Annotated in this window: 106 protein-coding genes and 1 pseudogene (2 of these 107 cut by a window edge); 61 read left to right on the top strand and 46 right to left on the bottom strand. The window is 45.5% G+C overall.

Annotated elements, in window-relative coordinates:
• From KI743_RS09950 to KI743_RS09900, 11 genes and pseudogenes are all read left to right on the top strand, one after another.
• Positions 1–441 carry the 3' portion of a Tad domain-containing protein gene (locus KI743_RS09950; RefSeq protein WP_285466220.1) on the top strand. It extends 825 nt beyond the left edge of the window, so only the last 441 of its 1,266 coding nucleotides appear in the window; the start codon falls outside the window, past its left edge; the stop codon is at positions 439–441.
• 2 nt (positions 442–443) lie between these two features.
• On the top strand, positions 444–872 hold the full coding sequence (locus tag KI743_RS09945; protein WP_032551589.1) for a TadE/TadG family type IV pilus assembly protein: 429 nt from the start codon (positions 444–446) through the stop codon (positions 870–872).
• A complete protein-coding gene (locus KI743_RS09940) occupies positions 872–1,372 on the top strand; it encodes a TadE/TadG family type IV pilus assembly protein (protein WP_285466219.1) in 501 nt (166 codons plus the stop codon). The genes KI743_RS09945 and KI743_RS09940 overlap by 1 nt, the downstream gene beginning before the upstream one ends.
• 16 nt (positions 1,373–1,388) lie before the next feature.
• Complete coding sequence (locus KI743_RS09935; RefSeq protein ID WP_285466218.1) at positions 1,389–2,603, top strand: AAA family ATPase; 1,215 nt, start codon at positions 1,389–1,391, stop codon at positions 2,601–2,603.
• Between the two features lie 156 nt (positions 2,604–2,759).
• Positions 2,760–4,076: pseudogene (locus tag KI743_RS09930) on the top strand (CpaF family protein); the annotation flags it as partial.
• A 9-nt stretch (positions 4,077–4,085) separates the two neighbouring features.
• Positions 4,086–5,051, top strand: coding sequence for a type II secretion system F family protein (locus KI743_RS09925; RefSeq protein ID WP_032551594.1), 966 nt, complete (start codon positions 4,086–4,088; stop codon positions 5,049–5,051).
• Positions 5,052–5,054: 3 nt separating this feature from the next.
• Positions 5,055–6,029 (top strand): type II secretion system F family protein, encoded by a 975-nt coding sequence (locus KI743_RS09920; RefSeq protein ID WP_285466212.1) that lies wholly within the window; start codon positions 5,055–5,057, stop codon positions 6,027–6,029.
• The gene (locus KI743_RS09915) at positions 6,026–7,027 is read left to right on the top strand and encodes a lipopolysaccharide assembly protein LapB (RefSeq protein WP_285466210.1); all 1,002 of its coding nucleotides are present in this window, start codon (positions 6,026–6,028) and stop codon (positions 7,025–7,027) included. The genes KI743_RS09920 and KI743_RS09915 overlap by 4 nt, the downstream gene beginning before the upstream one ends.
• A gap of 36 nt (positions 7,028–7,063) precedes the next feature.
• The gene (locus KI743_RS09910) at positions 7,064–8,827 is read left to right on the top strand and encodes a hypothetical protein (protein ID WP_285466208.1); all 1,764 of its coding nucleotides are present in this window, start codon (positions 7,064–7,066) and stop codon (positions 8,825–8,827) included.
• On the top strand, positions 8,824–9,732 hold the full coding sequence (locus KI743_RS09905; RefSeq protein ID WP_285466206.1) for a glycosyltransferase family 2 protein: 909 nt from the start codon (positions 8,824–8,826) through the stop codon (positions 9,730–9,732). Before KI743_RS09910 ends, KI743_RS09905 begins: the two co-directional genes overlap by 4 nt.
• Positions 9,733–9,749: 17 nt before the next feature.
• Positions 9,750–10,451 carry a class I SAM-dependent methyltransferase gene (locus tag KI743_RS09900; RefSeq protein WP_285466204.1) on the top strand — a complete coding sequence of 234 codons (702 nt, stop codon included), beginning with the start codon at positions 9,750–9,752 and terminating at the stop codon, positions 10,449–10,451.
• 67 nt (positions 10,452–10,518) lie between these two features.
• Here KI743_RS09900 and chrA read toward each other — a convergent pair whose 3' ends face one another.
• Positions 10,519–11,664: a chromate efflux transporter gene (gene chrA, locus KI743_RS09895; protein WP_285466202.1), complete on the bottom strand. Its 1,146-nt coding sequence runs from the start codon at positions 11,662–11,664 to the stop codon at positions 10,519–10,521.
• Positions 11,665–11,765: 101 nt separating this feature from the next.
• Here chrA and KI743_RS09890 point away from each other — a divergent pair, with 101 nt between their 5' ends.
• On the top strand, positions 11,766–12,704 hold the full coding sequence (locus tag KI743_RS09890) for a LysR family transcriptional regulator (protein WP_285466228.1): 939 nt from the start codon (positions 11,766–11,768) through the stop codon (positions 12,702–12,704).
• Here the strand turns inward: KI743_RS09890 and KI743_RS09885 are convergent.
• The 4 genes from KI743_RS09885 to KI743_RS09870 all read right to left on the bottom strand — a co-directional run bounded on the left by KI743_RS09885 (position 12,651) and on the right by KI743_RS09870 (position 17,301).
• Entirely contained in the window at positions 12,651–13,703 is a 1,053-nt protein-coding gene (locus tag KI743_RS09885; RefSeq protein ID WP_285466227.1) for a phosphatase PAP2 family protein, read from the bottom strand. The genes KI743_RS09890 and KI743_RS09885 overlap by 54 nt on opposite strands.
• A 463-nt stretch (positions 13,704–14,166) precedes the next feature.
• Entirely contained in the window at positions 14,167–14,469 is a 303-nt protein-coding gene (locus KI743_RS09880; protein WP_285466201.1) for a DUF1330 domain-containing protein, read from the bottom strand.
• A gap of 169 nt (positions 14,470–14,638) precedes the next feature.
• Positions 14,639–15,979, bottom strand: a complete 1,341-nt coding sequence (locus KI743_RS09875) for an MATE family efflux transporter (RefSeq protein ID WP_285466199.1) — start codon at positions 15,977–15,979, stop codon at positions 14,639–14,641.
• Positions 15,980–16,218: 239 nt separating this feature from the next.
• Entirely contained in the window at positions 16,219–17,301 is a 1,083-nt protein-coding gene (locus KI743_RS09870) for an ABC transporter ATP-binding protein (RefSeq protein ID WP_285466198.1), read from the bottom strand.
• 297 nt (positions 17,302–17,598) lie between these two features.
• Here KI743_RS09870 and KI743_RS09865 point away from each other — a divergent pair, with 297 nt between their 5' ends.
• The 4 genes from KI743_RS09865 to KI743_RS09850 all read left to right on the top strand — a co-directional run bounded on the left by KI743_RS09865 (position 17,599) and on the right by KI743_RS09850 (position 24,026).
• A complete protein-coding gene (locus KI743_RS09865) occupies positions 17,599–18,519 on the top strand; it encodes a carbohydrate ABC transporter permease (RefSeq protein ID WP_285466197.1) in 921 nt (306 codons plus the stop codon).
• Entirely contained in the window at positions 18,519–19,370 is an 852-nt protein-coding gene (locus KI743_RS09860; RefSeq protein ID WP_032551606.1) for a carbohydrate ABC transporter permease, read from the top strand. The genes KI743_RS09865 and KI743_RS09860 overlap by 1 nt, the downstream gene beginning before the upstream one ends.
• Positions 19,371–19,523: 153 nt before the next feature.
• Entirely contained in the window at positions 19,524–20,750 is a 1,227-nt protein-coding gene (locus KI743_RS09855) for an ABC transporter substrate-binding protein (RefSeq protein ID WP_150869181.1), read from the top strand.
• Between the two features lie 168 nt (positions 20,751–20,918).
• On the top strand, positions 20,919–24,026 hold the full coding sequence (locus KI743_RS09850) for a beta-galactosidase (protein ID WP_285466195.1): 3,108 nt from the start codon (positions 20,919–20,921) through the stop codon (positions 24,024–24,026).
• Positions 24,027–24,184: 158 nt separating this feature from the next.
• Here KI743_RS09850 and ygjK read toward each other — a convergent pair whose 3' ends face one another.
• The 7 genes from ygjK to ebgR all read right to left on the bottom strand — a co-directional run bounded on the left by ygjK (position 24,185) and on the right by ebgR (position 36,387).
• Positions 24,185–26,560 (bottom strand): alpha-glucosidase, encoded by a 2,376-nt coding sequence (gene ygjK, locus KI743_RS09845; RefSeq protein WP_285466194.1) that lies wholly within the window; start codon positions 26,558–26,560, stop codon positions 24,185–24,187.
• Positions 26,561–26,575: 15 nt separating this feature from the next.
• Positions 26,576–27,634, bottom strand: a complete 1,059-nt coding sequence (ygjJ, locus tag KI743_RS09840) for a protein YgjJ (protein WP_285466193.1) — start codon at positions 27,632–27,634, stop codon at positions 26,576–26,578.
• A 344-nt stretch (positions 27,635–27,978) separates the two neighbouring features.
• Positions 27,979–29,412 (bottom strand): amino acid permease, encoded by a 1,434-nt coding sequence (locus KI743_RS09835; protein ID WP_150893609.1) that lies wholly within the window; start codon positions 29,410–29,412, stop codon positions 27,979–27,981.
• A gap of 543 nt (positions 29,413–29,955) precedes the next feature.
• Complete coding sequence (locus tag KI743_RS09830; protein WP_285466190.1) at positions 29,956–31,380, bottom strand: amino acid permease; 1,425 nt, start codon at positions 31,378–31,380, stop codon at positions 29,956–29,958.
• Between the two features lie 130 nt (positions 31,381–31,510).
• Positions 31,511–31,963 carry a beta-galactosidase subunit beta gene (locus KI743_RS09825; RefSeq protein ID WP_285466188.1) on the bottom strand — a complete coding sequence of 151 codons (453 nt, stop codon included), beginning with the start codon at positions 31,961–31,963 and terminating at the stop codon, positions 31,511–31,513.
• A 3-nt stretch (positions 31,964–31,966) separates the two neighbouring features.
• On the bottom strand, positions 31,967–35,083 hold the full coding sequence (ebgA, locus tag KI743_RS09820) for a beta-galactosidase subunit alpha (protein ID WP_285466185.1): 3,117 nt from the start codon (positions 35,081–35,083) through the stop codon (positions 31,967–31,969).
• A 320-nt stretch (positions 35,084–35,403) separates the two neighbouring features.
• A complete protein-coding gene (gene ebgR / locus KI743_RS09815) occupies positions 35,404–36,387 on the bottom strand; it encodes a transcriptional regulator EbgR (protein WP_285466184.1) in 984 nt (327 codons plus the stop codon).
• 391 nt (positions 36,388–36,778) lie between these two features.
• On the opposite strand from ebgR, the gene galE reads away from it, so the two are divergent.
• The 4 genes from galE (at position 36,779) to galM (ending at position 41,705) form a co-directional block, all read left to right on the top strand.
• Positions 36,779–37,798: a UDP-glucose 4-epimerase GalE gene (gene galE, locus KI743_RS09810; RefSeq protein ID WP_285466183.1), complete on the top strand. Its 1,020-nt coding sequence runs from the start codon at positions 36,779–36,781 to the stop codon at positions 37,796–37,798.
• A gap of 326 nt (positions 37,799–38,124) precedes the next feature.
• Positions 38,125–39,177 (top strand): UDP-glucose--hexose-1-phosphate uridylyltransferase, encoded by a 1,053-nt coding sequence (locus KI743_RS09805; RefSeq protein WP_150893622.1) that lies wholly within the window; start codon positions 38,125–38,127, stop codon positions 39,175–39,177.
• Positions 39,178–39,367: 190 nt separating this feature from the next.
• Entirely contained in the window at positions 39,368–40,528 is a 1,161-nt protein-coding gene (gene galK, locus KI743_RS09800) for a galactokinase (RefSeq protein WP_285466182.1), read from the top strand.
• A 106-nt stretch (positions 40,529–40,634) separates the two neighbouring features.
• Positions 40,635–41,705 carry a galactose-1-epimerase gene (gene galM, locus KI743_RS09795; protein WP_285466181.1) on the top strand — a complete coding sequence of 357 codons (1,071 nt, stop codon included), beginning with the start codon at positions 40,635–40,637 and terminating at the stop codon, positions 41,703–41,705.
• A gap of 144 nt (positions 41,706–41,849) precedes the next feature.
• On the opposite strand, the gene KI743_RS09790 is transcribed toward galM, so the two are convergent.
• Positions 41,850–42,851: a substrate-binding domain-containing protein gene (locus tag KI743_RS09790; protein ID WP_150869170.1), complete on the bottom strand. Its 1,002-nt coding sequence runs from the start codon at positions 42,849–42,851 to the stop codon at positions 41,850–41,852.
• Between the two features lie 186 nt (positions 42,852–43,037).
• Between KI743_RS09790 and KI743_RS09785 the strand changes: the two genes are divergently transcribed.
• Positions 43,038–43,370: a tRNA-binding protein gene (locus KI743_RS09785; RefSeq protein ID WP_285466179.1), complete on the top strand. Its 333-nt coding sequence runs from the start codon at positions 43,038–43,040 to the stop codon at positions 43,368–43,370.
• Between the two features lie 4 nt (positions 43,371–43,374).
• Here KI743_RS09785 and KI743_RS09780 read toward each other — a convergent pair whose 3' ends face one another.
• On the bottom strand, positions 43,375–43,932 hold the full coding sequence (locus KI743_RS09780) for a gamma-glutamylcyclotransferase family protein (protein WP_285466177.1): 558 nt from the start codon (positions 43,930–43,932) through the stop codon (positions 43,375–43,377).
• A 276-nt stretch (positions 43,933–44,208) separates the two neighbouring features.
• Between KI743_RS09780 and KI743_RS09775 the strand changes: the two genes are divergently transcribed.
• Complete coding sequence (locus KI743_RS09775; protein ID WP_285466176.1) at positions 44,209–45,393, top strand: NnrS family protein; 1,185 nt, start codon at positions 44,209–44,211, stop codon at positions 45,391–45,393.
• 73 nt (positions 45,394–45,466) lie between these two features.
• Here the strand turns inward: KI743_RS09775 and KI743_RS09770 are convergent, their stop codons facing one another.
• Positions 45,467–46,471: an adenosine deaminase gene (locus KI743_RS09770; RefSeq protein ID WP_285466175.1), complete on the bottom strand. Its 1,005-nt coding sequence runs from the start codon at positions 46,469–46,471 to the stop codon at positions 45,467–45,469.
• Between the two features lie 355 nt (positions 46,472–46,826).
• Between KI743_RS09770 and KI743_RS09765 the strand changes: the two genes are divergently transcribed.
• A complete protein-coding gene (locus tag KI743_RS09765) occupies positions 46,827–47,147 on the top strand; it encodes a DUF3622 domain-containing protein (protein WP_150893636.1) in 321 nt (106 codons plus the stop codon).
• A gap of 102 nt (positions 47,148–47,249) precedes the next feature.
• On the opposite strand, the gene KI743_RS09760 is transcribed toward KI743_RS09765, so the two are convergent.
• Positions 47,250–48,296: a succinylglutamate desuccinylase/aspartoacylase family protein gene (locus KI743_RS09760; RefSeq protein WP_150893639.1), complete on the bottom strand. Its 1,047-nt coding sequence runs from the start codon at positions 48,294–48,296 to the stop codon at positions 47,250–47,252.
• 259 nt (positions 48,297–48,555) lie between these two features.
• On the opposite strand from KI743_RS09760, the gene KI743_RS09755 reads away from it, so the two are divergent.
• A complete protein-coding gene (locus KI743_RS09755) occupies positions 48,556–49,095 on the top strand; it encodes a DUF3332 domain-containing protein (protein ID WP_285466174.1) in 540 nt (179 codons plus the stop codon).
• Between the two features lie 91 nt (positions 49,096–49,186).
• On the opposite strand, the gene KI743_RS09750 is transcribed toward KI743_RS09755, so the two are convergent.
• Complete coding sequence (locus KI743_RS09750; protein ID WP_285466173.1) at positions 49,187–50,659, bottom strand: aminoacyl-histidine dipeptidase; 1,473 nt, start codon at positions 50,657–50,659, stop codon at positions 49,187–49,189.
• Between the two features lie 1,133 nt (positions 50,660–51,792).
• Between KI743_RS09750 and KI743_RS09745 the strand changes: the two genes are divergently transcribed.
• The 15 genes from KI743_RS09745 (at position 51,793) to KI743_RS09675 (ending at position 64,967) form a co-directional block, all read left to right on the top strand.
• The gene (locus KI743_RS09745) at positions 51,793–53,082 is read left to right on the top strand and encodes an NCS2 family permease (protein WP_285466172.1); all 1,290 of its coding nucleotides are present in this window, start codon (positions 51,793–51,795) and stop codon (positions 53,080–53,082) included.
• Between the two features lie 64 nt (positions 53,083–53,146).
• Complete coding sequence (gene tet(34) / locus KI743_RS09740) at positions 53,147–53,611, top strand: oxytetracycline resistance phosphoribosyltransferase domain-containing protein Tet(34) (RefSeq protein WP_032551628.1); 465 nt, start codon at positions 53,147–53,149, stop codon at positions 53,609–53,611.
• 88 nt (positions 53,612–53,699) lie between these two features.
• Entirely contained in the window at positions 53,700–54,953 is a 1,254-nt protein-coding gene (gene frsA / locus KI743_RS09735) for an esterase FrsA (protein ID WP_150869163.1), read from the top strand.
• Between the two features lie 144 nt (positions 54,954–55,097).
• Entirely contained in the window at positions 55,098–55,487 is a 390-nt protein-coding gene (gene crl, locus KI743_RS09730) for a sigma factor-binding protein Crl (RefSeq protein WP_032551630.1), read from the top strand.
• 122 nt (positions 55,488–55,609) lie between these two features.
• Positions 55,610–56,749, top strand: coding sequence for a glutamate 5-kinase (gene proB, locus KI743_RS09725; RefSeq protein ID WP_032551631.1), 1,140 nt, complete (start codon positions 55,610–55,612; stop codon positions 56,747–56,749).
• Positions 56,750–56,883: 134 nt separating this feature from the next.
• Positions 56,884–58,134, top strand: coding sequence for a glutamate-5-semialdehyde dehydrogenase (locus KI743_RS09720; protein WP_285466169.1), 1,251 nt, complete (start codon positions 56,884–56,886; stop codon positions 58,132–58,134).
• Between the two features lie 125 nt (positions 58,135–58,259).
• Positions 58,260–58,709, top strand: a complete 450-nt coding sequence (nrdR, locus tag KI743_RS09715; RefSeq protein ID WP_032551633.1) for a transcriptional regulator NrdR — start codon at positions 58,260–58,262, stop codon at positions 58,707–58,709.
• A 9-nt stretch (positions 58,710–58,718) separates the two neighbouring features.
• Positions 58,719–59,834, top strand: coding sequence for a bifunctional diaminohydroxyphosphoribosylaminopyrimidine deaminase/5-amino-6-(5-phosphoribosylamino)uracil reductase RibD (gene ribD, locus KI743_RS09710; RefSeq protein ID WP_285466168.1), 1,116 nt, complete (start codon positions 58,719–58,721; stop codon positions 59,832–59,834).
• Positions 59,835–59,902: 68 nt separating this feature from the next.
• The gene (locus KI743_RS09705; protein WP_032551635.1) at positions 59,903–60,559 is read left to right on the top strand and encodes a riboflavin synthase; all 657 of its coding nucleotides are present in this window, start codon (positions 59,903–59,905) and stop codon (positions 60,557–60,559) included.
• A 110-nt stretch (positions 60,560–60,669) separates the two neighbouring features.
• Complete coding sequence (gene ribBA / locus KI743_RS09700) at positions 60,670–61,779, top strand: bifunctional 3,4-dihydroxy-2-butanone-4-phosphate synthase/GTP cyclohydrolase II (protein ID WP_285466167.1); 1,110 nt, start codon at positions 60,670–60,672, stop codon at positions 61,777–61,779.
• Positions 61,780–62,034: 255 nt separating this feature from the next.
• Positions 62,035–62,505 carry a 6,7-dimethyl-8-ribityllumazine synthase gene (gene ribE / locus KI743_RS09695; protein ID WP_004741508.1) on the top strand — a complete coding sequence of 157 codons (471 nt, stop codon included), beginning with the start codon at positions 62,035–62,037 and terminating at the stop codon, positions 62,503–62,505.
• A complete protein-coding gene (nusB, locus tag KI743_RS09690; RefSeq protein WP_004734399.1) occupies positions 62,505–62,972 on the top strand; it encodes a transcription antitermination factor NusB in 468 nt (155 codons plus the stop codon). Before ribE ends, nusB begins: the two co-directional genes overlap by 1 nt.
• An 80-nt stretch (positions 62,973–63,052) precedes the next feature.
• A complete protein-coding gene (gene thiL / locus KI743_RS09685; protein WP_285466166.1) occupies positions 63,053–64,030 on the top strand; it encodes a thiamine-phosphate kinase in 978 nt (325 codons plus the stop codon).
• Positions 64,027–64,533 carry a phosphatidylglycerophosphatase A gene (gene pgpA, locus KI743_RS09680; RefSeq protein ID WP_150869159.1) on the top strand — a complete coding sequence of 169 codons (507 nt, stop codon included), beginning with the start codon at positions 64,027–64,029 and terminating at the stop codon, positions 64,531–64,533. The genes thiL and pgpA overlap by 4 nt, the downstream gene beginning before the upstream one ends.
• Positions 64,534–64,616: 83 nt before the next feature.
• Positions 64,617–64,967: a putative quinol monooxygenase gene (locus tag KI743_RS09675; protein ID WP_150869158.1), complete on the top strand. Its 351-nt coding sequence runs from the start codon at positions 64,617–64,619 to the stop codon at positions 64,965–64,967.
• 79 nt (positions 64,968–65,046) lie between these two features.
• Here the strand turns inward: KI743_RS09675 and dxs are convergent, their stop codons facing one another.
• From dxs to xseB, 3 genes are read right to left on the bottom strand one after another with little or no spacing between them, the layout of a single operon-like run.
• Positions 65,047–66,930 (bottom strand): 1-deoxy-D-xylulose-5-phosphate synthase, encoded by a 1,884-nt coding sequence (dxs, locus tag KI743_RS09670; protein WP_285466164.1) that lies wholly within the window; start codon positions 66,928–66,930, stop codon positions 65,047–65,049.
• A gap of 21 nt (positions 66,931–66,951) precedes the next feature.
• Entirely contained in the window at positions 66,952–67,836 is an 885-nt protein-coding gene (ispA, locus tag KI743_RS09665; RefSeq protein ID WP_032551644.1) for a (2E,6E)-farnesyl diphosphate synthase, read from the bottom strand.
• 20 nt (positions 67,837–67,856) lie between these two features.
• Positions 67,857–68,099, bottom strand: coding sequence for an exodeoxyribonuclease VII small subunit (gene xseB, locus KI743_RS09660; RefSeq protein WP_032551645.1), 243 nt, complete (start codon positions 68,097–68,099; stop codon positions 67,857–67,859).
• Positions 68,100–68,416: 317 nt separating this feature from the next.
• Here xseB and pomA point away from each other — a divergent pair, with 317 nt between their 5' ends.
• From pomA to thiI, 3 genes are all read left to right on the top strand, one after another.
• Complete coding sequence (gene pomA, locus KI743_RS09655) at positions 68,417–69,181, top strand: flagellar motor protein PomA (RefSeq protein WP_032551647.1); 765 nt, start codon at positions 68,417–68,419, stop codon at positions 69,179–69,181.
• Between the two features lie 11 nt (positions 69,182–69,192).
• Positions 69,193–70,143 carry a flagellar motor protein MotB gene (locus KI743_RS09650; RefSeq protein ID WP_032551648.1) on the top strand — a complete coding sequence of 317 codons (951 nt, stop codon included), beginning with the start codon at positions 69,193–69,195 and terminating at the stop codon, positions 70,141–70,143.
• Between the two features lie 295 nt (positions 70,144–70,438).
• Positions 70,439–71,887 carry a tRNA uracil 4-sulfurtransferase ThiI gene (gene thiI, locus KI743_RS09645; protein WP_032551649.1) on the top strand — a complete coding sequence of 483 codons (1,449 nt, stop codon included), beginning with the start codon at positions 70,439–70,441 and terminating at the stop codon, positions 71,885–71,887.
• An 88-nt stretch (positions 71,888–71,975) separates the two neighbouring features.
• Here thiI and KI743_RS09640 read toward each other — a convergent pair whose 3' ends face one another.
• On the bottom strand, positions 71,976–72,656 hold the full coding sequence (locus KI743_RS09640; RefSeq protein ID WP_285466163.1) for a glutathione S-transferase family protein: 681 nt from the start codon (positions 72,654–72,656) through the stop codon (positions 71,976–71,978).
• 478 nt (positions 72,657–73,134) lie between these two features.
• Between KI743_RS09640 and KI743_RS09635 the strand changes: the two genes are divergently transcribed.
• From KI743_RS09635 to rlmM, 4 genes are read left to right on the top strand one after another with little or no spacing between them, the layout of a single operon-like run.
• Positions 73,135–74,043: a transcriptional regulator GcvA gene (locus KI743_RS09635; RefSeq protein ID WP_032551652.1), complete on the top strand. Its 909-nt coding sequence runs from the start codon at positions 73,135–73,137 to the stop codon at positions 74,041–74,043.
• Complete coding sequence (locus KI743_RS09630; protein ID WP_285466160.1) at positions 74,036–74,662, top strand: alpha/beta fold hydrolase; 627 nt, start codon at positions 74,036–74,038, stop codon at positions 74,660–74,662. The genes KI743_RS09635 and KI743_RS09630 overlap by 8 nt, the downstream gene beginning before the upstream one ends.
• The gene (locus KI743_RS09625) at positions 74,652–75,050 is read left to right on the top strand and encodes a DUF423 domain-containing protein (protein WP_285466159.1); all 399 of its coding nucleotides are present in this window, start codon (positions 74,652–74,654) and stop codon (positions 75,048–75,050) included. The genes KI743_RS09630 and KI743_RS09625 overlap by 11 nt, the downstream gene beginning before the upstream one ends.
• Positions 75,047–76,138, top strand: a complete 1,092-nt coding sequence (gene rlmM / locus KI743_RS09620) for a 23S rRNA (cytidine(2498)-2'-O)-methyltransferase RlmM (RefSeq protein WP_150869153.1) — start codon at positions 75,047–75,049, stop codon at positions 76,136–76,138. Before KI743_RS09625 ends, rlmM begins: the two co-directional genes overlap by 4 nt.
• 101 nt (positions 76,139–76,239) lie before the next feature.
• Here the strand turns inward: rlmM and KI743_RS09615 are convergent, their stop codons facing one another.
• From KI743_RS09615 to queF, 6 genes are all read right to left on the bottom strand, one after another.
• A complete protein-coding gene (locus tag KI743_RS09615; RefSeq protein ID WP_285466158.1) occupies positions 76,240–77,001 on the bottom strand; it encodes a DNA/RNA non-specific endonuclease in 762 nt (253 codons plus the stop codon).
• A gap of 161 nt (positions 77,002–77,162) precedes the next feature.
• Positions 77,163–77,939: a flap endonuclease Xni gene (xni, locus tag KI743_RS09610; RefSeq protein WP_150869152.1), complete on the bottom strand. Its 777-nt coding sequence runs from the start codon at positions 77,937–77,939 to the stop codon at positions 77,163–77,165.
• 97 nt (positions 77,940–78,036) lie between these two features.
• Positions 78,037–79,404: a nucleotide 5'-monophosphate nucleosidase PpnN gene (ppnN, locus tag KI743_RS09605; RefSeq protein ID WP_285466157.1), complete on the bottom strand. Its 1,368-nt coding sequence runs from the start codon at positions 79,402–79,404 to the stop codon at positions 78,037–78,039.
• A 262-nt stretch (positions 79,405–79,666) separates the two neighbouring features.
• Positions 79,667–81,232, bottom strand: a complete 1,566-nt coding sequence (locus KI743_RS09600; protein ID WP_285466155.1) for a GGDEF domain-containing protein — start codon at positions 81,230–81,232, stop codon at positions 79,667–79,669.
• Positions 81,233–81,350: 118 nt separating this feature from the next.
• On the bottom strand, positions 81,351–83,609 hold the full coding sequence (locus KI743_RS09595) for a lipopolysaccharide assembly protein LapB (RefSeq protein WP_152469178.1): 2,259 nt from the start codon (positions 83,607–83,609) through the stop codon (positions 81,351–81,353).
• A gap of 72 nt (positions 83,610–83,681) precedes the next feature.
• Entirely contained in the window at positions 83,682–84,527 is an 846-nt protein-coding gene (queF, locus tag KI743_RS09590) for an NADPH-dependent 7-cyano-7-deazaguanine reductase QueF (RefSeq protein WP_150869150.1), read from the bottom strand.
• Between the two features lie 131 nt (positions 84,528–84,658).
• On the opposite strand from queF, the gene syd reads away from it, so the two are divergent.
• The 3 genes from syd to lamB all read left to right on the top strand — a co-directional run bounded on the left by syd (position 84,659) and on the right by lamB (position 87,543).
• Positions 84,659–85,204, top strand: coding sequence for a SecY-interacting protein (gene syd / locus KI743_RS09585; RefSeq protein WP_032551662.1), 546 nt, complete (start codon positions 84,659–84,661; stop codon positions 85,202–85,204).
• A 1-nt stretch (position 85,205) separates the two neighbouring features.
• Positions 85,206–85,982, top strand: coding sequence for a Zn-ribbon-containing protein (locus tag KI743_RS09580; RefSeq protein WP_150869149.1), 777 nt, complete (start codon positions 85,206–85,208; stop codon positions 85,980–85,982).
• 358 nt (positions 85,983–86,340) lie between these two features.
• Complete coding sequence (gene lamB, locus KI743_RS09575) at positions 86,341–87,543, top strand: maltoporin LamB (RefSeq protein WP_285466150.1); 1,203 nt, start codon at positions 86,341–86,343, stop codon at positions 87,541–87,543.
• Between the two features lie 93 nt (positions 87,544–87,636).
• On the opposite strand, the gene metQ is transcribed toward lamB, so the two are convergent.
• Genes metQ through metN form a run of 3 tightly spaced genes read right to left on the bottom strand, consistent with a single transcriptional unit; the run spans position 87,637 to position 90,173 of the window.
• A complete protein-coding gene (gene metQ / locus KI743_RS09570) occupies positions 87,637–88,446 on the bottom strand; it encodes a methionine ABC transporter substrate-binding lipoprotein MetQ (RefSeq protein WP_150893676.1) in 810 nt (269 codons plus the stop codon).
• Between the two features lie 25 nt (positions 88,447–88,471).
• Positions 88,472–89,149 carry a methionine ABC transporter permease gene (locus tag KI743_RS09565; RefSeq protein ID WP_032551667.1) on the bottom strand — a complete coding sequence of 226 codons (678 nt, stop codon included), beginning with the start codon at positions 89,147–89,149 and terminating at the stop codon, positions 88,472–88,474.
• Positions 89,139–90,173 (bottom strand): methionine ABC transporter ATP-binding protein MetN, encoded by a 1,035-nt coding sequence (gene metN, locus KI743_RS09560; protein WP_150869146.1) that lies wholly within the window; start codon positions 90,171–90,173, stop codon positions 89,139–89,141. Before metN ends, KI743_RS09565 begins: the two co-directional genes overlap by 11 nt.
• A gap of 216 nt (positions 90,174–90,389) precedes the next feature.
• On the opposite strand from metN, the gene gmhB reads away from it, so the two are divergent.
• The 5 genes from gmhB to treC all read left to right on the top strand — a co-directional run bounded on the left by gmhB (position 90,390) and on the right by treC (position 95,722).
• Positions 90,390–90,941 (top strand): D-glycero-beta-D-manno-heptose 1,7-bisphosphate 7-phosphatase, encoded by a 552-nt coding sequence (gmhB, locus tag KI743_RS09555; RefSeq protein WP_032551763.1) that lies wholly within the window; start codon positions 90,390–90,392, stop codon positions 90,939–90,941.
• Between the two features lie 44 nt (positions 90,942–90,985).
• Positions 90,986–91,324: an MliC family protein gene (locus tag KI743_RS09550; protein WP_285466146.1), complete on the top strand. Its 339-nt coding sequence runs from the start codon at positions 90,986–90,988 to the stop codon at positions 91,322–91,324.
• A 77-nt stretch (positions 91,325–91,401) separates the two neighbouring features.
• Entirely contained in the window at positions 91,402–92,346 is a 945-nt protein-coding gene (gene treR, locus KI743_RS09545; RefSeq protein ID WP_285466144.1) for a trehalose operon repressor TreR, read from the top strand.
• A 193-nt stretch (positions 92,347–92,539) separates the two neighbouring features.
• Positions 92,540–93,964 carry a PTS trehalose transporter subunit IIBC gene (gene treB, locus KI743_RS09540; protein ID WP_285466142.1) on the top strand — a complete coding sequence of 475 codons (1,425 nt, stop codon included), beginning with the start codon at positions 92,540–92,542 and terminating at the stop codon, positions 93,962–93,964.
• Positions 93,965–94,030: 66 nt separating this feature from the next.
• Complete coding sequence (gene treC, locus KI743_RS09535) at positions 94,031–95,722, top strand: alpha,alpha-phosphotrehalase (protein ID WP_285466141.1); 1,692 nt, start codon at positions 94,031–94,033, stop codon at positions 95,720–95,722.
• 120 nt (positions 95,723–95,842) lie between these two features.
• Here the strand turns inward: treC and KI743_RS09530 are convergent, their stop codons facing one another.
• The 3 genes from KI743_RS09530 to KI743_RS09520 form a co-directional block, all read right to left on the bottom strand.
• A complete protein-coding gene (locus KI743_RS09530; RefSeq protein ID WP_285466139.1) occupies positions 95,843–96,760 on the bottom strand; it encodes a hypothetical protein in 918 nt (305 codons plus the stop codon).
• A gap of 143 nt (positions 96,761–96,903) precedes the next feature.
• Positions 96,904–98,406, bottom strand: coding sequence for a winged helix-turn-helix domain-containing protein (locus KI743_RS09525; protein ID WP_285466137.1), 1,503 nt, complete (start codon positions 98,404–98,406; stop codon positions 96,904–96,906).
• A 129-nt stretch (positions 98,407–98,535) separates the two neighbouring features.
• The gene (locus tag KI743_RS09520; protein WP_285466135.1) at positions 98,536–99,138 is read right to left on the bottom strand and encodes a YitT family protein; all 603 of its coding nucleotides are present in this window, start codon (positions 99,136–99,138) and stop codon (positions 98,536–98,538) included.
• A 346-nt stretch (positions 99,139–99,484) separates the two neighbouring features.
• Here KI743_RS09520 and glyA point away from each other — a divergent pair, with 346 nt between their 5' ends.
• Positions 99,485–100,735 (top strand): serine hydroxymethyltransferase, encoded by a 1,251-nt coding sequence (glyA, locus tag KI743_RS09515; RefSeq protein WP_285466133.1) that lies wholly within the window; start codon positions 99,485–99,487, stop codon positions 100,733–100,735.
• Positions 100,736–101,027: 292 nt separating this feature from the next.
• Here the strand turns inward: glyA and KI743_RS09510 are convergent, their stop codons facing one another.
• The 6 genes from KI743_RS09510 to tsaA all read right to left on the bottom strand — a co-directional run bounded on the left by KI743_RS09510 (position 101,028) and on the right by tsaA (position 105,475).
• Entirely contained in the window at positions 101,028–101,357 is a 330-nt protein-coding gene (locus KI743_RS09510; protein ID WP_032551679.1) for a hypothetical protein, read from the bottom strand.
• A gap of 221 nt (positions 101,358–101,578) precedes the next feature.
• Positions 101,579–101,770 (bottom strand): DUF4250 domain-containing protein, encoded by a 192-nt coding sequence (locus tag KI743_RS09505; RefSeq protein WP_285466132.1) that lies wholly within the window; start codon positions 101,768–101,770, stop codon positions 101,579–101,581.
• Between the two features lie 2 nt (positions 101,771–101,772).
• Positions 101,773–101,976 (bottom strand): YaeP family protein, encoded by a 204-nt coding sequence (locus tag KI743_RS09500; protein ID WP_032551682.1) that lies wholly within the window; start codon positions 101,974–101,976, stop codon positions 101,773–101,775.
• A 119-nt stretch (positions 101,977–102,095) separates the two neighbouring features.
• Positions 102,096–102,764: a tellurite resistance TerB family protein gene (locus KI743_RS09495; protein ID WP_285466131.1), complete on the bottom strand. Its 669-nt coding sequence runs from the start codon at positions 102,762–102,764 to the stop codon at positions 102,096–102,098.
• Between the two features lie 196 nt (positions 102,765–102,960).
• Positions 102,961–104,679 (bottom strand): proline--tRNA ligase, encoded by a 1,719-nt coding sequence (locus tag KI743_RS09490; protein WP_285466130.1) that lies wholly within the window; start codon positions 104,677–104,679, stop codon positions 102,961–102,963.
• Between the two features lie 100 nt (positions 104,680–104,779).
• Entirely contained in the window at positions 104,780–105,475 is a 696-nt protein-coding gene (tsaA, locus tag KI743_RS09485) for a tRNA (N6-threonylcarbamoyladenosine(37)-N6)-methyltransferase TrmO (RefSeq protein ID WP_285466128.1), read from the bottom strand.
• Between the two features lie 120 nt (positions 105,476–105,595).
• Between tsaA and KI743_RS09480 the strand changes: the two genes are divergently transcribed.
• The 3 genes from KI743_RS09480 (at position 105,596) to KI743_RS09470 (ending at position 107,956) form a co-directional block, all read left to right on the top strand.
• Positions 105,596–105,856, top strand: a complete 261-nt coding sequence (locus tag KI743_RS09480) for a type B 50S ribosomal protein L31 (RefSeq protein WP_150869137.1) — start codon at positions 105,596–105,598, stop codon at positions 105,854–105,856.
• Positions 105,857–105,982, top strand: a complete 126-nt coding sequence (ykgO, locus tag KI743_RS09475) for a type B 50S ribosomal protein L36 (RefSeq protein ID WP_005380299.1) — start codon at positions 105,857–105,859, stop codon at positions 105,980–105,982.
• Positions 105,983–106,369: 387 nt separating this feature from the next.
• On the top strand, positions 106,370–107,956 hold the full coding sequence (locus KI743_RS09470; RefSeq protein ID WP_032551689.1) for an AbgT family transporter: 1,587 nt from the start codon (positions 106,370–106,372) through the stop codon (positions 107,954–107,956).
• 117 nt (positions 107,957–108,073) lie between these two features.
• Here the strand turns inward: KI743_RS09470 and KI743_RS09465 are convergent, their stop codons facing one another.
• The 3 genes from KI743_RS09465 to KI743_RS09455 form a co-directional block, all read right to left on the bottom strand.
• Positions 108,074–108,799, bottom strand: a complete 726-nt coding sequence (locus KI743_RS09465; RefSeq protein WP_285466127.1) for a MipA/OmpV family protein — start codon at positions 108,797–108,799, stop codon at positions 108,074–108,076.
• Positions 108,800–108,877: 78 nt separating this feature from the next.
• The gene (locus KI743_RS09460) at positions 108,878–109,321 is read right to left on the bottom strand and encodes a YaiI/YqxD family protein (protein WP_150869436.1); all 444 of its coding nucleotides are present in this window, start codon (positions 109,319–109,321) and stop codon (positions 108,878–108,880) included.
• A gap of 3 nt (positions 109,322–109,324) precedes the next feature.
• On the bottom strand, positions 109,325–109,615 hold the full coding sequence (locus KI743_RS09455; RefSeq protein WP_032551692.1) for a hypothetical protein: 291 nt from the start codon (positions 109,613–109,615) through the stop codon (positions 109,325–109,327).
• Positions 109,616–110,317: 702 nt separating this feature from the next.
• Between KI743_RS09455 and KI743_RS09450 the strand changes: the two genes are divergently transcribed.
• The gene (locus KI743_RS09450) at positions 110,318–110,863 is read left to right on the top strand and encodes a GNAT family N-acetyltransferase (RefSeq protein WP_032551693.1); all 546 of its coding nucleotides are present in this window, start codon (positions 110,318–110,320) and stop codon (positions 110,861–110,863) included.
• Here KI743_RS09450 and KI743_RS09445 read toward each other — a convergent pair.
• Together KI743_RS09445 and KI743_RS09440 are read right to left on the bottom strand one after the other, a co-directional pair.
• On the bottom strand, positions 110,808–111,116 hold the full coding sequence (locus KI743_RS09445) for a DUF3301 domain-containing protein (protein WP_150869133.1): 309 nt from the start codon (positions 111,114–111,116) through the stop codon (positions 110,808–110,810). The two genes, KI743_RS09450 and KI743_RS09445, sit on opposite strands and share 56 nt — an antisense overlap.
• Before the next feature lie 70 nt (positions 111,117–111,186).
• On the bottom strand, positions 111,187–112,224 hold the full coding sequence (locus KI743_RS09440; RefSeq protein ID WP_150869132.1) for a DUF3549 family protein: 1,038 nt from the start codon (positions 112,222–112,224) through the stop codon (positions 111,187–111,189).
• Between the two features lie 87 nt (positions 112,225–112,311).
• Between KI743_RS09440 and KI743_RS09435 the strand changes: the two genes are divergently transcribed.
• Together KI743_RS09435 and truC are read left to right on the top strand one after the other, a co-directional pair.
• A complete protein-coding gene (locus tag KI743_RS09435) occupies positions 112,312–112,626 on the top strand; it encodes a YqcC family protein (RefSeq protein ID WP_285466126.1) in 315 nt (104 codons plus the stop codon).
• Positions 112,626–113,360 carry a tRNA pseudouridine(65) synthase TruC gene (truC, locus tag KI743_RS09430; RefSeq protein WP_150895919.1) on the top strand — a complete coding sequence of 245 codons (735 nt, stop codon included), beginning with the start codon at positions 112,626–112,628 and terminating at the stop codon, positions 113,358–113,360. The genes KI743_RS09435 and truC overlap by 1 nt, the downstream gene beginning before the upstream one ends.
• Before the next feature lie 75 nt (positions 113,361–113,435).
• On the opposite strand, the gene KI743_RS09425 is transcribed toward truC, so the two are convergent.
• Positions 113,436–113,819 carry a DUF3461 family protein gene (locus KI743_RS09425; protein WP_032551697.1) on the bottom strand — a complete coding sequence of 128 codons (384 nt, stop codon included), beginning with the start codon at positions 113,817–113,819 and terminating at the stop codon, positions 113,436–113,438.
• Positions 113,820–113,993: 174 nt separating this feature from the next.
• Positions 113,994–115,343 carry the 3' portion of a bifunctional uridylyltransferase/uridylyl-removing protein GlnD gene (gene glnD / locus KI743_RS09420; RefSeq protein WP_285466125.1) on the bottom strand. It continues 1,272 nt past the right edge of the window, so only the last 1,350 of its 2,622 coding nucleotides appear in the window; the start codon falls outside the window, past its right edge; its stop codon occupies positions 113,994–113,996.

Below are 115,343 nucleotides of genomic sequence, written 5' to 3'. Positions count from 1 at the left end.
GGTGGTCTTACAGAAGATGATTACCCGTCAGATTACATCACTACAGAGCCGACCAATGAGATTACGATTGATAGTAACACGGGCGAAATAGATTTTGATGGTAGCTTTACCTATGCTGATTATAAAAGCGCGACAAATGCTTGTATTGAAGGCACGGGGAGTGGATGTGTTACCAATGGTGTCGCGTGGCGCAGGATTTTACCAATTCCTATGTTGGATTGCTCAGGAAAAAGTGGAGGCGCGACAGATTTTACAGTGAATAAGATAGGGTGTTTCTTCTTACTGCAAAGAGCGCCTGTGAATAACAGTGGTACCCAAGCTGTTTTTGGTGAGTTCATTCACTCATGTTCTGTGGTTGGTGGTTCCGGTGGCGTCAATTCGACGACAGAAGGGGCATATCGCATTGTGCTCTATGATGATCCTGATAATGAGGAGTCGTAGTCATGAAAGCGAATCTTAAAAGACAACGAGGGTGGGCTGCTGTCGAGGTCATTATTGCTACACCAGTACTGTTATTTTTCTTAGTGTTGACGCTCGAGTTAGGAAACATGTTGATCCATTACAACGTGATTTCTAAATCAGTACAAAACGGTGCCCGTTATGCGGTGAGTGAAGTTTATGGAACACAAACGGGAACCTTAGCACCGACCTCTGAAATACAAAATGTGGTTGTGTATGGAAAAAGTTCGACTGGCACTGCTTTGTTATCGAACTTATCAACGGCGAATGTCACAGTGACCCCTCCCTCTACAGACGATTATGTGAGGGTGAGTGTCAACTACAGCTACGTACCTCATTTTATTGGTATACCGTTTTCTAGCCAAAGCTTGTCAATACCTCTTCAAGTAACTTCGGTAATGAGGGTGTTGTGATGAACACGTTAACTAAACGCCGAATGAAAGGGTTGGCAATTGTTGAGTTCACGTTGGTCTCTTGGTTGGTATTTCTATTGATATTTCTGATCCTTGGTGTAGGGGTCTATGTTTTTTCACTACAGATGGTGAGTGAAGCTACAAGAAAAGCAGCGCGTCTTGCGACTGTGTGTTGGGTTGAAGACAGAGACAATATTGCGGGCATGATTGTTCAAGATATTCCTTTGGTTGGCTTCTCTGCATCAAATATTGAAGTAGCTTATTTAGACAGCACTGGAACAGAGATTACCACTGGGTATACAACAGACCCAGGATTTGGGGATATAAAGTTTGTGAGAGCCAGAGCAACGGGCTATGGAATACAGCTAGTCAGTAATTTGAGTTTTTTAGGAACATCTGGGTACCTAGCAGCGCCCGCATTTGAAACGATATTACCAGCAGAGAACTTAGGGGTAATTCGAGCGGATTCGAATTTAAGGACAAGGTGTCCAACAAACTAAGCACAGGAGCAGTGTTATGGGGGAAGCTATACCATTACCTTCGAGCGATAACGAGATCCCGAGGTTGAAGACCAACCTTAAGGTTTGGCTTGTTTATCACAGTGAGGGTTTTCATGCCTATATGAGTCAAGAGCTGAAGAAATGTAGAAATCTATACACGCATTCTTTTTCTTTACTCGGCATGAGTGAAGAGTACTTACAAAACATTGATGCTCCTGACTTAATTTTCGTTGAGGCTGGTGGAAATTGGTCTCAAAAAATGGCAGAGCTTCAAGGCTACGATTTAGCTTGGGAGGGCCACGACCTCTCATTGGTGGTTTTTGGCGATGAGAGCGATAACGCTTCTCTTAAAGTTGCGTTACGCTTGGGTGCTTCTGACTTTCTTTCTCACAATGTCAACATATCGGGTTTGATGCCTCTACTGCAGAAAACATCATCCGACAAACTGGCAAGTTCGCGTTTGGGCGAGATGTTTCTGTTTCTTAATACCAAGGGTGGTATGGGGGCGACAACGCTTGCTCTGAACACTGCGATAGAGATAGCGGAACATCATCCAGACGAAGTGTTATTGCTTGATATCGATTTGCAGTTTGGCGTTATTCCTGAATATATGAATGTGCAACCGTCTTACAGTATCTCCGACGTGATCAATAACTCAAAAGATCTCGATGAAATCTCTTTGAGCACATACGTCTGTAAGCATGATTCAGGGTTACATGTTCTAAGCTTTAAGCATGAAAATAACGCGGATGATTACGAACATGCACTCAAAATAGGTAAGTTACTTCCGGTGCTTCGCCGTTATTACCCGTTCATCATTATTGATTTTTCTCGCGGGCTGGATCATGTGTTTGCATCGACGATATCCCCGGCCAATAAAGCACTTCTCGTTATGCAGCAAAATCTTGTGTCGATTAAGAATACATCTCGTCTGATTAAGTCCTTGAAGTTTGAGTATGGGTTACAAACAGATGCGATCGAAATCGTACTCAATCGTTATGAAAAGCGACAACCGATTAAGCTTAAAGATATAGAACAAACATTGGGGTCTCATGATATTCATATCATGCCTAATGATTTCAAAGTGGCATTGGAGAGTGCCAATTTAGGGATGCCATTTGTTCAAAATAAGAAAAACAGCTCTATTACTCGATCGATTATTGAGCTGTCTAATTTTCTATCACCTCATGAAGAAGAGAACAAAAGTTGGCTTAAGCGACTATTCTCATAAGACGGCAGTGATGCGCAAAGACGAGGGAGCGTTATGTTCTTCAAACGAAAAAATATTAACCCAGAGTTCGAAAAGAAAGCCTCAGATGTTGCTGTCGATGAAGTTAAAGCAACTAATCTAGCTGAGGCTCCGGCTAATCCTCTGACCCGTCCTGATGCCAGTGCTGAAAAAGAAAAGTCGATTAATGAAGCCAAAAAGGCACTTGAACAAGAACTCTCAATCAAACATTACTTTCACAAGCAACTACTTGAGACTCTCGATCTAGGTTTGCTTTCTAGTTTAGAAAAGGAACGCGCTAAGGTTGACCTTCATGAAGCTATTGTTCAATTAATGGCGAATGATTCAAGCCAAGCCCTAAGCGCTGAAGGTCGCAAGCGAGTTATTAAGCAGATTGAAGATGAGGTTTTTGGGCTCGGACCGCTAGAACCTCTGCTCGCAGATACAACGGTGTCAGATATTTTGGTAAATGGCCCCAAAAGTGTTTATGTAGAGCGTCGAGGAAAGTTGGAAAAGACACCTTATACCTTTCTTGATGACCGTCACTTAAGAAACATCATCGATAGAATTGTGAGTCAAGTGGGGCGACGTATCGATGAAGCATCACCTATGGTGGATGCGCGGCTTGCTGATGGCTCTCGTGTTAATGCCATTATCCCTCCGCTTGCACTGGACGGCCCGTCAGTATCGATCCGACGTTTCGCTGTTGACCGTCTGACAATGGATAACATGTTGAGTTTCGGTTCTCTATCTCCTGAAATGGCTAAGTTTGTGGAAGCGGCGGTGAAAGGAGAGCTCAATATTCTGATTTCAGGAGGTACTGGCTCGGGAAAAACGACCACACTTAATATTTTTTCAGGCTTTATTCCGAGAGATCAGCGAATTATCACGATTGAAGATTCAGCTGAGCTTCAATTACAACAACCTCATGTGATTCGATTAGAGACTCGCCCTGCTAACCTTGAAGGCAAAGGTGAAATTAGCCAACGTGAACTAGTAAAAAATACTTTGCGTATGCGCCCTGACAGAATTGTGGTTGGGGAGGTAAGGGGGAGTGAAGCCGTCGATATGCTTGCTGCAATGAACACGGGCCACGATGGCTCTTTGGCAACGATTCACGCCAACACCCCTCGCGATGCTTTAAGCCGAGTAGAAAATATGTTCTCTATGGCGGGCTGGAACATCTCAACCAAAAACCTTCGTGCTCAGATTGCATCAGCCATTCATTTGGTCGTTCAAATGGAACGTCAAGAAGACGGAAAGCGCCGTATGGTTAGTGTTCAAGAGATCAATGGCATGGAGGGGGAGATGATCACTATGTCTGAAATCTTCCGTTTCCAAAGAAAAGGAGTTGATGCTGAAGGTAATATTCAAGGCCATTACACGGCTACCGGTATTGTTCCTCAGACCCATGATCAATTGGTGAAGCGTGGCTTAGATTTACCATTCGAGATATTTACCGAGAAACAGGAATAGGGGGGCTGTATGGATAATGTAACGGTTTCATTGATTCTGTTGTTCGTTGCGGTTCTGTTTATTTCGCAAGCTTTGCTCTTACCGGCAGCCGGTAAAAAGGCTAAGCATCGTGAGCTGTCTCGACGCCTCAAGGAGACGCAGAAAAATATCGACGAAGAGAGCCTCTCTCTTTTGAAGGAGCACTACCGTAAAGAGCTATCACCTTTAGATCGTAGGTTGGTGTCAATAGGCGCACTGGCTGACCTGAAAAAAATGCTGGAGCTAGCGGGTATCAAAATAGCTCTGACTCGTTTTCTATTTACGACTTTTTTAGCTGGGCTATCACTTACATTACTTGCGCTGTTATTGAATCAACAATGGTTTGTGTGTGTAGCGGTATTTTTCTTTTCTTGGGTTGTCGCCTATTTGTACGTACAAAACCGAGTAACTTATCGCCTCGCTCGCTTTGAGGAGCAATTACCAGAGGCTCTCGATATCATTCGCCGTGCATTGCAAGCTGGGCAGCCTTTGGTTCAGTCTCTTAATGAAGTTGGCGAAGAGATGCCAGATCCTATTGGATCGGAGTTCAAAAATACCTATAACTTACTCAACTATGGTTATGACTTGCGCTTAGCTATTTTGCAAATGGCTGAACGTGTCCCTACGGTATCTATGTTGGCATTTTCGAGTGCAGTAATGTTACAGAAAGAGACGGGTGGTAACCTTTCAGAGAACTTACAGAAAGTATCAGAGGTGCTAAGAGCTCGTTTCAAGCTGGAGCGAAAAATCAAAACACTTTCAGCGGAAAGCCGATTGTCTGCTTGGATACTGACTCTGTCCCCTTTTGCGCTTTTCTTTGGGCTGAAAGTTGTTAGCCCCGATTATATAGAACCTTTGTATAGCGATCCTCGCGGTATCACCATGGTGAGTATTGGCATTATCTTACTGGCTTTAGGCGCTTTGTGGATCAAGAAAATAATTAACATAGAGATATGATTTATGGAACTACTCGACATTAATGCTTGGATGCAAGCCTTAGAAGAGTTTGGGTTAAGTTCACAAATGGTGATCTATGGAATGATTCTACTGACCACCATTTTATTGACTCTCACATTAGGCTTTTTATTGGTTGGTGCTAGCTCACCATTAGACAAACGCTTGAAGAAAATTTCTGGTAATAAAGCTAATTCGTCTCATAGAAAGGGGTTCGATTTTTCGAATACGCTGGAATCTTTAAGTCCGTTTGTCGGAAAAGGAAACAAGCGTGATAACGCAACCTATTCAGAGAAGCTGATGCATGCAGGTTATCACGATAAAAGTGCGCTCTCGATTTTCTATTCATTGAAATTGATCTCAACCTTGATCGGTTTAGTCTGTGCTTTTTTGGTGTATTACACCGCGGTAGGCGGCAGCTACAACAACCTACTGACTTTAACTTGTGTCTTCATCGGTATGTTCACCCCTAACTTTGTGCTGAATAAACTGCAGAAAGATCGCCAACGAAAAATTCGAAACGGGGTCCCTGATGCGTTGGATTTGTTAGTGGTTTGTACCGAATCTGGACTTGGCTTTAATGCCGCGCTAGGGCGAGTTGCGACAGAACTTTATGTATCTCAACCTGAGCTAGCCGATGAATTGGATACGGTTTTTGCCAAGATCCAAGCTGGTGTTCCAATGCCAGATGCTTTGAGTCAACTCATCGATCGGACTGGTCTTACTGAACTTGAAGGCTTGGTATCTATGTTGTCTCATGCTTCGAAAATGGGTGGAAGCCTTGCGCAAACCTTAAGAGACTATACTGCGGATTTTAGAGATAGACGACAACAGGCTGCTGAAGAAGTCGCAGCTAAAATCCCAACAAAAATGTTATTTCCAATGCTGCTATTCATCTGGCCTTGCTTCTTTATCGTGGCATTAGGTCCAGGGATGATGATTGTAATGGACGCACTAACGGCCCCAGGAGCTGAATTATGAGAACCATAAATAGAGTCATATTATTCATGTTACCTCTTTTTCTTATTGGGTGTGCTTCATCTGATGAAACGGGCAACGATTTCAATTCGGAACTATATGCAGGTAAACCGATAGACACATTGAGTAATGATACGCCTCCTTTAAATGAGAAAGAGGCGATTGTTCGAGGTGATAAAGCACTGCGAGAGAACAACGTCGATCTTGCTTTATATGAATATATTCGTTCCCTTTCGTATCCTGAGAAAGAGTTCCATGACAGAACATTGTTCACGATTGGTCGTATTCATCAATCAAGAGCGAATTACCCTCTGGCAGAGAAATCTTACCTTGCTGTGTTGAATGTCGATCCCGCCCATACCGGAGCGCTTGAACAGCTTGGGAGTTTATACACTAAACAGAACCGACTTGAAGAGGGCCTAAGTTACTTTTACAAAGCCATTAATTCAGACCAAGTACGATTGAGCAGCGGTCAAAGTATCTCTAATAATCATTCATTGACCAAGAGTCAGGCTCAAGCCTTTAAAGTGGATGATCAATCTCCGTTATTAGCTTATATGGGAGTTGGGGTGTTGCGAGATGTGGCTGGTGATCATGATGTTGCACAGATTCTGTTTGGTAAGGTACTGACTATCTCTCCCCGCTCTGTCAAAGGGTTAATCAACATGGGTTATTCTCACTACATGGACGGTGAATATGATGAAGCTGTACGCTTAACGACTAACGCGTTGAACCTTGAGCCAAATAATGAGAAAGCGCAAAATAACCTTGCGTTGATTTACCTTGCTAAAGGAGAAGTGCAGAAGTCGGTTAATACCTTTATGCGCCATATGGATGCACCAGAAGCATTGAATAACGTCGGTTACTTCTTGATTCTTCAAGGTAAACCAGAGGAAGCTATTCCTTACCTACAACAAGCGATTGATAAAAAAGCTTCCTATTATGAACTTGCCAATAAAAACTTGGAGACAGCGATCTCGCAAGTCCGAGAAATGAATTAGAAAATTAACTCAGGGTGAAATGAAAAGGACTTCATTTTGGCTCAGGAAAATTCGATTCGACAAGATGTTTTCGTTCTTATTGGCTTTTGGCTAGTGGGAGCAGTGCTGATTATCATTTTTAATTGGGAAACGGTTAGTGCGTTAGAGCTCCGAGATAATGATGACTACATGCGTTTTGCCCAATTTCAACACTGGATGGAGGAGGGTGATTGGTACCTAGTACCTATGCACAACTTTAACCCTCAAGATGGAGTACTGATACATTGGTCTAGGTTGCCTGATATCATGCTGTCTTCAGTCGCTATACCGTTGCTAATCTTTCTTCCTGAACACCTAGCCTACACTTTCACGATATCTGTTGTCCCTCTCTTTTATTTACTTGTCTACTTACTGTCTGTTTTTTACTTAGGACACCGATTGTTTGGCGTTAAGTATCGGTTCGTGAGTATGCTATTTGCGATCGCTTCTCCAGCTGTTGTTCACTTTCTACCTGGCGCAATTGATCACCACAATATACAGCTGATGCTTGGCGCTTTGTTCCTAGTCCTTAGCCCAATCAAACAAATGCAATTGGGACAGCGTTGGCGGATCAACATACATGCTTTGGTTGTGGGGCTATCGTTTTGGGTTGGACTAGATAACATCTTTTTATTTGGGTCTTACTTTTTAGTTTATACGACATATTCATGTTTGGTTGATGCTCAGTGGAGAGAGTATGTCCGTGTTTTACTTGTAAAGTGTACAGTAACTGTATTGGTTGCCATTTTGCTAAATAGGCCAGTATCTGAGTTTTTCACTATTAAGTCTGATGAAGTTTCTTTTCTTTTGGTTTTCCTATTATTGAGTGGGTACGCTTTTATACTCTTTTTTGAAAAGAGTGTCGGTTTTGGACAATCAAAATTATCAAAAGTGATGATTTTTATATTTGTGGGACTGCTTTCTCTGACTCCGACGGTATTGCTGTTTCCAAGTTTTATCGATGGGTTGTTGATAGAGTACCCATCAATATTGAAAATGTTTTGGCTAGACTATGTCTCCGAAGCTAAGCCAATTTATTACTACGTTAACCAGGATGGTTTCTTATCACGACAGAACTATGTGTTGCTTTTCATTCCTGCCTTATTGTTTCCTTTTTTTAAACAAAATAACCCATACGCCACCTTACTTTATCTAATGTTAGTGGTGAATCTGCTGTTGGCATACTTTTGGCAGTTAAGGGTTACAAGGAGTTGTTTTTTATTAGCAGCTCCTCTTCAAGCGTATGTGGTTTTAAGGTGTGCTGAGTATTTGCGATATCTTTTTGTAAAGGTTGTATTTATCACGCTCGGTGGGCCGTTAGGGATAGCGTTCATTCTGCTATTCGTCAATGGAGACCTGTCAGGGCCTTCGTTTAAAGAGCGAAATCAAGCGGATGAAGATAACTTAATTGACGTTCTTAACTCTATACGTGTTAAAGAAGAGCTTGTATTAACCGGTATTGAAAGTGGTTCTCAATTGTTAGCAAGAACAAAAAATAGAATCATTGCAGCCCCTTATCATAGGAATATTAGAGGGAATACTTTCTTAATTGAAACTATGCTTGAAGAAGACCTAAGTATTGTTCGAGATAAATTGTTAAGCAAAGGCGTAGGTATCGTTGTAGTGGGAAATGATAGTCACTTAGTTCTGATTAAGCACCTCAGCAACGAGAGAGCCTTCATTCGAAGGCTATATAGTCAAGAATTGCCCAGTTGGTTAGAGAGAGTTTATTCAAACAAGCAAAGCAGTTATCAAGTTTTTAGGGTGAGGGAGTATCCATGACAAACGAAAAAATAGCGGTATTACTTCCTTGTTTCAATGAGGCTGGTGCTATTGGGCAAACTGTAAGCTCATTTAGAACGTCTTTACCTAACGCTGATATCTATGTTTATGACAATAATTCGACTGATAACACCATCGCAGAGGCTAGTGAGGCTGGGGCAATTATTCGTACAGAGCCTCGCCAAGGAAAGGGAGAGGTTGTTAGAAGAATGTTCTCTGATATTGAAGCAGATATATACGTGATGGCTGACGGTGATAACACATATGATGCATCAATTTGCCCCAAACTGATCGAGCATTTACTGAGTGAGCGTTTAGACATGGTTATTGGCAGTCGAGAACGAGCGATAGGGGCATACCCCACTGGGCATATATACGGAAACAAATTTTTCTCGGCTCTGGTAAACGGAGCTTTTAGTGCTCATTTTGAAGACGTTTTTTCTGGTTATAGGGTGATGAGTCGTCGTTTTGTTAAGAGCGTACCAATATTCAGCGATGGTTTTCAGATAGAAACAGAGCTTACCGTCCACGCGTTGCATCATAATATGCCCACTAAAGAGGTTGCGACACAGTACTCTCCTCGTCCAGATGGAACAGAAAGTAAACTTCATACACTTAGTGATGGCGTTAAAATTTTTAATTTTATTCTTTTCATTCTGAGGGACGTAAAACCGTTACTATTTTTCGGTGTGCTTGCCTTATTTCTTGCAGGCTTGTCTCTGACGCTAGGTATCCCTGTGATTGTCGACTTTATCGAGACAGGGCTCGTTGAGCGAGTACCTACAGCAATCCTCGCAAGTTCAATTGCTTTGATCGCTGTAATGTCTTTTTTCTGTGGATTGATTCTAGATAACGTTTCACGAGGTCGACGAGAAATTAAGATTCTGTCGATGTTAAACCTCTAGGTTGGTGGGGAGAGTGCATGAGAGCGAGCAAGAACGAAGATGTTGAATGGCTCAACTATTTAAATCGTTTCAGTAATGAATATGATCACCGAGTCTACAATGATAACTCTACTGGTGGGGTTATGAGAGCCGGACATATAGCTCTAGAGAGGCCTTTGAAGAAGGAACACTTTTCAAGGGTTTTAGAGGTAGGGTGTGGGACTGGTGAGCATTTAAAGCATGTATCGCATACCTTTGATGAATATGTAATGACTGATGGTGACCAAGCCGCTCTTGATATTGCTCAGCAATCAATTACAAGTTTAAAGCAGCAAGGAAGTATTATATTTGAGAGTATGGATGCGAGTTGTTTAGAGTACCCAGATGAACACTTTGATCGTGTAGTAGCGACTCATATATTGGAACATATTTATGAACCTCACCTTGTTATTAAAGAGTGGTTACGAGTTCTCAAGCCTGGGGGGACCTTATCAGTACTAATTCCGACGGATCCGGGGGTTGCGTGGAAAGTTGGTCGGTACTTTACGACTCGAAAACTTGGAATGAGTAAAGGCTGGAATTACGATTATATTATGGCGAGGGAACACGTAAACCCGTGCAATAATCTTATTGTTTTTTTGAAGTATTATTCTCCTAGTTATCGCTGCAGTTTTTGGCCATTTTCGATATTACCGTCGATCGATTGTAATTTGTTTTTCTCTTTCCATGGTGTGAAATAGACTCGTAAAACAGACTTAGCAGAAGCGAAACCATCTCGCTCCTGCTTGTTGCCGTATTCGACTTGGCTTACAACCAATTCATTATTGCGCCCGCAGCAATGAACACTCCGACCAAGCCAACGATTGGTAGCTTGACTGATTTGAGCAACCAAACACCGACCACGATAAGTGCGAAGTCTAGCCCGCTATTTACTGCACTAGTGAAAATTGGTTGATATAGAGCAGCGAGGAGTAGACCAACAACCGCAGCATTAACGCCAGTTAATGCGCCAGAAATTAATGGTTTGCTCGCTATCGCTTGCCAGTTTTTAAGAACCCCCAACAGCAGTAAAAAACCAGGTAGAAAGACAGCGACGGTTGCAATCAGAGCGCCTAACACAGGCGTAGCAGGCATAAGGACGTAACCTAGATAGGTTGCAAGTGTAAACATCGGCCCAGGAACGGCTTGCGCCGCTGCGTAACCTGTTAAGAAAGCATCTTGGGATAACTGATCACCAATACCATTTTGGAGTAATGGTAGAACCACGTGGCCACCACCAAACACCAAACTACCTGCTTGATAGAACAAACTGAACACTTCGATCCCCTGTGAGTAATTTGCCAGCAAAGGCAAACCTAGTAACAGAGCAGCAAAGAGGACGAGCGGTGCAAACGAAATTTTCTCGCTACTGGTAACCGAAGATTGGGCTTGCGAAGACAAGAATCGACTTCCGACGAATGCCGCCAAAATAAGTACCAAGATTTGTGGCCAAATACCGGGAAATAGAAGCAAAACCACAGCCGTCATAACGCATAGTGAGGTCGCGATAGCTGACTTACAAAAGTTTTTATACATTCCATAGGTTGCGTCGGCGACGACAACCACGGCAAGCAGCTTAAGCCCATGGATAACTGAGTTGAAAAGAGAGTTATCTAACAATTGTGAACTGGCAAGCGCTAGAACTAGCATCAAGATTACGGATGGCGTTGTGAAACCAATGAACGCAGCAATTGCACCAGGCAGTCCCCCTTTTTTATAGCCTACCGCGAAGCCGACTTGGCTTGATCCCGGCCCAGGCAAGAACTGACTCAGCGCGACGATCTGTCCGTATTCTTCGTCCGTCAGCCACTTCATTTTCTCGACAAATGTGTTTCTGAAATAACCAATGTGAGCCGCTGGACCACCAAAACTGATCCAACCTAGCCAAAAAAAGGTCTTAAAAATTGCAAACATGATCATACCCATTTAAAGAATTACGAGTAATTTAGAGGGAACAGTACTATGATTCAAATTAATTATTTTAATTGTCTCTATTAATGAAATGGGATGGGGAAGTGGCGAGTTTTAACTGGAAAGGAATTGATCTTAACTTATTGATTGCACTACAAGCATTGTATAAAACCAATAGTGTGAGCAAGGCGGCTGAGCGCTGTTTCGTTAGTCAGTCAGCGATGAGCCACAGTCTACAAAGGTTAAGAAAGCTGTTTGATGATCCACTGTTTGAGCGAGTGGGAAGTCGAATGGAGCCAACTGAGCGCGCCATGGAGTTGTCGAATTCGGTTGACCTTCTACTTGGTCAAATTCAGACTGATATTTTGAAAACCAAGCCTTTTCAAGCTTCGACATTCAGTGATGTTTGGAAGATCGGTCTAACGGATTACGCAGAACAAATGTTTGGCCCAGCACTGTTTGATCAGATAAAAGAGCAGGTTCCACATTCGCAAGTCGCGCTATTCAACGTGAACCGTGCTAATTACCAATCGGTCTTTGAGCAATCTAAACTGGATGTGGTAATTGGTAGCTTTGGTGAGGTTACGGAGTTATATCGAACTGAGCACCTTTATACTGAGCAGCATGTTTGTTTGTATGATGGTGATGTGCTCGAAGTGGAATTGCCAATGTCATTATCGGATTTTACGTCTGTCGAGCATGCTCTTGTTTCTCCAAGTGGTGTTCTTTCGACTGGCGTTGACGATAAATTAGAAGTATTAGGGTTAAAGCGCCAAGTTGCGATTGCATCGAGTAACTTCCTAACCATCAAGAGTTTGATTCATGGCCGACAGCTGTTGTGTATTGTCCCCAAGCTGGTGGCGAGACAAGAAGGTTCTTGTTCCAGTTTAAAAGCGGTTACTCCTCCGATTGAGGTTCCTGACTTCGACATTCAGCTTGTTTATCGCAAAGGTAAACAGCGGGACGATAAGAATATCTTTATTCGCCGGCTAATCAGTCAAGTGGTGGTTGATATCGCTGGTCAATCGAGTCCTGGTGAGTAACCAACCTACTAGTTTCCATAACAAAATGGTTAAGATGACACCGGCATAACCATCTACCGCATAGTGCCACCCAAGGTGCACCGAGCCGATCTGTATCGAAAGGGCATACAGCCAAGCTAGTGCTCCACCCCAGCGATTTAATTTAGACACGCTAATTGCGATCAGCGTAGCTATAGTGACATGCATGCTGGGCATTGCCGAAATACCAGATCCTAGGCTGTTCTCATTTTGAAGATAGTGCTCCAATAACATTGCTTGTGTATCAAGAGCCCATATAGGGAGTGAGTTGCTATTTAATAAAGCGAAATTTTGGTTGGCGAGTCGCTCCATGAGAGGCTGGTAATGGTTAACATCGAACAAAGGCTGCATAAACACAGGGCCAGCTGAAGATAAGATAGTGGCAGAGATGTTTCCAATTACTAGCCATGATGCGAGAAAAGTAACAAGAAATTGTGTCCGCAATTTGTCGTCTTGTCTGTAAAGGATGAAAAAGATAACAACCCCCCATTTTACAAAAAACCATAAGTTGTAAAGGACATTGATTACCAAAGTTGCTGTTGGTGTCGGGAATAGGGAGTGAGTGATATGCCAAGGTGTGATATCGAAGTGGAGCCATAGATCCAACTTGTGCCAATTTTCATCCAAGTAAAATGGAACTAAGTAAGGGATGCTCGATTTGATGAAGGTGTAGCTAGAAAAACAGATGTTAATGCAAAGGAGCAAAATGAAAAATAAGACGGAACGTGATAGTGGAAAAAAGAGCGGTTTTAGCCAAACTAGAAAGTCATGCCCTGGAGTTTTCGATTTCACGAGTAAAACACAGTAATAGCAAACACTAATGGCGAACAAAATAATACAGCAACTAGCTATTATGATGTCCAAGTATGTAAATAAGTTTAATTGAAATGGCAACTTAGTTACTTGGCTAAACACTAAGGTTATAAGCAATATTGCAGCGGTATAGTATAAAACCCACTTGTTTCGGTAGAGCTCGTTCATTAAGTTTGGAATGTATTGAACGCGATGGTTTTTTGAGGTGTGTTTACATAATTTGTCTTGCCTGCTTTCCATAATTTCCTTCGCCCATCCATCGGGTGCTCTATTTAAGGCTAGCTCAGATTTGATGTGTTGCTAGGTGATTACGATAGTGCAGAAAAAACAGCGAATTTATCATCACCATGCTCAAACTGTGGCTATACTTAGTTTGAGGCTTAATTCAGTTACAACGATAGATAATCGTGTGTATGTACAGCGACTCTAGCTATGGATTAAGTTTCACATGGTTAAAAACTCTCCCTAACTAAATGGAATTAGTTGGTTTAAAGCGCTAGCTCCCCCTAGCGCTTTTTCTTTTTAGCATTATGTTTCTATTTCTTAACTGTCAGTCTCGTAAACAAAAAGCCGCTGCATCGGTCAATGGAGCGGCTTTGCTTCACTGTTCGAATTTTCATACTTAGTATGATTAAGCGAGATCGTCTTTGCCTTCGATAAGTGCGTGATGACTAACAGATCCAGCAGTGCGAGCCTGGAGGTGTGGGACGTATTCAGGATCGTTCATAAAATCAATCGCGGCTTGCTTTGAAGGCCACTCGATAATGATACGTAGAGCGGGTTGTTCTGCATCCCCCTCTAAACGCTCGTGGCTAGAAGTACGGGCAAGGTATTTTCCACCATATTGTGTAACCAGCTTATTTGCAGGACCAATGTAATCGGCAACCCATGTGTCTGTTGTTGGGGTAACTTCTAGTACTGAATAGTAAGACATAATGTAATCTCCACTTTGTGCATGCCGCACTCTTGTTATCAATAGATTTGTTCATTGCTATCGGATTGCGAATGAAATAAGCATAGTGCCTAAGCTCAACTTTGATAATTGGCCGCTATAAAGAATCTTTATATAGATATTATTGAAAATTAAATCTGTTCACCGGATGTTAGAAAGAGTACTTGGTCCACTTCTTCGCTCGCCAACGATGAGCCATGATGATGCCTCGGAACCACTCATCCATCGCAATCGCCATCCAAGCACCGAATACGCCGTAGCCCCAGTGCACGCCAAGTAAATAGCTCATAGCAACCCCAATGCCCCACATGCTCAATATGCCCATTTTTACCGGGAACTGAATGTCGCCTGCGGCTTTTAGGCAAGAGATAAAGATCAGATTAAACACACGGCCTGCTTCAAGCAGTATTGAGCCAGCAATCAGACTTGCCGTCAGAGCGATGATCTCTGGATCTTGAGTAAAGACGTCTAAGATTTCGAATCGGAATAGGTATATCAAACAGGTGATAACGGTTGATGCAATAAAACCTACGATAAAGTATCGCTGCACTCGTGTGGTGATCTCATCGATCCAGCCTTTACCAATGTAGTAGCCCGTTTGTATCTGGCTGCCTTGACCAATAGCCAACGCAAACGCAAAAGAGAGGCGAGCGATATTCTGCGCATAGGTAAAGGCAGCCAGCGAAGAGGTGCCCATCTGTACAACAAAGAAGGTAATGCTGATTTGGGCCATGTTGTAAGAGAGCACTTCACCCGCATTCATGGAGCCGATTTTGATGATCTTTTGGTAAATCGACTTGGGAATCGCTTTGAATTGCTTAATCGGAAGGTCGATCCCTTTGCTTCTGACCACTCCAATCAAAATGAACATACCGATAACTTGGCTGAACACGGTCGCGACCGCCACACCCTGAACACCGTAAACAGGTAATCCAAAAGGTTGGTATAGCGCGCAGTAGTTACCTACAACGTTGATAACACCAGCAATCATATTGATGACCATTGGTGACTTTGAATAGCCGTGGCTGCGAAGAATCGTAGTCAGCACTACGCCTATAGTGACGTTAAACGTCAGCGCACCGCTGATAAACAGATATTCTTGAGCGTACTGTTCCACTTGCGCTTCAAGCTGGTAGAGCGGTATGAAATATTCAGCGCCTAACACCGCGAGAATACTCAACAAAACGCCTGTGATGACGGCGAGGATAATACTGGCAACACCGACATGCGCACTCTCTTGATCGCGAGAAGCGCCGTTGTATTGTGCAATCAAGATACCTGTTCCGCTGCTCACCATGGTGGAGACAATGATCAGGAAAAATGAGATTTGCGAGATAACACCAACCGCTGATACGGCTTTGTCTGAGTATCCAGATAGCATGAATACATCACTGGTGTTGAGCGCGGTTCGCAGTAGAACTTCAATGAATATTGGCCAAGTGAGCGCAACGATTCCCATACGTTTGTTTAGGTTGGAATCAGCATTAGGCATTTAGGTTTTCTCAAAAAAGGAAGGGTGAGGCTTTAGTGTAGTGCTTATTAAGAAAACAACTATCAAAATAATGTCCGGATTACCTACAAGGTCAAAAAGAGCCGGATTTAGAGCTGAAAATGTCACTGTTTTGGTAACGTTTACCCTATCCAACGAGCTTGAGGGAGTCGATAGAGTAAGAGAGGGGAGGGTTGGAAAGGCAAAGCCAGTGCGCAGACTGGCTTTGTATAAGCGTATAGCTAGTCGATTCGCTGCCCCTGTGCATCGAATAGATGACAGTCTTTTGCAGAGAAGTTTAGCTCTAGAGATTGATAGCGAGACACCTCTTGGTCGCCAGGGAGGTGAACCTTAAAGCCGTCTATGCCGCAAGATTGACCAAACATGTAGGTGCTATTTCCTAGTCGCTCAACCACTTCACTTTGAAACTCAATCGTTATGTCAGAGGCGCCATTGATCTCTAAATGCTCTGGCCTGATACCGAGTGTCAGCTGTTGTCCTTCTGCTAACTTTTGACTTGGAAGGGGTAGGGTGATTTGGCTATTACCATTAATCGAAAGTTGAGCATGAGTCTCTGAGCAAGAACCCACAACGCACGGTAAGAAGTTCATCTTCGGTGAGCCGATAAAGCCAGCCACAAACTCATTTTGTGGGCTGTGGTAAAGCTCTAATGGTGAGCCGACTTGCTCGACTCTACCGTCTCTAAGGACCACGATTTTATCGGCAAGCGTCATCGCTTCGACCTGATCGTGGGTGACATAAATCATGGTGTTTTGCAGATCTTGATGTAATTTCGCAATTTGTAGGCGCATATCGACACGAAGTTCTGCATCTAGGTTCGAGAGTGGTTCATCGAACAAGAACACTTTCGGATTGCGAACAATTGCACGTCCAATAGCAACCCTTTGTCGCTGACCACCAGAAAGCTCTTTCGGCTTACGCTTAAGTAGGTGTTCCAATTGCAGTGTTTTGGTTGCGCTGGTGACCTGCTTTTCAATGGTCTCTTTAGCGACGCCATTCATTTTTAAACCAAAGCCCATGTTCTCTTCTACGGTCATGTGTGGGTAGAGTGCATAAGATTGGAATACCATGGCAACACCGCGTTCAGCTGGGTCAACATCGTTGACGAGCTCGTCGCCAATATGAATTTCGCCTTCGGTAATTTCTTCTAAACCGGCAACCAAGCGAAGCAGTGTCGATTTACCACAACCTGACGGACCAACAAAAACAACGAACTCACCGTTGGTTATCTCTAGATTAACACCATGGATGGTCTGTACATCACCATAACGCTTAATGACCTTTTTTAAGCTGATATCAGCCATGCTATCTCCTTGCCTTGTTGGACTACATCACTTTGCCTTTAAAACATACGCATTCATCAGAAATTTGTTAGGTGCCTCGCACGATTTATTGATCCGGCTCATACAAATTTTACAAAGTATTCCGTTTTTTGTGGAATCGTTTACACAATTTAAACATAACGATACACAATATGATTGCTGAGATTAATATTTGAGCATGGTTACGATTAAAGCTTAGCAATTTGATGATGTTTCGCCGATTAACTTTGAAACAAATGGAATTGTAAACAAAGCTATGAAGACAAGGAATTTGGGAAAATGGTGCAATCTGTGAAAACGATATACCCAGAAAATCGCATCCCATCAGCCAGAAAGAAAAGGCGCATCAGCTCTAAGCTGTCGCCGTGGCTGTTTTTAACACCGGCAATCGCCATCTTCTCGCTCTATGTGATCTTCCCGATTGTGGACAGTATCTGGTTGAGTTTTTTCGAGTGGGATGGACTTGGTGAGAAAGAGTGGGTGGGGCTAGAGAACTATCGTGAGCTATTTGACTCCGATGCGTTCTACATCTCACTGACTAACAACTTCCTTTGGTTGATCTTCTTTATGCTTGCGCCACCTTGTGGTCTGGCTATCGCCCTCTTTCTCAACCAACAAGTGAAAGGCATCCGTGTTGTTAAGTCTCTCTTCTTCTTTCCATTTGTTATCTCACAAGTGGTTGTGGGCTTAGTGTTTGCCTGGTTTTACGACCCATCCTTTGGCCTGTTCAATATCGTCTTAGGTTCACTTGGCTTTGAGCCTATCTCCATTCTCGCCAATGAAGATTACGTTACCTACGGAATTATCGTGGCAGGTCTGTGGCCACAAATCTCTTACTGCATGATTTTGTACTTAACAGGGTTGAACAACTTAGACCCAGAGCAATTGGAAGCAGCACGACTGGATGGAGCCAAGAAGTGGCGCATGCTGTGGTATGTGGTGCTACCTCAATTGCGACCTGCCACTTTTATTGCAGTGGTCGTCACCGTAATTGGCGCTCTGCGTTCATTTGACTTAGTGGCAACCATGACCGCTGGTGGCCCGTGGGGAAGCTCTACGGTACTGGCTTATCAAATGTACGAAGAGTCGATCTTTAACTACCGAATGGGTTATGGCGCTGCGGTTTCCGTTGTTCTATTCCTGATTATGGATATCTATATCGCTTACTTCTTGTGGCGTATGTTGAGGAGTGAAAAATAATGTATCCACAACCGATTCAAAAAGCAGGACGCTTTACCAACATCAGTTATCGAGTCGCTCTGCCAATCTCTATTGTCATGTGGTTGCTGCCCCTTATTGCGGTGATGATGACCTCGATTCGTTCGATGGAAGACATCAACAAAGGTAACTACTGGGGCTGGCCAAGCGAGATTCAGTTTATTGAAAACTACACTCAGGTGTTCACCTCGACATCGATGGGACAGTATCTAATCAATAGCTTGATCATCACTTTACCAGCGGTAGCGGGAGCGGTTGCTCTCTCCACATTGGCAGGTTACGCGTTAGCTAAATACAACTTCAAAGCCAACCTCTGGATCTTTGCGATGTTCATTGCGGGTAACTTTGTACCTTTCCAGATCCTGATGATCCCGGTTCGTGACCTGACGATTAACCTAGGTTTGTACGATACACACTGGGCTCTGATCTTTTTCCATATCGCCTTTCAAGCCGGCTTTTGTACCCTGTTTATGCGCAACTTTATCGTCGGTATTCCTGATGCTCTTATCGAGGCCGCGCGTGTAGAAGGGGTCAGTGAATGGAAAATATTCTGGCATGTGGTTCTGCCGCTGGTTCGCCCGGCGTTAGCTGCACTTGCGGTCTTAGTGTTTACCTTTATCTGGAATGATTTCTTCTGGGCTTTGGTTCTGGTTCAAAGCGATGAAGTGCGTCCAGTGACTGCTGGTTTAAGTTCACTTCAAGGTCAGTGGTTGGCGTCATGGCAGTTCATGTCAGCGGGTGCAGTAGTCGCTGCGATTCCACCCGTTGTGCTGTTCTTTACCATGCAGAAGCACTTTATTGCCGGTCTGACCTTAGGTGCAACCAAAGGCTAAATATTCAATGAGGGCTCCTCAAAGTAGGAGCCGTTATGTAAACAATCCACCTTAAATGGATACACAGAGAGTAACCAAAGTACGAATAACTCTACCCAGCACAATAATAAAAATTGGACTTAGTGAGCCCCGCTCTATAACAAGGACCTACATATGAAATACGTGAAACATATCGCTGCAACCGCAGTGCTTGCTGCCTCCGTCTCGACTACAGCGTTTGCAGGAACCTTAGTCATCAACTCAGATGCCTCTGACCCAGCCCCAAAAGAGGCTTGGAGTGAGATCATCAGTCGCTTTGAAAAAGAGAACCCTGATATCACGGTTAAGTACAACCTGTATGACCATGAGTCGTATAAAACCACGATTCGTAACTGGTTGGTGACGTCGCCACCGGATGTGGTGTTCTGGTATGCCGGTAACCGTATGAAGGCGTTTGTTGATCGTGGCTTGTTTGAAGATGTGAGTGACATCTGGGCAGACAACAACATGAAGCAAGACTTTGCAGCAGCGGCGCCTGCGATGACGGTGCAAGGCAAGCAATATGGTGTGCCTTACACGTATTACCAATGGGGTATCTACTACCGTAAAGACATCTTTGAGCAGTACGGTATTGCTGAACCAAAAACTTGGGAAGAGCTAAAGTCGGCGTCAGCAACGCTAAAAGAAAACGGCGTGACGCCATTTACCATAGGTACTAAGTATCTTTGGACGGCTGCTGGCTGGTTCGATTACATCAACATGCGAACCAATGGCTTAGATTTCCATATCCAATTGATGGATGGCAAAGTCCCTTACTCCGATGAGCGTGTGAAGAAAACATTCGCTAATTGGGCTGAGTTGGTTGAGCCAGGTTACTTCTTAGATAACCACGCATCTTACTCTTGGCAAGAAGCGCAACCTTTCCTATATAACGGTAAGGCGGCGATGTACTTAATGGGTAACTTCATTACGCCAAACTTCCCAGCGGAGCTGGACGGCAAGATGGATTTCTTCCAATTCCCAGTCATCGATCCAAGCGTGCCAATGGCTGAAGATGCGCCAATGGATACCCTGCACATTCCATCAAAAGCGAAGAACAAAGCCGATGCTCGTAAGTTCTTAGAGTTTGTTGCTCGTGCTGAAAACCAACAGCTTATCAATGAGATGCTGCTGCAGATCCCGACCAACAACAAAGCGAAAGCTAAGTCAGATCCGTTCTTAGATAAAGGCGTTGCTATGTTGGCGGCGAGTGATGGTACTGCACAGTTCTATGATCGCGACACCAACCCGGCGATGGCAAAAGAGGGGATGAAAGGCTTCCAAGAGTTTATGGTTCACCCTGAACGTATCGATAAGATTCTTAAGAAGCTAGACAAGGTAAGCAAACGCGCCTTTAAGTAATTGAGACCAAGCCGCAGCAATTGTCGCTGCGGCTTTCATCACTCTGTATGTGTCATCGTCAATAGTATTTATGGTGCGACTCACCTCGTTGCCACTGCCATTGGTTGAAGGCTGTTAAGTCATATTGACAATGACACACTCTGAACGGTTTATCGCAAGGAACAGTTAATGAGAAGCTTCTCTCAAATCATCTCCGCTCGTGAGTGGGAAAATCAACACATTACACATCATAACGTTCTAGAAGCGCATGCTCCTTTGAAGGCGTATACCTCTCGAGAAGGTGCTCTTGCACGAACCGCTTCGAATACCAAATCTTTAAATGGTGTCTGGAAATTTCAGCTGTTTGATGCGCCAGAGTCGGTCAGCGAAGCCATGATTGCAGAGCATTTTGACGATACAACCTGGGACTCGATTGAGGTGCCGAGTAACTGGCAGATGCAAGGCTATGACAAACCAATTTATACCAATGTGAAGTACCCATTTGCGGACACTCCGCCATTTGTGCCTCGAGATAACCCGACAGGGCTATACCGAACCTCTTTTCAATGCACAGAGCAAGCATTGACAAATATCCATCGAATTGCGTTTGATGGCGTCAACTCTGCTTTTCATTTGTGGTGTAACGGCAAGTGGGTGGGCTATTCACAAGACAGCCGTTTGCCAGCTGAGTTTGACCTATCGGCGTTTGTCAAAGTGGGAGAAAACTCGTTAGCAGTTATGGTATTACGCTGGTCAGATGGCTCGTACCTTGAAGACCAAGATATGTGGTGGTTGAGCGGCATATTCCGCGACGTTACATTGCTCACTAAGCCGAAGACAGCGATCGAAGACGTAAAAATCGAAACTCAATTAGACGCTGCCTATCGCGACGCGCAGCTCTGTGTTGATGTGAAAATATCAAAAAACAGTGATGAGAGTAGTGATGCTCATCAGGTAAAAATTGAACTGTATGATGCGCAAGGTCAGAAAGTCATTGAACCTGATGTTGTCGGTTTTGGCCAACGATATGTCGATGAAAAAGGGCCTTGGCAGGAAGTGGCATACAGCCAAAATTCCGTTGCTAACCCCCACAAATGGAGTGCTGAATCTCCCTATCTCTATCGCTGTGTTATCTCGTTAGAGAATGAACAAGGCGAGCTGCTCGACTGTGAGGCTTACGATGTCGGTTTTCGCAGCGTTGAGATCAGCGATGGCCTGCTTAAAGTAAATGGTAAGCCGCTGCTAATTCGAGGGGTGAATCGACACGAGCATCACCCTGAACTCGGGCATACCATGACTCGCGAGGGCATGATTCAAGACATTAAACTCATCAAGCAAAACAACTTCAACGCGGTGCGAACCGCTCATTATCCTAATCACCCACTTTGGTATGAACTGTGTGATGAATATGGGTTGTACTTGGTTGATGAGGCAAACATCGAAACCCACGGTCAGGTCCCAATGTGTCGTCTATCGAATGACGCTTCTTGGTTGAATGCCTATATGCGCCGTATTACTCGACTGGTGGAACGAGATAAAAACCACGCCAGTATTATCATTTGGTCTTTGGGCAATGAATCCGGAATTGGTCGCAATCACCATGCGATGTATCAATGGGTCAAGCAGGCAGACCCAACTCGCCTTGTTCAATATGAGGGAGGCGGAGCGGATACCGCAGCTACCGATATTCTGTGCCCTATGTATGCGCGAGTGGATTGGGATTTACCTGTCGTTGCTCATCAACCAGAGGTGACGCCGCGTGTTGGAATTCGAAAAGCGATCGCATTGCCGAATGAGCAGCGTCCGCTGATTTTATGTGAGTACGCACACGCGATGGGCAACAGCCTAGGTAGTTTTAACAAATACTGGCAAGCCTTTCGTGATAACCCAAGATTGCAAGGTGGTTTTATCTGGGACTGGGTTGATCAAGGCATCACCAAAACCGATGCACAAGGCAAGCCTTATTGGGGGTATGGTGGCGATTTTGGTGATGCGATTAATGATCGTCAGTTCTGTATCAATGGATTGGTGTTCCCAGACCGAACCCCGCACCCGAGCTTGAACGAGGTAAAAAAGGCGCAGCAGTTTTATCAGTTCGCGCTGATATCGATTGAGCCTTTGGTGATTGAAGTGCGCAGCGAGAACCTATTTTGCTCAAGTGATAAAGAAACCCTTTATTGGTCAATTACTCAAGATGGTGAAGAGCAAAGCCAGGGCTGCATTGAACTGTTGTTAGAACCAGAGTCGAGCATTCATATCGAGCTCGATGGCATTGTGCTTCCTCAAAAGGCCAATGCGCTCAACCACCTAAATTTAGAAGTGAGATTACATCAAGATACTAAGTGGGCAAGCAAAGGTCACGTTACAGCAACCGAGCAACTCACTTTACCTACATCACCACAACTGGTGTTGGACGATAATACCTCTGAGCATCCACCGCAGGCCATCGAGAGTGAAGAGCGACTCGCTATTGTCGGTGCGCGTTATCGCGTTGAGTTCGATCGTATAACGGGCTATGTGGAAAGTTGGTTGAAAGAGGACGTTGAACAGCTTGCCAGTGGCATTCGTGATAACTTCTATCGTGCACCACTGGATAACGATATTGGTGTTAGTGAAGCAAATCGCGTTGATCCCAACTCATGGATAGCGCGATGGCAAGCCGCGGGATTAGATTCTCTGACGCCAGAGTGCATTGATTTCTCCTTCTTCACGCATGAAAACAAGGTGTTGGTGACGTCGAAAATTGCTCATCTTGTTGAAGGGCAAGTACGCCTGTTGTCGACTTGGCAATATCAATTGTTCTCTGATGGCGAAGTGATTATCGATGTGCATGTTCAAGCCGCCAAAGGTCTGCCATCACTGCCACGTGTTGGTTTATCCTTCGCGCTAAAAGAGACGTCGAATGAGGTGACATGGTTTGGTCGTGGGCCACATGAAAACTACCCAGACAGAAAAAGCTCGGCTCATATTGGTCGCTATCAGCAGAGCATAGAGCAGATGCATACTCCTTATATTTTCCCGTCCGATTGTGGGTTGCGTTGCGATGTGCGTGAAGCCGTTATTGGCGGATTTGAATTACAGGGCGATTTTCATTTTTCGGTCAGCCGCTTTGGACAACAGCAACTTGTGCAGGCCAAACACACTTGTGATCTCACCGAGCAAGACCAGTTGTTTGTTTACATCGATGGCTTTCATATGGGGGTTGGTGGAGATGATTCATGGACGCCAAGTGTGCATGATGAGTTCAAATTAATACAAGAGCACTACCGTTATCAGGTTCGATTCTTTGGTGCATAGAGGCTTGGTGATCTGCTTGTGGAGCAAAAAGATCATAGTAGGCCAAATACTACAGTAACCTAAATGAGCTGAAAGTTGATTCAAAGAAAAAGACACCCAACATCATGTTGGGTGCCTTTGTTTTTGTAGTGGTTTTAGAACGATGTTAAAACTTTGACTTACTCTGCGTCAGTAAAGAAATCGTTGTAAAGCATGTACAAGTGAGCTGCACTCCAAGAGAAGTTTGGCGCACCTTGCTGCTCACCGTTTAATGGGTTGTAGTTCTCACGGATAGGGCCGTCTTGTACCAAGCCATCAGCGTGGTCGAAGAAAGCGCCTGCCATTTCAATCGCATCATCACGGTAACCGTAGCTGTCCATTCCTTTCAGGCCGAAGTAAAACTGGTCTACCCATACGCGTCCACGCCAGTAAATATCTGGGCCGAATGCTGGGTTAGATAGCGCTGCAGTGCCCAGTGGTACGTAGGTGTTGAACTCTGAGGTGTCTTTCATCACAGAGACCACCGCATCCGCGTGTGCTTGGGTTGCTGCACCGTTGAACAGTGGTGACCAACCTTCAGGGCCTTTACCACGTTCGACAATCGGTTTACCAGCACAGCCATTAGCTAAAGGTTTATCTTCAATGCGAATGTCGTAGTAGAAGTTCGTGCCTTCATCGAACATACAAGTGTTGATGTAGTTCGATAGGTGCTCAGCCTTTTCACGGAACTCTTTCGCTTCTGCTTCGTTGCCTAAGATGTCAGCCATTTCCGCTAGGTACTTGTTATCGCTGTACATGTAGCTTGCTTGGTCAACGGACTCTTGTAGCAGTGAGTAGCCTAACAGGGTGCCATCTTCTGCGCGGTTTTGGGCGAATTCAACATCCCAATCACTGCGTTTGCCGCCGTTGGCAACGTAGGCGTCTAGCTGATCTTTATCGATGAAACCAAAGGCTGCCGCATCATCACGACCTGATTCCCAAGATGCCGCAGTTTGAGCTGGGCTCTCGATGTAGTCATAGTTGCCTTCTGCAATCACTTTATCCAGTGCTGCTTGACCTACAACGGTTTCGTGTTTATCGCCACGAACCACAGTGAAGTACATTTCGCCTTCTGGTGTGTTGTGTGCTTTATCACGCGCTGCGCCGTACTCAGGAACGCCATTACCATTGTTGTCACGGTTACGTAGCCACCAGTCGTGGTAAGCCACCAGCTTTGGATACATCTCTTCTAGCCAAGCTTCATCGCTGGTGGTCTTGTAAACTTCCATTACTGCCCATGCCGCTAGACTTGGCTTGGTGTTACGTTCGTTCCAGTTGCCACCGTCACCGCCACGCTCTGGGCTTAGGTTGTAAGCCAATAGATCTGGCACGTAACCTTCATCCCAAGGGCGAACCGGATCGTCAGCTTGAATTTGGTAGGCAAACATTGCGCGGATGTTGTCTTTCGCTACGTCTGGGTTGAAGTGCGCCATCGCGTAAGCTTGTTTCCATGTATCCCATGGCCATGTTTGGTTGCCAGAGAACCAACGCGCCGTTACCGAAGGTGTTACAGAGTCAAACTCCATCGCACCGGCTGCGCCACGCCAGTTACCGTTTAGGGTTTCCATCGCTTTTACCGCAACACGCTCTTGCTCAGGCGTCGCATTCGGGTTGGTTAACCCCATCTCTAGGTAACCTTCCCAGCGCGCTTCCGATGCCGCTAAGAAATCGGTAGGGTTTGCCATGATCTTTTTGATCTCAGGCTGTTCCGCTTTTGCTTCTTCTGCCGTTAACACGTGTGAGTATGTGGTGTAGATGGTGGTTGATTCTTCAATGCTTGCAGTTGAAGTAAACGTTAAGCCATCGACCTTGGTTTGGGTTGGAATCGATTTATGAACTTGGTACTCAGACTCGCCTGAAGTCAGCAGATCCCACGTTGAACGCACTTTACCGAAAGTGACCTTTAGACCGTCGTCGGTTGCAACGATTTGGCGATTGTAATCAGGGTATGTTTCAGCAATGGTTTTATCGGTTTGCGCGACGCCTTCTTTCGCGTGTGTTTTTTCAAGCAGTTCACCGTCCCACACCAACTCAACTGGCGAGTCAGTGGTGATTTTAGTCTCTAGCAGAGAAGTACGGTTAGAAGCAAAACGCAGCGTCATCTCGACCGTTACATCGTCAGATTTCAGCGTCTGAACCAATGCGCCCGGCAGGCTGTAAGCTTCCATCGTGAATTCAACTTTTTTGCCATCTTTGTACACGCTTAGGCGGTCAAAGTTATCAGCCATGAAGTTAATGTATTCTTCAGTAAGCAGCGCTGTTCCCGGGAAACCACCCATGCCTTCAGCCGTGTCTGGCAACAAGTGACCGTGCCATGCACCTAGGTCGAAGAACGGGTTGAAGCGTTGATGGTCATCGAAGTCATAGTCACGCATGTATTCTGGTGAGCCAGTGCGGTCGATAACGTTTTTAAATTGGTTTGCTTGAAGATCTTCAGAGCCTGTATTTGATGCGCAACCAGTAACAACAAGTGCTGCGCCAATAGCGATAGCTGCGAATGATTTGTTCAGTTTCATAGTGAGTTCCTGTTATTACCAGTAGAAGTATTGCATTGCGAACACTTGTGCGTCGCCAATTTCAGTGTCGCTACCTACGCCAAAGCGGCTATCGAAAGCGGTCGCAAATGCACCGTTTCCGTATTCGTACCAAACACCGGCGTTGATGTAAGAAGTGATCTCTTTTTCGCCGTTATCGCCATCAAAGTTTGCGTAGTTGTAGGCTGCGGATAGGTAAACGCCTTGCGCGGCTTCGTACCAAGCGCTGGTTTGAATACCAGACTCACTGCCGAAAGACTCTTGATTGCCTTTGTCAGTGTCGTGCCAAACACGAGCAGCAAAGTTCTTGTATTCAGCACCTAATAGTAGAAGTTCGCCACCGTCGTTATTACGAACCTCACCACCACCCATTAGCGTTAGGTCGTCAGTCAGGTCGTATTGGACATAACCGTTGACCATGGCATTTTTATCTTTCCATTGGTCTGCGAAGTTGTCGTATTTACCAAAGTGAATCAGCGCATCGTCTTCAGAGAAGTCAGATTCTGGAGCGAAGGAAACGCTGTAGCGTAGCTTGCCTTCTAGGTTTTGGATCTTCACACCAACGTGTACGTCACGAGTGTTTGAGATCGCGTAGCCGTACTCTACCGTTGGGTCACCCCACCATTGAACGTCATCCAGAGACGAGTCCATACGACCGACAATAAATTCTGTTTTTGCATCAGTGCGGTAACCTGCGTAGAAGCGGTTAAAACCACCTTCGAAGCCGCCCCAACCATGGCCAGTTGCCCATGCATTGCCTTCGTCATCGGCTTGAACTGTCCAGCCTTCCATGTAAGCAAGACCAAACCAATTACCATGCTCGATAGCCAAGCCAGCTTCAATGTAAGTGCCGTCTGCGTAGCGGCCTTTGTCATCACCTTCTAGGGCAACATGACCGCCTAGACCGAGTTCGCCGTAAAAGTTAAATAGGGTTTCGGTTTGGGGTGGTTGGGTCTCACTGTGGTTAGCCGCTATTTCATCAGCATGGGCATTCGCCGATAGCGCAGCAAGGATACAACTTGTAATAAGAGTGGTTTTAGTAAAACTACTTTTCATTTTGTTCACTTCTGTGTCGGGTTAGTAAATGAAGAATCGTAAGCAGTTCTGACTTCTAATATGGGGTGCTCTCAAGGCGTAGCGGTCAGGTTGCTCGCGTTCTCCTGACTGATATTACTGATAAATGTGTCGTTTAAAATCTCTTTAAAGCTAAAGTGTGATCTGTTTTAGTAAAATATTTACTTGTGTTTTATTTTGAGGTTTAGTTGAATTTATGGGCAAATAGTTGGTGTGGGAAGTATCTGATAATTGAATGAAAATTAAGGAATAGTACAAGGGAAATAACAAGGCACTCACCAAATGGGGGAGTGCCTTCGAATTTTTAACAAGGATGTAGGATTAGCTTAGGCGTTTGCAGGTTCAGGTCGTGCCTCTAGCTTTTTCTCTTCTGCAGATAAGCTTTTCTCGTATTGACCGTATTTCCACCAAGCGTAACCCAAGAAGATCACGATGCCGCCTACGTTATAGAAGATGATGGTCATGATGTCAGCACCCGTTGGGAAGGTCGATGCAAAGAAACCCACGGTAAAGATGCTGATCAGAATCGATACCGCTGCGATACCAACAGGGCGAGAACCCATGCGGAAATCACGTGGTAGGTGGTCGAGTTTCAGACGCAAGTGTAGGTACGCGATCATGATGAACAGTGGCGGTAGCATAGAAGCTGCTGCAGTCATGTTGATGATGGTGCTCATCAAATCTTGCACCGTGTCAGACGCAAGTGTCGGGATGAACATCAACGGAATCACAATGAAAAACTGAACCCAAGCAGCACGCTCCGGTACGCCTTGTTTGTTCAGAGCGACTGTCTTCTCGCCAAAGATACCTTTAGGGATCTCAGAGAAGAAAATCTTAACTGGTGTTGCTGTCCACATTAGTAGCGAGCCTAACATCGCAGTGAAAGAAACGATGCCCACAAAGCGATTCATAAGAATTTCAGGTAAGCCGAAGTAGAGTGCTAAGCCTTCAAAAACCTGTACTGAACCACCAGTGAATTTAAGCTCTTCACGAGATACGAATACGTTAGCCAGGATAGAACCCACCGAATACAGCGCACCAATAAAGATACCCGCAATGATGATCACTTTAACGAAAGACTTGTGACCGCCTTTGATGTCGTTTACGTAAACCGCGACCGACTCTGCACCGCCAGCGGCCATGAAGATCCAGGTGATTACGCCTAGGAATGCCCAGTTAAAGCTTGGGGTCATTGCTTCAATGGTGATTGGGTCAGCTGGTTCAATACCACCGATTAACGCACCGCCTGACAGCAAAATGTAAGACATGGTCAGAAGCAGCATTAGTGACGAAGTTAATGAGGTGATAGGGCCTAATAGTTTCGCGCCGTTGTTAGAGATGTGCGTCGCGACCGCAAACAAAATGGTACTTAGAATTGCAGTGGTCATTGGCGTGAAGATGTACTCGAAACCTAAGAACGCATAAGACGCGTAAGCGATGATTCTAGGCAGTAGAGACGTGAAGAAGAATAGGTTAACAAACCAGTATGTGTAAGCTGAAATAAATGCCCAGCGACCGCCTAGAGAGCTTTTAACCCATGAGTAAACACCCGCTTCTGAGTCTTTATTCAGGGATACGAACTCAGCAACAATCAGACAGAAAGGAACAAAATAAAAGATGGTTGCTAAAAAGAACATCGGAGCCGAAGATAGGCCGATTTCGATGTTGTTGTTAATGATGTTGTTGAAGCTATATACCGCCGCGAAAGTCATAGACAGTAGGGCAAACTTGCCTATCGTACTGCGTTTATTATCGGACATGATGTTCTCCGGTGAATCACGTTGATGATCGTTAGTACTTGGTTCTAGAGAGGAAAATCTAGACCGCGTTTTTATTATTGTGTTGGTTTGCTAACTCCCTTTCTTAAAGAGGGGGAGAGCGATTATTGTTGTTATTTTTACGATCGGTCTTCTCTGTCTTTATGACTCTTTAAGTAAATTTATTACTTGGTGGAGACCATATTTAACAAAGAAGAGGATGGAAGAGTTGAACATCTACACTTCGACTATTTAAAGGCTTGTAGGGGCTTTGTGTCGTTTTTTATTGTGTAGAAGTGGCTATCTCTTCAACAAGAAGATTAAAGATTAGACGCCAATAAGTTAACTGAAATTAGTCAAATATGTGAGCTTGAGTAAATATATTTAGTTAATATTTTACTTGTGGTTTTTATGACGATTTATGAGAGTTTTACACTTGACGGAATGGCGTTTTTATTATTGAGTTTGTGATTTTAATTATCTGATTTAAATAGAAAAAGCGCCAATGTAAGGCGCTTTTTTATAAATGTTATAGGTTAACTCAGGTTACGACTGTTTAGCGGTCTCTAGCTTAGCTTCTTTACCTGCTTGCTTCTTTTCAAAGCGAGAGATCCACCACCATGCAATGCCAGAGAATACCGCTGTCATAAATACGTTGATGAAGAAGGCTTGAACTAGGTCTACACCTGTTGGGAAGGCTGACGCTGTCATGCTCACAACGAAGATAGTAATCAGAACTGAAACCACAGCCATACCTTGAGTGCGAGTACCCATACGGAAATCACGCGGTGTGTCGTCATGCTTCAAGCGGAACACAAAGTACGCCACCATGATGAAGATAGGCGGTAGCATTGCGGTACCAGCTGTTAGGTTGATTGCAGTGTTCATCATGTCTTGTACTGATTCCGAGCCGAAGCCGTTAACCACAAGCATCACGAATACGAACGCAAACTGCCACCATGCTGCACGGACTGGAACACCATGTTCGTTTAGCTCTGTCGTTTTCTCACCGTAAACGCCTTTTGGAATTTCAGAGAAGTGGATTTTCACCGGTGCTGCTGTCCACATCATCATTGAGCCAAACATAGCAACGAATAGAACGATACCAACGAAGCGACCTACTAGAGATTCTGAGATGCTGAAGAACTGAGCCATGCCTGTGAAGATTTCAACCATACCACCCGCATAGGTTAGGTCTTCACGAGCAACGAACACGTTTACTAGCAGTGAGCCGACAGCGTACATTGAACCGATAGCGATACCTGCACCAATGATCACCTTGATGAATGACTTGTGGCCACCTTTTACATCGTTTAGGTAAGCTGCCGCAGTTTCTGCACCGCCAGCTGCTTGGAATATCCAACACATAATGCCTAACGTTGCCCAGTTAATGGTCGGAGACATTGCTTGAAGCGTGATTGGCTCAGCTGGTACATGGTCGCCGCCTAGCGCCATGAGTGCACCGATAACGTAGATTGCGAATAGTGCGAATACACCGTAAGCCACGATTTCAGAGATCTTACCCAGCCAGCTCGCACCCTTAGTCGAAATATGGGTTGCTGTGGCAAATAGAACAATAGAGATCACCGAAGTCACTAGTGGAGAGAAGGCGTATTCGTAGCCCAGCATCGCGTAAGAGGCGTAAGCAATGACGTTTGGTAGCAGAGATACAAACCAGAATAGGTTTACGAACCAGTATAGGAATGAACCTAGGTAAGCCGCTTTAGTTCCGAGTGGCTTTTTCAGCCAGTCATACATACCTGACTCAGAGTTCTTATTTGCTGAAACGAATTCGGCAATGATGAACACGAACGGGATGAAGTAGATAAGGGTCGCAAGCAAAAAGATAGGGGCAGAACTTAGTCCCAATTCGATATTGTTGTTTACGATGTTGCGAACGTTAAATACCGCTGCAAATGTCATGGAGAGTAGGGCAAATTTGCCTAACTTTCCGCGTACAGATTCAGACATAGTAGTGTCCTCCGGGAATCACGTAATTATAGTAGTTATGGTCCTAAGTCTTTATTCGGTGACTTAGAGAGTTAATTATTCAGTGAGCCTTGAACGGCAAGGCTCACTCTGCGAATAGATAGGGTTGTTGTTATTTGTTGAGGAAGTAACCGTCTTCAATAGTCACTTTCAATACCACTTTGCGAACTCGGCTATCACCGTGGAAACGGTAAGCCTGGTTGTTGTCAAAGATCGCCACTTGGCCTTCAACTAGCTCACGAGTTTCACCGTTACCCATTAGGTGTTCGCGGTCGGTTTCATCACTATAAGCTTGGATTTGCTCTAGCCCTGACTTCGCTGCGAACTCAACCGTTTCACGGCCTTCTAAGTAGTAGTGCACATCGAAGTAACGACGATTACCGGTGAAGTTTTCTGTGTTGCGAGCCACGCCGTCTTCAATCATGTAGGCCAGTGAGTCACCAATTGAATGCATCACGCCATCTTTGATGTTGCCGATGTTTTCAATCGCTTCTACACAGCGTTGCCATTTACGACCATCACGGTAGACGACTTTAAATTGTTCCAAGTTCTCTAAAACGATCATCGTTTATGCCTCGTTCAGTTGTGGTTGAGTTTTTGGTGCATTGACCGTAAAAAACTCATCGCCAAAGTTGTGATTGATTAGGTGCTGCGCGTCGCAATCGCCTGCTTGGAATGGAATCAGAGTTAAGCCGTAGCGGAACTCATCCATATACACGCGGTAAGAGTCGAGCACTTCGCTGCCCCAAGAGTTGGAGCCTAAGCCCATTACTTGGTGATCTAGGTTTAGCGTGATGTAACCGCTTTTCTCTAGCTCAATGGTGTGTTGTGCTTGGTGCAGGTTTTGATTGGTGTAGAACCATGCGCTGAAGTTGATTTCTTGCTGTGGTTTTACTGCAATACCATTACCCGCGCGGCTTGAAAGCGCAGCCCAACGAACATGTTGGCGGTTGCCGTTGTTCTGTGGGAACGGGTAGTTCTCGAACATGTCTGCAACGGTTGATTGGTACACATCAATCATGTTGGCTTGCTTGCTGTCTTGGTAGTTCTCTTCAGGGCCACGACCGTAGTATTGAACTTGGTCGAAGTCGCTATTGATGCCCATATCAAAACCAATCACTGGAATCACATGAGGGTATTCACCGTAACGCTCGCCGCTTAGCTCAACGTTCAATTGGCCTTCAGCATTAACTTGGTAGCGGTATTCACAACGCATACCGAAGTCGAATACTGGTGGAGCAATGATGCTGGTGGTCGTGATTTCAACCTTGCCATTGTTCTCTTCCACGTTAAGCGTGCGGAAGTGCTCTTGCATAATCTGTAGGTGTGCAGGCTCCCAGTAACCATCGTGCTCTTGCTTATGGTTATCGATCATTGGCTTGAAGAAGTTGATTCGTGGTTCTGACTTAATCATCTCTTCGCCATTGACTAACCACGACGTCAGCTTGCCGTTCACTTTCGAGAACTTCAGTATGAAGTTATGACCTTTGATTAGATAAGCGAGACGAGACTCTTCAACATTCAGTGCCGTTGCATTGTTGTTGGTGAAGGCTTCAAGGCGTGCTGTATTCTCTTTCACTTGGAATTGGTACACCGCAATGTCGTGGTTCGCTTCGCTGTAAGGCGTGCGAGAATCTTTGCGCACAGTAAAGTTCACAAATACTTCGCGCTCATCAAGCTCTGGCAAGTTAAGTGTCAGTTCGCGGCTAGAGTTTTCAGCCAACTCTTCAACCTTGATGTGTTGTACTGCAATGGTTTCGCCTTCAGCGCGAACTTCTGCAGTGATGGTGTAGTCATCAATGTTTGAGAACCACAACTTGTTATCAACGGTGAAGGTGCCGTCTTCAGAATTGAAGTCGCGGATCTTCACTGGTGCGATAACCTGTTTGTACTCTTTTAAGCCAGGGCCTGGTGTTTGGTCTGGGTAGATCAAACCGTCCATGCAGAAGTTGTAGTTGTTCGGGTAGTCACCGTAGTCACCGCCATATTTGTAAAACTCAGTACCCGCTTCATCACGAGCTAAGATGCCGTGATCACACCACTCCCAAACGTAGTGACCTTGAATTGCATCGTGCTTGTAGAACACGTTTTGGTATTCGGTTAAGCCACCTGGGCCGTTACCCATTGCGTGTGCGTATTCGCAGATAATGCGTGGTTTTTCGTGTGGGTACTCGCCGAAGGCATTCATTAGCTGAGCACGTGAGTACATGGTAGAGATAACATCAACCACTTCAGCATCACGGTCTTCTTCATAGTGAACCAAGCGGGTGTCATCAATCGCTTTTGCCGCATCGTACATAGCGCGGATGTTGCAGCCGTAGCCTGACTCGTTGCCTAGTGACCACATGATGATAGAAGGGTGGTTCTTTTGAGCGTGAATATGACGTTCGATACGTTCAACAAACACAGCTTCCCATGCTGGATCGTTAGTGATGCGGCTTAGGTCGCCAACGTTAGCAAAGCCGTGTGTTTCGACATCGGTTTCGCCCATGACAAATAGGCCGTAGATATCGCATAGCTCGTAGAAGCGTGGGTCGTTCGGGTAGTGTGCGGTACGTACTGAGTTGATGTTGTGTTGTTTCATCAACACCAAGTCTTTTTCTACGCGATCCATGCCAACTGCACGACCTTTTAGGTGGTCGTTGTCATGACGGTTTACGCCATGCAGCATCACGTATTTGTTGTTGATGTAGAACAGACCATCGCGAACTTTAATGTCACGGAAACCAACGCGTTGTGGAATCACTTCTAGCACTTTGCCGTCTGCGTCTTTTAGCGTCAGCAGCAATTGGTAAAGGTATGGGTTTTCAGCGTTCCATTGAACAGGGTTCACGACATCGATAGAGAATTGAGTGTTCGCATTGCCGCCAGTCTGCTGGTTAGGAACCGTTAAGTTATCTACAGAGCCTTGGGAGATAACTTGGCTTCCATCAAGCAATGCGTACTCAAGAGTTGCGTTTGTCGCTGCTGCTAGGTTTTCTAGAGCAACGTTGCACGAAAGGGTAGCGCTTTGGTAAGCGTCGTCAAAATCAGTGCGAATCGTTAAGTCTTGAACATGAAGTTGTTCTTTACCAACAAGGTAAACATCACGGAAGATACCGCCTGTCCACCACATATCTTGGTCTTCAATGTAGGTGGAGTCGGCCCACTGCATTACGCGAATAGATAGCAGGTTGTTGCCCGCTTTTACGTGGCTAGAGATATCGAATTCAGCGGTCAGTCGGCTGCCTTTGCTGAAACCAACATAGTCACCGTTTACGTAAACTTCAAAGTAAGTCTCTACACCATCAAACTTGATGATGGTCTGTTTGTCGTTCCAGCTTTCGCCAAGGAAGAAAGAGCGTTGGTATGCGCCCGTTGGGTTATCTGACGGTACGAAAGGTACATCAATCGGGAATGGGAAACCTTCATCTGTGTATTGAAGATCGCCGTGGCCTTCCATCTGCCACATGTTTGGCACCGTAATGTGGCCCCAATCGCTCATCTCTTGAGAGTAAAACTCTTCAGGAACTAAGAGCGGGTTAGTGAAGTAGCTGAAATTCCATTGACCACTCAGTAGTTGGAAGTGGCTGCTTAATTCACGTTGAAATGTTTTAGCGGTTTTTTCTGATGCGTATGAGAAGAAGTAAGCACGTGGTGCCATACGGTTCTCATGTAAGTTCAGGAAGTTTTCCCAGTTGTTCACGTTGCCTCTCTCTCGGCCTATTTGAATGCTAGCCGACGTTCTTATGCGTAATTGGGTCGTAGTGAATACGAGTATTTTTGGACTGAGGTAATTATTAGTAAAAGTTTTACTAAATGAAATTGGTGAAAACGTTTTACTTTAACTGCATCACATTTTTTGAGGGCTTTTAGTCGTGCGGTGTGATCCGTCTAAAAGAATGCTATGTGGTGGAAAGGTGGGCAGATCTGGGCGATTTTAGGAAGAGGTTTAGATAGTTTTCTTGATACAAAAAAGCCACCTCTAGAGAAGGTGGCTTTATATATCTTTATGAAATTAAAAGATTATTTTGTGGTGTCTCTGAGCTTTAACTTGCTTGGTACGTAGACACGTAGTGGGATGGTGCGCCCATCACGAGCTTTTTCGATCAGTAGGTTAACGCCTTGAATTCCCATCAGTTCAGAGTGAATACGAACCGTTGATAAAGATGGGAAAGTAAACTTAGCCGTAGGGATATCATTGACGCTGATCAGAGCGATGTCTTCAGGAATGTTCAATCCATGCTCATGAATAGCACGTAATACGCCAATTGCGATGGAATCTGAAGCAATAAACATCGCTTTTGGATAGTCGCCAGTTTCTAACATCTGCTTCGCTAGCTTATAGCCTGACAAGCTTGAGAAATCTCCACGATAGATATCTTGTTCACTCACTACTTGTTTCAAAAGGCCGTACTCTGCGAAAGCGACTTCACGAATATCCGGTGTATTTACGTCATCTTGGCCGCCGATAAAGCCGATGCGGTCGTAGCTTTGGTTAATAAAGAAGTTGGTGATCTCTTTACTGATTCGAGCTAAGTCGATATCAACGGAGTCGTATGGTTCTGAGTGATCAGTAAAGTCCACATAACAGATGTTATCAGTGAGTTTTTTCGCTTGCTCAATGACTTCTGGAGACATTCTACCAACAAGAAGAATACCTGTGATAGGGCTAGTGCTAGACTGTATTTTACTTTCATAACAGTTGGTTAGCTCTATATCCATTTTCTCACATTGGGTTTCAATTCCGTGGCGAATAGATAGGTAGTATGGATCGTTTACCTCAGCTTCTTGCTTGTAATTGTACAGTGCAAGAAAGTGATGGTGCTGCTTCTTACTGCTAACAGTTTTACGTGAGCTGCTGGTTTTGTACTCCAGCTTTTCTGCAATTTCAAAGATACGCCTTTTGGTCTCTTCCTTAACACTCAATGTTGGATCTTCATTAAGGACCCTTGAAACCGTCGCCAATGATACATTTGCTTCGGTTGCGATATCTTTTAACGTTGCCATACTCACTTCCTGTTATTGGAACACTGGGCTGCTCTAAACATAGATGAGCGAAAAAACCAGTGCACCTCTCTAATTCTGCAACGTCTATTGTAATGAAACTGGAAGTCATTGCATTAACTTTTAGTAAAATAAGTTCAGAACTCTTAGTGCATATCGCAAATTTCACTATTCATAATTATCTTATTTAAATTCAATGGATTAGGTTGCTAATCATTCATTTATCACGCCTTTCGCTCTGTGACCTATCTGTGAAACTTTGTGTAAACGTTTACACTTCGTGGTTTTGATCACAGAATTAGTTCCAAATTGACTGCTAGTATTTAATTAACGCGACGCTATTGAGTTTGGATATTCCACTTGAGTGTCATCAAGATTAAGAGAGAGGTTGATTGTGAAAGTACTGGTTACAGGCGGCATGGGGTACATCGGAAGTCATACTTGCATTCAAATGATGCAGGCAGGTATGGAACCGATCATCGTTGATAACTTGTGTAACAGCAAAGAGTTGGTGCTTGAGAGAATCGAAGCATTAACGGGTCAACGTCCAACCTTTTACCTTGGCGATATTCGCGACGAATCTTTCCTCGATAGCGTGTTTGCAGAAAACGACATTCAGGCTGTGATTCACTTTGCGGGCTTAAAAGCCGTGGGTGAATCGGTGGCTAAGCCTCTTGAATACTACGACAACAACGTAAATGGCTCTTTGGTTTTGGCTCGTTGCATGAAAAAAGCGGGCGTAAAAAGCATCGTATTCAGCTCTTCAGCTACGGTTTATGGCGACCCAGAGGTTGTGCCAATTACTGAAGATTCTCCTACAGGTGCAACAACTAACCCTTACGGGCGCAGTAAATACATGGTTGAAGAGTGTTTGAGCGATCTGTTTAACGCCGAAAACGATTGGAGCGTAACGCTGCTTCGCTACTTCAACCCGGTTGGCGCACACCCATCAGGCACTATGGGTGAAGACCCGCAAGGCATTCCAAACAACTTAATGCCATTTATCGCTCAAGTGGCCGTCGGTCGCCGTGAGAAGTTAGCGGTATTTGGTAACGATTACCCAACTCCAGATGGTACAGGCGTTCGTGATTACATCCACGTAATGGACTTAGCCGATGGCCACGTTGCAGCACTAAAAGCAGTAGGCGAGAAAGCGGGTTTGCATATCTACAACCTAGGCACAGGTAAAGGCTCAAGTGTTCTAGAGATGGTAGAAGCCTTTGCAAAAGCCTCTGGTAAGCCAGTGCCTTATGAGATTTGTCCACGTCGCCCGGGTGATATTGCTGAGTGCTGGGCAAGTACTGAAAAAGCCGAGCGAGATCTAAGTTGGAAAGCGACTCGCAGCGTTGATGAAATGACGGCGGATACGTGGAATTGGCAGTCGAACAACCCTAATGGTTATTCCCCTTCGTAATTGAAGCCGCAGCGTTGTTAGCTGCGCTCACCAATTCCAATCACATAGAAGATCTATGCTCATGGATATTGGAAAGCTTGCTGCCTAGCTGCAACTCCAATTTCATCGGGGAATGCAGAGGTAAGAGATGAGAAAAGAGAGATTCCAGATATCTCGTGCCTCGACTCTGGAATGACGAATGAGTTAAAGGCCGTTGAATATTAAAACGACGAACTCAAACGTCATTCCCTACAGCGAGGGACGAGCGTGATAGGGAATCTCCTTGTAGAAGAATTATTTATCTTGGTGGATGTGCCAAGAACACAAAAATTAAGAGCAATGTAAGTATGTCAAAAGTTGAATTTAACCCAGTCGATCACCCGCACCGCCGTTATAACCCACTAACGGGTCAGTGGATTTTGGTATCACCACACCGTGCGAAACGTCCTTGGAGTGGTCAAGACGAGAAGCCATCAACCGAACAGCTTCCAGCGTATGACAAAGAGTGTTTTCTTTGTCCAACTAACACACGTATCTCGGGTGATGTAAACCCAGACTACGACGGAACTTACGTATTTAGTAATGATTTCGCGGCGCTGATGCCTGACTCGCCTGACGCTCCAGAGTCTGAAAACCCTCTATTTAAGACTCAAGGTGTTCGAGGGTTGAGCCGCGTGATCTGTTTCTCGCCAGACCACAGCAAAACCTTGCCAGAGTTACCGGTCAATAAAATCCGCGGTGTGATTGATACCTGGAACGAGCAGATTGAAGAGTTAGGTAAAGATTACCTATGGGTTCAAGCGTTTGAAAACAAAGGTGAGACTATGGGCTGTTCTCAGCCTCACCCACACGGTCAGATCTGGGCGAACAGCTTTCTGCCAAATGAGATCGAACGTAAAGAGAAGCTTCTAAAAGAGTACTTCGAACAACAAGGTTCAAACTTATTAGTAGACTACGTTGAAGCTGAAATGAAAGACGGCTCTCGCACTGTGGTTGAAACGGAACATTGGATTGCCGTTGTACCTTACTGGGCAGCGTGGCCGTTCGAAACCATGTTGCTGCCAAAGACACACATTCGTCGCATGAGCGAACTGACTGACGAGCAACGTGATGATTTGGCGGTTGCGATTAAGAAGCTAACAAGCCGCTACGACAATCTGTTCCAATGCTCATTCCCATACTCGATGGGCTGGCACTATGCGCCATTCTTCGAAGAGGGGACCGACATTGATCATTGGCAGCTACACGCTCTGTTCTATCCACCACTATTGCGTAGCGCATCGGTACGCAAGTTCATGGTGGGTTATGAAATGCTGGCTGAATCGCAACGTGATCTGACGGCAGAGCAAGCGGCGCAGCGTCTACGTGACTTGAGTGACGTGCATTACAAAGAGCAGTAGTTAATCCATAAAAAGAGATTCCAAATATCTCGTCTCTCGATTCTGGAATGACGACAAGCCGTGGAGAATAGAGCTGATGTTGTCATTCCCAACTGAGAGGGACGAACGTGATAGGGAATCGAACAGAATTAAAGTGGTGCCAATAAGGGGCCACAATCAATTGAATTAAAGTTTAACCAGAGAGTCTCCTATGTCTGATCTAATCCAAAACGCAAAAGCGTCTTTCAATGCGGTACTCAATTACGCTCCGACTCACATCATCCAAGCTCCGGGTCGTGTAAACCTAATTGGTGAACATACCGACTACAATGATGGTTTTGTCCTACCGTGTGCCATTAACTACCAAACCGTAGTGGCGGCAGCAAAACGTGACGACAATATCGTACGAGTAGTATCGGTTGATTACGGTGATGCAGTGGACGAGTTCGACTTGACTCAAGAGATCACTTTTCAACAAGACAAGATGTGGGCGAACTACATTCGTGGTGTGGTGAAATGTCTGAAAGCGCGTGGCTATGAGTTCAATGGTGCCGATATTTCGGTAACGGGTAACGTGCCTCAAGGCGCAGGATTAAGTTCTTCGGCGGCTTTAGAAGTAGTTATCGGTCAAACCTTTAAGGTGCTTTACAACCTAGAGATTACCCAAGCGGAGATCGCATTGAACGGACAGCAAGCTGAGAACGAGTTTGTTGGTTGTAACTGCGGCATCATGGACCAAATGATCTCAGCAGAAGGCCAAGCGAACCATGCGATGCTGTTGGATTGTCGTAGTCTAGAGACGACGCCAGTTTCGATGCCTGAGGATATGGCAGTAGTGATCATCAACTCCAACAAGAAGCGTGGGTTGGTCGACAGTGAATACAACACTCGTCGTGAACAGTGTGAAGAAGCGGCGCGTATTTTTGGCGTACCTGCACTGCGTGATATCTCCATTGAACAATTCAATGCCAAAGTCGACGAGTTGGATGAGATGGTTGCTAAGCGCGCTCGCCACGTAATCACTGAGAACGATCGTACTGAAGAAGCGGCGGTCGCACTGCGCAACCACGACATGAAACGAATGGGTGAGTTGATGGCGGAATCTCATACTTCAATGCGCGATGACTTTGAAATCACAGTGAAAGAGATCGACGTTTTGGTTGAGATGGTTAAAGAGGTGATTGGCGATCAGGGCGGCGTACGTATGACAGGCGGTGGCTTTGGTGGCTGTATCGTAGCTTTAGTTCCACCAACCTTGGTTGATGACATCAAAGCGACGGTAGAACAGAAATATCAAGTGGCGACGGGCCTAAAAGAATCCATTTATGTGTGCCAAGCGAAAGACGGTGCGGGCTTAGTTGAAGTAATCTAACCCTCTGATTATAGGCCTACAGAAGTAAAAAGATCATAGTAGGCCAAATAGTAAAGCCTTTGCACTTTTGTAGAGGCTTTTTGCTGGCACTAGGAAGGAATGTAGGATGACACAAGCGCAAAGTTTGCATCAGTCAATGACTCAAACGGCAGCCTATGATGGGCAACCTGCCAAGTTGGTGACACTGACCAACCAACACGGCATGGAAGTGACATTGATGGATATTGGCGCGACCTGGTTGAGCTGTATCCTGCCACTGAAAGGGAATAAGAGAGAAGTGCTACTGGGTGTTAACTCAATGGAAAACTTCAACAAACAAGCCAGTTATATGGGAACTACTGTCGGTCGCTACGCTAATCGCATTGCGAAAGGGCGCTTTAAGATCGACGGTACCAACCACAAGGTCGATGTGAATCAAGCAGGGAATACTCTGCATGGCGGTCCTAACGGTTTTGATAAGAGGCGTTGGCAGGTTCAGGAGCAAACCGAAAGCTCAGTAACCTATACGTTAACGTCTCCAGATGGTGATCAAGGATTCCCGGGTACACTCAAGGTATCGGTGAGTTATCAGCTGACGGAAGACAACCGTGTGTCCATCGACTACTTTGCCACGACCGATAAAGAGACGGTGGTTAACCTCACCAATCATGCCTACTTTAACCTGTTAGGTGCTGAGCTAGAACAAGACTGCTTGTCGCACATTGTCAGCATTAACGCGTCTCAATTTTTACCGACCGACAAATCTGGCATTCCTTTGAGCGGACTTAAGTCGGTGAAGTCGACCAGTTTTGACTTCAATCGGCCTACGATGCTCTCAGAGCGTTTGATGGGCGATGAACAGCAAAAAAATGCCAAAGGTTATGACCATTCGTTTTTGTTAGCAGAAGAGTGCCGCGCCGGAAAATGTGCGGCGACGGTGACTTCGCCTGACGCACTTGTCACTTTAAAAGTGTTTACGACTAAGCCTGCAATGCAGCTTTACACCGGAAACTGGTTAGCAGGAACGCCAAACCGCTCAGGTACAAGCTACCAAGACTACGCAGGTGTCGCGTTGGAAACTCAGTTTTTACCAGACTCGCCAAACCATCCAGAATGGAAGCAAGAGAGCTGTATTCTTAGACCTGAACAAGAGTATCGCTACCAAACTTGCTATCAGTTTGAATTTTCGGGGGATTAATCAGACTGAACCATTCAGCTCAAAGGATTTGGTGAACCTCGTTATGGGGAGATTACTGACGAGGGAATGACTAAAGATACATTAGTGAGAGTATGGTAACAAAGCCCTAGCGAACGGTTTTCGCTAGGGCTTTTTTTTATCTTTTTAACTCACTTTAGATACTGAGTTTCGGCGTACCAGAGTCGGTGAGAACCTCATGGTTTCTGAACTGGTCACTTCCTGTTTGGCAAGCTGCAAAGCTAGACGTGTTGCTTTCTCTGCCATGATCTGAATTGGGTAACGAATGGTGGTCAGCTTTGGTGAGACGTAGCGAGCGATTAAACCGTCATCAAAGCCGACAATCGACATTTGATCGGGTGCTTGAATACCATTCTCATCGAGGACTGAAAGCGCGCCAGCTGCCATGTAATCGTTGTAAGCGACGATGCCAGTAATCGGTAGCGATTTGGTGAGCAGGTTAGTCATGGCGTATTCACCGCCTTCGCTGCTTGGTTGTGAGCTTTCGATGTAGCTCTCTGGCAACTCGATGTTGTAGTCACTCAGTGCTGCTCGATAGCCCTGAACACGTTCGTCAGCATCTTCAATGTTAATTGATGAGGCGATGCAGGCGATATTGCGATGACCATGACGGATAAGGTATTCAGTAGCGAGGTAGGCGCCTTTTTGGTTATCGAGGAAGATACAGCGCTCGCCAATCTCTTCGATATAGCGGTTGATGACTACCAAGCCCTTCACTTCTTTCGCATAAGCGATCAGCTCTTCATCGGTAAGACCTTTGGAGTGAATCACTAAAGACTCGCAGCGGTTGTTGATTAAGAGTTCGATGGCTTGCTTCTCTTCTTCGCGATCGTGGGAACCATTACCGACCAGAATGTGTTTGCCGTTTTCACGCGCTACATTGTCTACCGACTTTACCAGCGTACCGAAGAAGGGGTCTGAGATATCACCAACCAAAACACCGACAGTATTGGTGCTTTGGCTGACTAATGCACGAGCATTGGCGTTAGGGCGGTAACCCAGCTTTTTCATGGCCTGTGTGACCGACTCGATAGAGCTTGCACTTGCCTTAGGGGACTTGTTAATTACACGGGAAACGGTTGCGACAGATACGCCCGCTTCCTTTGCCACATCTTTTATTGTTGCCATTTTCAACCTCTACTCAGTACCGCTCCTATTTAACACCGTCGCTGATAGTATGGCAATCAAACTTATCTTTTACTTCCAATATTGAGATCTTTACCGCTTGTAATTATTAGCTTTAGTGCTAGTGTAAATGTTTACACTTTACTAAAATTAAGTAAAGTTAATTTCATCAATAAAAAGGGAATGGATATGGATACGATTGCGTACGGTGATTTCGCTAAGTTAGAGATGCGTGTAGGTAAGATCATTGAGGTTGCTCGTCATGAGAACGCAGACAAACTCTATATTGTGCAGATTGATGTCGGTGAGAGAACCTTGCAGACAGTCACCAGCCTAGTGCCTTACTACACAGAGGAAGAGTTGATGGGCAAACAAGTGGTGGTGCTGTGTAATCTGGCGAAGGCTAAGATGCGCGGGCATACATCAGAATGCATGTTGCTGTGTGCTGAAACAGACGATGAGTCGGAGAGTGTGCTGCTGACACCAGAGCGTGTGATGCCAGCAGGGGTTCGCATCGTGTAGTGACTTACGAGCTGCGCACCACTAGAAGTAGGTCATCAATGATGCTGTGGTGGTGCTCAGACACGCCTGCTAGGTTGCCATATTTAGGCTGATGGCGATCATTAATCATAGGGTGTTGCCAACCCTGCGTATGTTGCACAAAGTGAGAAGCGAAACTTTCTGATATTTCTAAGCAGCCTGCAATGACAGTATCCACATAAGTCTGAACAATCGGGCTATTGCTGCAGGGCGCTTCAATCTCATCTTTAATGTAAACCCAGATCGTTTGGGAAGGATCAAAGCCTTGATGCGCTTCGATCTGATCGGGATCTAACTCAACTCGGTGATAGCCGCGCTCGCGACGATCAAACTCGGCCAGCGCCACTTCATCGACCTCAAGTAATACTCCATTTACCTGACCTTGCCCTTGATTCACGATCAAAGGAGAGATCACATAGCTGTCATCGATTTTACTCCAGTGTCTTACTAGACCATCGACTATCGCTGGGATTGCTTTTCCGGTCTGTCCGGTGAGTTGTCGTGAAGAGGAGTTGATTAAACTGCCGTAGCCAAAAATATACATCGCTATCCTTGTCTGTTTATTGTTGAAAGCCTCACCTACTATATGGGGGATGCCAATAAAAGTCAGCATATAACTGAAAGACTTTATTGTGTCATATTGACTTCTTATGGTGTGTTTAATTGACACTATATCAGCGAATGAGTCTGATTAAAGGCAATAAATACAGTGGTTTAGTATGTTGGAATGCTTCATGCATTGACCTAGTTATATGTGAATCTATCGCCAAACCACTCTCGAATCCATTTTGGCGATACGCTTATTAATTTAGGAGCGACTTTGTTAAATATCACAGACAAAAGTGTCGAGGATGCGATTCCCGCTTATCTACGCTTGGGCTTTAGACCCTTCTTCTTCCTCGGTAGCATCTATGCGGTGCTCGCCATTGTTCTTTGGGTATACATGTTCCAAAACGGTCAACCCGAAATCTTACAAGTGCCAGCCTTGTGGTGGCATGTTCATGAGATGCTGTTTGGTTTCTCGATGGCGATTGTTGTCGGGTTTGTGTTAACCGCGGTACAGACATGGACGGGCGTCAATGGTACTAAACACTATCGTCTCGCAGCTTTGGTTGGTTTATGGCTCGCACCTCGAATTCTGTTTTGGACACCAGCACCATTGTGGTTAATTTCGTCGATTGAAGCACTGTTTTTGGCTTTTGCAGCTTACGAAATTGGCTTTCGAGTGGTACATGCCAAAGGGTGGAAAAATCTATTCTTCGTTCCGCTGTTTGTTTTGGCAATCGTGGCGAATTTTGCCAGCTATGCAACCATTAAGGGGATGCCGCCATTTCCTCCTTCAGCGGTTTGGCATGCGATGCTGTGGTGGTTTACGCTGCTGCTATCTGTGATGGGAGGGAGAGTCATCCCATTCTTCAGCGCACGTCGCTTTAACTTTGATAAGCCACAACCCTTGCTATGGCTTGAGTGGTTATCCAATCTGCCTTTGATCGGGCTGTTTGTGTTGAGCTTCTTCCCACTCACTTTTGTCGAAGTCGGTAAGCCTCTGATGCTGTTTGCTGGTATTGCTCAGTTGGTGCGTGTGATTCGCTGGAAACCTTGGGCGACGCTATCTGAGCCGTTGGTGTGGTCACTGCATGCAGCATACCTTTGTATTCCGTTGAGTCTGTTGCTACGTGGCTTACTGGATAACCCGTTTGCAGGACATAATATGATTCACCTATTCGCAATTGGTGGTCTAAGCGGCTTGATCTTGGCGATGATTGCTCGCGTCACTATGGGTCATACAGGGCGCGCTATCTACAAAGGACCGAACATGGCCGTGGCATTTACAGCCTTAATTCTGGCCGCGTTATTGCGCAGTGTTGGAGTGAGTTTGTTCCCTGCTTACATGATGCCTATCGTAAATATTAGTGCGGGTTTATGGGTACTCGCGTTTGGTATGTATGTGCTTAAATTTGGCATGATGTTGCTAACGCCAAGAGTTGATGGCCATCCGGGCTAAGTGATTCAGCCTATGAATAGTGAAAAAGGAAGCGCTGTGCTTCCTTTTTTCGTTTTAGCCCTTTTAGTCGATTTTAGTGATTGGTGAGGTAGTGTCGAACTTGGGTGATCATATCTTCCTTGGCATGAGGGGAGATGAAACTTGCTTCGATGGCGTTGATACTAAATTGTGCGAGCTCTTGTTTGGTGATCTCGTGAGCGTGGGCAACGGCTAAGAAGTTATCGTTCATGTAGCCACCGAAGTAGGCTGGGTCATCCGAGTTTATGGTTACACATACCCCATTTCTTAAAAGCTCAACGATGTTGTGCTGCTGCATAGTCTCAAACACTTTTAGTTTGGTGTTCGACAAAGGGCACACCGTTAAAGGCATACGATGCGCGGCAAGCTCTGCTACGAGCTCAGGATCTTCACTGCAGCGCACACCGTGGTCGATACGAGTAACACCTAACATCTCGATGGCATCTCGAATGTTCTGAGCCGGCCCTTCTTCACCCGCGTGCGCCACACTGAGGAAGCCGTGGTTGAGCGCCTCTTGAAATACACGTTGAAACTTTTCTGGTGGGTGGCCCATTTCAGATGAATCGAGCCCGACGCCAATAATGTGCTCTTTGTAGGGAAGGGCTTTACTGAGAGTGGCGAAGGCGCTCTCTTCATCAAGGTGGCGTAAGAAACACATGATCAATTGACTGCTGATTCCGAGCTCTTGATCGGCCTGTTTGAGGGCACGAGTGATGCCAGCGATCACTGTTTCAAATTCAATCCCTCTCTCAGTGTGGGTTTGAGGGTCAAAAAAGATCTCGGTATGAATCACATTGTCTTGTTGGCATTTGAGCAGGTAAGCCCATGTCAGGTCGTAGAAATCTTGCTCGTGAATCAGGACATTGGCACCTTGATAATAGATATCGAGAAATGATTGTAGGTTGTGAAATTGGTACGCTTGACGCACTTGATCTGGATTGTCGAATGGGATGTCGATGTTGTTGCGTTTTGCCAATTCAAACATCAGTTCTGGTTCGAGTGTGCCTTCTATATGCAGGTGCAGCTCAACTTTCGGTAGATTTTTGATGAAGCTATCCATAGCGACTCCTTAGCTATTTTAATTATGGGCGGAGTAGTTAAGACATTGAACATTGATGGGTAATCGAGTCGATTAGTGGGTTCACTTGCCTATGTTTGAGCATAGTTCATTTCATCATTAACGCGTTGTTCTCTGCAAAATGGAGGGGAAGAAAGGAGGAATGAAATCGAGAACACTGAGTCGCAAACGATTTGCACAATTGGAGTGTGATCCGCTGCAAATATTTGCAGCAATGTTTATGGATTTGTGCTCTAATACCGCGCTTACCAAGGGATGGTGTTAAAAGATGCTCACATAGATGGAGTTATCAAAGTTGACCGATCCCTTAATGATCTCCCTTAGGAAAATACAGAACATGTCTAAGACCAAAAAATTTGATATCCGCCTTTCAGAAAAACGCAATGGCTGGTGTGCAGAGATTACTCGTCAAGTAACTTCTCGCTCAACTCGCGTTTCTAAGCGTGAAACGGGTTTTGAAACTGAAGCTCAAGCACAAGAGTGGGCAGAGAAAGAGCTGGCTTCTTTCGTTGCTAACCAAGCTGAGCGTAACGAGCGTAAAGCAGAGCAGCGTAAAGAGCGTGATGAACTGCGCCACGCTAAAGAGCTAAAAGCTGAGCAAGCGCGTGAAGCACGTGCAAAAGCTCGTGCAGCAGCAGCTGAGCTTGACGCTGAATAAGATTCTACGAGGTTGAGTTTACTCACCTAGTAAAGAAAGGCCCCAATCGTATTGAGCGACGGGGGCTTTTTTGTGGAGTTTGTTTTATTGCTGGGCAAGCGATCAGTTATTCAGAGTCGTCAGCCAATCTTCTTCAGCAACTTCTTCAATGTAGTTTTCTACTGACTGTTCTACATCTTCATCATCTTGTTTGAAGTAAGCAATGTGGAACACCGCATCACCTTCATTAACCAGTGGCAGAGTTTGCTGACCAATTACAATACCGCCTTTCTTGGTGATGATTTGACTCTCTTGGTGTCCTAGCGGCGAACTGACATACGCCAGTGTTTGTCCCGCCTCAACCTTTTCACCTAGTCTCACCATGTTACGTAAGATGCCGTCTGATTCTGCGCGAATCCAGCTGGTGGAGCGGCTGATAACAGGCTCTGGTAGCTTTTTACGATTTGGTCTAAGCATCCCGATAGCTTTCATTACCTGATGAATTCCCAAGTAACCAGCACGGATTGCTAGGTGATCAAAGCGCAGAGCTTCACCGCCTTCGTACGTCAGTACCGGAATACCAAGCTTCTCTGCTTCGCTACGCAGTGAACCGTCACGAAGTGGTGAGTCGATGATCACTGGTGTCGCAAACGCGTTAGCGATTCTTAATGTCTCAGGGTTCGATAAGTTTGCACGAATCTGAGGCAGGTTGGTGCGGTGAATGGCACCTGTATGCAAATCCAAAATATAGTCACAACGCTTCGCGACATTTTCAAAGAATGTGTAGGCGATACGAGACGTTAGTGAGCCTTTCTCGCTTCCTGGGAAGCAGCGGTTTAAGTCGCGGCGATCAGGTAGGTAGCGAGATTTATGAATAAAGCCAAACACGTTAACGATAGGCACGACAATCAGGGTACCTTTTAGCTTTTTCGGTTCGATAGCGTTGGTCAGTTGACGTGCAATCTCAACACCATTGAGCTCGTCACCGTGAATCGCTGCGTTCACCATCAACGTTGGTCCCGCTTGACGACCATGAATCACCTCGATAGGGATCGATAGTGGCGAGTGGGTATACAGCTGAGCAGCTTGCAGCTCAATCTCCATTCGTTGGCCTGGTTGTACAGTTTGACCAAGGAGTTCGAATGGTTGGTTAGGTTTTAGTCTTGCCATTTAGGTTTCTCAACGAATGGATAATGGATTAAATCGGAATGTACCAATCGTTGATTTTTAGTACGAATCAATCACTTTACGGTGACGACAAAAATTTTTAATGAGGTGTGTTTGAGAATGGAATCGGCGTTGATTTAATCTTAATCAAGTTAATTGCTTAGCGTTATATTTCTGACAATTCGCTGATAATTGGGAAGAAATCGACTGCTACTATCCAGCGCCTTTTTTTGGGCGACTATATTAATTAACTGAGATCGTTATGAAAAAAACAATCACTAAGATCGTAGCTCTGGCAGTGGCGTCGGTAGCTCTTTCAGGCTGTGTGGGCAGTAATGCTGTTACTGGTTACCTAATGCAATTTAACCTTAAAGCGGTCGATAACCGTTACGCGCGTGGTGGGTTGAACATGTTGCTCGCACCTGTTTACGGTCTAACTGTGGCAGCGGACTACTTAGTCTTCAACTCTCTAGAGTTTTGGACGGGTAAAAACCCGATTACTGGTACCCCGCATATCTTCGATAGCAAAACTGATACTTACATCGACATCAACCACCAGCTTGATAAGTCTCTCACTGAAGCGCCAATCGCACCTCTAACTCAAAATCGTGTGATTGAGCGTGGTGAAATGATGCAGTTGGATGAAAACACGATTCAAATGAGCATCACCTACCAAAATGGTGAAGAGGCGACTTTGATTGGTGTGCGTGATGGCGAAGTGGTGACGTACTCTATCGATGGTGAGATTGTCGCTCAAACCTCAATGGATGAGTTAGCGGCTTACGCGGCAACTCGCGCGTAACGTTTGTTGTAGATAAAGATATAATAAGCTCGCTAGTTAAAAAAACAGGTACTCAATGAGTACCTGTTTTTTTTTCAGCTAGAACAGCGAATTATGCTTTTTCTGGGATTGCTTCAAGTAGTGCAACCATTTGGTTCCAGAATAGCTCAACCGTATCAATCTTCACTTTCTCATCTGGAGAGTGAGGGAACTTGATAGTAGGGCCGAAAGAAACCATGTCCATGTTCGGGTAAGGTTCTTTGAATAGACCACACTCAAGACCAGCATGGATAACCATGATGTTTGGCTTGTGACCGTAGATGCCTTCGTACATGTCGCGGAAGATGTGCATGATTTCAGAATCCGCATCTGGCTTCCAACCTGGGTAAGCACCAGAGAATTCGATGCTCGCACCAGCAAGCTCAGCTACAGAGTGAAGCATGCTTTCAACTTGGCTACGGCCAGAGTCGATCAGAGAACGAATTAGGCAAAGTACTGTGATTGAGTTCTCTTCTGTCGTGATAACACCCACGTTTAAAGATGTCTCAACAACGCCTTCAATCTCATCACTCATACGGATCACACCATTTGGCGCTGCATTAAGTGCTGCGATGAAGCGAGCTTGGTCAGCCGCTGCAAGTGCGCCCATTTCAACTGAAGCTTCTTCGTTGAAAGTCACAATGCTGTCTTCTACTTTACCTAGCTCTGTTGAAAGAAGCTCCGTGTAGTAGTTGTATAGCGAAGCCAGTTTCTCTTGGTTTGCCGCTGGTACAGCAACTGTTACGAAACCTTCACGAGGAATCGCGTTACGTAGGCTACCGCCTTTGAATTCTACGATGCGTAGGTCTAGCTCTTTTGCGTGACCCGCTAGGAAACGAGCAAGCAGTTTGTTTGCGTTTGCACGACCTGTGTGAATATCACAACCTGAGTGGCCGCCTTTAAGACCTTTAAGCGTTAGCTTACGAGTCACGAAATCTGCTGGGATTGCAGTACGAGCAACATCAAATGTCATTGCGCCGTCGATGCCGCCAGCACAACCCATGTACACTTCGCCTTCTTGCTCTGAATCGGTGTTAAGAAGGATGTCACCCTCTAACCAACCCGCTTCAAGACCGAACGCACCAGTCATACCTGCTTCTTCATCTACCGTTAGTAGAACTTCGATTGGGCCGTGCTTGATTTCGTTTGATGCAAGAACCGCAAGACATGATGCCATGCCCATACCGTTGTCTGCGCCAAGTGTTGTGCCTTTCGCTGTTACCCACTCGCCGTCGATGTACGGTTGGATTGGGTCTTTAGTGAAGTCGTGAACCGTATCTTCGTTCTTTTGTGGAACCATATCGATGTGAGCTTGTAGTACCACACCTTTTTTGTTTTCCATACCCGGCGTTGCTGGCTTCTTGATGAATACGTTACCCGTTGGGTCACGGCGTACATCTAGGCCTTGTTCTGCTGCCCAAGCAATAATGTATTGAGCAAGCTCTTCTTCGTGCTTTGATGGGTGTGGGATTGAGCAAATCTTATCGAAAAACTGCCAAAGTGGGGCAGGGGATAATTTACTGATCTCAGAATGGAATTCAGACACGGATGACTCCTTTTTTATTTGATAACCATATCTTTAGGTAAAAGTGGCTTGGTATAAAGGACAATTATCTAAAATATGGGTCTGTTTTGATGCCGACAGCATACCATTTGAGTGAGGTAACGAGTAGGTGTTGTAACAGGCAATTGTTGCAAAGTTTGAAAATAGATTTGTTGCTTCGATCAAAAATAGGTGCTCAGTTGCTTAATAAGTTGCCGTGCAAACGTTTTTATTGCTCTGTTCTGTAATTTAATTACATCTTGAGTTTGTTATCTAGTCTTTTTAGGCTAAAAGTGTGATTTGGTGCAAAAAATACTTGTAATCTTTTTTCGTTGGGGTATATTAATAACCAACTTCTGAGACGAAGAGTAAATGCTCAAAGGATGAGTCCGTTTATCGCCTCCAAGGAACTGAGAAATCAAAATTGTTTTTAATTGATTTATTAAGGTGATAGTTATGAAAGGTTTACCATCTGCAATGTTCTGGCTTAACAGCTCTGTTTACACTAGCAACTTTGCATACCCAACTAGCTTTGGTTACAACAAGTAATCTGAGCGTGTGACTTGAACAGTTTGTTCACCCCTATATATTGGAATTTTTTTACAACCCTCTTGGTTGACTGATTCTACCGCCACTCATATTTGAGTGGCGTTTTTTTTGCCTGCTGTTTTCCCACCATTTTTCTAATTCCACGATTTGTTACCCCAAGGCTTCATAGCCACTCCAATGCATTATTGATATCAGGGCTTTTGGTACTACTCTATTCAGATGGGAATAGGGGCTGGTTAAATTTTGCACCACAACTGAGCAGAACTTCCATTATTACCAGATCTGTTGAAAAGAGCGGTGCTTTAATGACTTTTATCGTACGGTCTTTGCTGTCTTTTCTTGGTGAATTTTCAAGGTGGTAGAAAAAAACACCACTTGTTTTGCATTTTTTTGATGATTTTAAGTATCTGTTTTACATGAGTTTAGTGGATAAGAATAGCCTACTTTAATCGCCCTGTTTCATAAGTTTTCTCTATTAATATTGGTTAGAGTCTTAATTCTATCTGGAATTTGTTATTTGATGACTTTATAATCCTGAGCCAATCGATTACGCAACCGTTTACTTTTCACCCTTATAGGATTCGATAATGTTCGAAAAGCTATTCAAACTCAGTGAAAACGGCACCAATGTGCGCACTGAAATCATCGCCGGTCTAACGACCTTCCTAACTATGGCTTACATCATTTTTGTAAACCCAATGATCTTAGCTGATGCAGGTATGGATCACGGCGCTGTATTTGTAGCAACCTGTCTAGCTGCGGCTATTGGCTGTTTCATCATGGGCTTTGTAGCCAACTACCCGATCGCTCAAGCACCAGGTATGGGTCTGAACGCGTTCTTTACTTACGCAGTTGTAATGGGCATGGGGTATACGTGGCAAGTTGCTTTGGCTGCGGTATTCGTGTCGGGCGTTATCTTCATTTTCTTAAGCATTTTTAAAGTCCGCGAATGGATTATCAACTCGATTCCTATGTCACTGCGTGTGGGTATCTCTGCAGGTATCGGTCTTTTCCTTGCGTTTATCGCTCTAAGCAACGCGGGTATCGTTGTTTCTAACCCAGCAACGAAGGTATCTCTGGGTGATATCACAGCGATTGGCCCTATTCTGGGTGCACTTGGCTTCTTCTTAACAGTTGCATTGGTTCACCGTGGTGTGAAAGGTGCAGTAATGATCGCGATTCTTGCTATCACTGCGGTTGCAATTGTTATTGGTGATGTGCAATACGGTGGTATCGTTTCTGCTCCACCAAGCCTAGCGCCAACATTCATGCAGCTTGATTTCTCTGCTGTATTTGAAATCGGCATGATCTCGGTTGTGTTTGCTTTCCTATTCGTCGACCTATTTGACACCGCAGGTACGCTAGTTGGTGTTGCGACAAAAGCAAACCTAATCAAAGAAGACGGCAAACTCCCTCGTCTGAACAAAGCACTGCTTGCTGACTCAACAGCAACGTCTATCGGTGCACTTCTAGGTACATCAAACACCACTTCTTACGTAGAGAGTGTTTCAGGTGTTGCAGAAGGTGGTCGTACAGGTCTAACGGCTGTAGTCGTGGGCGTACTTTTCCTTCTTGCTCTATTCTTCTCGCCTCTAGCGGGCATGATCCCAGCTTACGCAACGTCAGGTGCGTTATTCTATGTAGCAATTCTGATGATGTCTGGTCTGGTTGGCATTGATTGGCGTGATCTTACAGAAGCAGCACCAGTCGTGGTAACATGTCTGCTTATGCCGTTGACGTACTCTATTGCAGAGGGTATCTCTCTAGGTTTCATCGCTTACGCTGCAATTAAGCTGCTAAGTGGCAAAGGTCGCGACGTTTCTATTGCCGTTTGGGTAATGTCTGTGATCTTTATCCTTAAGTACATCTTCGCTTAATCGCTTGCAGAGGCCATGTCGATATGGCCTCTAACAACATGACAATTTATTAGGTTTAATTACTATGAGTAACAAATTCATCATCACATGGGACAACATGCAATCTTACTGCCGTGAACTGGCTGCTAAGCAAATGCCAGCAGAACAGTGGAAGGGTATCTGGGCAGTAAGTCGTGGTGGTTTAGTACCAGGCGCAATCTTGGCTCGTGAGCTAGGTATTCGCTACGTTGATACAATTTGTATTTCTAGCTACGACCACGATCACCAACGTGATATGACTGTCGTTAAAGCGCCAGAGGGTGACGGTGAAGGTTTCCTAATCGTTGAAGACCTAGTAGACAGCGGTGACACTGCACGTAAACTGCGTGAAATGTACCCTAAAGCGAAGCTAATCGCGGTATGTGCTAAGCCTTCAGGTGCTGCACTACTAGACGATTACATCGTTGATATCGCACAAGACACATGGATTGAACAGCCATGGGACCTAAGCCTAGGTTACATTGAGCCAGTAAATCGCAAGTCAAAATAAGCATAATCTGTGTTTTTTGAGAAATGACCCTTTATAGGGTCATTTTTTTTTATATCATTACAGTCATCATCCTCGACTGAGAATCCCCATGTCGTTATCTGAAGAAACCAGTAAAAACCTATCTGAAACTCTATTCGTCAAACACAAACAGGCGAAAGAGACCTCAATGCTGACGCAATATATGCCGAGCTCTGTTGATCTGCTTGAACAGAAGCATGAGCAGCAAGACAGCGCGTGGTACCGAAACCTGCGCCGTATGCAGTGGGTTTGGCAAGGGGTGAACCCGATCGAGCAAGAAGCCGTGTTGTCACGCATTGCATCATCGACCCATTCTCGTACGACGGATGATTGGTTAGATACCGTCATGGGCTACCGCAGTGGTAACTGGGCTTATGAGTGGACAAAGCTCGGTATGCAACACCAAAACCGCGCTAACGATAAGAGCGGCGAAGAGGTTGCAGAGGAACTGTTTTCTGCGTCACTTTGCTTCAGTATTGCTGGCTACCCTCATTTGAAAAACGACAACCTAGCGACTCAAGCTCAGGTGTTGGCCAATACAGCTTATGCGGAAGCGATTAAGCATACCAAGTTGGTAGTAAAGCAGCTCGAGATCCCGTATCAAAATCGCAAGATCAAAGCGCACCTGCATCTCTCCAATACCGATAAGCCTCAACCCGTGGTGATCGTTAGTGCTGGGCTAGATAGCTTACAAACGGATATGTGGCGCCTGTTCCGCGACTACCTTGCGCCAAAGAATATCGCGATGTTGACGGTAGATATGCCATCAATTGGTCACAGCTCTCACTGGCCACTAACGGAAGACTCTTCTTGTTTGCACCAAGCGGTCTTGAATGAGCTGCCGAATATCCCATGGGTTGACCACTATAAGGTCGGTCTGTTTGGCTTCCGCTTTGGCGGCAACGCGATGGTTCGTTTGTCTTTCCTAGAGCAACAGAAGATCAAAGCTTGTGTGGCACTCGGTGCACCGATTCACGATATCTTTGTACATGCGGATAAACTGAAACAGATGCCCAAGATGCACCTCGATGTGCTCGCTTCTCGTTTGGGTAAAGGTGCAGTTGATATCAATAGCTTATCAGGTCAGCTAATGGCTTGGTCTCTGAAGGTTCAGGGGCTACTGGCTAACAGTAAAACGCGAGTTCCTATCCTAGCATTGGCTCTGGATGGCGACCCGGTATCACCACCGTCGGATAATCAACTGGTTGCTATTTACAGTGATTATGGCAAGGCGAAGAAAATTAAGTCCAAGTCAATTACACAAGGGTATGAGCAATCCCTCGAATTGGCGATAAAATGGCTTGAGGATGAATTATTTAGATGACATTTCTCCTAAATTAGTTAAGCATGAATAGTGTACAGATTAAGTACCTGATACTCAGAGATAATTTATAAAATCCACTTACGTGTTTTCTACGTATTACAGTCTGAGTAACGTCATTCTTAACATTGAAAACGGAGATTCAATATGTCAGAAGTGACACAACAACCAACTCATTATCGTTTGCTAAATGTTTTAAAGGCCATTGGTCCATATTTGAGAGAGCCACAATCGGAAGAGGGACACTACATCTTCGATTGCCTTTCGGTGTGTGTAAACGATAAGAAGTCACCAGAAGAGCGTGAGTTCTGGGGATGGTGGCTAGAATTGGCAAAATCTGAACAAGGCTTTACTGCCAAGTACAACATTGGCAAATATAACGTTGAGGGTGAATGGGAAGAGCTGGAACTTCCTAAGAAAGCCGTTTCTGAGGTGACTCGTACTCAGGAAGCGTTTCATCAAAAGCTATCCGAGGAACTGAAATCTAAGTTCGAACTGGAGGTTGAGCTCGACGCAGCTTCTGTCGAATTTGTCTAATTTTAAAGGTTACTCCTCTCTATAAGGTAAAAAGGTGCGATTTCGCACCTTTTCTACTTGTGAATTCCCGTTTTGATTGTTAAAACATCACCTCTTATTTGTTTTATTCATATAAAGACTTCATGACAACTAATCATCAAAGCGGGACAGCAACACAGCGCAAAACTGTGGTTGTTAAACTGGGTACCAGTGTCTTAACTGGTGGCACATTAGCGTTAGATCGAGCTCACATGGTAGAGCTTGTACGTCAGTGTGCAGAACTGAAAAAGCAAGGCCACTCTGTGGTTATGGTTTCGTCTGGCGCTATCGCAGCTGGACGTGAGCACCTTGGTTACCCCGCACTGCCCAACTCAATGGCGAGCAAACAGTTGCTTGCTGCAGTAGGACAGAGTCAACTGATTCAGGTTTGGGAGTCTTTGTTTGCTATCTACGGCATCAAGATTGGCCAAATGCTGTTAACGCGTGCCGACCTCGATGACCGTGAGCGCTTCCTAAATGCACGTGACACCATCAATGCATTGGTGGATAACGACATTATCCCAATCGTTAATGAGAACGATGCGGTAGCGACCAACGAGATTAAAGTAGGCGACAACGATAACTTGTCGGCTTTAGTCGGTATTTTGTGTGGTGCTGATAAGCTTCTACTCCTGACTGACCAAAAAGGTCTATTTACCGCTGATCCTCGCAAAGACCCAAATGCTGAGTTGATCAAAGAGGTTAAGACCATCGATGATACCTTGCGTAAGATCGCTGGTGGCAGTGGTACCACCTTGGGTACTGGCGGTATGGCCACTAAGCTGCAAGCAGCGGACATTGCGCGTCGTGCAGGTATTGAAGTTATCATCGCAGCAGGCAGCGCAGAGAATGTGGTCTTTGACTCACTCAGCGCAGAGCCACAAGGCACACGTTTCTTGCCATTAGAAGAGGCGCTTGAGAACCGCAAGCGTTGGATCTTGGCTGGCCCTGCATCGGCGGGTGATATCGTGGTTGATGACGGTGCAGTGAATGCTGTGAACACCAAGGGCAGCAGCTTGTTGGCTAAAGGTGTGATTCAAGTTCGCGGTGAGTTCTCTCGAGGTGAAGTGACTCAAGTAACAGACAATAAAGGTAAAGTGATTGCGCGTGGTATCGCAAGCTACTCAAGCCAAGACTTGGCGAAGATTGCGGGCAAACACAGTAAAGATATTGGAGAAATTCTGGGTTATGACTACGGCTCAGAGGTTATTCACCGTGATGACATGGTAGTGATCCAAGAGTAACAGACGAGCTAAACTTAGTACGCTTACTCAGAAAATGAGAGACCAATGAATAGCTGCCGATAGAAGGTGGCTATTTCATTAACTAGCGTACCCAGAATTTCAGATAGACAGACAGAATTAAGGGAGAGTTAAACGTGGATTTAACTAACATGGGTATCGCAGCAAAAGAGGCTGCCTTTCACCTAGCAACAGCATCAACAGCGCAGAAGAACAAAGCGCTCTCTATCATTGCAGATGAACTAGAAGCAAATGCGGCGACCATTCTTGAAGCGAACGCAAAAGACATCGAATTGGGTCGTGAAGCTGGTTTAACAGAAGCGCTGCTTGACCGCCTACTTCTTAACGAAGAGCGTCTAACGGGTATTGCTAACGATGTGCGCAACGTTATCAGCCTGAATGACCCTGTAGGCAGCGAAATTGACAGCAAAGTACTAGAAAACGGTATGTCGCTTTCTCGTCGTCGCGTACCGCTTGGTGTTGTTGGTGTCATTTATGAAGCACGCCCGAACGTAACCATCGACATTGCTGCACTGTGCCTGAAAACAGGTAACGCAAGCATCCTACGTGGTGGTAAAGAGACGTTTTTCTCAAACATGGAGCTGGTTAAAGTTATCCAATCTGCACTAGAAAAAGCAGAGCTACCAGCGGCATCGGTACAATACATTGAGAAGCCAGATCGCGAACTTGTATCTCAACTGCTTAAGCTAGACGAGTACGTTGATATGATCATCCCACGTGGTGGTGCAGGTCTACACAAAATGTGTAAAGAGAACAGCACTATCCCAGTAATCATCGGCGGCTTTGGTATTAGCCACATCTTCGTTGATGAGTCGGCTGACCTAGAAAAGTCAGTGAATGTGGTTGAGAACTCAAAGGTTCAACGCCCATCAGCATGTAACTCGCTAGATACTCTGCTTGTTCATGAAGCAGTCGCTGAGGAGTTCCTTGGTAAGCTTAAAACGCGCCTAGCGGGTAAAGTGACATTAGTGGCTGATGCAAGTGCTAAAACGCTGCTTGCTGATTTCGCTGACGTGCGTGATGCGGGTGAAGATGATTTCGATACTGAGTGGCTAAGCTACACCTTAGGTGTCAAGGTGGTTGCTGACGTAGCGCAGGCGATTGACCACATGCGCGTACATAATGCGAGCCACTCAGATGCAATCATGACAAACAGCCTAGAGAGCTCTGAGCGTTTCATTAACTCAGTCGGTTCTGCGGCGGTTTATGTGAACGCGTCAACTCGCTTTACGGATGGTGCGCAGTTTGGTCTGGGCGCAGAAGTGGCAGTATCAACACAGAAGCTTCATGCTCGCGGTCCTATGGGATTGGAAGAGCTAACCAGCTACAAGTGGGTTGGTAAAGCGAACTACCTAGTTCGTAGCTAGGATGAATGTGAAGCTCGGTTGGTCATAATCAACGAATAACCACATAAAAGGGCCTTAATTGGCCCTTTTTCTTTCCCTACGTTTGGCAATTCCGTTACACTGACAATCAATTATTTGGAGGTGATATGCATTGTCCTTTTTGTTCAGAGAACGACACTAAAGTAATCGACTCAAGGCTAGTCGCAGACGGGCATCAAGTTCGTCGTCGCCGTCAATGCCTGGCATGTAGTGAGCGTTTTACGACATTCGAATCGGCTGAGCTTGTTATGCCAAAAGTGATCAAGTCGAATGGCAACCGTGAACCCTTTAACGAAGACAAAATGGTCGGTGGGGTACAACGTGCATTAGAGAAGCGCCCAGTGAGCGCAGATGCCATTGAACTTGCGATCAGTACTATCAAGTCTCAACTGCGAGCAACTGGCGAGCGTGAAGTACCAACAGAGATGATTGGTAACCTTGTCATGGATCAACTGAAAGAGCTCGACAAAGTGGCTTACATTCGTTTTGCCTCTGTTTACCGTAGCTTTGAAGACATCCGAGAGTTTGGCGAAGAGATTGCCAAGCTAGAGGACTAACTCCCACTCATGTCAAAATTTTCTCCGTTAGATTTTCAAATGATGTCGCGTGCCATGCAACTGGCTAAGCGCGGCATTTATACCACTGCACCAAACCCAAATGTCGGCTGCGTTATCGCGCATGGCGACAATATTGTTGGTGAAGGCTTCCATGCCAAAGCGGGCGAAGCCCACGCAGAAGTTCATGCCATGAGAATGGCCGGCGACAAAGCCAAAGGCGCGACTGCTTATGTCACGCTAGAACCTTGCTCTCATTACGGTCGTACGCCGCCATGTGCTGAAGGGTTGATTAAGGCTCAAGTTGCAAAAGTGATTTGTGCAATGGAAGACCCAAACCCGAAAGTTGCAGGCCGCGGCATCAAAATGCTGCGTGATGCGGGTATTGAGGTGCAAGTCGGGCTGCTAGAGCAAGATGCATTGGCGTTAAACCCAGCCTTTATCAAACGCATGCAAACAGGTATGCCGTTTGTTCAATTGAAGATGGCAGCAAGCTTAGACGGTCAAACTGCTTTGAGTAATGGTCAGAGCCAATGGATTACTTCGCCGCATGCTCGTCGTGATGTGCAGCATTTCCGTGCCAAGGCGGGAGCGGTATTATCGACCAGTCAAACCGTAATTGAAGATAATGCGTCACTTAATGTGCGTTGGGATGAATTACCGCAAGCGGTTCAATCGCTTTATCCACAATCTTCACTGCGCCAACCTACGCGCGTGATTCTCGATCGACAGGCACAATTGCTTCAAGCTGCTAATCAAGATCTCAAGTTGTATCAATCTGAAGCACCAGTGCTACGGGTTGCTGAGTCTGAAGCTGACATTATGGTTGCTCTCGACGGTGAAGGGCAGCTTGATATTGCCCAGCTGATTCAAGATCTTCCTAGTCATCACATCGATCATATTTGGGTGGAAGCAGGCGCAACATTGGCAAAAAGCTTTATTGAGAATCAACTGGTTGACGAGCTAATCTTATACTTAGCACCTAAACTAATGGGCAGTGATGGCCGCGGTTTGATGGGTGCGTTGGGCTTAAGCTCAATGGATGACGTGATCGATTTGTCGATTAAAGATGTACGTATGGTAGGACCCGACATTCGCATTGTCGCTCAGCCAGTATGGAAATCTTAATCCGCGATAGTTATATCTATAGTAATTTAACTGCTTGATGCAAAAGCAGTAAGAACAAGAGTTTTAGAATGTTTACAGGAATTGTAGAAGCCGTAGGTACCCTAAGTGCTATCACACCTCGCGGTGAAGATATTACGGTAACCGTGAATGTCGGTAAGCTGGATATGTCTGATGTACAGCTCGGCGACAGCATCGCCACCAATGGTGTGTGTTTGACTGTGGTTGAATTCGATGACAACAGCTACAGCGCTGATTTATCACTGGAAACTCTGAAAAAGACCGGCTTTATCGACTATCAAGCGGGCGATAAAGTAAACCTTGAGAAAGCAATGCTGCCGACCACTCGTTTTGGCGGTCACATTGTTTCTGGTCACGTTGATGGTGTGGGCGAGATCGTCGAGCGCAACCAAGTTGGCCGTGCTATTGAGTTCTGGGTAGAGATGCCTGCGGAGATCTCAAAGTACGTCGCTCAAAAAGGCTCTATTACTGTCGACGGTATCAGCCTCACAGTGAACGATTTACGTAAGAACGCGTTTAAGCTGACTATTGTTCCTCACACCTCATCAGAGACGACGATTGATCAATTTAATGTCGGTCGTAAGGTGAACCTCGAAGTAGACGTACTTGCTCGTTACATGGAGCGACTACTGCAAGGCCAGCAAGAAGAGTCTAAGCCAGAGTCTCGTCTAACAATGGAATTCTTACAACAAAACGGTTTTGCTTAATCAACAACTCCTTGTGCGCGACAGCGAAGGGTAGTGGAGTTGAGCAATTCCAATCAGGTTTAAACAGTGTCGGTTCTTGGAAGCAGAACCATTTCAAAGGATATAAAATAATGCCAATTAGTACTCCTCAAGAAATTATTGAAGACATCCGCCTAGGAAAGATGGTTATCCTGATGGACGATGAAGATCGCGAGAATGAAGGTGATCTGATCATGGCGGCAGAGCATGTAACGCCAGAAGCAATCAATTTTATGGCGATGTTCGGTCGTGGCTTGATCTGTCTGACGCTAACCAAAGAGCGCTCGAGCCGTTTAGGTCTCGCGCCAATGGTTCAAGACAACAACGCGCAATACACCACTAACTTCACTGTTTCTATTGAAGCAGCACAAGGCGTAACGACGGGTATTTCTGCATCAGACCGTGCCGTGACTGTTCAAGCTGCTGTGGCGAAAGAGGCGAAAGCGGCAGACCTAGTTCAACCGGGCCATATCTTCCCACTGACGGCTCAAGAGGGCGGTGTACTAACACGTGCAGGTCACACTGAAGCGGGTTGTGATTTGGCTCGTTTAGCAGGCTGCGAACCAGCATCTGTGATTGTGGAAATCCTAAATGATGATGGCACTATGGCACGTCGTCCAGACCTTGAAGTGTTTGCTGAAAAGCACGACATCAAGCTAGGTACGATTGCTGACCTTATCGAATACCGCAACAATACCGAGACGACGATTGAGCGCGTCGCGCAGTGTCATCTACCGACTGAGTTTGGTGATTTCGAACTCGTGACATACCGCGACACGATTGATAACCAAATCCACTACGCGATGCAAAAGGGTGACCTTGAGGGTGAAGCGCCATTGGTTCGTGTTCACCTGCATGACACATTCACCGATCTGCTGCATTCTGATCGTGGTACTGAGCGCAGCTGGTCGCTAGATAAAGCGATGAAGCGCATCGGCGAAGAAGGTGGTGTTCTAGTGATTCTTGGAAATGAAGAGTCGTCTGATTCTCTAATCCACAAAGTGAAGACTTTCGAAGCTCAAGACAAGAACGAGCAGCCAACTATGGCTAAGAAGCAAGGTACCTCACGTCGTGTTGGTGTCGGTTCTCAGATCCTGCAAGACCTTGGTGTTCAAGACATGCGCCTACTCTCTTCAAGTACCAAACGCTACCACGCACTGGGTGGTTTTGGTTTGAACGTTGTTGAGTACGTGTGCGAATAACGCTGATTCAAAACAGAACAATCAGCAAACTTTTTAGGTAATACAGTCTCGATTAGACGATAGGTAGCAAGCAGAGAGCACAAGATTGCATAGTCCGCTCTCTGCGTTTTGAGCCTTATCGACAAAGGAATCACGCTGTCGTTACCACTTTGTTTCTCCGGTATCAGTTCAATAAAATTAGCATTAGATATTGCTCACAGTTTTGTGCTAGAATCCGGCGATTCTCACTTGATGAAAATAGTTAAAGGAAGGCTTATGAAAGTGATCGAGGGTGGCTTCCCAGCGCCAAATGCAAAAATTGCTATCGTTATTGCTCGTTTCAACAGTTTTATTAACGAAAGTTTACTTTCTGGTGCAATCGATACTTTAAAACGTCACGGACAAGTTAGCGAAGACAACATCACTGTTGTTCGTTGTCCAGGTGCAGTTGAACTTCCACTTGTAGCGCAGCGCGTTGCAAAAACAGGTAAGTTCGATGCGATTGTATCTCTAGGTACAGTAATTCGTGGCGGTACGCCTCATTTTGACTATGTTTGTAGTGAATGTAATAAAGGTTTGGCGCAAGTGTCTCTGGAATACTCTCTTCCAGTAGCATTCGGTGTGCTAACTGTTGATACGATCGATCAAGCTATTGAACGCGCAGGAACCAAGGCTGGTAATAAAGGTGCAGAAGCTGCACTAAGCGCACTTGAGATGATCAACGTTCTTTCTGAAATCGATTCCTAATGGGGGCCAGTGTGAAACCAGCCGCACGTCGTAATGCACGTCAATTTGCTCTACAAGCAATTTATTCTTGGCAAATTACTAAAGAAAATATTGCCACAGTTGAAGAACAGTTCTTATCTGGTGGTAAGTATGATGAAGAAGAGCATCACGCAGCTGAGCCTGCGCTTGCTATGCCAGAAACAGACGTTGCATACTTCCGCGACCTGCTAACTGGTGTTGCTCTAAGCCACATGGAACTAGACAGCAAACTTCGTCCATTCGTATCTCGACCGATGCAAGATCTGGACTTAATGGAGCTTGCTCTTCTTCGTCTAGCTATGTACGAGATGACTCGTCGCGAAGATGTACCATACAAAGTGGTCATCAACGAAGCTATCGAACTTGCAAAAGTATTTGCAGCAGAAGACAGCCACAAGTTTGTTAACGGTGTACTTGATAAAGCAGCACCGCACGTTCGTAAGAAATAATACGTTCGACATAGAATCGAAAGGTCAGCAAATATGCTGGCCTTTTTTGTAACTGATGACGGTAAAAGAAAGGTAATCACATGTCTGGTGAGTTTAACCTGATTGATAAATACTTCGTAAACCGACAGCCTCAACGTAAGGATGTACATCTTGCCGCAGGTGATGACTGCGCCTTGGTCAAGCCACCAAGTAATGTAGAAATTGCTATCAGCACTGACACCTTAGTCGCAGGTACACACTTTTTAGCCGAAGCGAATCCGGCTTGGGTGGCGCATAAGGCATTGGCATCGAACATCAGCGATTTGGCTGCTATGGGCGCAACCCCTGCTTGGGTTTCGTTCGCTCTGACCATGCCTGAAGTTGATGAGCAGTGGCTGGCTCCTTTCTGTGATTCTTTCTTTAAGCTTGCGGACTATTTTGGTATTCAACTGATCGGTGGTGATACCACTAAGGGCCCTTTGAGCCTGACGTTGACAGTGCAAGGCTTTGTGCCAGAAGGTAAGGCGCTGCGTCGTGACGGTGCCAAAGTCGGGGATTGGATTTACGTGACAGGTAACCTAGGCGACAGCAAGGCAGGCCTAGAGGTATTACTAGACCCACAAACAAACCAATCTAAACCCTACGCTAAAGAGCTTGAAGAGAGACACTATATTAGCTCTCCACGAGTGCTTGCTGGTCAGGCTCTTGTGAACCTCGCTTCATCTGCTATTGATATCTCAGATGGCGTGATTGCAGATTTGAAACATATCCTTAAGCGTTCACAAGTGGGCGCGAGCATCGATGTGAGTGCATTGCCTATTTCTCAAGAGCTACGCCAGTTCACATCTGATATTTCAGCAGCACAGCATTATGCACTGACCAGTGGCGAAGAGTATGAGCTTTGTTTTACCGTGCCAGAAGAAAATAAAGGTTCATTGGAAAGTGCTTTGTCACACACTGGAACAAAAGTTACCTGCATTGGTCAGATAAGACCTGTAGAATTCTTTGAATTGCATAACAACGGTCAACCACTAAGTTGGGACTTAAGTGGATACGATCATTTTAAGGTAAACGGATGACAAACCCTCTCTCTCTTATCTCACTAAAGAACCCTTGGCATTTGTTGGCTACTGGGTTTGGTAGCGGACTTTCTCCGGTCGTGCCTGGCACCATGGGCACTTTGGCCTCGATCCCACTGTACCTATTATTGGTTCAGTTGCCGTTCCCGATGTATGTCGTGGCTGTAGTTATTAGCTGCATCATTGGTGTCAAAATTTGTCAGGTAACCTCTGATGACATGGGTGTACACGATCATGGTTCAATCGTCTGGGATGAGTTTGCAGGCTTTTGGATCACTATGGGCCTAGTGCCTTTGCTACAGCTCCCAACCGATGACTGGAAGTGGTTGCTGACAGGCTTCGTACTGTTCCGCTTCTTTGATATGGTTAAGCCGTGGCCGATAGGTTGGTTAGACAAACGCATCCATGGCGGCCTAGGCATCATGATTGATGATATCGTCGCGGGCGTGATGGCAGGCATTGCGCTTTACGCTGTGGGTCACTTTGCGGGTTGGTTAGCATAAACAGTTTATGGTGCTCTGAGATGCCAATCTTGAGTTAGAGCGCCTTAGTTGGTTAGTTACACAAAAGAAAACAAGGAATAATAATGTCTAAGAAGGTTTACTGTATTGCTCAGTTTCAGCCAAAAGAGGGCAAACTGAACGAGCTTTTCGAAGTACTAAAAGCGCTTGAGCCAAACACAATGCGTGAAGATGGTTGTATTCAGTACACAGTGACTCGTCACCTGCAGAGCCCATTTGCTGAAGGTGAGAGCTACCCAATCGCATTCAACGAGATCTGGGCAGACAATGAAGCGTTTGAAGCACACTGCCAACGTCGTGAAATTCAAGAGTTCTTCCAGCAGCAATGCGTTGAAGAGACTGGCCTAGTTGAGAAGTTCAATGTGTGTATCTACACTGATGAACCAGAGAACTACGACGCACCTGTTCTGAAATAAGCGAATTGCTGCCATCAAATCGGTAATAAAAAAGGTTGACCATATGGCCAACCTTTTTTGTATCTGAAGCATTCGCTGCTTATTTAGCGAGGTAGTCGTTGATCGCTTTTTTAATACCTTTCGCATCTAAGCCAAGTTCTTCGTGCAACTCACCTTGTGTGCCCTGAGCGATGAACTTATCTGGTAGACCAAGGTTCAATACTGGCATTGGCTGTTTTTCTTGCATCAAGAATTCAACTACACCTGCACCAGCACCGCCTGCAATCGCATTCTCTTCAATTGTTACCAGAACGTCGTGTTCAGCGGCCAATTGTTTGATAAGTGCTTCATCGAGAGGCTTCACAAAGCGCATGTCAGCAACCGTTGCATCGATAGCATCAGCGGCTTGTAGTGCATTCTCAAGGAAGGTACCGAAGCTTAGGATTGCTACTTTTGAACCTTCTTTTTGCTGCTCGCTGCTACGAACAATACGGCCTTTACCAATCTCAAGTGCAGAGAACTCACTCTGGATTTCTGTGCCCATGCCATTACCACGTGGGTAGCGAACCGCACTTGGACCATTGTGCTGGTGGCCAGTGTATAGCATTTGACGACATTCGTTTTCGTCGCTTGGTGCCATGATCACCATGTTAGGAATGCAGCGCATAAAGCTTAAGTCGAACGCACCTTGGTGAGTTTGACCATCGGCACCCACAAGACCTGCACGGTCAATGGCGAACATCACAGGTAAATCCATGATAGCCACATCGTGGATCAGTTGGTCATAACCACGTTGTAGGAAGGTCGAGTAGATAGCCACAATTGGCTTATTACCCGCAATCGCCATACCAGTTGCTAGTGTCACTGCGTGCTGCTCAGCAATCGCAACATCGAAGTACTGTTCTGGGTACTCTTTCGAGAATCGAACCATGCCTGAGCCTTCACGCATCGCTGGAGTAATCGCCATCAGCTTAGGATCTTGCGCGGCCATATCACAAAGGAAGTCACCGAATATCTTAGAGAAAGTCGGCTTGGCACTGGTGCTCTTTGGCAGGCTAGAGTGCGCAGGATCGAATTTAGGCACACCGTGGTAGCCAATCGGATCTTTCTCTGCTGGCTCGTAGCCTTTGCCTTTCTTGGTCATGATGTGCAGGAACTGAGGACCTTTTAGATCTCTCATGTTCTTAAGCGTTTTGATTAGCTCGTTAACATCATGGCCATCAACTGGGCCGATGTAGTTAAAGCCAAGCTCTTCGAACATGGTTCCAGGAATTACCATGCCTTTAAGGTGTTCTTCAGTACGGCGCACTAGCTCTTTAATCGGCGGAACGCCAGATAGCACTTTCTTGCCACCTTCACGAATTGACGTGTAAAGATTGCCAGAAAGAACCTGAGCTAAGTGATTGTTCAATGCACCCACGTTTTCAGAGATCGACATTTCGTTATCGTTAAGGATAACCAGCATGTCGTTGTGAACATCACCGGCGTGGTTCATAGCTTCGAATGCCATACCAGCAGTAATCGCACCATCACCAATCACGCTCACGACTTTACGATCTTTGCCTTCTTTTTTAGCACTGATTGCCATACCAAGAGCGGCACTGATAGATGTCGATGAGTGACCAACAGAAAGTGTGTCGTACTCGCTCTCTTCGCGCCAAGGGAAAGGGTGTAAGCCGTCTTTCTGGCGAATAGTCGATAGGCGATCACGTCGACCAGTTAGAATTTTATGTGGGTAAGCCTGATGACCCACATCCCAAACCAACTGATCGAAAGGAGTGTTATATACATAGTGTAAAGCAACCGTCAGTTCCACCGTACCAAGGCCTGATGCCAAGTGACCGCTTGACTGGCTCACAGAGTTCAAGAGGTAGGTACGTAGCTCATCACAGAGCTGTGGAAGCGTCTCTTTTGGTAAAAGACGCAAATCCTCTGGCTTGTCAGCCAAAGCAAGAGTTGGGTACTTTGAAATATCAAGAGTCATAGGTAATGCGCGCTTATAGTCTTAGTTCTTGCGCTCGATGACATATCGGGCGAACTCTTCGAGTAACTGGGTATTGTATGGGATTGCGTCTAAAGCTTGAAGCGCTTCGTTCAATAGAGTTTGAGCTTTTTCTTGAGCGCCGTCCAATCCTAACAAAGAAGGGTAGGTGCTTTTGTTCAGTTCTTCATCAGAACCCTGTGGTTTACCAAGAGTCTCTGTATCACTAATGATATCGAGAATGTCGTCTTGAACCTGAAAAGCTAAACCAATCGCGTCGGCAAATTTATCAAGCTGCGGCAGCACCTCGAAGGCTTTCTCGCCTGCGGCCAATGCACCTAAACGAATGGCACACTTCATCAATGCACCCGTTTTATTACGATGGACTTCTTCCAGCTCTTGCAGCGAAATAGTGCGGTTTTCCGCTTCTAAATCGAGTGCTTGTCCAATGCACATACCTTGAGCACCAGAGGCTTCAGCTAGGCGTTGAATCATACGTACGCGGTTACTCTCTCCAGCAGCACTTAATGTGCCTTCTGCAAGTATAGTAAAGGCCAGCGTTTGTAGTGCATCACCGGTAAGAATAGCCGTGGCTTCGTCAAATTTAATGTGACAGGTTTGATGACCGCGACGCAGTTCGTCGTCGTCCATTGCGGGTAGGTCATCGTGAATTAATGAGTAGGCATGGATACACTCAATCGCTGATGCTGGTGTGTCTAGCTCTTCAGCGCTGCAACCAAGCATTTCCCCTGTGATGTAGACAAGAAATGGACGTGCGCGTTTTCCACCTAGCAGTAAGCCATAACGCATAGCCTTGATTAGGTTTTGGTTTTGATGTGGAAGGCGATCAAGCCATTGGTTTAACTGCTCGTTATTACGTGCTTGATAAGACGTTAAAGTCTCAATCATAGGGGATCTCATACTATTCGTTATTCTGGTTGTGGGTTGAAGTCACTTAGCTCAGCATCTTCGTCGTTTTGAAGAAGAATGCTCACGCGCTGTTCTGCGTCGTTGAGTTTGCTTTGACCTGCACGAGCTAGTGCAATTCCACGCTCGAATTTCTTCAGCGCATCATCTAAAGCTAGATCACCATTTTCAAGTTGATCAACCAAGCCATCAAGCTCTTCAATTGCTGCTTCAAAGCTCATATTTTCCGGTTTCTTAGTAGCCATAATAGTTCTGCGTTTGGAAAGATGAACGAACGTTACCCTAGGGCGTAGAGATGGTCAAATGTAACCAATAAAATTTGCTAGAAAGTTTGTTTTATCGGGCGCTTGGCAGCCATATCGGTGTGACTATAGAAGTGCCACGTCTGAGAAGACCTACTTCCGATGTGCTTACTTGTCATGCGCAGTTATTCATAAGTCTTAATGTCATTCAGACTCAAAAGTGTGATACTTAGGCTAAGAATTTTCTAAAAGATCTTATAGTCTTGCCGATAAGAAGATTATTCTCGAGGTAGAACAAGAAAAAGCATGAGGAGTGCTCAGTGGATTTAGCAACCCTAATAGGTTTAATTGGTGGATTTGCCTTCGTGATCATGGCGATGATCTTGGGCGGAAGCCTTGGGATGTTCTATGACACGACTTCGATCTTGATCGTGGTTGGTGGTTCAACCTTTGTGGTCTTGATGAAGTTCACAATGGGTCAGTTCTTTGGTGCTGCAAAGATTGCAGGTAAAGCTTTTATGTTCAAAGCTGACGAGCCAGAAGATCTGATCGCGAAAGTGGTTGAGATGGCAGATGCGGCACGTAAAGGTGGTTTTCTTGCACTCGAAGAGATGGAAATCAATAACAGCTTCATGCAGAAGGGCATCGACCTGTTGGTAGATGGCCACGATGCTGACGTAGTAAGAGCAGCACTGCAGAAAGATATTGCTCTAACCGATGAGCGTCATGAGCAGGGCGGTAAAGTGTTCAGCGCTTTCGGTGACGTTGCTCCGGCGATGGGTATGATTGGTACTCTGGTCGGTCTGGTTGCGATGCTTTCGAACATGGATGATCCAAAAGCGATCGGTCCTGCGATGGCGGTAGCACTTTTGACGACACTTTACGGCGCGATCCTGTCTAACATGGTGTTCTTCCCGATTGCCGACAAACTGGCACTGCGTCGTGAACAAGAGACGCTAAACCGCCGCCTAGTAATGGATGGCGTATTAGCGATTCAAGATGGTCAAAACCCACGTGTTATCGATGGTTACCTGAAGAACTACCTCAATGAGGGCAAACGTCTTCTAGATGGCGAAGCTGATTAAGGAGCTCGGTAATGGAAGAAGAAACTCCCTGTAAATGTCCGCCCCCCGGCTTACCTTTATGGATGGGTACCTTTGCTGACTTGATGTCACTGTTGATGTGTTTCTTCGTACTGCTGCTCTCTTTCTCTGAGATGGACGTACTGAAGTTTAAACAGATCGCCGGTTCGATGAAGTTTGCCTTTGGTGTACAAAACCGTTTGGAAGTGAAAGACATTCCAAAGGGGACCAGCATCATAGCGCAAGAGTTTCGTCCGGGGCGTCCAGAGCCGACACCGATCGATGTCATCATGCAGCAGACCATCGATATTACCCAGCAAACTTTAGAGTTTCATGAAGGAGAGTCTGAGCGTGCTGGTGGTACCATGCGTGACCAAGGTAAGATGACTGGCGGTAAGTCTCCAGAGACGTCGACTCATGACAACCAAAACTCTGAGTCCGAGAAGGAACAACAGCAACAGTCTGAAGCACAGTCTCAAGAGATGGAAACCTTGATGGAGAGCATCAAGAAAGCCTTGGAACGCGAGATTGACCAAGGTGCAATCGAGGTTGAGAACCTAGGTCAGCAGATTGTGATTCGAATTCGTGAGAAGGGTGCTTTCCCTGAAGGTTCGGCGTTCCTGCAACCTAAGTTCCGTCCTTTGGTAAGACAGGTGGCTGAGTTGGTGAAAGACGTACCGGGTATTGTGCGCATATCAGGACATACCGATAACCAACGCCTAGATTCAGAGCTGTACCGTTCAAACTGGGATCTCTCATCTCAGCGAGCAGTATCGGTTGCTCAAGAGATGGAGAAGGTTAGAGGTTTCTCTCACCAGCGACTACGAGTACGAGGCATGGCAGATACTGAGCCACTGGAGCCGAATGATACTGACTGGCAAAGAAGTCTTAACCGCCGAGTTGAGATCAGCATCATGCAGGGCGAACCGCTCTACAGTGATGAAGTTCCGGTCGTGACTGAATAGAATCACTTCAATAATAAAGCTCAAATCGAAAGCCCGAGTTATATCGACTCGGGCTTTTTTGTGGGAAAACTAAACCTTTTACTGTGTTTAGCAGTACAAACTCTACAGGTTGAGTGCTTATTCCCAGTTGATGATAGGGTTAGGGCAAGCATTCTTTTCCTTGTATGACTTTCTCATGTATAATTCGCGCCCTTAGATTTAGATATGATCTATTCTTGCTTCAAGTGCTCGGTGAAATCTCAGTTTTTTGCTTAGCGCCGAGTCCCTTAAACTTGTTTAATGTTGTGAAAGTACTATGAAATTTATTGTTAAGCCCCATCCGGAAATTTTTGTAAAAAGTGAATCGGTGCGTAAGCGCTTCACAAGGATTCTAGAGTGCAACATTCGTAACGTTATCCAGCGTCGCTGTGAAAGCGTTGCGGTATTCAACCGTCGTGATCACATCGAGGTAACTTCTGAGAGCGATAAGTACTACCCAGAAGTACTTGAGATCCTGACTCAAACTCCAGGTATCCACCACTCACTTGAAGTTCAACAGTCTGAATTCAAAGACCTACACGATATCTTCGAGCAGGTACTAGAGCGTAGCCGTGGCGACATCGAAGGTAAGACTTTCTCTGTTCGTGCCAAGCGTCGTGGTAAGCACGAGTTCACGTCTATCGAGCTAGAGCGTTACGTTGGTGGCGGTCTAAATCAAGCGGTAGAATCGGCAAGCGTTAAGCTGAAAGATCCTGAAGTGACGGTAAAAGTTGAGATTGCAAACGACAAGCTTAACCAGATCATCGCTCGTCATAAGGGCCTAGGTGGTTTCCCTCTAGGTACGCAAGAAGACGTATTGAGCCTGATCTCTGGTGGTTTTGACTCTGGTGTTTCAAGCTACCTACATATCAAGCGTGGCTCTAAAGTACATTACTGCTTCTTTAACCTAGGCGGTCCCGCACACGAGATCGGTGTTAAGCAAGTGGCTCACTACCTGTGGAACAAGTTCGGTTCTTCTGCAAAAGTGAAATTCATCTCTATCGACTTCGAACCAGTAGTCGCTGAAATTCTTGAGAACGTTGAAGACGGCCAAATGGGCGTTGTACTTAAGCGTATGTTCATGCGTGCTGGTGGTATGGTTGCAGAGAAGTTCAAGATCGAAGCACTGGTTACAGGTGAAGCACTAGGTCAGGTATCAAGCCAAACGCTGACTAACCTACGTCACATCGATAACGTAACAGACACTTTGATCCTTCGTCCTCTGATCAACTGGGACAAAGAAGACATCATCGACCTTGCTCGTAACATTGGTACTGAAGATTTCGCAAAAGTAATGCCTGAATACTGTGGTGTTATCTCTAAGAAGCCAACAGTAAAAGCGAAGAAAGGTAAGCTAGAAGCGGAAGAAGCGAAGTTTAACTTTGAAGTGCTTGAGCAAGTGATCGAGAACGCTCGCGTGATGGACATTCGTGACATCGAGAAAGAGAGCCAAGAGCAAGCGCCTGAAGTTGAGCAGGTTCAAGCTGTTGCTGAGCACGCAATCGTACTGGACATTCGTAGCCCTGATGAGGAAGACGAAAACCCACTAGAGATCGATGGCGTTGACGTGAAGCACCTGCCTTTCTACAAGCTCGCAACGCAGTTTGGTGATCTTGACCAGAGCAAAGAGTACCTACTGTACTGTGACCGTGGTGTTATGAGCCGTCTGCAAGCGCTTTACTTGCAAGAGCAAGGCTTCTCTAACGTGAAAGTGTACCGCCCTTAGATCACTCTCCACACATCATCTAAAAAGCCGCTATAACAGCGGCTTTTTTATTGGTCGTTGGAAACAGAATGTTCCAAGTAACTGAGCTCTAGGCTTTAGGAAAGTTCTGCGGAAATAGGGCTCTTGCTGCTTCTTCATCGATCGTCGATTTAAAATCGATACCACTCTCAATCTCACGCGCTTGGGCAACCGCTGAGCGTGCATTAATGCTCTCAAACCAACGTTTTAGGTTTGGGTATTCATCAAGCGCGTTGTCATCACCAAGAACAAATGGCGCTTTGTCTATCCAGCCCCAAGCCGCCATATCGACGATAGTGTATTCGTCACCCACCATGTACGTCTTATCAGCCAGATGATTGTCTAGCACTTCATAGTGTCGCTGTGCTTCACGGCGGTAGCGATTCTTTGCGTAAGGAAGATCTTCTGGCGCCGCCTTATGAAAGTGAACCGATTGACCCGAGAAAGGCCCTAACCCTGATGCGATAAACATCAACCAAGAGAGCAACTCACCGCGCGTTTGTGGCTTACCTGCAAATAAGCCGGTTTTCTCTGATAGATAAAGCAGGATTGCATTGGAATCGAAAATGCGTGTGCCGTCATCCTCAATCGCCGGGGTTTTTCCATTTGGGTTAACTAGGCGAAATTCCGGAGTGTGTTGCTCACCTTTGAGTGTATCGACTGGGACAAGCTCGTAGGCTAGACCAGTCTCTGCAAGATAGAGCGCAACTTTCATTGGGTTTGGGGTACGGTGGAAGTAGAACTTAATCATCAGTGAACTCCTAGTTCGTTATTTGTCTGCGGCACATCCGTGCTTGTGCATTGACTATAATTCAACCTGAACGTCCGTTCAAATTTAATTTGTAAGATTAACAAGAAGCCAGTCTGATTAAGAGTGTTTCAATAAGGTGAGCTATTGATAAACTTATTGTTATTAAACGGTAGATAAAAAAACACCGCCATAAAGGCGGTGTAAAGAAATTTGACAGACAGGTCAAAATAAATACAGGAAGTAGATGCCTCGTTTTAGGGGATAACTAAAACAAAACATTTGGTAGAACTCTACCCAACTCGAAAAGTACGAGTTTGCAAACACAACATCGCAGTGACTAAGCCAATTGATTCAGAGAGAATCAAGCCGTTCAGGCTAGTGACTGCGGGAGGAAATATAGAATTTCTCTAGCCGCTAAGCAATGGACAAATTATAATGTTTCAGATAAAAAAAACTAATGTCATTTTAGAGAGTAACTATGTCTCGTCGATTACCCCCATTAAACTCCTTACGAGTGTTTGAAGCTGCGGCTAGACACTTGAGTTTTACGCGTGCTGCAGAAGAGTTGTTTGTTACTCAAGCTGCGGTGAGTCACCAGATAAAATCATTGGAAGAGTTTCTCTCTTTGAAGCTCTTTCGCCGCAGGAATCGCTCTTTACTGCTTACCGAAGAGGGGCAGAGCTATTTCTTAGACATTAAAGACATCTTCACATCGCTTGCTGAGGCGACCGATAAGGTGCTTGAGCGCAGTGAGAAAGGTGCATTGACCATCAGCTTGCCACCAAGCTTTGCGATTCAATGGTTGGTACCTCGTCTGGCGGACTTTAATCAACAAGAGCCTGATATTGACGTTCGTATCAAAGCGGTAGATATGGATGAGGGGTCGCTGACAGACGATGTTGACGTCGCGATTTACTATGGGCGAGGTAATTGGCCGGGCCTTCGAGCTGATAAACTTTATCAAGAATATCTGATCCCACTGTGTGCACCTTCAATTCTATTGGGCAATAAACCATTAGAATCATTAAGTGATTTGGCATGTCATACGCTATTGCATGATACCTCTCGTAAAGATTGGAAACAGTTTGCAAAACAAAATGGCATTGATGGGGTTAACGTTAATCACGGTCCTATCTTTAGTCACTCAACCATGGTGTTGCAAGCAGCCGCTCACGGCCAAGGTATCGCATTAGGCAACAACGTATTAGCGCAACCTGAAATTGAAGCTGGGCGCCTAATCGCGCCGTTTGATGAAGTGTTAATTAGCAAGAATGCTTTCTATGTTGTGTGTCATGACAAACAGGCAGACATGGGACGTATTGCGACATTCCGTGATTGGATGTTGGCGAAAGCACAGAGTGAACAAGAGGAACTGCTCGATGAATAATTGTCTTATCGATGGTGAAGAGCATAGCCAGTACACTTTTGTGTTTGCTCATGGTGCAGGTGCAGGTATGGAGCATGAATTCATGCAGTCAGTCGCTAAGGGGCTGACGTTTAAAGGTATTCGCGTAATTCGATTCAATTTCCCTTACATGATCAAACGTGCTGAAGATGGTAAACGTCGACCGCCAGATCGCGCGCCTAAGCTTTTAGAGGCGTACCAAGAGGTGATTGAGCAAGTCGATGCCCAGAAACTGGTTATCGGCGGTAAATCGATGGGCGGGCGTATGGCCAGCCACTTGTCTGAGCATGAGAAAGTGGCTGGCGTCGCTTGCTTGGGCTTTCCTTTCCATCCGCCGGGTAAACCGGATAAGTATAAAGGTGAGCACTTAGCTGAGCTGAGTAAAGCGTGCCTTATCTTACAGGGGGAACGCGATACCTTTGGTAAGCGTGAAGAGTTTCCTGCGTTTAATCTCTCTGACTCAGTTTCTGTTGAGTTTATTCCGGATGGTGACCATAGCTTCAAGCCACGTAAGAGCTCAGGGCATACTGAAAAGCAAAACATTGCACTAGCGGTCGAGAAACTGGCTAAGTTCATTAAAGGAGCCATCGATGAAAAATAAGGGACTGCTTATCTTTGCTGGCGCATCAGGTGCGATTGCGGTGATGCTTGGGGCATTTGCAGCACACGGGCTTAAATCTCAGCTAGCCCCTTATCTATTGGGTGTGTTCGAAACCGGTGTCTTGTATCAGTTCATTCATACCTTCGCGATTGTGGCGTGTGCTATCTTGCTGCGATTGAAACTTGGTGCTAAATCACAAAAATATTTTTTCATTGCGGCAATTTGCTTTATCATCGGCATCCTTTGTTTTAGTGGCAGCCTCTATGCGCTGGCGCTGACAGGAATTAAATGGTTTGGTCCAATAACGCCTTTAGGTGGACTACTATTTATCATTGGTTGGGGAGTCTTCTCCTTCGCTGCTTTGAATATAAAAGAGGTAACTCAGTGAAACACGTACTACTTTATTGTCGCTCTGGTTTTGAAAAAGAATGTGCTGGCGAAATTCAAGACAAAGCAACACAGCTGGAAGTGTTTGGTTTTCCTCGCTTAAAAAACAATACTGGCTTTGTATTGTTTGAGTGTTATCAAGATGGCGAAGCGGATCGTTTGATCAAAGAAATTGATTTCCAGTCGCTGATCTTTGCTCGTCAAATGCTAGCAGTAGCCGTTGAAATCAAAGATCTGCCAAAAGATGATCGTATCTCTCCAATCCTTGATGAGCTGGCAGACAAAGAAGGTTTCCCACGCTGTGGCGACATTCGTATCGAAACGCCTGATACTAACGAAGCGAAGGAGCTACTGAAGTTCTGTCGTAAGTTTACCGTGCCGATGCGTCAAGCAATGCGTGGCAAAGGCTTGATGACCGCGAAAGATAATCCGAAGAAGCCAGTACTTCATCTGTGTTTCATCGCTCCGGGTCACTGCTTTGTTGGTTACTCTTACCCGAACAACAATTCTCAGTTCTTCATGGGTATCCCACGCCTTAAGTTCCCTGCAGACGCGCCAAGCCGTTCAACGCTGAAACTTGAAGAAGCATTCCACGTATTCATTCCACGTGATGAGTGGGATGAGCGCCTTGCGCCGGGTATGTGGGGTGTCGACCTAGGTGCGTGTCCGGGCGGTTGGACTTACCAACTGGTGAAGCGCTCTATGTTCGTTCACTGTGTCGATAACGGCATGATGGCTGATAGCCTGATGGAAACAGGTCAAATCAAGCACCATATGGTGGATGGCTTTAAGTTCGAACCAGACCGTAAGAACGTTACTTGGATCATCTGTGACATGGTTGAGAAGCCTGCTCGTGTTGCACACCTCATGGGTGAGTGGATCATCAAAGGTTGGGCGAAAGAGGCACTGTTCAACCTCAAGCTTCCGATGAAAGGTCGCTATGATGAGGTTCTACAAGACATCGAGAACCTGAAGCAGTTCCTGATCGAAAACAAAGTGAAGTTTAAGATGCAGGCGAAGCACTTATACCATGACCGTGAAGAGATCACGGTACACATTCAGTCGCTGTCAAACATCTCTCCACACTAAGCGAAACGATGACGTTAAACGCTCCTATTTAGGAGCGTTTTTTGTTTATCGACCATCAATTTAGGACAATCGACTCAGTTACGGATGACGATAATCTGTGCCTACTCTGGTGTTGGCCACATCTCCCATAGCATTGCCTCCATTGAGTTTTCAATGTCGTCACTGGTATTGGCGAAGAAGTCTAAATTGGTGCGCTCCTCTACGTCATCAATGGTCGTGACAAAGTTGACAAGTTCACTACCGGATACATCTCGGTGAGGCACGATAAACGCGATGGCATCGTTGTAATATGGGTCCAAGATAACTTTGTAAAATGCACTTGGGATGACAACACCATCTCCAATAGAGGCTTCATTGCCTTCATATATAGGCCCCGTCACGACATACAATTCTTGGTACTCGTTCGCGAGATCTCTTACGTGCTCCTCTAATAATCGCCAACCGACACGGTTAAAGCCAGGAAGTTGTGGAGACATGTTGCTTAACAGGAAGCTCTCTTGCATTGATTGTTGGCTGAAATCCATCGCTGCGGACGGCGCAAGATGTCCACGATCGTACCCTGATTTGGAATAGTCACTTAATGTGGATTGTGCATACTCAGGTAACTCAGCATCAGCCTTGAACTTGTTACTGCGCTTGAATTGCGCATTCACGCTTTCTTTAGTGACATGATACGCCACCCAATCAGCATTCTTGGTTTGATAGTTGTAGCCGACTGCATATCCAGTTCGGCAAAGCACTTGATCGCTGTTGTTAGAGGGCATGCCTTTAACAAGGTGTTCTCCACATGTTTCCGATGCGGAACTAAAAGGGGCGACATGCAGCAAGAGGGTAGTGAGTGAAATTAGTAGTATTTTTTTCATTGTGTTTCTCCTTATTGGAGCAATGAAAATAAATACTTATATTAACAAGACTGTGATGGCGGTTAAAAGTTAATCAGCACTTGGTAAGGTATTGATTAACTTTATTAAAAGCTTGTGAATGTAAAGGAGAACACAACAGGATTGATTAACATGCAATGAAGTTAATCAGGACTGTTATTGAAGCGGATATCTTGAAGGTTGAACCCTAATTCGATGTCGGTTTTCAACGCGGAAACCTGCTTACATACACGTGCAGACTCAATATGTTCATCGAACTTCTTACGATACTTTTTCGGCAGGTCTTCAGCTTGGTAGGCCGCTTCAATATCAGGGTAGCTGGTTAAGATCTCTTTGGCAGCCTTGGGCCCAACCCCTGGAATTCCCGGTACTTGACTAGAACTTACACCGGTTAAGCCCCAGTAATCTGCAAGCTGGCTCGGTTTAACCCCGAACTCAGCTTCGATAAAAGGCGTGTCTAACCAACGGTGTTGGAAATAATCGCGAATTTGTAGAGTAGGAGAGAGCAGCTGACAGTAGCCTTTATCGGTTGAGATAATGGTTACCGTTTGACCGCGGTCTGCTACTTTCTTGGCAAGCGTTGCGACCAAATCATCCGCTTCATCCCCATCGGATAACAGAGAGTCGATACCTAGATCCCACCAAGCTTGTTGAATGGCATCCAATCCTGCCATTAATGGCTCAGGCATTGGTTTACGGTTCTCTTTGTAGCTCGGTAGAATCTCTGCGCGCCAGCCACGATCTTGTAGGTGGTGATCAAACACAGCAATGATATGACTTGGTTTCGACTCTTTGATGATGTTATTTAGCGTTCGCGTAGTTGTGGTGATGGTTCTTGCTATATCGCTTGGATCCGGCTGTGCAGAGTGAACGCGACGGATGAGGTTAAGGGCATCGATAATAACAAGATGGATAGACATAAGTTTCCAATAACTAAGCAATAAATAAAGGGGCGGATAAACTCGCCCCTTATAGTAACGTATCGCTTAAGCAGTTGAAATGCTCTGTGCAGAATGGTCAGTCGTTGTTTTGTGCAATCTTATAACACGGTACGTAATCGGTGCCGCCCGGCAACTTCATACGATGCTGCTCTACAAAGTCATTGAGCAGTCTATCCATTTTCGCCATTAGCGCTTTATCGCCATCAATGATGAATGGGCCGTGTTTTTCAATCTCTAGAATGCCTTCTGCTTTGACGTTACCCGCCACAATACCTGAGAAGGCTTTACGTAGATTTGCCGCTAAGTTTTCTGCCTTCTGATCCATGTGTAGATCGAGCGCCGCCATAGACTCATGAGTTGGGTCAAATGGCAGTTGGAACTCAGGCTCAATATGCAGTGACCAGTTATAGCTGTACGCATCTCCGGTCTCTTTACGGTGTGAACGTACTGCTGGCATCGCTTGTTTCATGATTTTCGCCGCTTTAGCAGGATCATCAATCACGATCTCATAGTGTTTCTGAGCTTCTTCACCCAGTGTCTCACCGATAAAGCGATCAATAGAGCGGAAATACTCTTCACTCTCTTTCGAACCCGTTAGCACAATCGGCATTGGCTGATCCGCATTGTTAGGGTGCATCATGATACCTAGGATATAGAGCAGCTCTTCTGCTGTACCCGGACCACCAGGGAAGATGATGATGCCATGTGCCATACGCACAAAGGCTTCGAGACGCTTCTCTATATCTGGCATGATCACCAACTCATTCACTATTGGGTTTGGCGGCTCAGCAGCAATGATCGATGGCTCGGTTAAGCCAAGGTAACGGTGCTCAGTGTAACGCTGTTTGGCATGACCAATGGCCGCGCCTTTCATTGGGCCTTCCATCGCACCGGGACCACAACCAGTACAGATATTGAGTTCACGCAGGCCAAGCTCGTTGCCCACTTCGCGCGTGTACTGGTATTCGTTGGCATTGATGGAGTGACCGCCCCAGCAAACAACTAAGTTAGGTTCAATGCCCGGCGTTAATGCGCCTGCGTTTCTTAAGATACCAAAGACCAAGTTGGTGATATGGGTGGCATTGGTCAGGTTGAGCCTTTGGTTATCGGCAAGGTGCATGTTGACGTAGACAATGTCACGTAACACTGAGAATAGATGTTCTTGAATACCCTTTATGATCTCGCCATCAACAAAGGCATGCTCAGGCGGATTGTGCAGCTCGAGCTTAATGCCGCGCTCGCGCCTTACCACCTCAACATCGAAAGAGAGGTATTTATCCAGCAGCTCTTTCGAGTTGTCGGTGTGGCTGCCAGAGTTAAGTACCGCTAGGGTACAGTTACGATACAGTTGGTATAGATCACTGGATGCGGTTTTCTTAAGGCGCTCAACTTCAAGTTGAGAGAGTAAATCCATGCTACCGGCAGGACTGATATGAGTGATCATAGTGCCTCCTTGTTGAATAAGAGTTGGGGAGACAAGATGCAACGTCACCCTCAAACTCGGGAGTAGTGAAGCAAGGTATACAAAGCCAGAGGGCGTTTGATGATAATCACGTTATTCTATGCCTTGCTAAATGGTCTTGGCACAGGCTTGATCGCCAGAAAGGCTTGTTAAGCAAATGTTAACCATTAGCTTAGCAAACATTTTCCTATTTGGTATGTGATAAGTATTTGAAAAAGAGAAATAATTTCTCAGAGAGAGGCAGTTATTGCCAAACGAGCTGGTTAGTACCGCGCTGTTTTGCCTTAGTTAGGATTCGATTTAGGCGCTCAAGCACCTCTTCAGGAGTATCTGATTGGCTGAATTGAGTACTTGCCGCACATAGAGTGATGGTGATCTGCTGATCACGGAACTTAAACGGCAGTCGGCTCACTTGTGTCTGAATGCTCTGAATCACTTGATGGCAGTATTCGTCGTTCTGCTCCGGTAGCAGTAGAATAAATTCTTCACCCGAGAAACGCGCTACGGTGTCAGTCTTAGACAGCTCTTTGGTTATGGTGCGAGCGATGATCTTCAGGGCTTTATCACCCGCGGTGTAACCGAAACTATCGTTGATGGCTTTAAAGTGATCGATATCAAGCAAAACCACACGCAGCGAGTGCTGAGCACGAATCCAACGACGATACTCTAACTCGAGACGGTCGGTAAATGCGGTGCGGTTGTAGACCTTAGTCAGTGGGTCAAGCAACATACGCTGCGCCTGGTCTTCAAGGCGACGACGATAGTCTTGAGTCACTTCGTACAGGGAGTCAAGTTGGGTTTTGCCGTAGCTCATTCGATCGATCAGAGCCTGCTCTTTTTGCTCGGCGTGACTTAGTCTTTCAGAAAGTGATGCGATCTCATTCAACAGTGGGGTTATAGACTGTTTAAGTACTTGAATATCTGTAGCTTGTTCGACAGATTGCTGGCTCTTGCCTACTAGATTGCCGAGCTCATTGTTAAGGCTCTGGCGGTGTTCAAAGTAGGTTTGGCTTTGGTCACTGTTTTGGTCGGCTGTTTTAATGCTTGCTGAGAGAGACGCGTTCAGTTGTTCAATGAACTGTTCTGACTTTTTACGCTCTAGATTAGTCCCTTCAATCACTAGTTTTAACACTTGTAGTGTCAGTTCAAACAGGTTTTCAGTCGTAACACCTAGGAGCAGCTTGGCACGGATATCAATTAACAAGTCACCGGATTCACCCTCAAAATCGAGTTCAGTGATTAGGTGTTGCAGTTCCGTTGATAGGTCAGCGAGTAACGCTTTTTCTGGGGAGCTATCTGCATCGGAAAAGTGAGAACGGGAATTAGTCGCCATGATTTTCACTGCGCGCTCGTAGATGCTGAGCAGTTTCATTGCATGGTCGATTTTCTGACTGCCATTGCCTTCAGAAAAACTCAGTAGATTACGCAGGTCGCGTTTAATCTGAGCCGGTAGGCCCGTCACGCGCTGCAGAGTTTCACCACTGTGCTTGATGCTTTGGTCTAAATATCCGTTCTGTTTTTCCATAGCCACCGTTTTTTGTTTTAGCATGCGCTCCAAAACAGCCAACTTCGGAATCATTGAGCTGACATCTTTCTGTTTTTGCAGCGCTTCCCTAAGGGCGATTAAATTTTCATCAAGGTGGTCATTGGTGCCGACACAAGCATCGCTTAACGATGTGACAATACGTTTAAGGACCTTTTGTTCACGTATGAACTTGAACGAGGTGTCTCTCTGATTCAGACGCGCCTGATCTAACTGAGTTTTCAGTTGATGCAGCTGAGCCTGTATGTCTTGTTCGAGAATGCCCATAGGTCAATAAATTAGTGCCACGTAGATCGATTACGATCGCTTTGATGAAATGCCAATCTATCGATAATAACAAAACTAAAAATAAGGTCACTGTTTCGAACGATTAACCGCTCGCAAATCACTCATCTTTTAGCATTTTTTTGATATTGTCCTCATTCTGATAAGAGGATTGTATTTTTATTAACCCTTGATTAATAGCGATTTTACACGCTTCTCTTATGTTACCAGTTGCAAGGCTCGCTGCTGGCGCATTGTCGATAGCCTTCAAATAGACCCATTGGCTGCTGCGCTCTTTGAGGCTCACTTCACGCGCAATGTTGGTCGACATCAGCAGCACATCGAGTAGCTCTTGGTCATTGATAGCGGTATAGGCGCGCGGTAAGAATGGGTAATCAGCAATACCAACGCGAATGGTACGATTCATATTACGCTCTGGCTCAAAGTCAGAGATCCAAGATTGAATCTTGCGGAACATCGCCTCTGGAGATGCATCACGGTCTGAATTTGGCTCGATGTATAACAAATTCGCATCAGAGAAGTGATAAATACGTGACGGCCCATCAAGCTTGGTTTTCAGATATTCGCCAAACGCATCTTCGAGCTCAAGACCTGCTTTATAACCATTTTGTGTGTACATGTTGCGCAGGAATGGCAGGTCAATCATCACAAAACGCAGGCGGTCATTTAGCGGCTCATGAATGAGTTCACCAAGCTGCCACTGCTCGAAAGTCTGGCTGGTCTGTTCAAGTGAATTAGACAGCTTGGCATTGAGCATTCTTAGGTTTGGCAGTTTAGAACGCGAGTGAGTAAAGAGGTCAGTACTCAGGCGATCATTTTCTCTGACTTGGCTCTGAATGATGTAGCCACGGCGTAGCACAAAGAAAAATAAGATGATGCTGAATAGGAATAGCGCAAAAGAGATCTTCTGAAATTTACGATGCTCCTCTTTGTACAGCTCTAGCTCTTCAGCTTGTCCGGCATAGTGCAGAGTACGCTCAGCAAACTCTTTCTGCTGGCGGAATGCATCTTCACTGATTCGGTTGAGGTTCTGCTGCTCAAGTGAGATCAGAGAGGTGTATTGTTTGAGGTTCTCGAGCGCCTTTTGAGGCTGTTGTGCCTGTTCATAACCCAATGAAAGTAGGTGGTATGAGCGCTGTGACAGACGCATATTCTCAACTTGTCGTGAGATATCCAGTGCACGCTGAGCGTATTTGATCACTTGGTCGCTGTCTTGAAGGTGGTAAGCAAGCCCTGCTGAAAGTAAAGCAGCACGACCTTCGAGTTTAAGGTTGTCTGTGTACTCAAGCAGTTCAAGCGCTCGCGACAGGTATTGTTCTGCTAATGGGTAGTTGTACAGGCGTAAGTAAGTCGCCGATAGACTCAGACGAATATCAATGACTTGGTTAATATCGCGGTCGGTGCTCTCATGATCCAAAACGTTGAAGAAGTGGACTAGAGCGAGGTTGTACTTACCTTGGAAGTAGTACACATCACCCATCTTTTTCAATACTTGAGCCAGAATCGGTGAGTTTTCGAAGTTGTCATAAAAGTCGGCTGCCTGCGAAAGGTGTTCAACCGCTTTATCCAACACCTGTCTTTCAAAAAAGAGCTGTGCTAATAAGCGGTTTACCTTCGCCAAACGTGCACTCAGGTTTCCTTCAACCGATTTCCAATAACCGTAAAGTAGCTCAGACAGCGCGTGGTTGTACTCTTTGTGTGTCAGATAAAACTCACCCACCGCAATGTGGTAGTCGATGGTCACTTTCTCTGAGTAGCGTTGGTCTAGAAAGGCTTTAGCACGTTGATATAGGCTTTCAGCTTCATCAATCTGGTTCTCGTATGAAGCGATTTCAGCTTTAAGCATAATTAAGCGGTAGGTAATGCCTTCGGTCAAACGCAGGGTTTGGCTGATCGATTGGAGACTTGCTTCAATGCTAGTCAGTACTTCTTTGGCTTCCGCTGATTTACGGTTATTGAGCCACAACAAGCGCGTCTTTAAGATCTCAAGGTCAAGCTCCAAGTACTGAAGCTTGTAGGTCTTTGCTAGTTCGCTTGCGGTTTCGATATGTTGAATCGCGGTGCGTGTATGCCCTAAGTTGAACTCTGCCTTAGCAAGGATTTTGTAGGCATCAATACTGCTATTCGGGGTACGAATGGAAGAGTCCGTCTCTTCGCGAGAAATGGCGGATGGGCTTTTCTCGCTTTGATCCGAAAGGACACGAAGCGTTAGATAACTGTTGGCCATCTGTTTGGCTCGGCTTGGTTCTATCTCAACCAAGTTATTGGCTTCGTTAAGTAGAGCCGATGAGTATACCGAGGCGCTAACAGAAGCACTTAAGCTAACAAGCAGCAGGCCAATAAAAGTTAACCAACGCATTTTATTTTCCTTTAAGTCGAACTGTAGATATAAAGACGAAATACAGAGTTAGAGGCGAAATCTTCCAATGATTTACTGACGAGCCATACGCATGTTGTGAGCAGGTTTATCCTGTTCTGTTGAGCGGTATGGGTTGATGTCTAAGCCGCCACGACGAGTATAACGAGCAAACACTGTCAGCTTGGTTGGTGCACAGTACTTCATGATGTCAGTGAAGATGCGCTCCACACACTGCTCGTGGAACTCGTTGTGCTCGCGGAAAGAGACAAGATAACGCAGCAGGGCTTCACGGTTGATTTTTGAACCTGTGTAGGCAATCTCAACACTGCCCCAGTCTGGCTGATTGGTGATCAGACAGTTAGATTTTAAAAGGTGGCTATGAAGAGTCTCTTCAACGTGCTCTTGCTCTGCCGCACCTTCCAAGATTGATGCTTCGAAGTCGTAGCTGGTGATCTCAATATCTTGATCATCAATGCAATCGCCTTGCATAGTAACAATCGGTTGATTGGTGTAATCAGTCACCTTGTTTACGTTAACCAGTACTGTTTCACCTGCACACGCTGACAAGTCTTGAGTCAGGCGCTCAGTTACCGCTTCCCAATCAGAGAAACGAGTTTGGTTGTAGCTATTTAGGTACAGCTTGAAAGATTTTGATTCAATGAGATTCGGACTTGTCGCTGGAATGAAAACTTCACCCACAGCCACCTGAGGTAGACCTTTGTCATTCAGCCATGATAGCTCATACATAGTCCAGATATCGTGACCAATGAATGGCAGTTCGTCGCCTAAAGCGAGGTCATCACGGTTCAAGCTACGTGGAACAGGCTGCAGTAGGCTAGCATCGTATTGGTTAGCGTACTCAGTTTTTTGACCTAGGGTTAAACCCGCTAGCTCTTTAGCGTCAGAATATTTGCTCATACTTTCGTTTCAAATTCGATTAGAATGGGGGCGATTTTACTGAATCCCCATTACTGTGTCATTAGGTCATCGCTTAATCGACGTGGAAAGGTGCCCGATTCTAATTATTATTTTCGCTTTAGGAGATTTTCATGACTCAACGTGCCCAAGACGCACTACTTTCATTCAGTCAGCAGTATGTCGATGCTTGGCAGCAGCAACATCAATCTTTACCTCGTAGTGAAGAGCTAGCAGATCTGGTTTCTCCATGCGTTGAAGAAAAGTTGTCGGGTGCTGTGTTATGGAAAAACTATCCTCGCGAGCAACATGCAGATTTTACCAACGTTGAAAATGGTATTGAATTATCACTGCATGAAGATATTAAGACATTCTACGGCGCGCAATACAGTGCAGACATGGATGCGACCTTTGATGGCAACCCTTTGACACTACTACAAGTTTGGAGCGATGAAGACTTTGTTCGTCTTCAAGAAAACATTCTTGGGCACCTAGTGACTCAGCGCCGTCTAAAGCTTAAGCCTACGGTATTTATTGCCGCAACAGATGCCGATATGGACGTGATCTCTATCTGTAACCTAACAGGTAATGTCATTCTTGAGCGCCTTGGTACCAGCAACCGTGATGTACTGACAGAGACGCTGGCTGAATTTTTAGAGAAATTGGAACCGGCTGTTTAAGATGTACGTTGTAGAACTTCAATTCGAGTGTTTTGATAACACCACTATTAGCGCGGTCGATAAGGCAATCAATGGTCTGATGGATGCGCTGCGTTATAACGGGCAGGTATTAGGCCGTGAGTTCCCGGTTGTGATGGGCGAGGGTGAGTTCTTTGTTCGTGTTGTTTGCCCTGAACAAGATAGCCTACACCCAAGAAACCACTCAGATTTTGTGAAAGTTTGCTTTAACCGATTATCCGAAGCAAGCTTGCTAGCGCCGAAAATGCGCATGCTTGGCCGCGACCTAAACTCCGAAGAAGCAGCTGAAGAAGAACAGCCAAGCTGGCAAGTGCTTTACACCACTTATGTTCATACCTGCTCGCCACTGCGTAGCGGTGAAACCTTGTTGCCAATCCCACTTTATCGCAATCCGCCGACTTCCAACGGTGACCATAAAGCGGTAGTGAAGTGGCAAACTGAGTGGCAGGCGTGTGACGAAATTCAGATGGCTGGTGGCTGTCGTGCTGAGCACGCGGCGCTGCATGAAATTTGCGATGCTGACAGTGTGCTGTTCAAGCGCGGTTGGGATCTACGAGGTCGTTTAGAGTACTTGTCAAAAGTGCCGACATACTACTATCAGTACCGAGTCGGCGGTAAGAGTCTTGCGGATGAGCAAGCTAGAAAGTGCCCCAAGTGTGGTGGTGAGTGGTTGTTAGATGAACCGCTTCACGATATTTTCCATTTCAAATGTGATGACTGTCGTATCGTTTCCAATATGTCATGGGATCATATCAAATAGCTCTTTAAGTTGAGATGTGTGTAAGTAATCACTATCAACTTAGTCTTTATTTTAAAAGCCCTTACACTATGGTGTGAGGGCTTTTTCTTTGCCCTGTTTTCTCTTTTTATATTAATGTCTTAGTTGCATATCTCTGTTTTTATTTCCCACCCCTTCAATTCTTAAATCGACAAAAAATATTCATTCCAATAATCCAATCTGCATCAACTTTAGCCTTCATCAATAGTTATCTGGATCACAATAATCTATCTAATAACTTCCTTTTTATAATCTTGCCAATATAAATGGGATCGATCCCATGGGAATGTTCCCATTTATAAAATGATAAGTTCAATCATTGATACGAAAGGAATGGATTATGAAACTGTTACCAATTGCCGCTGCCCTTACTTCTGTTTTAGTTACTCCCACTTTACTGGCTGAGACGGCACCATTGGAATTTAATGGCTACATGCGTGGCGGTGTCGGAATGAGTGACAACGGCGGCTCAAATAGCAAATGGGAAGTGAATAAAGTAGGTCGTTTAGGCAACGAAAATGACCTATATGGCGAGTTTGGTTTTAAGAAAGAGCTGTTCAATGATGAAGAATCGACTTTCCTGATTGATTCGATGTTGGCTTACTGGGAAGGCCAAGATGAGAACGCGAAAGATCGCAATGTGGAAGTGGTACAGCTGAACATCCAAGCGACGGGTCTGTTCGACGACAAAGACATTACTATGTGGGCGGGTGAGCGTTACTACCAACGTCATGACGTGCACATCATCGATAACTACTACTGGGATGTGAGCGGTATTGGTGGTGGTGTTGAGCACATTAACTTAGGCCCAGGTAAACTCTCTCTGGCCCTAATTCAAGACACGGTGACGGGCGACGTTGATGATGGGAAAGAGACAACAGCAATGATTGCCGATGTTCGCTACGCGGGTATCCCACTATGGAAAAATGCAGACTTAGAGCTAGGTGTTGACTTTAACTTTGGCAAAGAGAAGAAAGACCAATCGCTTGATGCTGATGATAGTGTGATGCTAACAGCAAGCTTGAACCAGAACTTACCGAGTGGATTTAACAAAACCATCTTACAAGTTGCAAACTCTGGTTATGCCGAGCAGATGACTACCTTCGGTACAGGCAGTAACTTGGTGCGTGACGAGAACAACAACAACGCTGAAGGTTTCCGTTTGATCAACTGGGGTGTGGTTTCTATTGGCGAAAACATCGAATTTGGTCACACGGTTCGCTATGCCTACGCGACGGATGTAGGTGCTAACAATACCAAAGATGAGTCTTTCAGTGCGGTTATTCGACCACTGTACAAGTGGGATGAGAAAATGCGTACTGTGCTAGAGCTGGGTGGCTTCGTTGAGAAAATTAATAACCAAGATGGTGCCGGCGGTAAATTTACAGTGGCACAGGCTTGGGTTCCTAAAACGGGTTTCTGGGCGCGTCCTGAGTTCCGTATCTTCGCAACCTACATCCATGATGCAGAGAATGACGATGCATTCGGCACTGGCGAGAACAGCGAAGTGAGTCTTGGTATGCAGGTAGAAGCTTGGTGGTAATCCACACTATATAGCTGCTCGTAAAATATCGGGTAAAGAAAAGGGCTGACATAATGTCAGCCCTTCATTATTGAAGTGAGTGAAAAGCGTGGATTACCAGCCTTTTACTACGCCACCTTGGAAGATGTCAGACGCTGCGTTGTACACTTCTTCAGTTTGGTAAGCTTTCACGAAGTTTTGTACGTTTTCTGCGTTTAGGTTCTCTTCACGTGAAACGATTAGGTTTACGTATGGAGACTCTTTGTCTTCAACGAAAACGCCATCTTTTTGTGGAGTTAGGTTGATAGAGCTTGCGTAAGTTGTGTTGATGATAGATAGCGCTACGTCATCCAGTGAACGTGGAAGTTGTGCTGCGTCTAGTTCAACGATAGTTAGGTTCTTTGGGTTACCTACGATGTCACGAACAGTTGCTAGAAGGCCAACACCATCACGTAGTTCTAGTAGACCTTGTTGCTCAAGGAGCAGTAGAGAACGACCTAGGTTTGTTGGATCGTTTGGTACTGCGATACGTGCACCGTCTTCAATTTGGTCAACAGAAGTTACTTGCTTAGAGTAACCCGCGATTGGGTAAACAAATGTGTTGCCCGCAATAGTTAGCTTGTAGCCACGGTCAGCAACTTGCTGATCTAGGTATGGCTTGTGCTGGAATGCGTTGATGTCGATTGAACCATCATCCAGTGCTGCGTTTGGTGTTACGTAGTCAGTGAAAGTCACTAGCTCAACGTCTAGACCGAACTTCTCTTTTGCAACTTTAGCTGCTACTTCTGCTACTTGAGCTTCTGCACCTGCCATAACGCCGACTTTAACTTTTGATGTGTCGATCTCTTTCTCGCCACAACCAGATAGCACTAGTGCTGATGCCGCTGCTGCGATAGCAAGTAAACTTTTTAGGCTGAATTTCATAATAATCTCCTTTTAATACATCTTTTTATCTGTGATCAACACGGCGAACAATCGAGTCACCAATGGATTGAATGATTTGAACTAGAACAATCAGCATCACAACCGTGACAGCCATAATCGTTACATCATAGCGGTGGAAACCATAGCGAATCGCTACGTCACCAAGACCACCACCGCCCACGGTACCTGCCATTGCAGAGTAGCTCACTAGGGTCACTAGTGTGATGGTTACTGAATTGATAATAGTGGGTAACGCCTCTGGTAGCAGAACTTTTGTGATGATCTGCGTTGGCGTAGCGCCCATAGATTGTGCTGCTTCAACAAGCCCAGTTGGGACTTCCAGTAGCGCACCTTCAATAAGACGAGCCACAAATGGGATTGCGCCAATAGTTAGAGGAACAATCGCTGCTGTTGTACCGATAAAGGTACCAATCAGTAGCTTAGTGAGTGGGATGATAGCGACCATCAATACTAGGAAAGGGACAGAACGGCCCACGTTCACTATCGCGCCAAGAATTTTGTTTAGCTTGGTGTTTTCTAGCAAGCCACCTTTTTTAGTGGTGTGCAGAATAACGCCCAGTGGAATACCCACAGCAAAGCCCACGATGCCAGCAACGGCTACCATGTATAGCGTTTCCCAAGTTGCGCCAAGTAGTAGGTTTCCGTTTAGGCTCAACCAATCTGTGATCTCATTAAAGGACATAGCCAAGTACCTCTACTTTTACATTGTGTTCACGTAGGAATTCGATTGCTGCGTTGTCGTCTGCTTCTGTGCCGAAAAGTTCTGCGACCATCATGCCGAACTTCACGCCACCGGCGTAATCGAGGTCAGAGCTTAAGATGCTAACGTCGATGTTGAACTTACGAGCGATTTGAGTCATCAGCGGTGCATCAACGGTTGCACCAGTAAACTCAAGACGAACCAGAGGGTAGCTACCTTCAACGCGTGTTGTTTGCAGTCTCGCTTCGTAATCTTCTGGAATAGAAAGATCGAGCGTTGAGCGAATAAATTGATGCGCCAGCTCTGTTTTAGGGTGTGCAAAGATGTCGCCAACGGTGCCTTTTTCTACCAATTCGCCACCGCCGATGATCGCAACTTCATGACAAATGCTCTTTACGACGTCCATCTCATGCGTAATCAATAGCATTGTGATGTTTAGCTTGCGGTTGATCTCTTTAAGTAGCTCAAGGATAGATTGAGTTGTTGCTGGGTCTAGTGCGCTGGTCGCTTCATCACACAGTAGCACTTTAGGGTCAGACGCCAATGCACGAGCAATAGCAACACGCTGCTTTTGACCACCACTTAGGTTTGATGGGTAGCTGTCGCGCTTGTCTGCAAGGCCAACAAGTTCAAGCAGTTGGCTCACTTTCTCTTCTATGATTGCCTTGTCTGTACCGGCAAGTTCTAGTGGTAGTGCAACATTATTGAACACGGTACGAGAAGAAAGCAGGTTAAAGTGTTGGAAAATCATACCGATATTGCGTCGTGCTTCACTTAGCTCTGATTTGCTTAGCTTTGTGAGGTCCACGCCATCAACAATCACTTCACCTGAGGTTGGTGCTTCTAGCATGTTTACGCAGCGGATCAGTGTACTTTTACCTGCACCTGATGAGCCGATAACGCCAAAGATCTGACCTTGAGGGATGTGAAGGTTAATGTCTATTAAGGCATTGATTTCTTTAGTGCCTTGATAGAAAACCTTGTTGACTTGATTCACTTTAATCATAAATAAACCTGTAACGGTGAACAGAATAATATGTTGATAGTTCGTTCGATTTACAGACGATGCTATGGCGTAACGTGATCTAAGTCAATAGATATTTTTACGTCTAGACGTCTAAACGTAAAAATATCTATATCGAGCTCTGTAATTAGCAGGTGATGAAGCTACTAAAGCGTGCAATAATTAGTGATTAATAGAGAGTTGATTGAGAACCAAATTTTGTCAAAACCGGCTGTATTTTTAGATCGTGATGGCGTAATTAACGTAGACCACGGTTACGTGCATGATGAGCATGATTTCGAGTATATCGACGGCGTCTTTGAAGCGGCAAAAGCCTTCAAGGACATGGGATATCTTTTAGTATTGGTGACAAATCAATCAGGTATTGCTCGCGGTATGTTTAGCGAAGACCGCTTTCTATCGTTAACTCAATGGATGGACTGGAACTTTGTAGACAATGGCGTAGAGCTGGATGGCATTTACTACTGTCCACATCATGCTGAGCACGGTATTGGCGAATATAAGCAAGACTGCGATTGTCGTAAGCCAAAGCCTGGAATGTTCATTTCTGCGCGCGATTTCTTGAAGATCGACATGGCGAAGTCAGTGATGATTGGCGACAAAGCGGAAGATATGATGGCAGCAGAGGCTGCGGGCGTTGGCACTAAAGTGCTCGTTAGAACAGGTAAACCAGTAACTGAAAAAGGTGAAGCCTTAGCAAGCGTGGTCCTAGATAGCATTGCAGACGTGCCAGCTTACTTGAAGCGTTAATTCAACAACAGTAATTGGGTTGTTGTAATCGAAAAGGGGGGGTTATGAAGAGACAATTTACAGTTGGTGCTATGGTATTGGCAACACTTGTGGGGTGTTCTCAGTCAGCGGTGGTTGAGCAAGGTCTCTCCAACGATGAATACATCACTTATCAATGTGAATCTGAGCGGACTTTTGATATTGCGTATGGTGATCAGAAAGCGTTATTGCGCCTCCCTGATAATCAGTATCGGCTTAAACAAGTGGTTTCGGCTTCTGGTACTAAATACATTCTTGATGATGGTACCGCAGAGCTGATGAATGGTATTACCCTGTTTACCAAAGGCGAGCACGCCAGGCTTGAGCTAGGGCGAGTTATTTACCGTAACTGCCGTATTCAATAATTTACTACTCCATGACGACAAGCGGCTTTAAAAGCAGTCACTTGTCGTTTTTTATCTAAACAACTATGTAAGACTCCATGCAAAAAAAACTCACTATACTCGATATCGCAAAGCTTTCAGGTGTTGGCAAATCAACGGTTTCTCGTGTTCTCACTAATGATCCCAAAGTAAAGCCAGAAACGCGTGAAAGAGTAGAGAGAGTGATTCAGGAGTCGGGTTATACTCCCTCTAAATCTGCACAATCGATGCGTGGCGGCAGCCAAAAAGTGGTTGGCGTGATCATCTCTCGTCTAGATTCCCCTTCAGAGAATAAAGCCGTAAGTACTATGCTCGAGGAGCTGTATCGAGCTGGCTACGATGTGGTGATCATGGAGAGTTTGTTCGATCGCGAGAAAGCCAATGAGCACCTTCAGGTTCTTAAGCAGCGTAATGTCGATGGCATTATTGTGTTTGGCTTTACCGATTGTGACATCGAGGCCATCGAATCGTGGGAACATCGCGCGGTTGTTATTGCATTAGATACCGAGAATGTCACCTCGATTAACTACGATAACCAGCAGGTGATTGGCACTGCTCTCGCGCATTTGAAAGAGCAGGGTTTATCAGACATTGGCTTTATCGGTGTTGACCCTAGTGATAAATCGACCGGTGAACTGCGTCTGAATGCCTACCTAAACTGGTGTGGTGAAAATAACATTGAGCCGAATTACCAGACTGGTGCTCTACACCATGAGAGTGCTTACCAATTGGTTGATCAAGTGCTTACTTCTACGACCCAAGCGATTGCTTGTGCAAGTGATACATTGGCACTTGGCGTGATCAAGCGTCTGCAAGAGTTGCAACGTGAAGATGTGGTGGTCACCGGGGTCGGTGGCAACGATCTACTTTCATTTTTATTCCCACGTGTATTTAGTATTGATCCGGGTTATCAATCGGCGGGTGCTTTAGCTGCTAAATTATTGATATCTCAATTAGTTGGCCAAACACCTATCTCTCATCACACCCAAAAACCCATCGTTTAGCCCCTTATTTCTAGGGTGAACTAGGTCTATTTACTAAACTGAAGAGTGTGATCTTATTCAATTAATGGGATTGTTCCCATTTCAATTTTATAATCATGCAGGCATTATACTTACCAATCTGTGGGAATGTTCCCATTAATAACAAATTCATTTGAATTTGAGTGTAGAACGAAGAGAACCAGGGTGGGGTAGTATGAGTAAGATAGCGAAGCAAGACATTACGCTGCTTATTGAGTTAGTGGGTGGTAGTGACAATATCGCAAGCGTTAGCCACTGTTTAACTCGCTTACGTTTTGTGTTGAACGACACAGACAAAGCAGACAAAGTTGAGTTGGAAAAACTGAGCTTAGTAAAAGGGTGTTTTACCAACGCAGGTCAATTCCAAGTTGTGGTTGGTACTGAGGTCGATGAGGTCTACAAGCTACTCATTGAGCAGACCGGCAAACAGGAATCGTCGAAAGATGAGGCGAAGTTGGCAGCTCGTCAAAACATGAATGTGCTAGAGCGCGGTATTTCACACCTTGCCGAAATCTTTGTACCGCTGCTTCCTGCCATTATCACTGGTGGCCTTATCCTGGGCTTTCGTAATGTCATCGGCGACATTCGTATGTTCGATGGTAAGACTCTGGTTGAGCTTAGCCAGTTTTGGGCTACGGTTCACTCCTTCCTATGGCTGATTGGCGAAGCGATCTTCTTCTTCCTACCTGTTGGCGTATGTTGGTCTACAGTGAAGAAACTGGGCGGTACACCGATTTTAGGTATCACGCTTGGTGTCACCTTGGTTTCACCACAGTTAATGAACGCCTACATGATAGGTAAAGCCGCACCAGAGGTGTGGGACTTCGGCCTGTTTGTCATTGAAAAAGTCGGTTATCAAGCACAAGTGATTCCGGCCATGCTCGCAGGTGTCGCGCTGGCCTTCATTGAGACCAACCTCAAACGTATTGTTCCGGCTTACCTATATCTAGTGGTTGTGCCATTCGTATCTATCATTCTGTCAGTGATTCTGGCTCACGCGTTCATCGGCCCATTTGGTCGTGTACTAGGTGACGGCGTTGCTTTCGCAGCTAAGGCAGCAATGACGGGCGACTTTGCGATTCTAGGTTCAACAATCTTTGGTTTCCTATACGCACCACTGGTAATTACCGGTATTCACCACACAACCAACGCAGTAGACCTACAACTGATGCAAGAGCTTGGCGGTACACCAATCTGGCCATTAATTGCTCTTTCAAATGTGGCTCAAGCATCTGCGGTTGTCGGCATCATTATTTTGAGCAAGCGCGAAGGCGAGCGTGACATTTCAGTCCCAGCTGCAATCTCAGCTTACTTGGGTGTTACAGAGCCTGCGATGTACGGCATCAACTTGAAATACAAGTTCCCAATGCTGAGTGCAATGCTAGGTAGTGCTGCAGCAGCTGCAATTTGTGGTGGCGCTGGAGTGATGGCGAATGGTATCGGTGTAGGCGGCTTGCCGGGCATCCTTTCGATTCAGCCTCAATACTGGACGGTTTATCTGTTGGCACTGGCAGTTGCGATTGCAGTTCCAATCGTCCTGACACTGTTTTTCTACAAGCGAGCGCAGGCTAAGGGTGAGTTAACAGCAGTAAGTGCTTAATTTTATTGGGAGCAACAGTTGTTTGAGTCACTGTTGCTCCATTTTTCTTTTTGTAAGTGAGTAGAGATGACCAATCAGAATAGCGATGCGATGTGGTGGAAGACCGCAACCATCTATCAAATTTATCCGAAGAGTTTTTGCGATAGCGGCGCCAAAGGAACTGGCGACATTCAAGGGGTGATATCAAAGTTAGATTACCTAAAAACGCTGGGTGTAGACGCCATTTGGTTAACGCCAGTATACCAATCACCGATGGTCGATAATGGTTACGATATTTCTGATTACTACGCGATAAACCCAGAGTTCGGCACTATGGCGGACTTTGACCAATTGTTGGCAGAGGCTCACCAACGCGGTATTCGCATTATCATGGATATTGTTGTTAACCACACGTCCACTCACCATGCTTGGTTCCAATCGGCTTTGGGCGATAAAGAGAGCCCATATCGTGATTACTATATCTGGAAAGATCCAGTTAATGGCAAGGCACCAACTAACTGGCAGTCGAAGTTTGGTGGTAATGCTTGGGAGCTAGATGAAGCTACGGGCCAATACTACTTGCACCTATTTGCGAAAGAGCAAGCCGACCTAAACTGGGAAAACCCTAAGGTTCGTGGTGAAGTCAAAGAGATCATCAGTTACTGGGCGGAGAAAGGCGTGGATGGTTTCCGTTTAGACGTCATCAATCTGATTTCTAAGCAGCAAGATTTCCCCAACGATGAGATTGGTGACGGTCGTCGTTTCTACACGGATGGCCCACGAGTTCACGAATACTTGCAAGAAATCAGCGACGCGGTTTTCCAAAAGTACGGCAGCGTAACGGTTGGTGAGATGTCATCGACAACCCTTGAGCACTGTCAGCAATACTCAAGCCTAGATAATAAAGAGTTATCAATGGTGTTCAATTTCCACCATTTGAAGGTGGATTACCCGAATGGCGAAAAGTGGACCAAAGCGCCGTTTGATTTCTTACAGCTGAAGTCGATCTTTAACCATTGGCAGAGTGGACTCAACGGTAAAGGTTGGGGCGCACTTTTCTGGTGTAACCACGACCAACCTCGTGTGGTAAGCCGTTTGGGTGACGATCAGAACTACCGAGTTGAATCTGCGAAGATGTTGGCGGCGTCAGTACATATGATGCAAGGCACGCCATACATCTATCAAGGCGAAGAGATTGGCATGACTAACCCGGGCTACCAAGATATTACTCAGTACCGTGATGTCGAAAGCACCAATATCTACCAGCTGATGGTGAACGAGCAAGGCGTTTCACACCAAGATATGATGGCAATTCTGGCGCAGAAATCTCGTGATAACTCTCGTACCCCAATGCAATGGGATACTTCGGATTATGCTGGTTTTTCAAAGGCTCAGCCTTGGCTTGAAGTCGCAAGCAATTACCGTGAAGTGAATGCCAAAGAGGCAGTTGAAGATTCCGACTCAGTGTTCTATTTCTACAAAAAATTGATTGAGTTACGCAAAGAAGTGCCTGTTATTACCGATGGTGATTATCAAGACTTGCTGCCAGAGCACTCAAGCATTTTTGCGTATGTTCGCCAGACTGAAACCCAAACTCTGTTATGTATCAACAACTATTACGGTGAAGAGACTGAGTGTGTGCTTCCTGAGCGCTTTGCGATGAATCGCGCTAAGACTCTACTGTCTAACTATACGGATACTCAAAACTCAGCGGCATCTCATCACCAAGTACTGCGTCCATATGAGACGCGCATTCTGTTGATCGATAACGAAGCGTAATATTGAGCCATAGGCTTGCCCTAAATAGGCCCCCACCTAGATAGGGTAGGGGCTCGATGTCCAAGAAAGGCTTTGCGGTGCTCCTCAAAGCCTTTCTTTTTTATATCTTTAACCGTTTGTTTATGAGGCTTGGTTAATTGCCGTCAAGGTCGCTTTCTCTTCAGTAATCACCGCACCTTCTGCATTGAGAAGTTCGATTTGCGTTAGAAGGCCAATGCTTGGGTTAAACCAACGCTCAGTTGTGCTAGAGAAGTGCATTGAGTCATCCACGCTGTCGCAATTTAAGTAGTATTCGTTGGTTTCGGTCAGGTTGGCTGCTTCGATGGATTTTCCAGAAACGGTGAAGCTCTTTCTTACACCCGTTTCATTGATTTGTTGTTGCCACACCACACTGCAAGAGTCATTAGCAGGCAGGTTCTTTACCCATTGGTGATCGTCAAAGTCAGTCAGCATATTAATCACAGCTTCACCATCTAGGGTTGCTTGGATGGATACCGTCTCTTCACTAATATCAATGATAGGGTTGCTCTCTTTTACATCTGCACCAGTTAGTCGGAACAGAGGGCTGCTGCGCATAATGGTTGTGATGTACTGGCTATCGATAAAGTAGGTATCAGTGATTTCATGAAGGGCGCTGTCGGTGCCTGCAAAGTAAAACGTATAGTCCGCTGTCATTATATCATCATCAATGATGGTTTCAGATAGGTAGAACTGAGTGACGCCATAGTTACGAAGGTCGTGAACAACTTTTAGTAATGCTTCGCTATCAGGGGTTTCTTGTAAGTGTTTGATGAGTTCGTCTGGGCTCAATGGCATGTAGAGCATAGACATATTGCCTTCTGGTTGACCATCAGCCTCTAACTCATAGTTCATCGTTGTACTGTGCTTAGGCGCAAACTGCGCGTTTTTGATTGGAAAGTCTGCTTGGTTGTCTGGACCTTTTTGGTTTCCAGTTGATGAGCCTGAAGAAGAGCCACCGCCGCCACAGCCATATAGAGCAACCAATGAAACGGTAAGTAGAGTCAGAGTTTTATTCATGTTGAGTATTCCTAAAGTGAACTGGCAAGGCTTGCCGAAACTGCTCGGAATACTAGGTTTTTGGTTGTTTAGAGGGCAAAAAACGAAGTCACATGAGATCTTAATTTATATTTAAAGTTATGATTTTAAAGTTTTTATATTTTTTAATTGGCGAACTCTTCACCTACTGAGGTGCAGTAGTTAATCATTAGGTTTTCCCATTGTTTGATGATCAAAGGCTCCTTGATACTCAGCTTTAGGCTGCTCCAAGGTTGCAGGCAGGTGTCTTTTGACTCCGGCTGCGACAGCCTAGAAAACAGTTCTTCGGAAGGGATAACCCTTAATAGAGCGACTAAAGATTCCATGTAGTTCAAACGGAAGTTATCGAGGTTGCCTTGTTGAAAGCTGATGTGAGAGATCATCATATAGATGAGTGCATTCTCAATGCTCGAGTGACCAGATGGATTGGTGAGTAGCTCTTTGGCGGTTGGTAGATCGCGCAGCTTAAAATGGATGACGCCAAGCCACAGTTTGAGCTCGTCTGGAAGCAACTTAAAATGGGTTTGCACTCGGTTGGTAAAACGGAATAAACGCTGATGGTCAGTTTCGAACAGCGCGAGGTGGCGAGCCATCAGGGTTGAATTCATGCAGTTAAGCTCAATAGATTCTAAATCAATAAACTGCTTAGTCAGTAACGCACTAAGTTGACTGTTATCGATAGACCAATGTGGCATTCCTGGCTTAGGTAACGCGAAGTAGTCTGCGAGATCTCGATTTATTTCCATCAGGCTGTCACTAAGGCTATCAACATCGAGGGTATAGACGCCACGAAAGGCCAGTTTGCCCGAACTTGGGTAGATTAGGCTGACCTGAGCGCCAAGGCGAGAGTCGACATCTTGATCTTTCAACTGAATGTTTAAGAGGTAATCGCTGGTACGCATGTTTTTTGCGCCCGGGAAGAACGGGGAATTGTCTATTGGATCGACGAAGTAACTCGGTGCATCTTGATTCGCGAGATCTGTGTAGGAGTATTCGATCTGCTGTTGTAACAATAGGGCTTTAATAGACGCTCGATATTGCCTAGCGTTATCACCGACGGCATCGATGCGGCTAAGCAATAGTTCGACTTTTGGAATTAGACGTTGCTGTCGGGTAAGCTCAGAGTTCTGATTTGGGGATTGCCACAACAGATAGCCAAGCGTGATGGTGCTCGCGAGTAACACGAGCGTCACCAACCATAACCAAGGTGGCTTTGAAGCCGTTTTGTTATGCTTCGGTTTTGGTTTCACATTGTCTTCGATTTCAGCGTTGTCTAGGCGCACAGAGCTAGGATTGAGGAAGTAGCCCTTGCGCGGGTAGGTCACTAATATTTTAGTGGCGTCGCTGTCTGGGAGGTGCTTCTGCAGTATTGAACGCAGTGTGCTGATTCGATTAGTCAGAACGTTTTTAGAGATAAAGCTGCTTTGCCAAATCTCTTGGATGATCAGCTCAGCTGAGAGTGGCTCTCCAACATGACGTAACAGCAGTTCCAGTAGCTCAACTGAGCGTGGCTCTAGGTTGATGACTTCTTGAGGTGTGCTTAACTCACGGGTACTAGGGTTGTACACCAGATCGGCAATGACGATAGAGGTATTGTTAGCCTGAGCAGCAGCGAGGAAGTCTTGCATAGGAAACCGTGTTTCATAAAAGCAGACGATTTTAGCTGCTTTGTTTATAAAAAGCAGCTAAGTATCCCGGATAAAAGCACTAACTTTATTCTGGCTCAAAATCGAGAAAGTGAGCGCTAACCAACAAGTCTATGAACTGTAGCTAACCGAGTATCGTGTAGGTTTGTGGTTCATCGCCAACACGACGTTCAGTACCGCAGTACCAAGTACCGAAACAGCGATGATCCAAGGTGATACAAAGAAGAACGACGCAACTAGGATACAGGCATCAATAGCCATTTGAGTCTTACCTACTGAGATGCCATAACGGTCTTGGATGTATAGGCACAGTACATTGAAGCCACCCAAGCTTGAGCGATGGCGGAATAGAATCAGCATACCTAGCCCCATGAGCAGGCCGCCAGCAATCGCACAGTAAATTTCATTGTGGGCATCAAGAGAGATGACTAAATACAGATGATCCGCAAAAACAGACACTAAAGCACCGGAAAAAGCACTGCTTATGGCAAAATTACGTCCAAAACGTTTCCACGCCAATATATAGAATGGACAGTTTGCGATAAAGTAAAGCGCACCGAAGGTGACAGGTAGAAATTGACTCAATAGAAGAGCCAAGCCTGTGGTACCGCCAGTAAGCAGTTGAGCAGACTGTAAAAAGAAGACGCCTTGTGCAACTAAGAAGGTGCCTGTAAGAATGGCAACCCAATCTTCTTTACGTGAGTGTTTTTCCATCGTTTTAATAATTACCTAGCCAATAAAGGCGAGCATAGTAGAGAAAAACATGCATTTTCGGTAGCTTGAGACACAAAATTAAGGTAAACCTATGTAATATTCGTTTTACAGGGTGTAAAGCGAAAACTTGACAGTAAGTCGCGTGCTGATGCGATGTGTCGCATAAGTATGATGAAGCTTATATGTCATTATGAAAAAACTGCATGATAAAATTGCAATTAGCTCTTTATGACCTAGATCAAATTATGTATGATGCGTCCCATTAGAACGGTGACGAAAACGTTTGCTTTCGGTCGTTATGTGGTTTTTTTGAAACTTTCAGTACAATCTGAGTCAGGAGATACAGATGCTTAAGCGTGACATGAACATCGCTGATTACGATGCGGATCTATTCGCAGCTATCCAAGAAGAAACTCTTCGCCAGGAAGAACACATCGAACTAATCGCTTCAGAAAACTACACAAGCCCACGTGTAATGGAAGCTCAAGGTTCTCAGCTAACAAACAAATACGCTGAAGGCTACCCAGGCAAGCGTTACTACGGTGGTTGTGAGTACGTAGATAAAGTTGAAACTCTAGCAATCGAGCGTGCATGTGAGCTTTTCGGTGCTGAGTACGCGAACGTACAGCCTCACTCAGGTTCTCAAGCGAACAACGCTGTATACATGGCGCTACTGAACGCAGGCGACACAGTTCTAGGTATGAGCCTAGCGCACGGTGGTCACCTAACTCACGGTTCTCCAGTAAACTTCTCTGGTAAGCTTTACAACATCATCCCTTACGGTATCGACGAAGCTGGTCAAATCGATTACGAAGAGATGGAAAAGCTAGCTATCGAGAACAAGCCTAAGATGATCATCGGTGGTTTCTCTGCTTACTCTCAAATCTGTGACTGGAAACGCATGCGTGAAATCGCGGACAAAGTAGGTGCTTACCTATTCGTAGATATGGCTCACGTAGCTGGCCTAATCGCGGCAGGCGTTTACCCGAACCCAGTACCACACGCGCACGTTGTTACAACAACAACGCACAAAACGCTAGCAGGTCCACGTGGTGGTCTTATCCTTTCTAACGAAGGCGAAGACCTATACAAGAAGCTGAACTCAGCAGTATTCCCTGGCGGCCAAGGTGGTCCTCTAATGCACGTTATCGCTGGTAAGGCTGTAGCGTTCAAAGAAGCTCTAGAGCCAGAGTTCAAAGAGTACCAAGCACGCGTAGTTGCTAACGCAAAAGCAATGGTTGCAGAGTTTATCGCTCGCGGTTACAACATCGTTTCAGGTTCTACAGAGAACCACCTGTTCCTAGTTGACCTAATCGACAAAGACATCACAGGTAAAGAAGCAGATGCAGCACTAGGTGCAGCAAACATCACAGTAAACAAGAACTCAGTACCAAACGATCCACGTAGCCCGTTTGTAACGTCAGGTATCCGTATCGGTTCTCCTTCTATCACTCGCCGCGGTTTCTCAGAAGCAGACGCGAAAGAGCTAGCAGGTTGGATCTGTGACATCCTAGATAACATGGGTGATGAGTCTGTTATCGAAGCAACAAAAGCAAAAGTGCTAGAAATCTGTAAGCGTCTACCAGTTTATGCTTAATTTTTCTTCGTAGTAATTTGAACTTCGTTGTCGAGCATGCTCACTTACATCCGTAAGCTCCGCGTGCTCTCCTAGAATTTCAAACAACTACTTTGAAAAATGATGATGCTAGAGGCTCCTTCTATAGGGGCCTTTTTAGTTTTTGAGGTACTGCGTTGTCGAGCATGCTCACTTACATTCGTAAGCTCCGCGTGCTCTCCTAGTATTTCAAACAACTACTTTGAAAAACGTTGATACTAGAGGCTCCTTTGATAGGAGCCTTTTTGTGTTTGGGGTAGTTCGGGGACTGATTCTACTTTTTGATACTGAGTAGGGTGCCTGACTTACATTTAAATGAGTAATAATGGCGGCTTTCGCTGAATTGACCTAAGCCTTCGCCATCACAATAGTCGATGTTGATATCGCGCATGATTTCTAGAGTATCTTCATTACTTAGGGCGAACTTGGAGCCATCTGAACAGACAATACGAACTCTTTCATCATGACTCACTGAATAGAGATCGACTTCTGTATTGCAGAGCTCAAAAGAGGCTTCACGAAAGTTGTCTTGTTGAGTATTGGAAGCGCAACCTGCAGTGATGAGTGTTGCTGCGAATACAGTAAAAAGTCCGAGTTTTTTCATTGTTAATCCTTCACCTTTATTCTTTTTAGCGACGATTTTTGCTTCCTGCTTCGGGTAGCTTTTACAACGACAGGCTTCGACTCAAGGAGCGTAAGTAGATGTAAAGATATAAAAGTATAGGTGCAAATCGATAATTTATAATAAGTTTTTTGCTTTTAACTCGCGCCAATAAAAAAGACCAACACGAGGTTGGCCTTTATCAATCTAGACGATACGAAGATTTATCGAAATTGTCTCGCTTCTGGTAGGAATTCAAAGCCTGCGGTCGCGAGTTTTGCTTCGAGTGCAGCTTTATCAATATCGAAGAAGTTAGCGAGTTTATCGAGGTCGCCAGAGAAGTCGTCACGTAGCTTCATGTTTACGATGCTCATCAGCATCACAGGATCCATGGTTTCAAAATTCGCTAAGTTCATGCCTAGTCCTCGAAATCAGAGATCAACAAGTTTGCTGCAGCAAAAGCGGCACGTTCACGTGCTTCACGTGGCAAAGACTCGTCTGCGGCTAAATCGTTGAGTGTTTTCACTGCACATGTAATAGCTTGAGGGATGTAGCCTTGATCGCCACTGCCGATTTGAGAGTAAAGCTCACGAACTAAATCACAACAATCGTATACTTTCATTTCTATACCTAACTAAATGATAACTTCTCTCAATATACACACAGAGAAAAGCAAAAACAAAGTGCATTCAACGAATATTCAGTTTAGTTTGTTCTTGCTCAAGATCTCATTTTACGAGGTTAAACGGTGACCTGTTGTTCTAGCTGTAGTTTCACTTCATCGGCTAGGTTTAACTGGCGAGCGAGCTCTTTGAGGTACGCTTTCTCCATGAAGTTCTGCTCATCCACCACAATCAACGAAGCGAGATAGATTTCACTTGCCTGTTGTGGGCTGGTGGCTAGCTGCGCAATGTCACTTGGGTCTAAAGGTTTATGCAGTTCTTCAGAGACAAGCTTGGTCAGTTGATAGTCTGCACCCATATTTTCAACCGCTTGTTCTATCTTCGCCATCTCTTCTTCATCAACGTGGCCATCCGCTTTTGAGGCGGCAATCATTGAGCGCAGGATCAGCAGATTATGATTAGAATCTTGTTCATCAAAGGTCGCTTGTGGAGATGAGTCCGGTGTGCCTTGTTTAGCTTGGTAATCGTTATACACCTTATAAGCTAAAGCGCCGAGTGCTGCAGCGCCGCCAATACCAACCGCCTTTTTGCCGATTTTCTTGGTTTTCTTAGACCCCATTAACGCGCCTAATAGACCACCACCAATGGCTCCTGCACCGAGCGCACCGAGTTTACTTTTGTCTTGAGTCAGCCCGCTTAAGCTGGAGGAGCCTTGAGAGAGCTTTTGGCTGCCTTGTTTTACCAGATCCGATTGTAATGCTTGGTTTAGTAAACTTTTAATATCCATGGAACCTCCAGAAATAAACACATTGGAATTGTCTTTAGATTCACTATACGTTCCCGAAGATGAACAGAGGATTAACTTACAATGATTTACATTCAGCCTAGGAGAGAGGGGAGAAGACGAGGGGTACAAAAAAGGCCGCCATATGGCAGCCTTTTGATGTTCAAAACGAACATAGATTCAATCGATAATGATTAGCTTATTTAGCAAACTGAGCAGTTACATGCTCAACGATTGAGTCCATTGCGATTGCTTCTTTAGTGCCTTCGCGACGGTTCTTGTATTCGAAGTTACCTTCTTTCATTGAGCGGTCGCCAATCACGATAGTGTGAGGGATACCAATTAGCTCGATGTCAGAGAACATTACGCCTGGACGCTCTTTACGGTCATCGAATAGTACTTCGATACCCATAGCTGTTAGTTCAGCGTATAGCTTCTCAGCTGCTGCTTTCACTTCTTCAGACTTGTGCATGTTCATTGGAACGATAGCAACTTGGAAAGGTGCTAGTGCGTCTGGCCAGATGATGCCGTATTTGTCGTGGTTCTGCTCGATTGCAGAAGCAACAACACGTGATACACCGATACCGTAACAACCCATCTCAAGGATAACGTTCTTACCGTCTGGACCAAGCACGCCACAGTTCATCGCCTCTGAGTAAACGTTACCCAGTTGGAAGATGTGACCAACTTCGATACCACGCTTAAGCTGAAGTGTACCTTGGCCACATGGGCTTAGGTCGCCTTCGATTACGTTACGTAGATCTTCTACTTGAGCAAGCTCAACGTCACGACCCCAGTTGATACCGAAGTAGTGCTTACCATCTACGTTTGCACCAGCGCCAAAGTCGCTCATTACAGCAACAGAGCGGTCAACGATGAATGGTAGCTCTAGACCTACAGGGCCAAGTGAACCTGGGCCAGCGCCAACGAGTGCACGGATCTCTTCTTCAGAAGCCATCTCTAGTGGAGAAGCAACTTGTGGGAGGTTTTCCGCTTTCACTTCGTTCAGTTCGTGGTCGCCACGGATGATTAGAGCAATGATGTCTGCATCTACTTCATCAGAAGCCTTAACGAATAGAGTCTTAACCGTTTTCTCGATTGCTAGACCGTGTTGCTCTACCAATTCAGCGATAGTTTTCGCGTTTGGAGTATCAACCAGTTCCATCTCTTGAGTTGGTGCAGCAGCTTCTTCAGTTGGAGCAAGTGCTTCAGCTTTTTCGATGTTTGCTGCGTAATCAGATTCTGTTGAGAATGCGATTAGGTCTTCGCCGCTTTCTGCTAGTACGTGGAACTCTTGAGAGCCGCTACCACCGATGGCGCCTGAGTCTGCTAGTACTGGACGGTATTCAAGACCCATGCGGTCGAATGCTTTACAGTAAGCATCGTGCATCGCTTGGTAAGACTTTTCTAGACCTGCTTTGTCGATATCGAAGCTGTACGCATCCATCATGCTGAATTCACGTGCACGCATTACGCCGAAACGTGGGCGACGCTCGTCACGGAACTTAGTTTGAATCTGGTATAGATTCAGAGGAAGCTGTTTGTACGAGTTTACTTCGTTACGAACTAGGCTTGTGATCACTTCTTCAGCTGTTGGGCTAAGAACAAACGGACGTGAATGACGGTCAGTAAAGCGAAGTAGCTCTGGGCCCATTTTTTCGCTGCGACCAGTCTCTTCCCATAGTTCAAACGGCTGCACTACGGGCATTAAAGTCTCAACTGCACCTGCATTATCGATCTCTTGGCGAACGATGTTTTCGACTTTACGCAGTACACGCAGACCGGTAGGTAGCCAAGTGTATAAACCTGAAGCTAGCTTACGGATCATACCTGCACGTAGCATCAGCTGGTGGCTGATAACTTCTGCGTCGTTTGGAGTCTCTTTCAGAGTAGAAAGAAGATAGTTACTGGTACGCATTCTATGGTATCCGTTTCATCATAAATTAAAGAAAATTCACTGCAGCTTTTGCCACAATAAATCCGATTTAGCCGCATATAATATCAGCCTATTTGGGATCTCAAAAGCGTTCAATGTCAGTAACATTGATGAAAAGTGCCTCAACAGTGAATTTCACGTTCAGATCGAACAAATTTACTGCATATTCCTTGGAGTCTGGCTTGCCTTTCTTATAGGCAGGACGAGGATCTTGGCCTAATACCTCTTTGATCACCTGAATAATATGACGCGCCTCTGGGTGCTGTGCCAGTTTGCTTTGTGCCTGCTGTGAAAAGTTAACCTCTAACACCTCTGGCTCTTCGGCTGCAAACCCTCCCTGTGCATCCGGAATGGAATCGGAGTAGGGGATGTAGGGTTTGATGTCGATAATTGGTGTGCCATCAACCAAATCAACGCTGCCCAATTCTAGGTAAGTTTGGCCTTTCTCTTGCGTGACGCTCTTAAGCTCTATCGCTGACATGCCGATACCGTTTGGTCTAAAAGTGGCTCTAGAAGCAAACACGCCAACTCTATCGTTGCCGCCCAAGCGTGGTGGTCGAACCGTAGGCTTCCAGCCCGCTTGTAAGTTTTGGTCGAATAGAAACAGTAACCAAATATGGCTGAATTGTTCTATTTCTCGCACTGACTCTAAGCAGTTCGCGGCTCCCGATAGTTTGACGCGAGCACGTGCTGAAGGCACTAACCTTGGCTGTCTAGGTACGGCAAACTTCTCTTTATATGGCGATTCTATAAAACCAATAGGCTCAATTGTGTACATACTTTGGGCGTCTCAACTTACGATTTGTGGCAAAAATATCATAAAACCGCTTGTGTTTCTTTTGATAATGATTATCATTTGCAATGTTATATCATAACAATTAAATGATGGAGTAAAGAAATGAAGCCGAATATTCACCCTGAGTACCGTACTGTTGTTTTTCACGATACGAGTGTTGATGAGTATTTTCTAATTGGTTCGACCCTGCAAACGGATCGCACTATTGAGTGGGAAGATGGTAACACTTACCCGTACTTCACGATTGAAGTGTCGTCGAAATCACATCCTTTCTACACCGGCAAGCAGCGTGTGATCCATAAAGAAGGTCGCGTGGCGAACTTTACACGTCGCTTTGGTCAATTCAGCAAAGGAGAGAAGTAAATGAAAGTCGTTAAATCTCTAAAAAGCGCTAAAAGTCGTCACCCTGATTGCCAAATCGTGAAGCGAAGAGGGCGCCTTTATGTAATTTGCAAAACCAATCCAAGATTCAAAGCGGTGCAAAAGTAAGCGTCAATGGCATGTGAAAAGCATGTAAAAATCGGAGATGAGGTCACATTTTTCATTATTAGGCAGTGATCTCTTTCTCTAGCGAGCATTTTAACGATTTTAGAAGGTTTTTTATCGTACGGAGTAATTTTAGTCGCAGTTGAATCAAGTAGTTAGGGTACGACGTATAAACAGAATGAATGTATTTATATGAATTATTAATCTGTTATTTGTATTTAAATTGGTGTTATTTGCTAATTTTTTGTTCGAATGACGTTAATTTATATGATTTATTACACACTTTGTAACATTTTGCATTTCTAATTGACTGTTTTGTCGAGTACTCTGCGCCTGCAATTTGAACATTTTTGTCACATTTGCATAGGAATCACTACAAGGAGGGAACTGATGAGTTCATCAGCTTCAATAAAAAACAACTCGCCAAAGAAACCTATTTTTACCCGTTTTCTCGATGGTGTTGAGTATTTGGGGAATCTATTACCCCACCCGATCACTCTTTTCGCAATCTTCTGTGTCGCAATCTTAGTTACTTCAGGTATCGCTGGTTACTTTGAAGTGTCTGTTATGGACCCTCGTCCAGAAGGTGCCCCTGGTCGTGCTGCAGACGGCATGATCCACGTTGTAAGCTTACTTAATGCTGAAGGCTTACAACTTATCGTAACGAATCTCGTTAAAAACTTTGTTGGCTTTGCGCCATTAGGTACTGTGCTTGTTGCAATGCTAGGTGTAGCGATTGCTGAGCACTCTGGTCTACTATCTGCTGCGATGCGTGGCATGGTAATGGGCGCATCTAAGCGTATGGTTACTGTAACTGTGGTATTCGCAGGTATCATTTCTAACACAGCTTCTGAGCTTGGTTACGTGGTACTTATCCCACTTGCAGCAATGCTTTTCCACTCTTTAGGTCGTCACCCTCTTGCTGGTCTAGCTGCAGCATTCGCTGGTGTATCTGGTGGTTACTCTGCAAACCTTCTAATCGGTACGGTTGATCCACTGCTTTCTGGTATTACAGAAACAGCAGCACAAATGATCGACCCGACTTACACAGTTGGTCCTGAGTCAAACTGGTACTTCATGTTTGTGTCTACTTTCTTCATCGCAATTACGGGTGCATTCGTAACTGAGAAGATTGTTGAACCAAAACTGGGTAAATACAATGACGAAGAAGCGTCTGAAGATTTATCAAACGATTCAATGGGCAAGCTGACAGACGTTGAGAAGAAAGGTCTTAAGCTAGCAGGTATCGCAGTTCTAGCAGTATCAGCTCTTCTTGCTTGGACAATTGTTCCTGAAGACGGTGTTCTACGTTCTGCAGCTGGCACGGTAGCAGGTTCTCCGTTCCTTAAGAGTATCGTAGCGTTCATCTTCGTATTCTTCGCAGTTCCTGGTTTCGTTTACGGTAAAGTGACCGGCACAATGAAAACTGACCGCGACGTTATCGATGCAATGTCTAAGTCTATGTCTTCTATGGGCATGTACATCGTACTTGTATTCTTCGCTGCTCAGTTTGTTGCTTTCTTCAAGTGGACGAACTTCGGTCAAGTATTCGCAGTAGCGGGCGCAAGCTTCCTACAAGACATCGGCCTAACAGGTCCAATGCTGTTCTTCGCATTCATCCTAATGTGTGGCTTCATTAACCTGATGATCGGTTCAGCTTCTGCTCAATGGGCGGTAACAGCACCTATCTTTGTTCCAATGCTTATGCTTGTTGGTTACGCACCAGAAACGATTCAAGCGGCTTACCGTATCGGTGATTCAACAACGAACATCATCACTCCAATGATGAGCTACTTCGGTCTTATCCTTGCAGTAGCAACGCGTTACATGAAGAACCTAGGTATTGGTACTCTGATCGCAACTATGCTTCCATACTCGATTGTATTCATCGTTGGTTGGAGCTTAATGTTCTACGTATGGGTATTCGTATTCGGTCTACCTGTAGGTCCTGGCGCTGCAACTTACTACACGCCATAGTACTGAATCGTAAATTCATGATGAATGTAAAAGCCTGCACAGTGTGCAGGCTTTTTTGTTCATGTCGTAGTTAGCTATAAACAACTTATAGAAGAGCTAATAGCGAGTATCACAAGACTACAGGCCTGCGAAACGATAGGTCAAACCTACCTCTAACGACCAACCTACATCTCTTTGGATAAGCGGGCTATCGGTATCATGGTGAATAAACTCAGCCTTACTGATACCAATCCAGTGAGGAGTAAACTCATACAGTCCTATCACACCAGCCTCATAAACAAATGTCCCGCCAGCATCAAAGGCGGCTAAGCCAGATGCGGTCGATTCTGCTGCGCTTATCCCATAAAGATGATTTGAGAGTTTTTCGTCACGATAGTCGACTTCAAAGTAGGGGGTAAGGGTGAATGCAGAATCCAAAGTATCCAGTGTGCGTCCTAGGTGCAGCTGAATTTCATAGCCTTCATGCTCTGAGGTTACATCATGCAGAAAAGTTACACGCGCTCCAACAGTGCCGAGTGTTAAGCCGAGTTCACCACTCCCGTCTCTGTCTTCAATACCATTAGGTAAGTCGGTAAAGGTATCGGACACTTCGGCGAAGCGCCACTGACCAGAAAGACCAACATAGGGTAAGACCTGCCAATTGGCTAAGCTGCCGTCAACAAATCCGATAGGGCCTGAATAGAAAAGGTTGGGTGTAGCACCCACTTGAGTTGAGTCCTTGGTTGAAAAGACGCTTTCACCTACAGTGAGGCTACCACCCACAATACCATATTCTTCACTGGCAAAAGTGGGGTAACTGGCAGTGACAGCCAGGGCAAGTGGAAGGGCGATGCGAGACATCATAAGCAATACTCCGTTATTGTCGTAATAGATAAGAACGGAGCAGTGCGAATTTTATTTCAGAGATGATTTATGAGTGGCTTAGCGTTTAGCAAGAATGCGATCGAGATGGTTGGCAAACTCTCGTCGATCCGTCTGTGAGAGTGATGCTGGGCCACCCGTTTGTACACCACTAGAACGCATGGTTTCCATAAAGTCACGAATATTGAGACGTGCTTTGATGGTCTCCTTAGTATATAGCTCACCACGAGAACTGAGCGCTAATGCACCTTTGGTTATGACTTCATCGGCGAGTGGAATATCTGATGTGATCACTAGGTCACCCGCTTCGGTACGCTTCACGATCTCGTTGTCTGCAATGTCGAAACCACTGGGTACTTGGATCGAGTGAATGTTATTGCGCTTTGGAACAGGCACTACGTGGTTGGCAATAAAGGTACACTCAACGCCTGTACGCTCTGCGGCACGTACGATGGTTTCTCGAATTACCTTAGGACAGGCGTCGGCATCAACCCAAATCTTCATCATCTATTCTTTCTCTGCTAGTTTTGCTTCAAGTTGAGTTACACGCTCAGTAAGGGCGATCACTTGTTGTTCGAGTTGTGCAAGTTTGTCGGTGGCATTGTCTTGTGGAGCTGCGACTTCGACTTTTGGAACTCGGTTAGCACTCTTCCAGCTTTTAATCGTCGTTATCAGTGCCGGCATTGGCACCGGTGTACTCATACGTGCCTTGACCAGTGCAACCGTCGGTTCTTTTCCTTGAGCTTGCAGTCCTTCCAGAACACTTTTTAGCTCGTCTGAGACATCTTTCGTTAGCATATTAACCTCCATAACGTCATCTCTCTGTATGTTACTCGCTCAAGCTGTGGATAGCGAATCCTAAAAGCGACATTCGCTTGTGAGAGATCTCTTACAAACGTTGTGAGATAACGCGAATACTTCTTTAGAGAAATTGATATACATATAGTTAAGGTGTTGAATTTTAATTGTTTTATATAGTTAACAACTTGGTTGAACTCAAAGTGTGATGCAAATCTATTGTCCGAAATCCTAAATCGCGTAAATTAAACCTTGTCGGAAGGAGTCTGACACGGAACAGGAAAGCACCAAGGATTTGGTTATCTTCAGGATGAAGATTTGGTTACTTAGGATGAGTGATCAAGCATGGAGCGTAAGGACATTGTAGGGATACGACAGTTGATAGGACATTAACTGCAACGGATTGGCAATGGACACCTTTAGGATAAAGGTTAGGAACAACATCAGGATGATGTAAAGGACACCGCTCACGGAACAAGTGATGTGCGCTAACGAGGATTGTTAGCTTTCAGGATGATAGGACACCGCTAGGACGGCGAAGTAAAGGAAAGAGCTGAAGGATTACAGCCACTATTATGGATGATGCATGGAGCATTAATTAGTAGCCGGACTGCTGCGAGTAAGACCCTAGCCCTGACACTTCGGTGTCGGGGCTTTTCTTTATCTATTCAAATTCAATATTGTCCACACAAGGAGTGTGATATGACGATTGCGACTGCAAGAACTTTAATCGTGCCGTATACCGAGCAGCTAGAACTTGATTTTATCAAGCTCAACTGTTGTCCGGTAAATCGAGCAGAAATGAATGGACCTCATACCATCTCATCAGCAAAGCGTCTGTTTCAGCACATTTTATCTGATCAAGAAGGCTTTGCCCGCGCCATTCTTAATAACCAAACTCGCGAATATATGGGACATATCTTTATCTCTCACAGCGAAGGTCGTTATGAGCTGGGATTTATTCTAGACAAGCGCTTTTGGAATCAAGGTATTGCCAGCGAAGTGGCGAAACCTTTCTTCAATATGGCGAGATTTGAAGCGGATCTGAATGAGGTTGTGGCAACAGTGAATGTCACTCACAACCCCTCCATTAAATTGCTAGACAAGCTAGGCTTTGAATTTGCAGGAACCAAGCAAGATGAATTTGGTCCCTACCACGAATATCGTTACTCGGAGCTTAGCGAAAAGAAAATCACATTCTATGAGGCTGTAGCTCAAAACGCATCGCGCGAAAGCCAACCATGGTAAGACTGCCTTTGTAGCAGTCATCACCTAGAGCAGAGAATTCGAACTGATATACGGTGTGCCAGCGCCAAATTGTGGTTAACTCGTGACGCATTTTTAATTTGTGACCACTGAATGCCACGCTTAGCAACTGAAGATCGAGTTCTTTGCATTTTCTCGCAATCGCCGCCTTAGCAAGCTCTGACTGTCGGCGTTGCTGCCAAAACAGAAAGCAAAAGAAACAAAGAAACAGAATCCCCAATAAATTATCTATCATTCTTCAACACGTCCTTTTGTATCAATCCGGTTTTAATGCTTGTATTCAATCTTCACAAAGCTTGAATTGATTAGGCTTTTGCAGCTTGTTGTAGCTTAATCAAAGCATTAGCCAGTTCTGGTGATGGGTTTGAGTTTAAGAGTGGTAAGAATACCATTCGTAAGCTTGGGATCATCACAAGGTCAGCAAACAGCTGATTGAATAGGTTCTGGTTGCCTGTTTGGGCAAGGCGAAGCAAGAACTGCTCTGCGATTGTCGCGTCTTGTAATGTGTGCCAGCCTCTTCCTGCAAGACCAATCAATACCTCTTGGTGACTCAGTCTTGGGCTAGCCAGTACGCTGTTGACGACTTGTTTTGCAATTGAAGAGTCAGCGCCTGATAGAGCACGAACTAATGCAGACAGTAAGAATAGATCTGGATCTTGGCTGTTGATCTGGTCGTCAGCCATCTCTTGAATACGCTCTGCAAGCTTATCGCTAAGAGTGGCGTGTTCAAGTGCACCAAGGGTGGCATAAAGTGGTTCAGAAGGCAGTTTGCGAAGGGCTTTACGAATGGCAACGCCGTTTTGCTTATCGCCTAAACGAGCACACATATCCGTGATGCCTTGCAAGCCCACTGTCTGCCAGTTCTCCCAACCAAGATCGCCCGTAAAGTAGTGCTGTGCATGCTCATAGTACTGGCTCGTTGGCAGTGATAGCTCAGCGCGAACTTGGCTATGGAATACCGCCATTTTGTCTTCTGATGGCTTAAAGGTATATGGGTTGTTAGAGAGCTTTTGCTGCTGCTCTTCACTCATATCGCCACTTAGACGAGTGCCCATTGCCTCCAGTACGAATTTTAAGAAGTTACCGATATCAGCTTGGCTCAATAGGCCGCGCTCATCGAGCTTAAATTTTAGAAACCAGATCCAAGGCTGTTTCTGTTCGTTCCAGTAGCTGATTGCTAGGTGTGCCTGTTTTTGTAATGGGAACGGGTAGGGCTGCATGCCTTGTTCAACATCGGCAAATAGATCGTTGTCGACTTTTTGAATTCGACGGCCAAGATCGTAGATTTCATATTGGCAGCCGCTATTTTTCAACAGCTGGGTGAGCGTGTGAATTGTTTCCATCAGTAATAAGCTCCTAACTTTCTTTCCCCAATAGATGGTACTCTATGGCCCAATTTCAAGGTCATGCGATAAATTACTTGGTGAAAAATGACGGCAACCACACAGTTATTCTCTTTGCTTCAGCAGTTGGAGCTGCAATTACAACACGCACAGCTATGGAGTGAGGTGCCACCTAACGATGAAGCACTGGCGAGCACGCAGCCTTTTGCTATTGATACGCTAGAGCCTGAACAGTGGCTTCAGTGGATATTCATTGCTCGAATCAAGGCGATGATCGCGTCAGGTGCAGCACTGCCCAAAGGTTTCTCAATGGCTCCTTACTTTGTTGAAGTGTGGAAAAATGATGCATCCAAGAGTGAACTATTAGTGACGATCAAGCAGATTGATGAGGTATGTGCTTAATGTTAGAGATCATCTATCAAGACGAGTATTTTGTCGCGGTCAATAAGCCTGCAGGTATGTTGGTTCACCGATCGTGGCTTGATAAGCATGAAACACAATTTGTTATGCAGACGCTGCGCGATCAAATTGGTCAACACGTTTTCCCTCTGCACCGTTTAGATAGGCCGACATCGGGCGTGCTCGTTTTTGCTTTATCGAGTGAAGTTGCCTCTGAGGTGATGCCGATGTTTGCGAACCATGAGATGCAGAAAACCTATCATGCGATCGTTCGTGGGTGGATAGAAGAGGGTGATACCCTAGATTACGCACTTAAGGTTGAACTGGATAAGATCGCTGACAAGTTCGCAAAAGAAGATAAAGAGGCACAGGAGGCGATCACTGTCTATGAGCCTCTCGCCAAAGTAGAAGTGCCGTATTCGACAGGGCGCTTTCCAACCAGTCGTTACTGTTTAGTTGAAATGTTGCCAAAGACAGGTCGAAAGCATCAGCTGCGTCGCCATATGGCCCACCTAAGACATCCAATTGTCGGGGATACTTCGCATGGTGATGGTAAGCACAATCGACTATTTAGAGAGAATCTCGATTCGCACCGTCTTCTGTTGCACGCTTCAGAGCTACGCTTCATTCACCCGTTTACTCAGCAAGAGGTGGTGATGAGAGCGAGTTTAGATGAGACTTGGCTGAACCTGTTTAGGCAGTTTGAGTGGGATACTGAGTTAGTTGCGCAGAAGTAAATCGCTGACTACAAAATAAAGTAAAGGGCTGATAGTGGAAGACTATCAGCCCTTTTTATTAACTTAAGAAAGGGATCACTTCAGTTTTTCTAGATCCGCTTCGATCTCTGCGATCTTGCTTGAAACTACTTTTTCTAGGTGACGTAAGTCGGTCAGTATCTTCTGTTTCACATCGACGTCACTGCTTGGTGATGGCTTGGTGATCTTATTCAGCTCATCAATCACTAGCGTTAGATTGCGGTTGATCTCAGTAACTTCCTTATACTGGTTGTTACCGCCGCTGACCAACACACTTTTTACTTGGCGTGGGTATTTGAATTTGACGCTTTTAGCGAACAGCTCGCCTTTTTGTTTGCGGAAGTAGATCTTTAGGATGTCTTTGTGAGCTTCTTGACGAAGTGAGTAACGTTCAATCTGTTTAGGTTCATGGATGCCTAAACCAGTGAGGTTTGGATACATAAGCGACCTCTAGTATCTGAATGGAAGACGGATTACATAGGTTAATGTAGCAGCCTAATCATGAGCTAGATAGCGCTGGTGAATGAATTGATACTAAGTTGTGGGCAAGATCGCTCTCTCGACCTTGCCCACACTAAAAGCAGAATATTCAACTACCTGCTAGAGGTGGTCTAACTATGGCGCGAGCTCGGATACGTGCTCAGTAAGACGTTCACGTAGGGCTTGTTGTTGCTCTTCGGTTAAGCGCCCTCCAATATCACTGGTCAAGATAAACAAGTCTTCGGCACGTTCACCTATGGTAGTAATTTTTGCCGCATGTAAGTTGATGTTGAGTTCGGCAAAGGTTGCACCGACTTGCGCTAATAATCCTGGCGTGTCGAGTGCTCTTAGTTCCATCAAGGTGCGCTTCTTACTCTTGGTTGGTAAAAACTCTACGGAAGTTTTCACCTTAAAGTGCTGCAAATTACGCGGTGTGCGACGAGTTCTGATCTTGGTTGGTCGACCATCTTCCAATACATGGGTTAGGTGTTTGATGACCGCTTTATGTCTCGCCTCGTCGATGGCTTCGCCATGCTGATCGAGTACCATAAAGGTATCGAGAACATGACCATCTTTACTTACCATCACTTGAGCATCATGGACGTTGAAGTTGCGTCTATCCAGCTCTGCGACCACGGTCGCAAACAGTGCCGGCTGATCTTTTGAATACACAAACACCTCTGTACCGCCACGTGTTGGTTTTTTACTGATCAGTACCAGGGGCTGACTAGAGTCTTCAAGGCGCAGCAGGTTCTCACAATGCCAAGCGATCTGCTTATGGCTATGGCGCAGGAAGTAGTCAGCCTTAAAGCGTTGCCATAGCACCTCTATTTCGCGTGCAGTAAAGCCTTCTTTACGCAGTAGGGCAGATGCCATCTGTTGGTTGTGGCGAATACGGTCACGCACATCGACCGGGTTCTCAAGGCCGCGGCGCAGGGCTCGCTGAGTAGAGTGGAAGAGTTCAGCTAACAGGGTTCGCTTCCAGCTGTTCCAGAGCTCAGGATTGGTTGCACAGATATCAGCGACAGTTAGACAGACCAGATAGTCCAGTGACTCTTCATCACGTACTTTCTTGGCGAACTCTGTGATTACGTCTGGGTCGTAAATGTCACGACGCTGGGCGGTCACTGACATCAGTAGGTGGTTTTGAACCAGCCAAGAGACAAGCTTAGCTTCGGGTTTCGATAGACCGTGTTCGATACAGAAAGAGTACGCTTCCACAGCGCCAATCTCAGAGTGATCACCACCGCGCCCTTTTCCGATATCATGGAAAATGGCTGCCAGAATCAACAGCTCTTTTTTCTGAATACGTGGGTAAACTTCACAACAGATTGGGTGTTTGTCGTGGTTGGCGGCATAACTGAAGCGGTTGATGTGTTTCAGTAGTCGAATGCTGTGTTCATCCACGGTGTAGACATGGAAAAGGTCAAATTGCATCTGACCGACAATCTGACTCCATTGTGGTAGGTAAGCAGAAAGTACTCC

The sequence above is a fragment of the Vibrio sp. D420a genome (assembly GCF_030248625.1).
Taxonomy (GTDB): domain Bacteria; phylum Pseudomonadota; class Gammaproteobacteria; order Enterobacterales; family Vibrionaceae; genus Vibrio; species Vibrio fortis_A.
Note: the sequence above shows the minus strand (reverse complement) of the source record. Positions and strands in the feature narration are given on the sequence as shown.

What these genes read in the sequence shown, in the direction of transcription:
- KI743_RS09945 (WP_032551589.1), top strand. Translation starts at nt 444, where the DNA reads ATGAAAGCGAATCTTAAAAGACAACGAGGGTGGGCTGCTGTCGAGGTC.
- KI743_RS09940 (WP_285466219.1), top strand. Translation starts at nt 872, where the DNA reads ATGAACACGTTAACTAAACGCCGAATGAAAGGGTTGGCAATTGTTGAG.
- KI743_RS09935 (WP_285466218.1), top strand. Translation starts at nt 1,389, where the DNA reads ATGGGGGAAGCTATACCATTACCTTCGAGCGATAACGAGATCCCGAGG.
- KI743_RS09925 (WP_032551594.1), top strand. Translation starts at nt 4,086, where the DNA reads ATGGATAATGTAACGGTTTCATTGATTCTGTTGTTCGTTGCGGTTCTG.
- KI743_RS09920 (WP_285466212.1), top strand. Translation starts at nt 5,055, where the DNA reads ATGGAACTACTCGACATTAATGCTTGGATGCAAGCCTTAGAAGAGTTT.
- KI743_RS09915 (WP_285466210.1), top strand. Translation starts at nt 6,026, where the DNA reads ATGAGAACCATAAATAGAGTCATATTATTCATGTTACCTCTTTTTCTT.
- KI743_RS09905 (WP_285466206.1), top strand. Translation starts at nt 8,824, where the DNA reads ATGACAAACGAAAAAATAGCGGTATTACTTCCTTGTTTCAATGAGGCT.
- KI743_RS09900 (WP_285466204.1), top strand. Translation starts at nt 9,750, where the DNA reads ATGAGAGCGAGCAAGAACGAAGATGTTGAATGGCTCAACTATTTAAAT.
- chrA (WP_285466202.1), bottom strand. Translation starts at nt 11,664, where the DNA reads ATGTTTGCAATTTTTAAGACCTTTTTTTGGCTAGGTTGGATCAGTTTT.
- KI743_RS09885 (WP_285466227.1), bottom strand. Translation starts at nt 13,703, where the DNA reads ATGAACGAGCTCTACCGAAACAAGTGGGTTTTATACTATACCGCTGCA.
- KI743_RS09880 (WP_285466201.1), bottom strand. Translation starts at nt 14,469, where the DNA reads ATGTCTTACTATTCAGTACTAGAAGTTACCCCAACAACAGACACATGG.
- KI743_RS09875 (WP_285466199.1), bottom strand. Translation starts at nt 15,979, where the DNA reads ATGCCTAATGCTGATTCCAACCTAAACAAACGTATGGGAATCGTTGCG.
- KI743_RS09870 (WP_285466198.1), bottom strand. Translation starts at nt 17,301, where the DNA reads ATGGCTGATATCAGCTTAAAAAAGGTCATTAAGCGTTATGGTGATGTA.
- KI743_RS09865 (WP_285466197.1), top strand. Translation starts at nt 17,599, where the DNA reads ATGGTGCAATCTGTGAAAACGATATACCCAGAAAATCGCATCCCATCA.
- KI743_RS09860 (WP_032551606.1), top strand. Translation starts at nt 18,519, where the DNA reads ATGTATCCACAACCGATTCAAAAAGCAGGACGCTTTACCAACATCAGT.
- KI743_RS09855 (WP_150869181.1), top strand. Translation starts at nt 19,524, where the DNA reads ATGAAATACGTGAAACATATCGCTGCAACCGCAGTGCTTGCTGCCTCC.
- KI743_RS09850 (WP_285466195.1), top strand. Translation starts at nt 20,919, where the DNA reads ATGAGAAGCTTCTCTCAAATCATCTCCGCTCGTGAGTGGGAAAATCAA.
- ygjK (WP_285466194.1), bottom strand. Translation starts at nt 26,560, where the DNA reads ATGAAACTGAACAAATCATTCGCAGCTATCGCTATTGGCGCAGCACTT.
- ygjJ (WP_285466193.1), bottom strand. Translation starts at nt 27,634, where the DNA reads ATGAAAAGTAGTTTTACTAAAACCACTCTTATTACAAGTTGTATCCTT.
- KI743_RS09835 (WP_150893609.1), bottom strand. Translation starts at nt 29,412, where the DNA reads ATGTCCGATAATAAACGCAGTACGATAGGCAAGTTTGCCCTACTGTCT.
- KI743_RS09830 (WP_285466190.1), bottom strand. Translation starts at nt 31,380, where the DNA reads ATGTCTGAATCTGTACGCGGAAAGTTAGGCAAATTTGCCCTACTCTCC.
- KI743_RS09825 (WP_285466188.1), bottom strand. Translation starts at nt 31,963, where the DNA reads ATGATCGTTTTAGAGAACTTGGAACAATTTAAAGTCGTCTACCGTGAT.
- ebgR (WP_285466184.1), bottom strand. Translation starts at nt 36,387, where the DNA reads ATGGCAACGTTAAAAGATATCGCAACCGAAGCAAATGTATCATTGGCG.
- KI743_RS09805 (WP_150893622.1), top strand. Translation starts at nt 38,125, where the DNA reads ATGTCAAAAGTTGAATTTAACCCAGTCGATCACCCGCACCGCCGTTAT.
- galK (WP_285466182.1), top strand. Translation starts at nt 39,368, where the DNA reads ATGTCTGATCTAATCCAAAACGCAAAAGCGTCTTTCAATGCGGTACTC.
- galM (WP_285466181.1), top strand. Translation starts at nt 40,635, where the DNA reads ATGACACAAGCGCAAAGTTTGCATCAGTCAATGACTCAAACGGCAGCC.
- KI743_RS09790 (WP_150869170.1), bottom strand. Translation starts at nt 42,851, where the DNA reads ATGGCAACAATAAAAGATGTGGCAAAGGAAGCGGGCGTATCTGTCGCA.
- KI743_RS09785 (WP_285466179.1), top strand. Translation starts at nt 43,038, where the DNA reads ATGGATACGATTGCGTACGGTGATTTCGCTAAGTTAGAGATGCGTGTA.
- KI743_RS09780 (WP_285466177.1), bottom strand. Translation starts at nt 43,932, where the DNA reads ATGTATATTTTTGGCTACGGCAGTTTAATCAACTCCTCTTCACGACAA.
- KI743_RS09770 (WP_285466175.1), bottom strand. Translation starts at nt 46,471, where the DNA reads ATGGATAGCTTCATCAAAAATCTACCGAAAGTTGAGCTGCACCTGCAT.
- KI743_RS09765 (WP_150893636.1), top strand. Translation starts at nt 46,827, where the DNA reads ATGTCTAAGACCAAAAAATTTGATATCCGCCTTTCAGAAAAACGCAAT.
- KI743_RS09760 (WP_150893639.1), bottom strand. Translation starts at nt 48,296, where the DNA reads ATGGCAAGACTAAAACCTAACCAACCATTCGAACTCCTTGGTCAAACT.
- KI743_RS09755 (WP_285466174.1), top strand. Translation starts at nt 48,556, where the DNA reads ATGAAAAAAACAATCACTAAGATCGTAGCTCTGGCAGTGGCGTCGGTA.
- KI743_RS09745 (WP_285466172.1), top strand. Translation starts at nt 51,793, where the DNA reads ATGTTCGAAAAGCTATTCAAACTCAGTGAAAACGGCACCAATGTGCGC.
- frsA (WP_150869163.1), top strand. Translation starts at nt 53,700, where the DNA reads ATGTCGTTATCTGAAGAAACCAGTAAAAACCTATCTGAAACTCTATTC.
- crl (WP_032551630.1), top strand. Translation starts at nt 55,098, where the DNA reads ATGTCAGAAGTGACACAACAACCAACTCATTATCGTTTGCTAAATGTT.
- proB (WP_032551631.1), top strand. Translation starts at nt 55,610, where the DNA reads ATGACAACTAATCATCAAAGCGGGACAGCAACACAGCGCAAAACTGTG.
- nrdR (WP_032551633.1), top strand. Translation starts at nt 58,260, where the DNA reads ATGCATTGTCCTTTTTGTTCAGAGAACGACACTAAAGTAATCGACTCA.
- ribD (WP_285466168.1), top strand. Translation starts at nt 58,719, where the DNA reads ATGTCAAAATTTTCTCCGTTAGATTTTCAAATGATGTCGCGTGCCATG.
- KI743_RS09705 (WP_032551635.1), top strand. Translation starts at nt 59,903, where the DNA reads ATGTTTACAGGAATTGTAGAAGCCGTAGGTACCCTAAGTGCTATCACA.
- ribBA (WP_285466167.1), top strand. Translation starts at nt 60,670, where the DNA reads ATGCCAATTAGTACTCCTCAAGAAATTATTGAAGACATCCGCCTAGGA.
- ribE (WP_004741508.1), top strand. Translation starts at nt 62,035, where the DNA reads ATGAAAGTGATCGAGGGTGGCTTCCCAGCGCCAAATGCAAAAATTGCT.
- nusB (WP_004734399.1), top strand. Translation starts at nt 62,505, where the DNA reads ATGGGGGCCAGTGTGAAACCAGCCGCACGTCGTAATGCACGTCAATTT.
- thiL (WP_285466166.1), top strand. Translation starts at nt 63,053, where the DNA reads ATGTCTGGTGAGTTTAACCTGATTGATAAATACTTCGTAAACCGACAG.
- pgpA (WP_150869159.1), top strand. Translation starts at nt 64,027, where the DNA reads ATGACAAACCCTCTCTCTCTTATCTCACTAAAGAACCCTTGGCATTTG.
- KI743_RS09675 (WP_150869158.1), top strand. Translation starts at nt 64,617, where the DNA reads ATGTCTAAGAAGGTTTACTGTATTGCTCAGTTTCAGCCAAAAGAGGGC.
- dxs (WP_285466164.1), bottom strand. Translation starts at nt 66,930, where the DNA reads ATGACTCTTGATATTTCAAAGTACCCAACTCTTGCTTTGGCTGACAAG.
- ispA (WP_032551644.1), bottom strand. Translation starts at nt 67,836, where the DNA reads ATGATTGAGACTTTAACGTCTTATCAAGCACGTAATAACGAGCAGTTA.
- xseB (WP_032551645.1), bottom strand. Translation starts at nt 68,099, where the DNA reads ATGGCTACTAAGAAACCGGAAAATATGAGCTTTGAAGCAGCAATTGAA.
- KI743_RS09650 (WP_032551648.1), top strand. Translation starts at nt 69,193, where the DNA reads ATGGAAGAAGAAACTCCCTGTAAATGTCCGCCCCCCGGCTTACCTTTA.
- thiI (WP_032551649.1), top strand. Translation starts at nt 70,439, where the DNA reads ATGAAATTTATTGTTAAGCCCCATCCGGAAATTTTTGTAAAAAGTGAA.
- KI743_RS09640 (WP_285466163.1), bottom strand. Translation starts at nt 72,656, where the DNA reads ATGATTAAGTTCTACTTCCACCGTACCCCAAACCCAATGAAAGTTGCG.
- KI743_RS09635 (WP_032551652.1), top strand. Translation starts at nt 73,135, where the DNA reads ATGTCTCGTCGATTACCCCCATTAAACTCCTTACGAGTGTTTGAAGCT.
- KI743_RS09630 (WP_285466160.1), top strand. Translation starts at nt 74,036, where the DNA reads ATGAATAATTGTCTTATCGATGGTGAAGAGCATAGCCAGTACACTTTT.
- KI743_RS09625 (WP_285466159.1), top strand. Translation starts at nt 74,652, where the DNA reads ATGAAAAATAAGGGACTGCTTATCTTTGCTGGCGCATCAGGTGCGATT.
- KI743_RS09615 (WP_285466158.1), bottom strand. Translation starts at nt 77,001, where the DNA reads ATGAAAAAAATACTACTAATTTCACTCACTACCCTCTTGCTGCATGTC.
- xni (WP_150869152.1), bottom strand. Translation starts at nt 77,939, where the DNA reads ATGTCTATCCATCTTGTTATTATCGATGCCCTTAACCTCATCCGTCGC.
- ppnN (WP_285466157.1), bottom strand. Translation starts at nt 79,404, where the DNA reads ATGATCACTCATATCAGTCCTGCCGGTAGCATGGATTTACTCTCTCAA.
- KI743_RS09600 (WP_285466155.1), bottom strand. Translation starts at nt 81,232, where the DNA reads ATGGGCATTCTCGAACAAGACATACAGGCTCAGCTGCATCAACTGAAA.
- KI743_RS09595 (WP_152469178.1), bottom strand. Translation starts at nt 83,609, where the DNA reads ATGCGTTGGTTAACTTTTATTGGCCTGCTGCTTGTTAGCTTAAGTGCT.
- queF (WP_150869150.1), bottom strand. Translation starts at nt 84,527, where the DNA reads ATGAGCAAATATTCTGACGCTAAAGAGCTAGCGGGTTTAACCCTAGGT.
- syd (WP_032551662.1), top strand. Translation starts at nt 84,659, where the DNA reads ATGACTCAACGTGCCCAAGACGCACTACTTTCATTCAGTCAGCAGTAT.
- KI743_RS09580 (WP_150869149.1), top strand. Translation starts at nt 85,206, where the DNA reads ATGTACGTTGTAGAACTTCAATTCGAGTGTTTTGATAACACCACTATT.
- lamB (WP_285466150.1), top strand. Translation starts at nt 86,341, where the DNA reads ATGAAACTGTTACCAATTGCCGCTGCCCTTACTTCTGTTTTAGTTACT.
- metQ (WP_150893676.1), bottom strand. Translation starts at nt 88,446, where the DNA reads ATGAAATTCAGCCTAAAAAGTTTACTTGCTATCGCAGCAGCGGCATCA.
- KI743_RS09565 (WP_032551667.1), bottom strand. Translation starts at nt 89,149, where the DNA reads ATGTCCTTTAATGAGATCACAGATTGGTTGAGCCTAAACGGAAACCTA.
- metN (WP_150869146.1), bottom strand. Translation starts at nt 90,173, where the DNA reads ATGATTAAAGTGAATCAAGTCAACAAGGTTTTCTATCAAGGCACTAAA.
- KI743_RS09550 (WP_285466146.1), top strand. Translation starts at nt 90,986, where the DNA reads ATGAAGAGACAATTTACAGTTGGTGCTATGGTATTGGCAACACTTGTG.
- treR (WP_285466144.1), top strand. Translation starts at nt 91,402, where the DNA reads ATGCAAAAAAAACTCACTATACTCGATATCGCAAAGCTTTCAGGTGTT.
- treB (WP_285466142.1), top strand. Translation starts at nt 92,540, where the DNA reads ATGAGTAAGATAGCGAAGCAAGACATTACGCTGCTTATTGAGTTAGTG.
- treC (WP_285466141.1), top strand. Translation starts at nt 94,031, where the DNA reads ATGACCAATCAGAATAGCGATGCGATGTGGTGGAAGACCGCAACCATC.
- KI743_RS09530 (WP_285466139.1), bottom strand. Translation starts at nt 96,760, where the DNA reads ATGAATAAAACTCTGACTCTACTTACCGTTTCATTGGTTGCTCTATAT.
- KI743_RS09525 (WP_285466137.1), bottom strand. Translation starts at nt 98,406, where the DNA reads ATGCAAGACTTCCTCGCTGCTGCTCAGGCTAACAATACCTCTATCGTC.
- KI743_RS09520 (WP_285466135.1), bottom strand. Translation starts at nt 99,138, where the DNA reads ATGGAAAAACACTCACGTAAAGAAGATTGGGTTGCCATTCTTACAGGC.
- glyA (WP_285466133.1), top strand. Translation starts at nt 99,485, where the DNA reads ATGCTTAAGCGTGACATGAACATCGCTGATTACGATGCGGATCTATTC.
- KI743_RS09510 (WP_032551679.1), bottom strand. Translation starts at nt 101,357, where the DNA reads ATGAAAAAACTCGGACTTTTTACTGTATTCGCAGCAACACTCATCACT.
- KI743_RS09505 (WP_285466132.1), bottom strand. Translation starts at nt 101,770, where the DNA reads ATGAACTTAGCGAATTTTGAAACCATGGATCCTGTGATGCTGATGAGC.
- KI743_RS09500 (WP_032551682.1), bottom strand. Translation starts at nt 101,976, where the DNA reads ATGAAAGTATACGATTGTTGTGATTTAGTTCGTGAGCTTTACTCTCAA.
- KI743_RS09495 (WP_285466131.1), bottom strand. Translation starts at nt 102,764, where the DNA reads ATGGATATTAAAAGTTTACTAAACCAAGCATTACAATCGGATCTGGTA.
- KI743_RS09490 (WP_285466130.1), bottom strand. Translation starts at nt 104,679, where the DNA reads ATGCGTACCAGTAACTATCTTCTTTCTACTCTGAAAGAGACTCCAAAC.
- tsaA (WP_285466128.1), bottom strand. Translation starts at nt 105,475, where the DNA reads ATGTACACAATTGAGCCTATTGGTTTTATAGAATCGCCATATAAAGAG.
- KI743_RS09480 (WP_150869137.1), top strand. Translation starts at nt 105,596, where the DNA reads ATGAAGCCGAATATTCACCCTGAGTACCGTACTGTTGTTTTTCACGAT.
- ykgO (WP_005380299.1), top strand. Translation starts at nt 105,857, where the DNA reads ATGAAAGTCGTTAAATCTCTAAAAAGCGCTAAAAGTCGTCACCCTGAT.
- KI743_RS09470 (WP_032551689.1), top strand. Translation starts at nt 106,370, where the DNA reads ATGAGTTCATCAGCTTCAATAAAAAACAACTCGCCAAAGAAACCTATT.
- KI743_RS09465 (WP_285466127.1), bottom strand. Translation starts at nt 108,799, where the DNA reads ATGATGTCTCGCATCGCCCTTCCACTTGCCCTGGCTGTCACTGCCAGT.
- KI743_RS09460 (WP_150869436.1), bottom strand. Translation starts at nt 109,321, where the DNA reads ATGAAGATTTGGGTTGATGCCGACGCCTGTCCTAAGGTAATTCGAGAA.
- KI743_RS09455 (WP_032551692.1), bottom strand. Translation starts at nt 109,615, where the DNA reads ATGCTAACGAAAGATGTCTCAGACGAGCTAAAAAGTGTTCTGGAAGGA.
- KI743_RS09450 (WP_032551693.1), top strand. Translation starts at nt 110,318, where the DNA reads ATGACGATTGCGACTGCAAGAACTTTAATCGTGCCGTATACCGAGCAG.
- KI743_RS09445 (WP_150869133.1), bottom strand. Translation starts at nt 111,116, where the DNA reads ATGATAGATAATTTATTGGGGATTCTGTTTCTTTGTTTCTTTTGCTTT.
- KI743_RS09440 (WP_150869132.1), bottom strand. Translation starts at nt 112,224, where the DNA reads ATGGAAACAATTCACACGCTCACCCAGCTGTTGAAAAATAGCGGCTGC.
- KI743_RS09435 (WP_285466126.1), top strand. Translation starts at nt 112,312, where the DNA reads ATGACGGCAACCACACAGTTATTCTCTTTGCTTCAGCAGTTGGAGCTG.
- truC (WP_150895919.1), top strand. Translation starts at nt 112,626, where the DNA reads ATGTTAGAGATCATCTATCAAGACGAGTATTTTGTCGCGGTCAATAAG.
- KI743_RS09425 (WP_032551697.1), bottom strand. Translation starts at nt 113,819, where the DNA reads ATGTATCCAAACCTCACTGGTTTAGGCATCCATGAACCTAAACAGATT.